The 84114-nt window shown below is 69.5% G+C and carries 59 protein-coding genes, 2 tRNA genes and 1 pseudogene; 29 read left to right on the top strand and 33 right to left on the bottom strand.

Annotation, left to right across the window (positions count from 1 at the left end; genetic code table 11):
- Window positions 1-139 precede the first annotated feature (139 nt).
- Together HZU84_RS11535 and HZU84_RS11530 are read right to left on the bottom strand one after the other, a co-directional pair.
- Window positions 140-646: a hypothetical protein gene (locus HZU84_RS11535; RefSeq protein WP_149504096.1), complete on the bottom strand. Its 507-nt coding sequence runs from the start codon at window positions 644-646 to the stop codon at window positions 140-142.
- A gap of 431 nt (window positions 647-1077) precedes the next feature.
- A complete protein-coding gene (locus tag HZU84_RS11530; RefSeq protein WP_219340924.1) occupies window positions 1078-1671 on the bottom strand; it encodes a hypothetical protein in 594 nt (197 codons plus the stop codon).
- Window positions 1672-1786: 115 nt separating this feature from the next.
- On the opposite strand from HZU84_RS11530, the pseudogene HZU84_RS11525 reads away from it, so the two are divergent.
- Window positions 1787-1975, top strand: a pseudogene (locus tag HZU84_RS11525) (IS110 family transposase); the annotation flags it as partial.
- A 615-nt stretch (window positions 1976-2590) separates the two neighbouring features.
- Here the strand turns inward: HZU84_RS11525 and HZU84_RS11520 are convergent.
- Window positions 2591-3508: a LysR family transcriptional regulator gene (locus tag HZU84_RS11520; RefSeq protein ID WP_149504097.1), complete on the bottom strand. Its 918-nt coding sequence runs from the start codon at window positions 3506-3508 to the stop codon at window positions 2591-2593.
- A gap of 96 nt (window positions 3509-3604) precedes the next feature.
- Between HZU84_RS11520 and HZU84_RS11515 the strand changes: the two genes are divergently transcribed.
- Window positions 3605-3988 carry a nuclear transport factor 2 family protein gene (locus HZU84_RS11515; RefSeq protein ID WP_149504098.1) on the top strand — a complete coding sequence of 128 codons (384 nt, stop codon included), beginning with the start codon at window positions 3605-3607 and terminating at the stop codon, window positions 3986-3988.
- A 220-nt stretch (window positions 3989-4208) separates the two neighbouring features.
- Window positions 4209-5483 carry a Glu/Leu/Phe/Val family dehydrogenase gene (locus HZU84_RS11510; protein ID WP_149504099.1) on the top strand — a complete coding sequence of 425 codons (1275 nt, stop codon included), beginning with the start codon at window positions 4209-4211 and terminating at the stop codon, window positions 5481-5483.
- On the opposite strand, the gene HZU84_RS11505 is transcribed toward HZU84_RS11510, so the two are convergent.
- A complete protein-coding gene (locus HZU84_RS11505) occupies window positions 5474-5938 on the bottom strand; it encodes an RES family NAD+ phosphorylase (RefSeq protein WP_149504100.1) in 465 nt (154 codons plus the stop codon). The genes HZU84_RS11510 and HZU84_RS11505 overlap by 10 nt on opposite strands.
- 13 nt (window positions 5939-5951) lie before the next feature.
- The gene (parS, locus tag HZU84_RS11500; RefSeq protein ID WP_149504101.1) at window positions 5952-6329 is read right to left on the bottom strand and encodes a type II RES/Xre toxin-antitoxin system antitoxin; all 378 of its coding nucleotides are present in this window, start codon (window positions 6327-6329) and stop codon (window positions 5952-5954) included.
- A 196-nt stretch (window positions 6330-6525) separates the two neighbouring features.
- On the opposite strand from parS, the gene HZU84_RS11495 reads away from it, so the two are divergent.
- A complete protein-coding gene (locus HZU84_RS11495) occupies window positions 6526-7038 on the top strand; it encodes a hemerythrin domain-containing protein (RefSeq protein WP_180692919.1) in 513 nt (170 codons plus the stop codon).
- 34 nt (window positions 7039-7072) lie between these two features.
- Here the strand turns inward: HZU84_RS11495 and ylqF are convergent, their stop codons facing one another.
- Window positions 7073-8086, bottom strand: coding sequence for a ribosome biogenesis GTPase YlqF (gene ylqF / locus HZU84_RS11490; RefSeq protein ID WP_149504103.1), 1014 nt, complete (start codon window positions 8084-8086; stop codon window positions 7073-7075).
- Window positions 8087-8182: 96 nt separating this feature from the next.
- Between ylqF and HZU84_RS11485 the strand changes: the two genes are divergently transcribed.
- A complete protein-coding gene (locus tag HZU84_RS11485) occupies window positions 8183-8413 on the top strand; it encodes a hypothetical protein (protein WP_149504104.1) in 231 nt (76 codons plus the stop codon).
- A gap of 25 nt (window positions 8414-8438) precedes the next feature.
- On the opposite strand, the gene sbcB is transcribed toward HZU84_RS11485, so the two are convergent.
- Together sbcB and HZU84_RS11475 are read right to left on the bottom strand one after the other, a co-directional pair.
- On the bottom strand, window positions 8439-9905 hold the full coding sequence (gene sbcB, locus HZU84_RS11480; RefSeq protein ID WP_149504105.1) for an exodeoxyribonuclease I: 1467 nt from the start codon (window positions 9903-9905) through the stop codon (window positions 8439-8441).
- Between the two features lie 47 nt (window positions 9906-9952).
- Entirely contained in the window at window positions 9953-10888 is a 936-nt protein-coding gene (locus tag HZU84_RS11475; protein ID WP_149504106.1) for a DNA ligase, read from the bottom strand.
- A gap of 260 nt (window positions 10889-11148) precedes the next feature.
- On the opposite strand from HZU84_RS11475, the gene HZU84_RS11470 reads away from it, so the two are divergent.
- The 6 genes from HZU84_RS11470 to HZU84_RS11445 all read left to right on the top strand — a co-directional run bounded on the left by HZU84_RS11470 (window position 11149) and on the right by HZU84_RS11445 (window position 17899).
- Complete coding sequence (locus HZU84_RS11470) at window positions 11149-12075, top strand: coiled-coil domain-containing protein (protein WP_149504107.1); 927 nt, start codon at window positions 11149-11151, stop codon at window positions 12073-12075.
- A gap of 68 nt (window positions 12076-12143) precedes the next feature.
- Window positions 12144-13248, top strand: a protein-coding gene (prfB, locus tag HZU84_RS11465) for a peptide chain release factor 2 (RefSeq protein WP_149504108.1) whose coding sequence is annotated in 2 segments (ribosomal slippage) — window positions 12144-12224 and window positions 12226-13248 — 1104 coding nt in all. Because the reading frame shifts where the segments join, the coding sequence is not laid out codon by codon here.
- Window positions 13249-13317: 69 nt separating this feature from the next.
- Window positions 13318-14025 (top strand): HAD family hydrolase, encoded by a 708-nt coding sequence (locus HZU84_RS11460; protein ID WP_149504109.1) that lies wholly within the window; start codon window positions 13318-13320, stop codon window positions 14023-14025.
- Window positions 14018-16672, top strand: coding sequence for an aminopeptidase N (pepN, locus tag HZU84_RS11455; protein ID WP_149504110.1), 2655 nt, complete (start codon window positions 14018-14020; stop codon window positions 16670-16672). Before HZU84_RS11460 ends, pepN begins: the two co-directional genes overlap by 8 nt.
- Window positions 16673-16760: 88 nt before the next feature.
- The gene (locus tag HZU84_RS11450) at window positions 16761-17789 is read left to right on the top strand and encodes a class 1 fructose-bisphosphatase (protein ID WP_149504111.1); all 1029 of its coding nucleotides are present in this window, start codon (window positions 16761-16763) and stop codon (window positions 17787-17789) included.
- A gap of 34 nt (window positions 17790-17823) precedes the next feature.
- A tRNA-Thr gene (locus tag HZU84_RS11445) sits at window positions 17824-17899 on the top strand.
- A gap of 62 nt (window positions 17900-17961) precedes the next feature.
- Here HZU84_RS11445 and HZU84_RS11440 read toward each other — a convergent pair.
- A complete protein-coding gene (locus HZU84_RS11440; RefSeq protein WP_149504112.1) occupies window positions 17962-18831 on the bottom strand; it encodes a HEAT repeat domain-containing protein in 870 nt (289 codons plus the stop codon).
- Window positions 18815-20395: a pre-peptidase C-terminal domain-containing protein gene (locus HZU84_RS20975; protein WP_149504113.1), complete on the bottom strand. Its 1581-nt coding sequence runs from the start codon at window positions 20393-20395 to the stop codon at window positions 18815-18817. Before HZU84_RS20975 ends, HZU84_RS11440 begins: the two co-directional genes overlap by 17 nt.
- A gap of 158 nt (window positions 20396-20553) precedes the next feature.
- Between HZU84_RS20975 and HZU84_RS11430 the strand changes: the two genes are divergently transcribed.
- On the top strand, window positions 20554-22326 hold the full coding sequence (locus tag HZU84_RS11430; RefSeq protein WP_180692918.1) for an MbnP family protein: 1773 nt from the start codon (window positions 20554-20556) through the stop codon (window positions 22324-22326).
- A 99-nt stretch (window positions 22327-22425) separates the two neighbouring features.
- On the top strand, window positions 22426-24954 hold the full coding sequence (locus tag HZU84_RS11425) for a cytochrome c peroxidase (RefSeq protein ID WP_149504115.1): 2529 nt from the start codon (window positions 22426-22428) through the stop codon (window positions 24952-24954).
- 9 nt (window positions 24955-24963) lie between these two features.
- On the opposite strand, the gene recD is transcribed toward HZU84_RS11425, so the two are convergent.
- The 4 genes from recD to HZU84_RS11405 all read right to left on the bottom strand — a co-directional run bounded on the left by recD (window position 24964) and on the right by HZU84_RS11405 (window position 35444).
- Complete coding sequence (gene recD / locus HZU84_RS11420) at window positions 24964-27036, bottom strand: exodeoxyribonuclease V subunit alpha (RefSeq protein ID WP_180692917.1); 2073 nt, start codon at window positions 27034-27036, stop codon at window positions 24964-24966.
- Window positions 27037-27127: 91 nt separating this feature from the next.
- Complete coding sequence (gene recB, locus HZU84_RS11415; protein ID WP_149504117.1) at window positions 27128-30964, bottom strand: exodeoxyribonuclease V subunit beta; 3837 nt, start codon at window positions 30962-30964, stop codon at window positions 27128-27130.
- Window positions 30961-34662, bottom strand: a complete 3702-nt coding sequence (recC, locus tag HZU84_RS11410) for an exodeoxyribonuclease V subunit gamma (protein ID WP_180692916.1) — start codon at window positions 34660-34662, stop codon at window positions 30961-30963. Before recC ends, recB begins: the two co-directional genes overlap by 4 nt.
- A gap of 50 nt (window positions 34663-34712) precedes the next feature.
- Window positions 34713-35444, bottom strand: a complete 732-nt coding sequence (locus HZU84_RS11405; RefSeq protein WP_149504119.1) for a helix-turn-helix transcriptional regulator — start codon at window positions 35442-35444, stop codon at window positions 34713-34715.
- A gap of 307 nt (window positions 35445-35751) precedes the next feature.
- Between HZU84_RS11405 and HZU84_RS11400 the strand changes: the two genes are divergently transcribed.
- Entirely contained in the window at window positions 35752-37800 is a 2049-nt protein-coding gene (locus HZU84_RS11400) for a S8 family peptidase (protein WP_180692915.1), read from the top strand.
- 39 nt (window positions 37801-37839) lie between these two features.
- Here HZU84_RS11400 and HZU84_RS11395 read toward each other — a convergent pair whose 3' ends face one another.
- On the bottom strand, window positions 37840-38583 hold the full coding sequence (locus tag HZU84_RS11395) for a SapC family protein (RefSeq protein WP_180692914.1): 744 nt from the start codon (window positions 38581-38583) through the stop codon (window positions 37840-37842).
- On the bottom strand, window positions 38580-39887 hold the full coding sequence (locus HZU84_RS11390) for a hemolysin family protein (protein ID WP_149504122.1): 1308 nt from the start codon (window positions 39885-39887) through the stop codon (window positions 38580-38582). The genes HZU84_RS11395 and HZU84_RS11390 overlap by 4 nt, the downstream gene beginning before the upstream one ends.
- Before the next feature lie 65 nt (window positions 39888-39952).
- Here HZU84_RS11390 and HZU84_RS11385 point away from each other — a divergent pair, with 65 nt between their 5' ends.
- The 4 genes from HZU84_RS11385 (at window position 39953) to HZU84_RS11370 (ending at window position 42676) form a co-directional block, all read left to right on the top strand.
- Entirely contained in the window at window positions 39953-40774 is an 822-nt protein-coding gene (locus tag HZU84_RS11385; protein ID WP_149504123.1) for a symmetrical bis(5'-nucleosyl)-tetraphosphatase, read from the top strand.
- Between the two features lie 19 nt (window positions 40775-40793).
- Window positions 40794-40883, top strand: a tRNA-Ser gene (locus HZU84_RS11380).
- Between the two features lie 61 nt (window positions 40884-40944).
- Complete coding sequence (locus HZU84_RS11375) at window positions 40945-41334, top strand: phosphonate transporter (RefSeq protein WP_149504124.1); 390 nt, start codon at window positions 40945-40947, stop codon at window positions 41332-41334.
- A 31-nt stretch (window positions 41335-41365) separates the two neighbouring features.
- Window positions 41366-42676: a GGDEF domain-containing protein gene (locus HZU84_RS11370; RefSeq protein WP_149504125.1), complete on the top strand. Its 1311-nt coding sequence runs from the start codon at window positions 41366-41368 to the stop codon at window positions 42674-42676.
- A gap of 11 nt (window positions 42677-42687) precedes the next feature.
- Here HZU84_RS11370 and HZU84_RS11365 read toward each other — a convergent pair whose 3' ends face one another.
- The 7 genes from HZU84_RS11365 to HZU84_RS11335 all read right to left on the bottom strand — a co-directional run bounded on the left by HZU84_RS11365 (window position 42688) and on the right by HZU84_RS11335 (window position 58483).
- Window positions 42688-44067 carry a TolC family protein gene (locus HZU84_RS11365; protein WP_149504126.1) on the bottom strand — a complete coding sequence of 460 codons (1380 nt, stop codon included), beginning with the start codon at window positions 44065-44067 and terminating at the stop codon, window positions 42688-42690.
- Window positions 44067-45338: a beta-barrel domain-containing protein gene (locus HZU84_RS11360; protein ID WP_149504127.1), complete on the bottom strand. Its 1272-nt coding sequence runs from the start codon at window positions 45336-45338 to the stop codon at window positions 44067-44069. Before HZU84_RS11360 ends, HZU84_RS11365 begins: the two co-directional genes overlap by 1 nt.
- 1 nt (window position 45339) lies before the next feature.
- Window positions 45340-47592 carry a type I secretion system permease/ATPase gene (locus tag HZU84_RS11355; protein ID WP_244954289.1) on the bottom strand — a complete coding sequence of 751 codons (2253 nt, stop codon included), beginning with the start codon at window positions 47590-47592 and terminating at the stop codon, window positions 45340-45342.
- Entirely contained in the window at window positions 47589-48077 is a 489-nt protein-coding gene (locus HZU84_RS11350; protein WP_037477993.1) for a class I SAM-dependent methyltransferase, read from the bottom strand. Before HZU84_RS11350 ends, HZU84_RS11355 begins: the two co-directional genes overlap by 4 nt.
- Window positions 48078-48151: 74 nt before the next feature.
- Complete coding sequence (locus HZU84_RS11345) at window positions 48152-48964, bottom strand: DUF5672 family protein (RefSeq protein ID WP_180692913.1); 813 nt, start codon at window positions 48962-48964, stop codon at window positions 48152-48154.
- Window positions 48965-48998: 34 nt separating this feature from the next.
- Complete coding sequence (locus HZU84_RS11340; RefSeq protein ID WP_149504129.1) at window positions 48999-50945, bottom strand: O-linked N-acetylglucosamine transferase, SPINDLY family protein; 1947 nt, start codon at window positions 50943-50945, stop codon at window positions 48999-49001.
- 119 nt (window positions 50946-51064) lie between these two features.
- The gene (locus HZU84_RS11335; RefSeq protein WP_149504130.1) at window positions 51065-58483 is read right to left on the bottom strand and encodes a beta strand repeat-containing protein; all 7419 of its coding nucleotides are present in this window, start codon (window positions 58481-58483) and stop codon (window positions 51065-51067) included.
- 510 nt (window positions 58484-58993) lie between these two features.
- Between HZU84_RS11335 and HZU84_RS11330 the strand changes: the two genes are divergently transcribed.
- Together HZU84_RS11330 and epsE are read left to right on the top strand one after the other, a co-directional pair.
- Window positions 58994-59983, top strand: a complete 990-nt coding sequence (locus HZU84_RS11330; protein WP_149504131.1) for an EpsD family peptidyl-prolyl cis-trans isomerase — start codon at window positions 58994-58996, stop codon at window positions 59981-59983.
- 25 nt (window positions 59984-60008) lie between these two features.
- A complete protein-coding gene (gene epsE / locus HZU84_RS11325) occupies window positions 60009-60848 on the top strand; it encodes a polysaccharide export protein EpsE (protein ID WP_219340922.1) in 840 nt (279 codons plus the stop codon).
- An 81-nt stretch (window positions 60849-60929) separates the two neighbouring features.
- Here epsE and HZU84_RS11320 read toward each other — a convergent pair whose 3' ends face one another.
- The 10 genes from HZU84_RS11320 to epsF form a co-directional block, all read right to left on the bottom strand.
- Window positions 60930-61862 carry a glycosyltransferase family 2 protein gene (locus tag HZU84_RS11320; protein ID WP_149504132.1) on the bottom strand — a complete coding sequence of 311 codons (933 nt, stop codon included), beginning with the start codon at window positions 61860-61862 and terminating at the stop codon, window positions 60930-60932.
- Window positions 61862-63037: a glycosyltransferase family 4 protein gene (locus tag HZU84_RS11315; protein ID WP_473964401.1), complete on the bottom strand. Its 1176-nt coding sequence runs from the start codon at window positions 63035-63037 to the stop codon at window positions 61862-61864. Before HZU84_RS11315 ends, HZU84_RS11320 begins: the two co-directional genes overlap by 1 nt.
- A gap of 142 nt (window positions 63038-63179) precedes the next feature.
- Window positions 63180-64268 (bottom strand): glycosyltransferase family 2 protein, encoded by a 1089-nt coding sequence (locus HZU84_RS11310; RefSeq protein ID WP_149504134.1) that lies wholly within the window; start codon window positions 64266-64268, stop codon window positions 63180-63182.
- Window positions 64261-65835, bottom strand: a complete 1575-nt coding sequence (locus HZU84_RS11305; RefSeq protein ID WP_244954533.1) for an O-antigen ligase family protein — start codon at window positions 65833-65835, stop codon at window positions 64261-64263. The genes HZU84_RS11310 and HZU84_RS11305 overlap by 8 nt, the downstream gene beginning before the upstream one ends.
- A 69-nt stretch (window positions 65836-65904) precedes the next feature.
- Complete coding sequence (locus tag HZU84_RS11300) at window positions 65905-67140, bottom strand: polysaccharide pyruvyl transferase family protein (RefSeq protein ID WP_219340921.1); 1236 nt, start codon at window positions 67138-67140, stop codon at window positions 65905-65907.
- 74 nt (window positions 67141-67214) lie between these two features.
- Entirely contained in the window at window positions 67215-68579 is a 1365-nt protein-coding gene (locus HZU84_RS11295; RefSeq protein WP_149504136.1) for a lipopolysaccharide biosynthesis protein, read from the bottom strand.
- Window positions 68580-68633: 54 nt separating this feature from the next.
- Window positions 68634-69305: an exosortase-associated protein EpsI, B-type gene (gene epsI, locus HZU84_RS11290; protein WP_244954290.1), complete on the bottom strand. Its 672-nt coding sequence runs from the start codon at window positions 69303-69305 to the stop codon at window positions 68634-68636.
- Between the two features lie 58 nt (window positions 69306-69363).
- On the bottom strand, window positions 69364-70293 hold the full coding sequence (gene xrtB / locus HZU84_RS11285; protein ID WP_149504138.1) for an exosortase B: 930 nt from the start codon (window positions 70291-70293) through the stop codon (window positions 69364-69366).
- A gap of 21 nt (window positions 70294-70314) precedes the next feature.
- Entirely contained in the window at window positions 70315-71187 is an 873-nt protein-coding gene (locus HZU84_RS11280) for a polysaccharide biosynthesis tyrosine autokinase (protein WP_037484266.1), read from the bottom strand.
- A 96-nt stretch (window positions 71188-71283) separates the two neighbouring features.
- Entirely contained in the window at window positions 71284-72708 is a 1425-nt protein-coding gene (epsF, locus tag HZU84_RS11275) for a chain length determinant protein EpsF (RefSeq protein WP_149504139.1), read from the bottom strand.
- Window positions 72709-72901: 193 nt separating this feature from the next.
- On the opposite strand from epsF, the gene HZU84_RS11270 reads away from it, so the two are divergent.
- From HZU84_RS11270 to rfbA, 9 genes are all read left to right on the top strand, one after another.
- Window positions 72902-74215, top strand: coding sequence for a nucleotide sugar dehydrogenase (locus tag HZU84_RS11270; protein ID WP_149504140.1), 1314 nt, complete (start codon window positions 72902-72904; stop codon window positions 74213-74215).
- Between the two features lie 149 nt (window positions 74216-74364).
- Window positions 74365-75126 (top strand): WecB/TagA/CpsF family glycosyltransferase, encoded by a 762-nt coding sequence (locus HZU84_RS11265; RefSeq protein ID WP_149504141.1) that lies wholly within the window; start codon window positions 74365-74367, stop codon window positions 75124-75126.
- 15 nt (window positions 75127-75141) lie between these two features.
- The gene (locus HZU84_RS11260) at window positions 75142-75936 is read left to right on the top strand and encodes a WecB/TagA/CpsF family glycosyltransferase (RefSeq protein ID WP_149504142.1); all 795 of its coding nucleotides are present in this window, start codon (window positions 75142-75144) and stop codon (window positions 75934-75936) included.
- Between the two features lie 104 nt (window positions 75937-76040).
- Entirely contained in the window at window positions 76041-77153 is a 1113-nt protein-coding gene (locus tag HZU84_RS11255; protein ID WP_149504143.1) for a DegT/DnrJ/EryC1/StrS family aminotransferase, read from the top strand.
- Complete coding sequence (locus tag HZU84_RS11250; RefSeq protein WP_149504144.1) at window positions 77057-79234, top strand: acyltransferase family protein; 2178 nt, start codon at window positions 77057-77059, stop codon at window positions 79232-79234. Before HZU84_RS11255 ends, HZU84_RS11250 begins: the two co-directional genes overlap by 97 nt.
- A gap of 4 nt (window positions 79235-79238) precedes the next feature.
- Window positions 79239-80330: an acyltransferase family protein gene (locus HZU84_RS11245; RefSeq protein ID WP_149504145.1), complete on the top strand. Its 1092-nt coding sequence runs from the start codon at window positions 79239-79241 to the stop codon at window positions 80328-80330.
- A 207-nt stretch (window positions 80331-80537) separates the two neighbouring features.
- The gene (locus HZU84_RS11240) at window positions 80538-81623 is read left to right on the top strand and encodes an NAD-dependent epimerase/dehydratase family protein (protein ID WP_149504146.1); all 1086 of its coding nucleotides are present in this window, start codon (window positions 80538-80540) and stop codon (window positions 81621-81623) included.
- Window positions 81624-81777: 154 nt separating this feature from the next.
- Window positions 81778-83226 (top strand): undecaprenyl-phosphate glucose phosphotransferase, encoded by a 1449-nt coding sequence (locus tag HZU84_RS11235; protein ID WP_244954291.1) that lies wholly within the window; start codon window positions 81778-81780, stop codon window positions 83224-83226.
- 124 nt (window positions 83227-83350) lie between these two features.
- A partial coding sequence (rfbA, locus tag HZU84_RS11230) for a glucose-1-phosphate thymidylyltransferase RfbA (protein ID WP_180692912.1) occupies window positions 83351-84114 on the top strand: 764 nt, incomplete at its 3' end.

Raw genomic sequence — 84114 nt, 5'->3', positions numbered from 1 at the left:
CCCCGCGCCTTCAGCGCCGCGTTGTAGGCCTTCCAGTTCGTCGTGCGGTACTTCGTCCGCTTCTTCTTGGCTTCGCTCACCGCGTCAGTCTACGAGCGCTCGGACGCTCGCTTTGTGCAACAGAGCCACGTGGATGCACTCATGGCAATGAGTTTATGACAGTAGATTTCCACTCTTCCAAAACAGAAAGCACCGCACTCAACGATGCATATTCTGGTGCCGCCAACTCTGTAAGAACTCCGGAAAGAGGATAGTCTATGCCAACTGGAAAGCCAACTGAATCGAATGCACGCGCAATCGCCTCGCGCCGCTTGTCTGTTCGTTCATGCGACCACTCACTGTTGTGTTTCCAATAGTTTGCCGCGTGATTGATGATCTGGACTTTAGTGAGTCCTCCAGCGTGCACCGGTCCAAGCTTGAACGCCGTAGATTTCTCAATACCCAGTCTGCCGCAAACTGTAGCGATGACTGTTTGGCATGCCACAAGTCCGAGTCCTGTGGCGTGTTCTGCAGCATCGTAATACCCGAACTCGTCTGCGCCTTCAGTAGACACGGCCTTCTTGCAAATTTCGGATAGTTGCTGATCAATCGCTAGGACTAAACCACCAATGATGGCGATCTCCGTGTCGAACCATGGGGTACGCATATGAAAAGCCTAACGAATGAAAGGGCCATCCCCTCGCACCGAGCCCAGCACAGAGGATTCTGCCAACAGGCGCCGCACTTGCCCAGCGCGCACCATGGGGCGACAAAGGCTCAACATGCGGCCGCAAACCGCAAGGAGATGACCATGACGGTGGTGTTTCTGGGGATCAATCTGCTCAACCATCTCCCGCACATTTCTCTCATCAGGGTCAGCGGCACAGACAGTCTCAGCAAAGCCCGGTTGTAGTTTTGCAGTCCGCAACTTGCTTTCCCTGCCAGCCGCTGGTTTTGTATGCGTTGGCCGGGTCATTTGGAAGCTACTCACGCGGGTTTCAGAAAAACCCACCAGAGAGGTTTGTTGATTTTGCGAGGATGCCCTTGTAGTCGAATTAACCGGCCTGCGCGGCTTTTCGCACAGGTCCGATTGACCACCTAATATTCGTGAAATCGTTCATGCCTAAATTTTCCGAGTGCCAATGCCCATTGTTTGGAAATTTCCAACAGGGACGCAGCCAAGTCCCGGAGGCATTCCGGGGTGAAGAAATGATTTCCTTCACCTAGTTCTCGGTTGATGAATTCGAAGACATTGCCGTGGCAAATGTCGTTTCTCAGTCGAACGATTTCAACATCAACCCGCGCTGGTTTCTCTGATTGCAGTTTTTCAAAGAAGTTACTTTCACCCGCGAACGCCAACTTCTCCACCGGCATGCCGTGAGCGTGTGCGTCCAGAATTAGCCTATTGCTAAGAACTCGATAAGGTGAAGGTGCTTGCGGGACGTGAGGGTCAGCAATCTGTTGCAGTGTCACTCGAAGAGTGGCTTCAACGCCATTGAACAGTGAGCTAACGGCGGGAATATACAGATCATGCTCCAGTGCATTGACCGCTTGGATGAAGAACCAATGAAACTCAGCTCCCCGGAGGTTTTCAAGAAAGAAGTGAGCATCCTTTTGATGCTGAGTAAGCCAATCTCCTATCGGTGGTGGCATATCACGGTTGGCCTCATGCATAACGAATGAAAGGGCCATCCCCTCGCACCGAACCCGGCACAGAGGATTCTGCCAATAGGCGCAGCGCTTGCCCAGCGCGCACCATGGGGCGGCAAAAGCTCAACCCGCGGCTGCGGGCCGCAAGGAGATGACCATGACGGAGGTGTTTCTCGGGATCGATCTGGCTAAGAATGTCTTCGTGCTGCACGGCGTGGATGCGACCGGCAAGCCGTGCCTGGTGCGTCCGCAGGTCCGGCGCGATCAGCTCGCCGAGCTGGTGGCCAGGCTGCCGCCCTGCGCCATCGGCATGGAGGCCTGTTCGGGCACGCGCCACGCTGGCCGCTGCGGCCAGGATTACCAAGCAACTCGCACAGACTTTCCATATTTTAATCAGCTAATCGCTGCCATCGCACCAATACACATCACCATCAATATCCTCTTCATCTTCACACATCTCATATTTGTGCAGCATCGTTGGATTTTTATTCGGATTAAGTTGCTTCCCGCGATTCCCTTGGACTTGATCATATTGCCTATTCGTTCCATTTGTTCCTTTGTTTGCATTTGCCTGATTTGCTTTATTATCTTCAGGATTAATGCTATCCAACAGTCCACTTAAATCCACTTAATTTTCCTTGGGCGCACAAAGCGCATTAATTTATCTTCAACCTCAGTATTATGTCAAAATAAATTTAATTATCACTCATAAAATAACTTCCCTGCAAAACATAAACATATTCATTTGCAGCGACTTAATGGTTGTTGCACATTTTTGCAAGCGGCTTCATAGAAGTCCTCTACCCAAAAAGTTCAGCCAAGTCATTGATTTCATTAAGATAACCCTGCCGGGTTAGTAAAGAACTTCTCCGGAACCGATTAAAAGCATACCAGCATACCCATTACCAGATTTTCCGTCTACGGACTTATTTCACACTCCGTCAGCACGGCAGCGCCAACCTCACCCCCCAGCAGCCACCTCCGCCGCCACCCGCCCCGCCTGACTCAGCAGATGCTCGCGGAACACCCGCGCCACCGGGCTGAGCGCGCGGCCCTGGCGGTGCACCACATGCCAGTGCCCGACCAGCGGGAAGCCGGCCACCGGCAGCACCTGCACGCCGTGCTCGCGTGCGCGACCGTGCAGCGTGTGGGCCGAGAGCACCGACAGGCCCAGGCCGCCGGCCACCGCTTCCTTGATCGCCTCGTTGCTGCCCAGCTCCAGGCGCAGCTGCGGCCGGAAACCGGCGGCGCGGAAATGCGCGTCGGCGGCCATGCGGGTGCCGGAGCCGCGCTCGCGCAGGATGAAGCGCTCGCCGGCCAGGTCGTCGAGCGTCAGCGCCTCGGCCTGCGCCAGCGGGTGATCGCCCGGCGCGATCAGCACCAGCGGGTTGGACAGGAAGACCGCGTCGTCCAGCGCCAGATCGGCCGGCGGCATCGACATGATCGCCAGATCGTCGCGCTGCTCGCGCAGGCGCTGCACCACGCCGTCGCGGTTGAGCACCTCCAGCCGGATGTCGATGTCCGGGTACTGCGCGCAGAAGCTGCCCAGCAGGCGCGGCACGAAATACTTCGCAGTGCTCACCACCGCCACCCGCAGCCGGCCACTCGCCAGACCCTTCCACGCCGCGAGCTGCTGCTCCCAGTCGATCCAGTCGTCGAGCATGCGCCGGGCGGTGGCGGCCAGCGCCTCGCCCGCCTCGGTGAGCTGCACCCGCCGGCCGACCAGCGTGTAGAGCGGCAGCCCGGCCGCCTCCTGGATCTCGCGCAGCTGCATCGACGCGGTCGGCTGCGTCACATGCAGCGCGCGCGCCGCGGCGCTGACGCTGCCCTGCTCGGCCAGCGCGAGAAAGAGACGGAGCTGGCGGAAGGTGGTATTCATAGAGTCGAGTCTATGTTGTGCCGCACAAGAATCGACTTTTACTGAGGTCAAGGCGCTTCTAGCATCGCGGCCATGACTTCTTCTACCCAGACCCCGATGAACACCCCCCGCGACGTGCTCGACCGCTGGATGCAGGCCGTCAACCACGGCGATGTCAAGGCGCTGCTCGGCCTCTACGACCCGCAGGCCGTGCTGATCCCGACCTTCTCGAACCGGCTGCTGAACACGCCCGAGAAGCTGCGCGACTATTTCGAGAAGCTCGGCAGCCGCGAGGAACTCAGCATCGCGCTGCACGAGAAGACGCTGCTGGTGCAGGAACTGCCCGGCCAGCTCTTCACGCTGGGCGGCATCTACAACTGGCGCTTCATGGTCGACGGCGAGCTGCTGAACTTCGAGGCGCGCTTCAGCTACGTCGTCGACCTCGCCCGCCCGCAGCCGATCCTGCACCACCACTCGTCGCAGATTCCGCGCATGCTGTGAGTTCGTACCGGGCCGCCTCATGGTTGCCCCGAATGGATGCACCCGCACGGTGCATGTCAGCACCTCGTCAGCCAGGCGAGGAATCCATGCACATCTTGCATGGAATCGACGGAAACCGGATCGCCTCCTTGTCTACAGTGACGCCGATGACGTGCCGCACGAGCCCAACAGGCTCAAAAACGGCTCGATCTTCATCGAACTCGCCACAACGAGGCTTTTCATGCACGACACGCTTTCCTTCATCACGCCCGACCCGCACAGCGCCTGGGGCACCTACCTGTCCCAGGTCGACCGGGTGCTGCCCTACCTCGGCCCGCTGGCACGCTGGGGCGAGACGCTCAAGCGGCCCAAGCGCGCGCTGATCGTCGACGTGCCGATCGAGATGGACGACGGCACGGTGCGCCACTTCGAGGGCTACCGCGTGCAGCACAACCTCAGCCGCGGCCCCGGCAAGGGCGGCGTGCGCTACCACCCGGCGGTGACGCTGGAAGAGGTGATGGCGCTCTCGGCCTGGATGACGGTCAAGAACGCTGCGGTCAACCTGCCCTACGGCGGCGCCAAGGGCGGCATCCGGGTCGATCCGCGCCAGCTCTCGCACAAGGAACTCGAGCGCATGACCCGGCGCTACACCAGCGAGATCGGCCTGGTCATCGGCCCGCAGCAGGACATCCCGGCGCCGGACGTGGGCACGAACCCGCAGGTCATGGCCTGGATGATGGACACCTACTCGATGAACGTCGGCGGCACCGCCACCGGCGTGGTCACCGGCAAGCCGGTGCATCTGGGCGGATCGCTCGGTCGGGTCAAGGCCACCGGCCGCGGCGTGTTCGTCACCGGCCGCGAAGCCGCGCGGCGCATCCATCTGAACCTGGACGGCGCCCGCGTGGCGGTGCAGGGCTTCGGCAATGTCGGCTCGGCCGCGGCCGAGATGTTCGTCGGCGCCGGCGCGAAGATCGTCGCGGTGCAGGACCACACCGGCACGATCGCCAATCCGGCCGGCATGGACATGGGCGCGCTGATGGAGGTGGTACGCCGCGACGGCGGCGCGGGCGCCTTCACGCAAGCCGAGCGCATCGACGACGAGGCCTTCTGGGACACCGACTGCGACATCCTGATCCCGGCCGCGCTGGAAGGCCAGATCACGCTGGCGCGCGCCAACCGCCTGAAGGCGCGTCTGGTGCTGGAGGGTGCCAACGGCCCGACCCATCCGGACGCCGACGATGCGCTGGCCGAGCGCGGCATCCTGGTCGTGCCCGACGTGATCTGCAACGCCGGCGGTGTCACGGTGTCCTACTTCGAGTGGGTGCAGGACTTCTCGTCCTTCTTCTGGACCGAGGACGAGATCAACCTGCGCCTGGACAAGATCATGGTGGATGCGCTGCGCCGCATCTGGGACACCGCCGACCGCCACAAGATCACGCTGCGCACCGCCACCTTCGCGGTGGCCTGCGAGCGCATCCTGATGGCGCGCCAGGAGCGCGGGCTCTACCCCTGAAGCAGCCGCGGGTCGAAGGTGAACGGCGTGTCGTCGACGACACGCACGCGCTCGATGCCGGGATGACGCGGATTGAGCAGCAGATTGCGCTCGATCGGAATCACCGCCGACGGCACGCTCAGCGCCACGCTGCGCCGCGACATCAGCCAGTCGGTGCCGAGCGCGGCCAGCTCGTCGGGCGCCGGCACCTGGATCCAGCGGGCCGGCAGGTCGGCCACCTCGACCCGCTCGATGCCGATGTCGTCCGGCAGCTCGATCGTCAGCAGACGCAGATCGTCGGGCGCGTCGAGCGGATCGACATGCACCAGCACCTCCAGCGCAGCCAGCGCCGCCGAGCTGGCCGCATAGACGATCGGCCGCCCCCGCCGGTGCCAGCGCCCGCTGGCGTGGAGCCCGCCGATCCCTTCCAGCGCCGTCGCGGCAAACGGCTGACGGCACAGGCGCCAGACCTTCAACGCCCGCCCCGGGTCAGCTGAAGATGCCGTGATCGAGGCGCACCAGCACCTCCGCGACCTGGTGCGCGCCGATGTCGGTGTCGAGCAGGTCGAACGGCACCTCGCCGCCGAGCGCCCGGTTGGGCGACTTCAGCCAGCGGCGCGCCTTCTCGGCCGAACCGAGCACCTCGGTGGCCTGCTCGATCGTGCGCGACAGTCGGTAGAGCCGGTCGGACTCCTGCGGTGTGAAGCGGTGCTCGGTCTTGCGGCGGGCCAGCGTGCGCAGCGGAATGCCGAGCACCTGGGTGATCTGCTGCGGCGCCATGTCGAGCTGCGTGGCGACCGACTCGAAGACCGAGTACGGCAGGCCCTGGCGCACGGCGTTGCGGGTGTCGATCAGGAGGTTGGCCATGTGGCCATGGTAGCACTGCCAAACGGCACGAATCCAGCGTGCCGGGATGACGGCGGGCGGCACCGGTTATCCTCGCCCGCTTGCCCGGCATCAAGCGCGCCGGACCGCTCGCCTGCTAGGGTGGACGGTCTGCACGCCTGTGCCGCCCGTGTCCCCTGCTTCGCGTCCCGCCCCTTCCCGCCAGGAAGCCGCCACCATGTCCGAGATCACCACCGCGATCGCCTGGAACGATCAGCTCCTCAACCACCACCCCGAGATGGATGCGACGCACCGCGAGTTCGTCGACCACCTCGCGCAGGTGCAGGCCGCGCTCGCGGGCCCGCAGGACGAGCTGCTGGCGCGCTATGACGCGATGCTCGAGCACACCGTCGAGCACTTCGCGCAGGAAGACCGCTGGATGAAGGACCTGGGCTTCAGCGCCGACAACTGCCACAGCTCGCAGCACGGCCAGGTGCTGGCGGTGATGCGCGAGGTACGCCGCCAGCATGCCGAAGGCCAGAGCGACCTGATCGGCCGGCTGCTGCCCGAGCTGATGACCTGGTTCGAGAACCACGCCCAGGCCGCCGATGCGGGGCTGGCGGGCTCGATGGAAGACGTCGGCTATGACGTCCGAAGCGGCGTGATGACCAACCCGCCGCGCGGCGGCGCCACCGCCGAGGACGGCGAGCCGGTGACCGAGAACAGCGGCTGCGGCAGCTCGAGCTGCTGAGCGCCAGCCGCACCGGCCCGCGCGCCGGGGCGCATCAGGCCTCGCCGCCGCCGCCTTCGCTGTCGCTGTCGCCTTCGCTCTCGCCGGAGGTGTCGCCGTCGGGCTGCGCATCGCGCGAGGAGCGGCCGCGGCGGTTGCGCTTCTTCTCCAGCCGCTCGGCCTGCAGCGCGGCCTCGGCCTGCTCGGCGGCCGCCATCAGCGCCAGGTGCTCCTCGGGCAGCTCCAGCGTGATGCGCCCGAGCAGGCCGGCGCGGAATTCATGCAGCACGATCTCGGCGGCCTTCTGCAGATTGATGCGCCCGCCCGAGAGCACCGCGCCGCGCTTCCTGCCGATGGCGATCAGCATCTCGGCGTCGTTCATCGCCGCGGTGTCGGCCGCCTGCAGCTTGTAGCGCGCCTCGAGCGCGCCGGGATAGTCGCGGCGCAGCCGGCCGATCAGCACCTCGGCGACCACCTCTTCCTCGATCGCGTTGCGGCCGACCGCGCCGGTGGCGGCCAGGTGGAAGCCGCATTGCTCGACCAGGATCTTCGGCCACAGCATGCCGGGCGTGTCGAACAGATAGAAGTCCTTGGCCAGCGCGATGCGCTGCTCGGTCTTGGTGATGCCGGGCTCGTCGCCGGTCTTGGCGGCACGCTTGCCGGTCAGCGTGTTGATCAGCGTCGACTTGCCGACGTTCGGGATGCCGCAGATCAGCACCCGCATCGGCTTGTCCAGGCCGGTTCGGTTGGGCTTGAGTTCGCGGCAGGCGGTGATCAGGCGCTGCGCCGGCGCGGTGACGCTGGCGTCCAGCCCGATCGCGCGGGTGTCGGGCTGGCTGTTGTAGTGCGCCAGCCAGGCCTCGGTGCGCGCCGGATCGGCCAGATCCTGCTTGTTGAGCACCTTCAGCGTCGCCCGGTCCTGGGTCAGGCTGGCGATCAGCGGATTGGCGCTGGAGCCGGGCGCACGCGCATCGAGCAGCTCGATCACCACGTCGATGCCGTCCTTCACGCGCGCGAGGATGGCCTGACGCGTCAGGTGCATGTGACCGGGGAACCACTGGATGGCCATGTCGAGACTCCTTTTTCTGGCGGGCGCGGTGAGCAGGCGCGGGAGTGTGCCACCACCGCGGCGGGCCTGCGCGCGCGCAGCAGCTACGATCGGCGCATGGCAATCAAGACCTATACCCTCGAAGTCCAGCGCTACAAGGCCGCCGCGAGCACGCACGGCCTGGTCAATGTCAAGTTCGACGCCCTGCTGGTTCCCCGCAACACGCCCGAGGGCCAGGAGCCCTCGCACATGCTGAGCATGAGCGAGGCCGACGCGCGCACGCTGATGATGCTGCTGAAGGCGCAGCTCTCCGAGTTCGACAAGAAGAAGGCGCGCAGCCAGCGCTGAAGCCCCGGCCCTGGGGCCGTGCGCCTCAGTCCGCCTCCGGCGCGATCTGCTCGCCGTAGTCGACCAGCGCGCCGAGCAGGTCCATCGCGGCCTCGTCGTCCTCGCGCTCGGCCGCCAGCGCGTCGATGCGCTCCTGGAAGCGCTGCAGCGTCATCGCGCCGGCCTGGCCCTCGATCAGCCGCGCGGCGCAGTGCGCCTGCCAGCGTGCGCGCTCCTCGTCGGTCAGCGTGCCAGGGAAGTTGCGCGCGCGGTAGCGCCAGACCACCTCGTCCAGCCGCTCGTCGTCGAAGGCCGGGGCGCGGCCTGCGCTGGCCGCCCACTGCGCCTCGCTCAGGCCACGCAGCCGCACGAGCCGGCGCCGGTCCTCGTGGTCCAGGAAGCCGCTGTAGAGGCTGGCGTCGGCGTCGGGCAGGCCTTCCGCCTCGGGCCGCGCGAAGACCTCGGCCCAGATGCCGCCAAGCGTGCGCACCTGCGTCGCGGCGATCTCGGCATGGCGCGCGCAGGCGTCCAGGTCCAGCCCCCAGTGCGCAGCGCGCTCAGGCGTCAGCGTCTTCAGGTTGGAGATGACGATCGGGCACTTGTTGATGTGGATGGTCTTGACCGGCAGCCGCGTCACGCTCTCGGGCAGCGCGTCGGCGCGGGTGAACAGGCGCAGGCGCAGCGTCTCGGCGTCCAGCCCCAGCAGCTCGGAGGGATCGTGCGAGAGATCCCAGACGATCAGCTCGTTGCGGTTGGTCGGGTGGGTGGCCAGCGGCCAGACCAGTGCCAGCCCGCCGCGCTCGGCGCCGTACATGCCCGAGATGTGCAGCAGCGGGCGCCCCTGCGACTGCGCACGGGTGATCTCGGCCTGCACCGCCTCCTTCCTGCGCAGGCCCAGGCAGAAGTCGAACAGCCGCGGCTGCGCCTGGCGCAGCGCCCGCGCCAGGCCGATGGTGGCGCGCACGTCCGACAGCGCGTCATGCGCGTCCTCGTGCACGATGCCGTTGGCCACGCTCAGGTCTTCCAGCCGGAAGGACGGCCGCCCGTCCGGATGGCGCGGCCAGTTCATGCCTTCCGGCCGCAGCGCCCAGGCGCAGCGCACCACATCGACCAGATCCCAGCGGCCGCAGCCGTTCTGCCACTCGCGCGCGTAGGGGTCGATCAGGTTGCGCCAGAACAGGTGGCGGGTGAACTCGTCGTCGAAGCGCAGCGTGTTGTAGCCGAGCGCGACGGTGCCGGGCCGGGCCATCTCGGCCTCGATCGCGGCGGCGAAGGCATGCTCGGGCAGGCCTTGCGCCAGCGCCTGCTGCGGCAGGATGCCGGTCAGCAGGCAGCTTTCCGGGTCCGGCAGGTAGTCCGGCGCGGGCTGGCAGAAGTGCATGACCGGCGCCCCGATCTCGCGCAGCTCGGCGTCGGTGCGGATCGCGGCGAACTGCGCGGGACGATCACGGCGGGGATCGCGTCCGAAGGTCTCGTAGTCGTGCCAGAGGAAGGTGAAGTCTGCGTCGGCCATGCCCGGCACCTTAACCGATCCGGCCGCCAGCCCCGCCGGGTGCGCACTCACGGCTCCACGCCGATGCGCAGGAAGCTGGGAAAGCGCGGCAGGCCGTGGCGGGTCTGGCCGCGGCAGCTGTAGACGATGCGGCTGCCCACAGGCGGCGGCGCGGCGCGCTGCGCATCGCTGAAGCCGGTGCCGATCAGGAAGACGGTGCCGTCGGCATTGCGCACCTGCAGCGCGCCCATCAGGCCCGACAGCCGGCCCTCGCCCGGGGTATGGCCGATGACCACCGCCTCGTCCTCCTGCACCGGCTTGAGCTTGAGCAGCCAGTCGGTGCGCCCGGCGACGAAGGGCGCGTCGGCACGGTGCAGCATCAGGCCCTCGCCACCGGCAGCGACCACCTCGTCGAGCCAGGCCCGCAGTGCCTCGCGGCTCTCGATGCGCCGCTGCTCGACGGCCACCAGCTGCGGCCAGTCCTGCTGCGCGACGATCTCGGCCAGGCGCGCGACACGCTGGTCGAAGCGGCCGCCGCCACGCGGCAGCTCGAAGACCAGGTAGACCATCTGCGCCCAGTCGGCCTCGACCGGACGGCGCCGGCGCACCAGCGCCGAGACCGCATCGAAGCGCCCGTGCCCGCGCCCGAGCCAGAGTTCGCCATCGAGCGGCTCCTGCGCCGGCAGCCGCGCCAGGAAGGCCGCCGGCGCCTGGATGATCTGGCCGTGACGGGTGCGCAGCGCGCGGCCATCCCAGACCGCGCGCACGCCGTCGTACTTCTCGCTGACCAGATGGCCGGCCGGGTCGATGTCCGGCGGCGCCATGCGCGCCAGCGTGACGCCGAAGCGCTCGCCGGGCCGCGGCTCCGGATCCGTCAGCGAGGGCGGCACCGCCAGCGCCTTCCAGACCACGCCGAACCAGCCCCCCAGCAGCGCCAGCCCTGAGCGCAGGCCGAGCCGCCGTCCGCGCCGGAGCGCTGCCCTGTCTCCTGTGTCGTCTGCCATCGGAGCCTCCTGCAGATCTGCGGTGAATGTCAGGCGCAATGCCAACTTCATCACGCCACCACCGATTCCAGTCATGCTGGTCGCGGTACCTGATCGACCGGATCCCTCCATGGAGGGACAGGGAAACCAAGGTTGCAAAAATGAAACCATGGTGAATGACCGCGACAGCATGCGGACCGGAAATCAGCGGACACGAGAATGCGCCCGCCATGCCCCGCCTTCTGTCGTCGCCTCCGGCCCGGGCCCTGCTCCCGCAGCCCGTGCCTGTGCTGCCTGTGCTGCTCCTGCTGCTGTCGCTTGTCCTGGGCAGTCTGCCCCGGCCGGTCCGGGCCGAGCCAGCGCCGTCCAGCCCGGTCACGGTGGACCCCACGCCCGCGGCCCTGCCGGCGTCAGGCGATCTGCTGGAGGCACTGCCGCCGCCGGCTGCCGGCCCGCCAGCTCCGCCCCGGCAGGCCGCGCCGGACAACACCACGGACGCAGCCACGATCTGCACCGCGCTGGCACGACGCTGCGAGAGCATCGAGACCGACACGCAGGCACGGGCCCGACAACGCCAGGAGCTGGAGCGGCTGCAGCGCCAGATCGAGCAGACCCGCCGCCTGCTCGACGACGAGCAGCGCCAGCTCGACACGCTGCGCCAGCAGGCCGACCGCGAGCTGCGCGAGCTGCAGGGCGTCCGGCGCCAGCTCGAGGTCAACCGGCGCGAGATCGAGCGCCATCTGCAGCGCCAGGCGCTCGAGTCGGAGCAGCTCGAGCAGGAGCAGCGGCGCAGCGCCGAGGAGCTGCGCCGCCATGCCACGCTCGCCTCGCTGCGCGAGCACCGTCTGCTGGTGGCCGGGCTGATCCGCGCCTCGCTGGAGCTGCTGCGCCCAGGTCCGCAGCCGGCCCCCCGGCCGGATCCCGATCCCGGCCGGCTGTTCATGCATCAGGTGGCCGAATCCGGCTTTGCGCCGGTCGATGTGCAGCAGCTGCTGCGCAGCCAGCTCGCCCGGCCGCCACAGCCCGACAGCGCGCCGGTGCGCGAGCAGCTCGCGGCCCGGCTCGGGCTGATGCAGCGCCATCTGGCGGTGGCCGAACGCATCGCCGCCTCGCTGCGCGATCCGGCGCAGCGCGCCCGGGTGCAGGACAGCCTGAAGGCCGAACAGTCGGCCCATGCGCTGCTGCTGCGCCATGCCGCGCGGCGCTGAGGCCGGCGCCACCCGCCCGCATCTCCCCGCCATGCCAAAATCGCTCTCTGTCACTGGACGAGAAGATCATGGACATCGAACAAATCAACGCCATCGGCGCCACCCTGGCCGACCTCAGCGAGCGCACCACCGCGCTAAGGGGGTATCTTTGACTACGACCAGAAAGCCCTGAAGCTGGCCGAGGTCAACGCCGCGCTGGAGAACCCCGAGGTCTGGAACGACCCGAAGCGCGCGCAGGAACTCGGCAAGGAAAAGCGCTCGCTGGAGACCGTCGTCGAGACCATCGACCACCTGACGACCCAGCTGGCCGACAACACCGAGCTCTACGAGATGACGAAGGAGGAGAACGACGTCGACTCCCTCGCCACCATCGAGGCCGAGACCGCCACGCTGCGCGAGACCATCGAGCGGCTCGAGTTCCGCCGCATGTTCTCGAATCCGGCCGATCCGATGAACTGCTTCGTCGACATCCAGGCCGGCGCCGGCGGCACCGAGGCCTGCGACTGGGCCTCGATGCTGCTGCGCCAGTACCTGAAGTACTGCGAGCGCAAGGGCTTCACCGCCACGGTCGAGGACGTGACCGAGGGCGACACCGCCGGCATCAAGAGCGCGACCATCAAGGTCGAGGGCGACTACGCCTTCGGCCACCTGCGCACCGAGACCGGCGTGCACCGCCTGGTGCGCAAGTCGCCGTTCGACTCCTCGGGCGGGCGCCACACCTCGTTCGCGTCGCTGTTCGTCTATCCGGAGATCGACGACTCGATCGAGATCGAGATCAACCCGTCCGACGTGCGCACCGACACCTTCCGCGCCTCGGGCGCGGGCGGCCAGCACATCAACAAGACCGACTCGGCGGTGCGCCTGACGCACATCCCGACCGGCATCGTCGTGCAGTGCCAGGACGGCCGCAGCCAGCACAGCAACCGCGACGTGGCGTGGAAGCGCCTGCGCTCGCGCCTGTACGACTTCGAGATGAAGAAGCGTCTGGCCGAGCAGCAGAAGCTGGAGGACACCAAGACCGACGTCGGCTGGGGCCACCAGATCCGCTCCTACGTGCTGGACAACAGCCGCATCAAGGACCTGCGCACCAACGTGGAAATCTCCGCGACGCAGAAGGTCCTCGACGGCGATCTCGACGCCTTCATCGAGGCGAGCCTGAAGCAGGGTCTCTGACCCCGCCGCCGGCCGTCGACCGCGCAGCAGTTCGCGCGCGCCCTCACCTCGCTCACCGGACCTGACCCGATGACCCCTGACGTGATTCCCGCCGCACTGCTGTTCGACATGGACGGCACCCTGATCGACAGCATGCCGCTGCACGACCGCTCCTGGGCGGTATGGCATGCCGAGCTCGGCCTGCCCTTCGACGACGCCGGCTTCTTCGCCGCCACCGCCGGACGCACCAACCTCGAGATCCTGCGCGACCTGTTCCCGGCGCGCGACGAGGCGGAGCTGGAGCGCCTGGCCGATCGCAAGGAGGCGATCTACCGCGAGATCGCGGTGCGCGAGCTCGAGCTGATCGCCGGCACCCGCGCGGTGCTGGCGCAGGCGCGCGAACGCGGCCTGAAGCTGGCGATCTGCACCGCCGCGCCGCCGGCCAACATCGCGCTGGCCTGCGAGCGCTTCGGCCTGGGCGAGCTGGTCGACACCATCACCAGCCCGGCCGACGGCCTGCGCGGCAAGCCGCACCCCGACATCTTCCTGGAGGCCGCCCGCCGCCTGGGCGTGGAGCCCGCGCGCTGCCTGGTCTTCGAGGACGCGCCGCTCGGCATCGAGGCGGCGCGGCGCGGCGGCATGGCCGCGGTCGCGCTGACGACCACGCTGCCGGCCGACGCCTTCGCCGGATTCCCGAACGTCGTCGAGACGATCGCGGACTTCTCCGACTATTCCCTGCCCCACAGCCTGCCGCACAACCGGCCAAACAGCCTGGACCCCGAGACAAGCCATGCGTGAAGGTACTGACACCCTGACCCGACGCGAGGACTACGTCGCGCCGAGCCACTGGATCCGCACGGTCGACCTGAGCTTCGACCTGGAGCCGGCCAAGACCCTGGTCATCAGCCGCATGCAGGTCGAGCCCAATGCCGACCGCCCCGGCCAGCCGCTGCGCCTGGACGGCGAGGACATCACGCTCACCCGCGTGCTGGTCAACGGCGAGAGCGTGTCCTTCCACTTCGAGGAAGGCCAGCTGGTGCTCGACAAGCTGCCGGCCGAGCCCTTCCAGCTCGAGATCCGCAACACCTGCGCGCCGGAGAAGAACACCCAGCTCAGCGGCCTCTACACCTCGGGCGGCGGCTTCTTCACCCAGTGCGAGGCCCAGGGCTTTCGCCGCATCACCTATTTTCCCGACCGCCCGGACGTGATGGCGGTGTTCCGCGTCACGCTCAAGGCCGACGCGAAGCGCTTTCCGATGCTGCTGTCCAACGGCAATCTGGTGGAGTCGGGCACGCTCGACAAGGGTCGCCACTTCGCGGTCTGGCACGACCCGCACCCCAAGCCCAGCTACCTGTTCGCGCTGGTGGCGGCCGACCTGGTCTGCCGCGAGCAGAAGATCCGCACCCGCTCCGGCCAGGACCACACGCTGCAGGTCTATGTGCGCGCCGGCGACCTGGACAAGACCGAGCACGCGATGAACTCGCTGATCGCGTCGATCGCCTGGGACGAGGCGCGCTTCGGCCTGAAGCTCGATCTGGAGCGCTTCATGATCGTCGCGGTGAGCGACTTCAACATGGGCGCGATGGAGAACAAGGGCCTGAACATCTTCAACACGAAGTTCGTGCTCGCCAGCCCCGCCACCGCCACCGACGTGGACTTCGGCAACATCGAGAGCGTCGTCGGCCACGAGTACTTCCACAACTGGACCGGCAACCGCATCACCTGCCGCGACTGGTTCCAGCTCAGCCTGAAGGAAGGCCTGACCGTCTACCGCGACCAGGAGTTCAGCCAGGACATGGCCGGCAGCCCCTCGGCACGCGCGGTCAAGCGCATCGAGGACGTGCGCGGCCTGCGCCAGACGCAGTTCCCCGAGGACGCCGGCCCGATGGCCCACCCGGTGCGCCCGGACAGCTACCAGGCGATCGACAACTTCTACACCGCCACCGTCTACGACAAGGGCGCCGAGGTGGTGCGCATGATGGCCACGCTGGTCGGCCGCGAGGGCTTCCGCCGCGGCATGGACCTGTACTTCGCGCGCCATGACGGCCAGGCCGTGACCTGCGACGACTTCGCGCAGGCCATCGCCGACGCCAATCCCGATAGCGCGCTGACCACCCGGCTGGACGCCTTCAAGCGCTGGTACGCGCAGGCCGGCACGCCGCGCCTGAAGGCCGCCGGCCGCTTCGACGCCGAGACGCGCAGCTGGACGCTGACGCTGTCGCAGCACACGCCCGCCACGCCCGGCCAGACCGACAAGTGGCCCTTCGTGATCCCGGTGGCGATGGGCCTGCTGCAGGCCGACGGCACGCCGGTGGCCGGCTCGGAGCGGGTGCTGGTGCTGGACTCGGCACAGCAGTCCTGGACCTTCGACGCGCTGGACGCCGCGCCGGTGGCCTCGCTGCTGCGCGGCTTCTCTGCGCCGGTCATCCTGGAATGGGAGGCCAGCGAAGCCGAGCTGTTCACGCTGCTCGGCCACGACACCGACGCCTTCAACCGCTGGGAGGCCGGCCAGCGCCTGGCGGTGGCCCGCCTGCTCGGCGCGGTGCGCGCCGGCGCGCCGCTGGTGCTCGATGCCGCCTACCTCGACGCGATGCGCGCGGTGCTGCGTGACGCCGCGCTCGACTGCGCCTTCAAGGAGCTGGTGCTGACGCTGCCCAGCGAGGGCTATCTGGCCGAGCGCCTGGCCGAGGCCGGCGAGCCGGTCGATCCGCAGGCGATCCACGCCGCGCGCGAGGCGATGCGCGCGCAGCTCGCCCGCGAGCTGCACGAGGACTGGGCGGCGCTGTGGGACGCGCACGCCAGCACCGGCGGCTACCGGCCCGACCCGGTGTCGTGCGGACGCCGCGCGCTGGCCAATCTGGCGCTGGCCAACCTGGTGCTCGACGCGGTCGCCCGCGGGGACACGGTCTGGCCGGGCCGCGCGCTGCAGCGCTTCAAGGACGCCGGCAACATGACCGACCGCCTCGGCGCGCTGGCCGCGCTGGTGCACGGCCGCTCGCCGCTGGCTGCCGGCGCGCTCGAGCGCTTCCACGCGATGTTCCGCGGCGAGGCGCTGGTGATCGACAAGTGGTTCGCGCTGCAGGCCGCCGCGCCCGAGCACGACGGCGAGGTCTTCGCGCGGATCCGCACGCTGGCGAAGCATCCGGACTACTCGCTGCGCAATCCCAACCGCGCACGCAGCCTGCTGATGACGATGACCGCGCTCAACCCCGGCGCCTTCCACCGCGCCGACGGCAGCGCCTACGCCTTCTGGGCCGAGAAGGTGCGCGAGATCGACGGCTTCAACCCGCAGCTGGCCTCGCGCCTGGCGCGGGCGCTGGACCGCTGGCGCGCGCTGGCCGAGCCCTACCGCACGCTGGCGCGCGCCGCCATCGAGCAGGTGGCCGCCAAGCCAGAACTCTCGCCCGATACCCGCGAAATCGTCACGCGCGCGCTGGCCGACTGAGGCTCGGGCTGGAAGGCGTCAGGTCGGCGCCTTCCGGAAACGGTAGGATCGCGCCCATCCTGAAACCTGCCTGTAACCCTGTCATTCCATGCCCAAACGCATCAGCCTCACTCAGTACCTGGTCGAGCAGCAGCGCGAGCACGGCCACATTCCGGCCCAGCTGCGCCTGCTGATCGAGATCGTCGCGCGCGCCTGCAAGCGCATCGCGATCGCCGTCAACAAGGGCGAACTCGGCGAGGTGCTCGGCTCGGCCGACAGCGAGAACGTCCAGGGCGAAGTCCAGAAGAAGCTCGACATCATCTCCAACGAGGTGCTGATCGAGGCCAACGAATGGGGCGGCCACCTCGCGGCGATGGCCTCCGAGGAAATGGACACCATCCATGTGGTGCCCAACCGCTATCCGCAGGGCGAGTACCTGCTGATGTTCGACCCGCTCGACGGCTCGTCCAACATCGACGTCAATGTCTCGATCGGCACGATCTTCTCGGTGCTGCGCAAGGTGAACAACACCCGCGGCGTCTCCGAGGACGACTTCATGCAGCCGGGCAAGCAGCAGGCTGCGGCCGGCTACTGCGTCTACGGCCCGCAGACCACGCTGGTGCTGACCGTCGGCCAGGGCGTGGCGATGTTCACCCTCGACCGCGAGACCGGCTCGTGGGTGCTGACGCAGAAGGACGTGTCCATTCCCGAGGACACCAAGGAATTCGCGATCAACATGTCGAACATGCGCCACTGGGCCCCGCCGGTGAAGCGCTACATCGACGAGTGCCTGATCGGCAAGGAAGGCCCCAGAGGCAAGGACTTCAACATGCGCTGGGTGGCCTCGATGGTCGCCGACGTGCACCGCATCCTGACCCGCGGCGGCATCTTCATGTACCCGTGGGACAAGCGCGAACCCAACAAGCCGGGCAAGCTGCGCCTGATGTACGAGGCCAATCCGATGGCCTTCCTGATCGAGCAGGCCGGCGGCATGGCCACCAACGGCACGCAGCGCATCATGGACATCCAGCCCACCAAGCTGCACGAGCGCGTCAGCGTGATCCTGGGCTCGCGCAACGAAGTCCGCCGCGTGACCGAATACCATCTGGAAGACGTCGAAAAGACTTCCCAGGCCTGATCTTTCCGGCCTATAATGTGAGTCTTGCACCGATGCCGGTGTAGCTCAGTTGGTAGAGCAGCGCATTCGTAATGCGAAGGTCGTAGGTTCGACTCCTATCTCCGGCACCAGACTCTTGAAGGGGTGATTCCATTTCGGAATCACCCCTTTTCTTTTGGAGCGCCAGATCCACTCAAGGCCGGGCGAGCTGCCCTTCCGCGGCCGCGGCGCTGCGCAGCAGGGCCTGACGGACGCCGGCTTCCAGCCCCTCGAAGCCGCGGGATCCGGCGGCTGCCGCGCGAGTCATCTCGACGCCCTGGCGGCTCGAGACGCGGCCCAGCGCCATCAGCGCATGATCGATGTTGCTGCTGCGCACCTGCTGCAGCAGGTAGTCGGTCGAGTCCATCGTGCCCAGATGGGCCAGCCCATGCAGGGCCGACATCGCCAGCGCCGAGCGCTTCTCGCCGGTGTCGGCCTCGACGATGTGGACCAGCCCGTCGAGCGCCTCCGGCCGCGTGGCCTGCTCGAGCACCTGCAGGATGCGGCCGCGCCATTCAGGCGGCAGCCGGCCATAGTCCTCGCCCAGCGCGGTGATCGTCTCGGCGTCGGCCAGCCGGGCCAGCACGCTGATGGCGCTGCGCTCGACCGCCGGATGCGGGCTGCGCAGCAGCGCCTCGCGCCAGGCCGGCAGGCTGGCCGCATCGGCCGTGTCCTCGAGCCGGCGGGCCAGCGCGATCGCGTCGTCGCCCGGAGGCAGCGCGGCCAGCCGGCCGATCTCGCCGGCGGTGGCTCGGGCCGCAGGCGGCAGCGCCGGCAGCACGATCGCGGCCGATGCCCCGCCGCCGAACGGCGAGCCGGCGGTCGATCCGGCCGGGACGACCAGGCCGCCCTCCGTCGATCCGGCCTTCGCCGTGGCGCCGCCTTGCGGCGAAGCCGAAGCGGTGCGATCGCGGGTCAGCCAGACGGCCGTGCCGGCCACCGCCGCCAGTGCCAGCCCGGCCACGACCAGCCTGGCCGACCCCACGCGGCGCGGCGCACGTGAGGGCTCAGGGGATGGTGACATTCAGGCGTCCCGTGTTGTTACTCTCGTCGAGCTCGTCGATCAGGTTCATCGGATCCATGATGATCTCGAGCACATAGCTGCCCGCCGGCACGCCGGTGATGTCGATCCACTGGCCCGACAGGTTGGAGCTGTAGACATCCGCCCAGCCGGCCTGGATGCCCTGGTTGCTGCAGGTGTAGCGCGCCGAAGGGTTGGCGCCGCTGTCGATGCGGGTGATGTCCATCAGGCAGAAGCCCACCTTCTTGCCGGTGCGCACCACCGCACCGCTGCTGTCGAGCAGCCGGTACTGCGCGAAGCTGCGGAAGTGGTAATGGCCGTGGCAGCCGCCCCACTCGAAGGCGCTGTTCGAGGCCGGATTGCCCAGCACCAGATCGGCAGAGCCGATGTTGCGCGTCTGGGTGTTGAAGCGCAGCAGCCGGTGCGTGCCGGCGGTGATGGTGCCCTCCTCGATCTCGCAGGCATTCGCCGCGAAGGTCTCGGTGGTGATGCGCGGATTGGCGGCGTCCATCGCGATGGTGATGTCAGGCTTGCCGGTGCTGGCGGTGCCGGACTGGGTGGCCCTGAGCGTCACGCCGGAGTAGGCGCGGTAGCCGTGCAGCATCAGGAAATAGTCGCCCGCGCGCGGCGTGGCGATCGTGACCGTCTCGGCATTGCTCGACAGGTAGGGCCGCTGGTCCCAGGTCGAAGTGGTGGCGAGCTGCCCGTACTTCACATGCAGGTCGGCATCGCCGCTGCCGCCCGAGATCGAGAAGCTCACGCTGCTGACGCCCGCCGGCACCGCGACGCGGAAATTGGCCACGCTGCCCTGGGCGCCGGCCAGATTGGCCATCGATGCGCCGATCGCCAGCGTCTGCACCGGATTGATGATGGTGTAGGTGCCGGAGCTCACGCTGCTGACCGACTGGCTGCCGGCAAAGGCCGCCGCACGCACCTGGGTGGTCGCGGTGACCAGGATCGGTGCGGTGTAGACCTCCGAGCCGGTGCTCGGGGTGCTGCCGTCCAGGGTGTAGCGGATCACCGCATCGGGCGTGGCCGAGGCCAGGCTGACGCTGACGCGGCCGGAGTGCGTGCCCGGCGCCGGGCTGAAGGTGGGTGCAGCCACCGTCGCCGCCGAGCCGCCGCCGCCGTCATGGGTGGCCTTGAGCGTCAGACCGCTGTAGGCGCTGTAGCCGCGCAGCATCACATGCCAGGTGCCGGCCGCCGGTGCACTGACCGAGACCGCTTCGTTCGAGCCGCTGCGGTAGGGGCGGTAATCCCAGGTCGACAGCGTCGGCTGGGCGCCGCGCCGCACATACAGGTCGGCGTCGCCGGAACTGCCCGCGATCGAGATCGACAGCGTGCGGGCGCCCGCAGGCACCTCGATCGTGTAGTGGCGCTGGCTGCCGTAGGCGCCGGAAATGCCGCCGACCGCGGTGCCGCTGGCCAGCGCCTGCGGCGCGGAGGCGGTCTGGGCCGCAGCGGGCACGGTGACGGTCAGTCCAGGCAGCGCCAGCGCGGCAGCCAGGAGGATGCGGGCCAGCAGCGGTCCCGGTCGGAGTGCGGTCAGTGCTGTCAGTGGGGTCATGTCAGGGCTTGTGTCGGGCGTGTCTGTGTATCAATTCACAAATTATGTTACATGCATTTACATTGATGCACCCCTCCTTTTCGCCGATGCCTTCGCGCATGCGCTCTGCTCTGACATCCATCCCGCTTCTCTCTGCACGGCGGATCGCCCGCCTTGCCGTGGTCTGCCTGCTGCCGGCCTCGGCTGCGGCGGCTCCAGCCGCGTCACCCGCACCACAGGCACCCACGCCACGGATCACGCTGCAGGTCATCGACCGGACCGGCCGGGCACTGGAGCCCGACCGGCTTGGCGCGGTGCAGGACCGGCGCGGCCGGGCGCTGTCGATCAGCCGGCTCGACCTGATGCTCTCGGGCCTGCAGCTGCAGACCGGCGATGGCCGCTGGGTGGGTCCGGCCGGCTGGCATGGCCATTTCCGCGCCGCCCTGCCCGAGCGGCACGAGCCCCTGCCGGGCCTGGCGCCGGGCCGCTACCGCGCGCTGCGCTTCGCGATCGGCGTCGCGCCCGAGGCCAACCATGCCGACCCGAACCGGCTCGCGCCCGGCGACCCGCTGCATCCGCTGGTCAACGACATGCACTGGGGCTGGACCGGCGGCTATGTCTTCGCCGCGATCGAGGGCCTGTGGCAGTTCGACCGCGCCAGCGCCGGCCGCACCGGCGGCTTCTCCTATCACCTGGCCGGCGACATCAACCGCATCGCCGTGACGCTGCCGGGCCCGCTGCAGCTGGCCGCCGGCGGCACGCTGCGCCTGAAGCTCGATGCCGGCCGACTGCTGGCGGCGGTCGACATCTCGAAGGACGGCGACTCGACCCACTCGCGCGGCGACGATCCGCCCTCGCGGGCGCTGAGGGCGGCGCTGGCACGCGCCTTCCGGGTCGAGGCGCTGGCACCGCAGGCGGCAGCGGACCCGCGCAGCAACGCAACCGCCTCCGGCGCGGCCCCCATCGGCACCACGCCTTACCGCTGGAGCGTGGGCGCCCACCTGCCCCGGGTCACGCTGCCGGCCGACAACCCGCTGACCGTGCAGGGCGTGGCGCTCGGACGCCAGCTCTTCGGTGATCCGCGCCTGTCACGCGACGGGCGCATCAGCTGCGCGACCTGTCATGTGCCCGACCGGACCTTCGTCGATCCGGGCCGGGCGACCAGCCGCGGCATCGACGGCCGCGAAGGCCGGCGCAACACCCCGGCGCTGAGCAATCTGGCCTGGAGCCGCCATTTCGGCTGGGATGGCGGACGCAGCACGCTGCGCGAGCAGGCGCTGCGTCCGATCGAGCTGATGCACGAGATGGGCGACCGGCTGCCGCAGGTGGTCGAGCGGCTCGGGCGGGATGCGGCGCTGCAGGCGCGCTTCCGTCAGGCCTTCGGCGGTCCGGTCAGCGCACCGCGCCTGGGCCTGGCGCTGGAGCAGTACCTGCTGACGCTGGTGGCGCAGGACGCGAAGTTCGACCGGGTGATGCAGGGCCGCGCGCAGTTCAGCCCGGCCGAGAAGCGCGGCTTCGAGCTCTTCCTGACCGAGCACGACCCGCGCCAGGGTCTGCGCGGCGCCGACTGCTTCCACTGCCACGGCGGCAGCCTGTTCACCAGCCAGCAGTTCGCCAGCATCGGCCTGCCGCGTCTGAAGGGCCGCCCGGACGATCCCGGCCGCGCCGGCGTCACCGGGCTGGAGAGCGACCGCGGCCGCTTCCGGGTGCCGAGCCTGCGCAATGTCGAGCTGACCGCACCCTACATGCACGACGGGCGCTTGCGCACGCTCGAGGAAGTCATCGACCACTACGACCACGGCGTCGAGCGCGCCCCGAATCTCGATCCCAACCTGGCCAAGCATCCGCCTGCCGGCATGGGCCTGTCCGCCGAGGACAAGGCCGCACTGGTGGCCTTTCTGAAGACGCTGACCGAAGTGACGGAAACACATCGCATCCGTCCAGGAAACTGAGGATCCGCTTAAAAATCGGTCCAGGCGAATGCTCTCCGACCCCCAGATGTAAACAATTGTTTACTCTTGGTAACTCAAGGTATCAATCGGAGAGATCTCATGCGCACGTCTCGCCTCGCTGCCCTGCCGCGCCCCTTGTCCTCGGAGCCGGACCGATGCCACCCACGGGCGCTGCCGCTGATGGGCGCCTGCGCGCTGCTCACGCTGAGCGCCCTGGCGCTGGGCGGCCAGGCCGTCTTCGCGCAGACCGCCGAGCCGGTCAATGCGCCCACCTCGCTGAAGGGCGTCGCCCGGCCGGAGCCGCCCAATCTGGGCGAGTTCGTGCAGAGCAGGACCGAGGCGATCGCGCTGGGCAAGGCGCTGTTCTGGGACCTGCAGCTCGGCAGCGACGGCAAGACCGCCTGCGCCTCCTGCCACTTCCAGGCCGGCGCCGACAGCCGGAGCAAGAACCAGCTCTCGCCGGGCCTGAACCGCATGGCGTCGCTGACGTCGCCGAATCCGGACACCAGCTTCCAGCTCGGTGGCCTCAACTATCAGTTCACGCTGGCCGACTTTCCGCTGCACAGGCTGGCCGACCCGAACAACCGCAACTCGACGGTGCAGCGCTCGGTCAACGACGTGGCGGCCTCGCAGGGCGTGTTCCTGGAGCAGTTCAACGGCGTGACCGGCATGCTGTTCGGCGTGCCGACGATGCCGCCCTTGAGCAACGGCACGCTGCTGCAGGACGCCTACGCCACCTGGTACGCCTCGACCACCGAGCAGCGTGCGCTGGTGGCCGATCCGCTCTTCCGCATCGCCGGGATCAACACCCGCCGGGTCGAGCCTCGCAACACGCCCACCGTCATCAACGCGGTCTTCAACCTGCGCAATTTCTGGGATGGCCGCGCCGAGTTCGTGTTCAACGGCGTCAACCCCTTCGGTCTGCGCGACCCGAATGCACGCGTGTTCAGGAACGTGCAGAACGGCGCCACCTGGTCGATGCAGCCGACCGCCGTGCGGCTGACCCATGCCAGCCTGGCCTCGCAGGCCTCGGGCCCGCCGGGCAACCATTTCGAGATGAGCGCGCAGGGCCGCAGCTTCGCCGACATCGGCCGCAAGATGCTCTATCTGCGCCCGCTGCAGACCCAGGCGGTGAGCAGCACCGACAGCGTGCTGGGCGCGCGTCGCCACGGCAGCGGCCAGGGCCTGAACGAGGCGAACTACGCCGCGATGGTGAAGAAGGCCTTCCGCCCCGAGTGGTGGAACGGCGACCGGCTGATCCAGGTGAATGCCGACGGCTCGAAGACGCTGGTGACGCTGACCTCGACGCCGGCGGCGAACCAGTACACCCAGATGCAGCACAACTTCAGCCTGTTCTTCGGACTGGCGCTGCAGCTCTACCAGGCCACGCTGGTGTCGGACGACGCGCCCTTCGACCGCTGGGCGGCGGGCACCACCACCGCGATGTCGACCTCGGCGCAGCAGGGCTTCGGCCTGTTCATGGGCAAGGGACGCTGCGTCAACTGCCACGGCGGCGCGGAGTTCACCAACGCCTCGGTGCGCAAGATGCTGGCCACCCCGATGGCACGCATGACGATGGGCAACGGCGCAACCGCCGTCTATGACGAGGGCTTCTACAACATCGGCGTGCGCCCGACGCTCGACGACCTCGGCGCCGGCGGGAAGGACCCGTTCGGCAACCCGCTGGCGCTGTCGGCGCTGGCGCAGCTCGGCCGGATGCAGGCGCTGACCGGCATCGCGCCCAATCTGGCGGTCTCCGCCACCGAGCGGATTGCGGTCAACGGCCAGTTCAAGACGCCGACGCTGCGCAATGTCGAGCTGACCGCGCCCTACTTCCACAACGGCGACTCGGCCACGCTGCGCCAGGTGATCGAGTTCTACAACCGCGGCGGCAACTTCCACGACCAGAACCTGGCCGACCTGGATGCCGACATCACCTCGCTCGGGCTGACCGAGGACGAGAAGACCGCGCTGGTGGAGTTCCTGAAGGCGCTGACCGACGACCGCGTGCGCTTCCACGCCGCGCCCTTCGATCACCCCGAGCTGCGCATTCCGAACGGCCATCCCGGCTCGACCACCAGCGTCACGAACGACGGCAGCGGCCGCGCCACCGACGCAACGGTGACACTGCCGGCGGTCGGCGCAGCGGGCTACGCCAAGGGCTCGACGCCGGCGAACTTCCTGAACACCGGCTTCTCGGGCCAGCCGGTGGTGCAGCTGCGCACCGCCTCGGGCGCCTGCGTCGGTGCCTTCCTCAACCTGGGTCTGGCCGGCACGAAGCTGCAGGCGCAGGCCTGCGGCAGCGCCTCGGCGCAGCGCTTCCGCCTGGTGCCGGAGGCCGAGGGCAGCCAGATCCTGGTGCCGCAGCACGCCACCGGGCTGGTGATGAAGGTGGGCTCGCTGCTGTCGACGCTCGACGGCGTGGACATCACCATCGGCCTGAACGACGGCCAGCGCGACCTGCACTGGCGGCTGGAGGAGGTCGCCGCCGGCCAGGTGATGCTGCGCAACCGCCACAGCAACAAGTGCGTCGAGATGGGCTTCGACCTGCTGCTCGGGCGCAAGGCGCAGCAGCGCACCTGCTCCAGCGTGCGCACCGACCAGCTGTTCCGGGTGACGCCGGTCTGATCCGACCGCTCAGCCGCTCAGCAGCCCCGGCAGCCCGCTGGCGCGCCGGGTGCGCCGCTGCAGCGCACGCGCCCAGACGCTGCTGTCGGGCGCCACCAGCGTGAAGGCGCCCTTGGCGCGGGTGATGCCGGTGTAGACCAGCTCGCAGCTCAGCACCGGGTTCATCTGCGGCGGCAGCACCAGCGCCACATGCGCGAACTCCGAGCCCTGCGACTTGTGCACCGTCATCGCGAAGGCGGTCTCGACCCGAGAGAGCCGGCTGGCCATCACCGAGCGCGGCGGCAGGTCGTCGCCGTCGACGAACCAGACCCGCAGGCTGCGCCCGTCGGCCGAGGGCAGCGCGATGCCGACATCGCCGTTGTGCACGCCCAGCGCCGGGTCGTTGCGGGTGACCATCACCGGCCGGCCGGCATACCACTCGCCGGCGGCCAGGCGCCAGCGTGCGCGCGCCCGCGCCTCGATCAGTGCGTTCAGGCCCGCCACGCCCCAGTCGCCCTCGCGCAGCGCGCACAGCAGCCGGAAGCGGTCGAAGGCGCGCAGCACGCCGACCACCCAGCGCTGGTGGGCCGCCTCGTCCGGCCCGTCCGGCCCGGCACGCAGCGCGTCCAGACAGGCGGCATAGCCTTGCGGTGCGCCGGGGCGGCCGTCGAGCGCCAGTGCCACCACCTGCGCCAGCGCGGCCGATTCGGTCGCGCCCTCGGGCAGCGTCAGCCGCGCGACCGCGTCGTCGCGCTCGCGCAGCACCTGCGCGGCGCGGCCGACATCGTTGTCGTTGACCGCCAGCGCCAGCCGGCCGATCGCGCCGCCGAAGCGCCGGCTCTCGCGCAGCATCACCGTCTGCTGCGCCAGCACCAGCGGCGGCGCGCCCGCCTCCCGGTCGCGCGAGGCCGGAAGGCACATCGCCGGCGGCAGCGCCTGGCCGGTGCAGTCGGCGATCCAGCGGGCGCTGTCGGCGTCGTAGTGGCCATGCACCGCACCGCGGCAGAAGTCGCCCAGCACCGCGCCGGCCTCGACCGAAGCCAGCTGGTCGCGGTCGCCCAGCAGCACCAGCCGCGCCGAGGCTGGCAGCGCCGCCAGCAGCGCGGCCATCATCTCCAGATGCACCATCGAGGCCTCGTCGACCACCAGCAGGTCGACCTCGAGCGGATGGCGCGCGTCATGGCGCAGCACGCGGGTGTCGGGCCGCGCGCCCAGCAGCCGGTGCAGCGTGGTGGCCTCGCGCAGGCGCTCGCCCAGGTCGGCCCAGTCGAGCACGCCCGGCAGCGCCTGGCCGAGCTGCTGCAGCGCCAGATCGATCGACTGCTTCAGCCGCGCCGCGGCCTTGCCGGTCGGCGCGGCCAGCGCGATGCGCAGCGTGCGCGGCGCCGGATGCAGCGCGTAGCCCAGCGCCAGCAGCCGCGCGACGGTGTAGGTCTTGCCGGTGCCGGGGCCGCCGGTGATCAGCGCCAGCCGGCCGCGCAGCGCCACCGCGCAGGCGATGCGCTGCCAGTCGGGCCCGTCCTTCGGATCGCGCGGACTGAACAGCCGGTCGAGCCAGCGGCGCACCTCGGCCGGATCGGGCGTCGGCCAGCCGGCGGCCTCGACGGCATCCGCCGGACGCACCCGCTCGCGCACCGCCTGCGCCACCGCCTGCTCGTCGCGCCAGTGGCGGCGCAGGTAGAGCCGGCCGTCGTCCTCCAGCCGCAGCGGTGCGCCCGGCCGCCGGACCTGCGCGGTCTCGACCGCGCCGCTGTCGCGCAGCGCCGCCATCCAGTCGGCCAGCTCGCCCGGCAGGCGCTGCAGCAGCGCCGCCAGCGCCTGCTGCGCCACGGCCGGACCGTCGAGCCAGCCCTCGTCGTCGGCACGCGCGGCCGCGCCGGGGCGACGCTGCGCCAGCAGTTCGGTCAGTTCGATGCAGGTGTGGCCACGGCCCTCGCGCTGCGCCAGCAATGCGGCGGCCAGCAGCAGCTCAGGACCGGCCTGGGGGCACTCGTCGGCCAGCCAGCTCGCCAGCGCCACGTCGATGCGGCGCAGCCAGGGCTTCTGGAGTCTCTTGTCCTCCTTGCTCGCTTCACCCCAGTCCCTGGTGAGCAGGTCGAGCAACTCGGAACGGTCCGGCCTGTCAGCCACGACCGAGACGCAAGGCTCCGGCGTCTCGTCCGAAGGTTCGAACCGGTCAGGCTGCAGGGGCAGGTCAGATCGAGTCATGAGATCCATTGTCCGGGAGCGGTCCGACCGTGCGATCAAGCGCATCGAGCATCTCGGCGGTCGGGCGCAGCAGCACGCAGCCCCGCTCCGGGCCGTGAATGCCACGCAGGAACAGGCAGATGGCGCCGCCCAGGTGGGCCTGCGGGTCGTAGTCCGCCCCCAGACGGCTGCGCAGCAGCCGGTGCAGCGCCAGCAGGTAGAGCACGGACTGCAGCTCGTAGCGATGGGCCAGCACCGCGCGCTCCAGCGTGGCGCGGTCGTAGTCAGCGTCGCGCTCGCCCAGGCGGTTGGACTTGTAGTCGATCACCCACCAGCGGCCCTCGTGCTCGAAGACCAGGTCGATGAAGCCCATCAGCATGCCGTCAAGCTGGCGCGAGACCAGTGCAGGACGATCGCGGCCAGGAAGCAGAGCCTGGCGGCACAACCGGTCGAAGGCGATGCTGTCGAGTTGCTGGCTCGGCATCCAGAACTCCATCTCCGGCAGCAACGTGACGATCTGCGTCAGCGGCGTCCCGCCCAGCGGCGGCAGCGGCGCGGCCAGCACCGCGTCCATCCAGTCCAGCACCTCCTCGGTGCGCTCGCCGTGGCCGGCCCGCTTGCAGCGCCGCTGGGCCATCCAGCGCACCGCCGGCTCGGTGCGACAGCCGAAGCCCTCCTGCGCCAGCAGCTGCAGCAGCTCGTGCAGGAAGTTGCCCGGCAGCGGACCGCTCGGAAAGCGGTGCCAGGCCGGCTCGGCCCCGGTCTCGGCCGCAGGCTCGACGGCGGGATCGCCCGTCGGCTGCACCGCCCATTCCTCGCGCACCTGCTCCTGACGGCGCGGATCGGCCAACAGCGCCGGCAGGCCGGAGCGGTCCCAGACCTCGGCATCGGCATCGCTCTCGGCGTCCGCCTCGAGCCGCGGCGAAGCCGTCGCCTCCTTCAGGTCGCGCACCAGCGCGGTGAAGCTGCCGACCGCCCAGTCGCGATCGAAGGCGGCGCGGTAGACCGGTGGCTCGGCCAGCGGATGCGCCGGCGCACGGCGCTGCAGGCGCGGGCGCCGCGTCACCGGCCGCAGCGGCGTCACCTCGATCGCGCCGGCCACGAACGGATCGGGCGGCCGGAACGCGCACAGCGCCTGCAGGGCCTGTCCGACCTGATCGACCGTCATCGCGGCGCCGCCGCCGAGCAGATGGCCGAGCGCGCTCTGGTGCAGCAGATGCTCGTTCTGTGCACGCGGCTTGCGCGCCAGGCCGACGCCCAGCCACAGCAGATGGCGCGGCCGGGTCAGCGCGACATAGAACAGCCGCAGATCCTCGCGCAGGCGCTCGCGCTCGGCCTCGTCCAGCGCCTCGCCGTCGGGCGCGAAGTCCAGCCGGCGCCGGCCCTCGGCATCGACCCGCTCGACGAACGGCGCATCGCCCTTCTTCACCGGCCGCGCCGACGCCGCGAAGGGCATCACCACCACCGGATATTCCAGGCCCTTGGACTTGTGCACCGTGACGACCTGCACCAGCTCGGCATCACTCTCCAGCCGCACCACCCGCTCGTCGCTGCCGGCCTGACCGCCACCGCTGCCCAGGCCCGAGATCTGCTCGGCCAGCCAGCGGATCTGCGCCTGCTCGCCCTCGAGCCGGCTGCTGGCCGACTGCAGCAGCTCGCCCAGGTGCAGCAGGTTGGTCAGGCGCCGCTCGCCGTCGGCCACCTCCTGGCCGGCCAGCCAGCGCGCCGGCAGGTCCAGCAGATGCAGCGTCTGGCGCACCAGCGTCAGCACGCCCTGGCGCTGCCAGACGCGGCGCAGCTGCGCCAGCAGCGCCAGCCGCGCGTCCCAGGCCACATCGTCGTGCACCAGCCGCGCCAGCTCGTCGAGCGACAGCCCGACCGTCGCGGTGGCGAAGGCCGCACGCGCCAGCCGGGTGTCCTGCGGCTCGGCCACCGCCTGCAGCCAGCGCAGCAGGTCGCGCGCCTCGGCGGTGTCGAAGACGGGATCCTGGTCGGACAGATAGACCGAGGCCACGCCGGCCCGGCGCAGCGCCCGGCGCACCGCCTCGGCCTCGCGGCGGTTGCGCACCAGCACCGCGATGTCGCCCGGCGCCAGGCGGCGCGCCTCGCCGCCGGGGCGGCGAAAGGCCAGGCTCGCGTCGTCGAGCCAGTCGACGATGCGCTCGGCGGCGCGGCGCGCCAGCGTCTCGCGCAGTTCCTCAGCCGGCAGCGGCGTCGGCAGCCACTCGATCTGCAGCGCCGGCAGCGCGGTGTCGCCACGGCCCAGCGTCTCGTCGCGCCCCTTCGCGCCGACCGGATCGAAAGGCAGCGTGGCCTCGCGGCCGGCACCCGGCTCGGCCGGACCACCGAAGCCGAAGGCCTCGCCGGGCCGGCGCTGCTCGGCCTGCAGGAAGACCGCGTTGACCGCACCGACCAGCGCCTTCGTCGAGCGGTAGTTGGTGCCCAGCGCGTGGTGGCGCCCGGCGGTGGCACGGCGCACCGCCAGGTAGCTGTAGATGTCGGCGCCGCGGAAGCGGTAGATCGACTGCTTCGGGTCGCCGATCATCAGCAGCGCGGTGGCCGGATCGTCGTCGGCGACCCGGTAGAGGCGGTCGAACAGCCGGTACTGCAGCGGCGAGGTGTCCTGGAACTCGTCGATCAGCGCGACCGGGTACTGCGCCAGGATGCCCTCGCGCAGCCGCGGGCCGGCCTCGCCCGCCAGCGCCTGCTCGAGCCGGCGCTGCAGGTCGGCGAAGCCGAACTGCGCCGAGGCGCGCTTGAGCTGGTCGAGCCGCTGCGCGATGCGCCGCGCCGCATGGCGCAGCAGGCGCGGGCCCGGCGGCTCCAGCGCCGCCAGCTCGGCCTGCAGCGCCTCGAACTCGGCGAAGGCGGCCGGGATCTCGCCGCAGTCGTGGTTCTTCTTCAGCGCCTCGCGCAGGCCGTCGGGCGTCAGCCGCCGCACGCCGGTGTCGGGCTGCAGCACCAGCCGCTCGGCCAGCGCATCCTCGGCCCAGGCGACGATCTGGCCGTGCCATTTCTCCAGCGACTTCGGATTGACCTTGACGCCGCTGAACGGCGGCTTCGGTCCGTTCTGCTGACGATGGATCCAGGTGAACATCGCCTCGGCCCGCTCGACCCAGCCGGCCTTGAGCGCCAGCAGCCGCGCGCGGCGCGTCTCGACCCAGTCCGGCAGCCAGTCGGGCAGCGCCTGCGCGCCGTCGGCGGTGTCCAGCAGCTCCTCGTGCATCAGCAGCGGCCGGGCCTGGCGGCCCATCGCCTCGGCATCGGGCCACTGGCGGTGCAGCAGCTCCAGCGCGGCCATCGGCAGCGGATAGACCTCGCGGCGCCAGACATCGAGCACCGCCTGCTGCAGCAGCTCGGCCTCGTCGGCGACCAGCTCCTCGGTGAACAGGCTGCCGCTGTCGAAGGCATGCTCGCGCAGCGTGCGCTGGCACCAGGCGTCGATGGTGTGCACCGCCGCCTCGTCCATGCCCTCGGCGGCCAGCGCCAGCCGATGCGCGGCGCGCGAGCGGGCCGCCTCGTCGGCGCAGTCGGCGGCCAGCGCCTGCACGAAGGCGTCGCCGCTGGCCGCCAGCGCCGCGGGGTCGCGGAACAGCCGCGCCGCATCGATCAGCCGCTCGCGGATGCGCGAGGACAGCTCGCGCGTCGCCGCGCGGGTGAAGGTCATCACCAGGATCTGCGCCGGCAGCAGCGCCCGCGGCTCGCGCGTGCCGTGGTCGCCGTGGCCGAGCACCAGGCGCAGGTAGAGCGCCGCGATGGTCCAGGTCTTGCCGGTGCCGGCGCTGGCCTCGATCAGGCGCGAGCCGCGCAGCGGCAGGGTCAGCGGATCGAGCCGCGTGCTCATGGGGCGTCCTCCGCACCGGCCGCGCCGGCGCCTTCGTCCTCGTCGCCGGCCTCGGCATCGCCCAGCGGCTCGACCGTCACGCCACCGTCGCGCACCCAGGCGTGCAGCGGACCGTAGAGCGCCAGCGTCCAGCCCTCGAAGTCCGGCGCCTCGCGCAGCGTCTCCCAGTCGGGAAAGACCCGCGCCAGCGCCGGCTCCTCGCCCTCGCCGGGCAGCGCGCGGGCGCCCTGCCCGCCCTCGAAGGCGGTGCGGGCGCGCTCGTCGGCGCGCTCCTCGTCCAGGCCCTTCAGCCAGGCCAGCGAGGTGCGCAGCGCCGCCGGCAGCGGCGCCTCGCGCTGCCGGCTCCAGCCCGACAGCAGCGCCTCGACCGCCTCGCGGGCGGCCTGCGCCGACGGCGGCTGCAGCCGCAGCACCGCGTCGCGACCGATCAGCCGGCCCTCGACCACATGGCCGCAGGCGGCGGCCAGCAGCAGGCGCAGCCACGGCCGCAGCAGTTTGTCGGCCTGCGGCGCCAGCGCGCCCTTGTCCGGCCCGGAGGTGATCGGGCGGCACAGCCGGCGCGCCTCGATCGCCAGCCACAGCGGCGGCGCCTCGGCCGGCGCGCCGGGCTCGCGCCGCAGCGCATCGAGCCAGTCGTCGATGCGCAGGTCCTGATGCTGCACCGCCAGCTGCAGCGCCCGCACCGGCTCGGACCACCGGTGGCGCGCGCGCTGCCACTCGCGCCAGACCGGCGCGCTCTGGCGCGCGAAGCGCAGCCGCCACAGCTCGCCCAGCCCGGCCAGCGGCAGCTCGCCCCGGCGCGCCAGCCGCGCGGTGCGCCGCAGCAGCTCGGCCCGGCAGGCCGCCAGCGTCATCGGCGCGCCCGTCTCCCGGCCGCGGTCCTGGTCGAGCAGCTCGCGCAGCAGCAGCGTCTCGTCGAGCGCACCCAGCGCCAGCGGCTCGTCGTCGGCGGCCTGCACCGCCAGCGGCGGAAACTCGACATCGAGGCGCTCGCGGAAATGGTGCTGCACCGGATTGCGCAGGAAGCGCTCCAGCCGCGCCAGCGTCAGCGGCTCGTCGTCGCGGGCCGGTGGCGGCGCCGTGGCGGCGCCCGTCGCCGGCCCGGGCAGCGCCGCGCCGGCCTGCGCATCGGCATGGGCCTGGCGCCACTCACGCGCCCAGGTGCCCGGCGCCTCGCCGTCGCCGGCTCGCCCGGTCTCGGCGATCTCGAAGTAGCGCCGGCTGAAGGGCTGCAGCGGGTGCTCGGTCGTCAGTCGCTTCGACAGGCCCGCGCCCCAGCCGGCGTCCAGGTGATCGCGCAGCTGCGCCACCAGCACCGAGGGCGGCTGCTCGCTGTTGTCGCGCACGCTGCGCCCGGACCAGCTGATCGACAGGCCGCGGCGAGCCGCCAGCAGCGCCTCGAGCATCAGCATGCGGTCATCGTCGCGGCGGGCGCGGTCGCCGGGGCGCTGCGTGCCGGGCAGCGCCAGCAGATCGAAGTCGCTGCGCGGTGCGCGGCGCGGGTAGTCGCCGTCATTCATGCCCAGCAGGCAGACGATCTCGAACGGAATCGCCCGCATCGGCATCAGGGTGCAGAACACGACGCCGCCGCCCAGGAAGCGGCTGTTCAGGCTCGGCTCGTCGACGCCGGCCAGCCAGCCCTCGCGCAGCACCTCCAGCGGCACCGGCGGCGCAAAGCCGGCGCCCTCGCAGTCGTCGAGCCAGCGCCCGAGCGCTTCGGTCAGCGAGGACAGCAGCAGCCGGTCGGTCTCGTCGACCGGCTCGAAGAAGGTCTCGAGCAGCCGCACCGCACGCTGCTGCCAGACCGGGGGCGTGGCCGGTGTGGCTGCCTCGCTCCACCATCGGCGCAGCGCCGCGATCAGCGCTGCCAGCGAGCCGGCGATGCCGGCATCCAGGCCGCCGACCTCGTCGTAGGGATCGATGTGCAGCCAGGGCGAAGGGCTCCCCTCGTCGTCCATGTCCTCGTCGAGGCGGCCGTGGGCGTAGCCCAGCAGCATGCGGCGCAGCCCGAACAGGCCGCTGTTGACCTCGCCGCAGGCGCCCAGGCCGAGGCCGTCGCGCTGCGCCGCATCCAGCCCCCAGCGCACGCCGGCGCCCTCGAGCCAGCGCGCGGCGGTGGCGCGGTCCGCGTCCTGCAGCCCGAAGCGCGCCGCCAGCGCCGGCACGTCGACCAGATCGCGCAGCTCGCCGACGGTGCAGCGCTGGCGCGTGACCTTGAGCAGCCATTCCAGCGCCACCAGCATCGGCTGGCGCCCGCGCAGCTTCAGGTCGGCGATCTCGTAGGGAATGCGGCGCGCGTCGCCGGGCGCGTGCTGGCCGAAGACCGCATGGATCAGCGGCGCCCAGGGCTCGATGTCGGGCACCATCACGACGATGTCGCGCGGCGCCAGCGGCGCGCCGGGGCGGCCGTCCGGGCCCGTCGGCGGCTCGGCCAGCAGGTCCAGCAGCCGGTCGTGCAGGATCTCGATCTCGCGCATCGCGCTGTGCGCGATCGTGAAGCGGATCGATCGGTCGTCCGAGGCCAGCGGCGGCGCGGCGGCCTCGCGCTCGACGATCTCGGGCAGCGGCAGGCCGTCGCGGATCGCGCGCTGCACCCGCACCAGCAGCGGCACGCCGCGCACCGGATCGTCGGCCGCGTCCAGGTCCTCGTCGAACAGGTCGATGCGCGGCAGCTGGAAGCGCGACTGCGCGGCGGCCGCATCGTCGAAGCGGTCGAGCATGCGGATGAAGTCGCGCCCCTGCCGGCCCCAGGCGGCCAGCAGCGGATGTGCATGCGCGTGCATGCGGTCGAGCGGGATCTCGGCCAGGTCCAGCCCGCCGCGCAGCGGCTGGCGCCGTCGCAGCGTGCGCAGCAGCTCGCGGCCGTCGAGGATGTCGGCCCAGTGGAAGCGGCAGGGATTGGGCACCGCCAGCAGCACCTGCGCCCGCTGCGACAGCGCCACCAGCGCCTCCAGCGTCTGCCACGGCAGATGGCTGTGCCCGAACAGCACCACCCGGCGCGGCAGCGGCTGGCGCGGCGCGTCGCCCGCCTCGACCGCCGCGACGAAGCGTCGGTGCACGTCGCTGCGCACCGCACGCCGGCCGCCCTCGTCGAGCAATGCCAGCAGGCCGTGCCACAGCCGCGCCTGCCAGCGCTGCGCCTCGGGCAGCGCCATCTCGCGGCCGTCGCCCAGGCGCAGCACCTCGCGCCCGCGACCCCAGTCGTCGAGCCAGTCGGCGCGGTAGATCTGGTACTGGTCGTAGAGGTCGGCCAGGCGCTCGGCGAGCTGCAGCCGGCGCACTGGATCGTCCCGCGCATCGCCACGCGTGGCACCCGCCTCCAGGAACTGGCGCAGCGGCTCGAAGCCGGGCCGCTCGACCCAGCCGGGCAGCGCCTGCATCAGCCGCCAGGTCATCGGCGCCTTGTCGAAGGGCGAGCGCGCCGGCGCGCCATCGCGGCCAAGCATCGCCCGGTACAGCCGCCACAGGAAGCGCGCCGGCAGCTCCACCCGCGAGGCCGCGCAGACACCGCTGCGCCGCGCCAGCGACATCTTCATCCACTCGGCGATGCCGTTGCTCTGCACCAGCAGCACATCGGGCTCGAGCGGATCGAGCGGCTGGCGGTCCAGCCAGGCGAACACCGCCTGCTGCAGCAGCTCGAGCCGGTTGCCGTGCAGCACCAGCAGGCCGGGCGTCAGCTCGTGACGGTGAACGGACATTCCTTCAGGCATCGACATGGGCCGCAGTATCGCCGCTGCGCCAACTGCGCTCAGGCCGCGCGCCGCACCGGCATCGCGTCGAGTTCGGCCTCGATCACCCGCATCGGCACCTCGCGGGCCCGCAGCTCCAGCCACTGCACCGCGCGCACCGAGGGCACCGGAATGCGGCACAGCGCCTCGCGCTCATGGCACCAGGCGTCCAGCAGCCAGATGCCGCCGTCATGGATCATGCGCAGCGGCGAGACGATGCGCTCGCGCTCGCCGCCGCCATCGTCGAGCGCGATCGTCAGCCGCAGGCGCCGGCGCTCGAGCACCGCGCCGGCCAGACGCTCGAAGCTGCGCCCGCGCACCGGCTTGCGCACCGGCGGCACCACCCGCAGCCGGCGCACCAGCTCGCGCGCCTCGCTCTCGCTGGTGCCGAGCATGCCCTGCAGCCGCTCGAGCACCGGCTGCAGATGCCGGCCCATGCTGCTCGAGCCGCCCAGGCTGTCGAGCAGCTGGTGCATCGTCAGCAGCGCATGGATCTCGCGCTCGCTGAACCACACGCCCGGCGCCGCGGGCTCGGCACCGCGCCGCAGCGGCCGACCGGTGCCGGCAAAGCGATAGCCGTTGCGCTCCCGGTCGTAGACGATGGCCGCATCCATGCGGGTGCGAAGATGGTCGAGATCGCGCTTGAGCGTGGCACGCGAGATGCCCAGCTCGGTCATCAGGTCGGCAAAGCTGACGCAGCCACGGCTGCGGATCAGCAGCTCGATCCGGCAGAAGCGTTCCGTGCGTTCCATGTGGACTTCCCCTGGTTGGTCCTGCTTGTGCGAGTCGCCGGACACACGCGCCGGGCTCACCTCATGAGCCTGATGTTAGTCGCCGTTTATTCCGATTGAGGAATCAATTGACCCCGCATTCAAGGGATGGAAGCACTCGACAGCAACACCCGCGCCAAGTCTTTACGCCGCGTGACAAGGGGGTGCCGGGCCGGGAACAGCGCGAGACAAATGGCTACACACCCGCCAGGCGCTTCATTGCCCGGCAACAAGGCCGACAAGCAGGCAGGCCTAAACTCGTCCGATCCCCGAGATCGCCCCCACGATGATGACGACCCGCCCCACCTCGAACACGCTGGCCACCCTGACCCTGTCGGCGCTGTCGGCGCTGTTCCTGACCGGCCTGGCCCCGCAGGCCCTGGCCGGCACGGAGCGCACGCCGCTGCGGGCCGCCACCCTGCCCGCCGAGAGTGCGCAGAGCGCCGAGACCGCGCGGGTGATCGTGCGCCTGCGCACCAGCAGCCGGCTGGCCTCCACGCTGTCGGCCGGCACCCGCGCCACCGTGGCGGAGCTGCGCCAGGCCCAGGCGCTGGGCAGCCGCCTCGGCCTGACGCTGCAGGACGGCCACAGCATCGCCCCCGACATGCAGGTCATGACCGCCAGCGGCATGAGCAGCGCGACGCTGGCGCGCCGGCTCGCGGCCGACAGCGAGGTGCTGTCGGTCCATGTCGACCAGCGCCGCCGCACTCATGCCGCGGTCAGCGATCCGCTGTACGCCGGCGGCAGCGGCTTCAGCCCGGCCAGCGGCCAGTGGTATCTGCGCAGCGCCTCGAGCACGCTGGTGTCGGCGATCAATGCCGAGACGGCCTGGTCGCTGACCACCGGCAGCGCCGGCGTCATCGTCGCGGTGCTCGACACCGGCGTGCGCTGGAATCATCCGGATCTCGACGGCAAGCTGGTGGGCGGCTACGACTTCATCTCCGAGTCGGTGATCGCCAACGACGGCGACGGCCGCGACAGCAATCCGGCCGATCCGGGCGACTGGATCAGCAGCACCGAGAACAGCAGCGACGCCACCCTCAAGGGCTGCGGCGTTTCCGACAGCAGCTGGCACGGCACCCAGATGGCCGGACTGATCGGCGCGTCCACCAACAATGCCAGCGGCATGGCCGGCCTGGGCCGCCATGTGCGGGTGCTGCCGGTGCGGGTGCTGGGCAAGTGCGGCGGCTATGACTCCGACATCATCGCCGGCATGCGCTGGGCCGCCGGCCTGACGGTGCCGGGCGTGCCCGCCAACCCGAATCCGGCGCGGGTCATCAGCATGAGCCTGGGCTACCCGGACGACAGCGCCAGCGGCTGCACCGCTGCGGACCCGTATTCGGTCGCGGTGGCGGAAGTCCATGCGGCCGGCGCGGTGGTGGTGGCCTCGGCCGGCAATGACGGCCGCAAGGTCAACAAGCCGGCCAACTGCCCCGGCATCATCTCGGTGGCCGGCCTGCGTCATGCGGGCACCAAGAACGGCTTCTCCAGCCTCGGCCCGGAAGTCAGCATCGCCGCGCCGGCCGGCAACTGCGTCAACCTCAGCGGCGAGTGCCTCTATCCGATCCTGAGCACCAGCAACGCCGGCACCACCACCCCGTCCTGCCCCACCCACACCACCGGCGGCAGCGACGCGGCGGTCGGCACCAGCTTTGCAGCCCCGCTGGTGTCGGGCACCGCGGCGCTGATGCTGGCGGCCAACCCGGCGCTGACGCCCGCCCAGGTGCTGTCGCTGCTGAAGTCGAGTGCACGCGGCTTTCCGAGCAGCGGCGCCGGTGTCGGCGTGTCGAGCTGCGTGGCCGGCATCAGCACCGACCAGGACGAGTGCTACTGCACCACCGGCACCTGCGGCGCCGGCATGCTGGATGCGGGCGCTGCGGTGCGCGCCGCCGCCGGCACGCTGCCGATCGCGCGCATCGGCGAGACGAGCACCCGCATCGACCTCGGCAGCGCAACGCTGCTCGACGGCAGCGGCTCGAGCGTGGCGGCCGGGCGCACCCTCGCCGGCTACGGCTGGGCGCTGGGCGACGGCACGCTGGCACGCTTCAACGGCACGACCGGCGGCTCGACCGCCTCGGTCTCGGCGCTGGGCAGCGGCCTGGTGGCGGTCACGCTGACCGTCGGCGACAGCGCAGGCGCCAGCGCCAGCAGCTCGGCCGTGCTGCGCACCGGCCCGGCCCCGAGCGCCACCTGCGGCACCGACAGCAGCGACGGCGCCGGCACGCCGGCCTCGTCCACCACGGAAGACAGCGGCGGCGCGCTGGGCGAGGGCTGGCTGGCCGGACTGGCGCTGATCACCGCGCTGCTGGCGGCGGTGCGCCGCCGCGCCCGGGCCTGAGTCTGAGCCTGAAGACGCAGGCCCAGGCGTTCAGGGACTTCAGGCGCTCAGCCGGGCGGCGAGCGTCTGCACATGGCCCATCGAGACCCGGTGCGCATGAATGACCGCCATCAGGCCGCTGCGGTGCAACTCCAGCACCGCCTCGTCGGGCAGCGTCGCCAGACGCTGCTCGTCGATCATGAAGAAGCCGGTCGCGTTGAGCCGGCGCCCCCCGACAAGCTCGCCGCGGATCTCGCCGCCGCGCAGCAGGTCCAGCGCCACCAGCCGGTCGCACAGCGCGCGGGTGCGCAGCGTGTCGCGCTCGTAGCGCTCCAGGAAGGCCAGCGTCTGCTTCAGGAACTCGGTCGGCTGGCCGTCGTCGGCGATCAGGCGCTCGCCCTCCGCCGTGTTGAAGCCGGGCCAGGCGGCGTCGACGGCCAGCGTCGGCGCGCCGTCGTCGGCGGTGGCGTAGGCAAACGGATAGCGGCGCAGGAAGGCGGGAATGGTCGTGCCGATCCAGCGCCCGTCGGCGTCGATGCAGAGGTTCTCGCCCTCGCTCAGGCCCAGCAGCGCCACCGGTGCGACGCGGGTGCGGCCCTCGCCGTCGCGGCCGGCCGGCACGAAGGCCAGCGGCAGCTCGCGTGCCAGCGACTCGAATTCGGCGAAGGTGACCGGCACCGCATTCAGCGCGGCGGCGATGCGCCAGTCGGTGACCGGCACGACCCGGCGGTCGGCATGCTGCTCGCGGGTCAGCAGCACCGGATGGTGGTAGAGCGTGCCGGATCCGGCGGCGGACGATGTCATGTGGTGGGCTCCTCGGCGGGTTCCTCGATGCGGCTGGCCAGCACCTTGTCGACGCGTTTGCCGTCGAGGTCGACCACCTCGAAGCGCCAGCCTTCCCATTCGACCGCGTCGGCGGTCTGCGGCAGCCGGCCCAGCAGCAGCATCACCATGCCGGCCAGGGTGTTGTAGCGGCCGCGGTCCTCGTCGGGCAGCAGCTTCAGGCCCAGGCGGTCCTTCAGCTCGGGCACCGGGATCAGGCCATCGACCAGCCAGGAGCCGTCGGCGCGCTGCACCGCCCAGGCATCCTCGGCCTGATGCGGCGTGAACTCGCCGGTGATCGCCTCGAGCACATCGCGCAGCGTGATCACGCCCTGCACGACGCCATACTCGTCGACCACAAAGACCATCTGCACCGGCGAGCCGCGGAAATGCTCGAGCAGTTCCATGCCCGAGAGCGTCTCGGGCACGAACACCGCCGGCTGCATCGACTCGAGCAGCACGAACTCGCGGCTGCCGGCGAGCTGCATCAGCAGCTGGTGCGCGGTCACCACGCCCAGCACCTCGTCGAGGCTGCCGCGGCAGACCGGATAGCGCGAGTGGCCATGCTCGGTCAGCACCGACAGGATTTCCTCGCGCGGGGCGGCGACATCCAGCCAGGCGATGTCGCCGCGCGGGATCATCATCGAGCCGATCTGGCGGTCGTCGAGCCGGAAGACATTGCGCACCATCAGATGCTCGTGGGCCTCGATGACGCCGGCGTCCAGTCCTTCTTCCAGGCTGGCGGCGATCTCCTCCTCGGTCACGCCACGGCTGCCGGTGTCGCGCACGCCCAGCAGCTTCAGGATGGCCTGGGTCGTGCCCGACAGCAGCTTGACGAAGGGGCCGGCGGCCACCGACAGCCAGGCCATCGGCTGAGCGACCAGGCGCGCCACCGTTTCCGGATACATCTGGCCGACGCGCTTGGGCACCAGCTCGCCGAAGATGATGGTGACGAAGGTGATGATCACCACCACGAAGGCGGTGCCGATCACCGCGGCGATGTTCTCGGGCACCGGGAAGTTCTCGATGATCCAGGCCGAAAGCAGTCCCGAGAAGGCCGCCTCGCCGACGATGCCGTTGAGCACGCCGATCGAGGTGATGCCGATCTGCACCGTCGAGAGAAACTGGGTCGGACTGTCATGCAGCGCCAGCGCGGCGCGGGCGCCGGCATCGCCGGTCTCGGCCATCACCTGCAGCCGCGCCTTGCGGCTGGCGGCCAGGGACATCTCGGACATGGCGAACACGCCATTGAGCAGGATCAGCGAGAAAAGTAGAGCTAGGTCCATGACAGGCACGGCAAGGCACGCCGCGCCGGAAGTTGAGGCCCGGCGAGCGTAGCAGAATCCGGGCCATGATTTACCTGATCGGCGACCTGCAAGGCTGCTGCGACGCTTTCGAGCGACTGCTGGCCACCCTGGACTTCTCCCCCTCGCGCGACCGTCTCTATCTGCTGGGCGATCTCGTGAACCGGGGCCCGTGCTCGCTGAAGGTGCTCGAGCGCCTGGCCGGCTTCGGCGACGCCGCCACCTGCCTGCTGGGCAACCACGACCTGCACCTGCTGGCGGTGGCGCACGGGGTGCGTGCGCCGCACCGCTCCGACACGCTTGGCGAGATTCTCGCCAGCCCGCGCCGCGAGGCCTGGCTGGACTGGCTGCGCCAGCAGCGCCTGGCGGTGCAGGCGCACGGCTGGCTGATGGTGCATGCCGGCGTCGTGCCGCAGTGGGATGCGGCGCAGACGCTGACCCTGGCCGCCGAGGCCGAGGCGCTGCTGCGCGGCCCCGACCTGCCCGGCTTCCTGCAGGTGATGTACGGCAACACGCCGGCACGCTGGGACGACACGCTGGCCGGCCACGACCGGCTGCGGCTGATCATCAACGTGCTGACGCGCATCCGCTTCTGCGAGATCGACGGCACGATGGACTTCCAGCTCAAGGAAGGCGCCGATGCGGCGCCCGCGCACCTGCGCCCCTGGTTCGACATTCCCGGCCGGCGCACCGCGGGCACGCCGGTCGCGTTCGGCCACTGGTCGACGCTGGGCACGCTCGACCGCCCCGACCTGCTGGCGCTCGACACCGGCTGCGTCTGGGGCGGCCGGCTCACCGCCGCGCGCGTCGACGGCGGGCGGCGTGAACTTGTCGGCATCGACTGCGCACAGGCCCTCGCGCCGTTCTGACTACAATGGCGACCCTGCTGGAGGTGTGGCCGAGCGGTTTAAGGCACCGGTCTTGAAAACCGGCGAAGGGGGAACCCTTCCGTGAGTTCGAATCTCACCGCCTCCGCCAGCAGGCCCCCACCCCGGGCTGCCTCGGGCGCAGCCTCCGCCGTCAGTCAGGAAGCACCGACGTGAACGACGCCTCCCTCCCCGGCTTCGACCAGCCCGACCTGCTCGCCTCGCTCGAGGCGATGGACGACACGACGCTCGACGCGCTCGATTTCGGCGTCATCGGCTTTCGGCCCGACACCGTGGTGTGCCGCTACAACGCCTACGAGTCGCGCGCCGCCGGCCTGAGCCCGTCGCGGGTGCTCGGCCTGCCGCTGTTCTCGGTCGTGGCGCAGTGCATGAACAATTTCCTGGTCGCGCAGCGCTTCGACGATGCCACCGAGGCATGTCAGCCGCTCGACGCCACCGTCGACTTCGTGCTGACGCTGCGGATGAAGCCCACGCCGGTCAAGCTCCGGCTGCTGGCCGCACCGAGTGTCGAGCAGCGCTATGTGCTGATCCTGCGTCCCTGAACCGCCAGCACCGCAGGCCCGGAGTCGCGCGATGACGGAACCCCTGAACCCGGCGTCCGCGGGGACCGGTCCGGACACCGAACACCAGGAACTGCTGCAGCTGCTTTATGCGGCACCGGCAGGCTTGGTCCAGATCGATGACGAGGGACACATCCTGCTGGCCAGCGCCGCAGCAGCACAGATGCTGCTGCCACTGTCGGCTGGCCGCGAGCTGGCCGACCTGTTCGCGCTGCTGGCCCCGGCGATGCCCGACCTGGCCCTGCGCGCACGCAGCGGTCACCCCGGCGAGCTGCTGATCGATGGCGAGCCCCTGGCACTGCGTGTCGGTCCCGAAGGCAGGCAGCGCCCGCTGGTGCTGTCGCTGACGCTGCGCCGGCTCGCGGCGCACCGGCTCGCGGCGGTGCTGTCGGACATCACCGCCCAGGTCGAGCGCGAGCGCCGGCTGCGCCAGAGCGAGGCCTGGCTGAACGCGGCGCTGACCGGCATTCACGACCATGCAGCGGTCGGCCTGGATGCCGAGGGCCGCATCGCGCACTGGTCGGAGTCGGCCGCACGAATGACCGGCTTCGCCCGCGAGACGGTGCTGGGCCGGCCGGCGACGATCTTTCATCCCGGCGGCGCCACCACGCCGGAGCGGCTGCTCGACCGCCTGCACGAGGCGCGCGCCGACGGCTGGAGCATGGACGAGGGCTGGCTGCTGCGCGCCGACGGCCAGCGCTACTGGGGCAGCACGATGATCGTGCCGATCAGCGGGGTCGGCGATGGCGACACGCCTGCAGGCTTCAGCCTGGTGCTGCGCGACATCAGCGACCGGCGCGACGCGCACGAGCAGCGCCGCCGCGCCAGCGAGACCGATCATCTGACCGGGCTGGCCAACCGGCGTGTCTTCTTCGAGGCCGGCCGGCGCGAGATCGAGCGTTTCCGCCGGGCGCCGCGCCCGCTGGCGCTGCTGGTGCTCGATGCCGATCATTTCAAGCGCATCAACGACCAGCACGGCCATGCCGCCGGCGACGAGGTGCTGCGCCAGCTCGCCGGCGTGATGCTGCGCTCGCTGCGCCAGGTGGATGTGCCGGCACGCATCGGCGGGGAGGAGTTCGCGGTGCTGCTGCCCTCGACCGGGCTGGAGGGCGCACGCCTGGTGGCCGAGCGGCTGCGCCGCGCGATGGCCGCCGACACGGTGACTCGGGCGGACGGCACCGTGATCCGCTACACCGTCAGCATCGGCCTGGCGCTGATGCAGGCCGGCATCGCCGGACTGGAAGAGCTGCTCGAGCGCGCCGACCGGGCGCTGTACGCAGCCAAGGCCGCCGGCCGCAACCGGATGGTCGTCGACGGCGAATGAGCCGAGGCGCCTCAGCGCGGCGCCGGCTCGGCCCGGAACGGCGCCAGCCAGGCGCGCAGCCCCGCCCCGGCGGCCTGCATCTGCAGCAGCGCCATCAGATGCTCATGCTCGGCCTGGGCGCGTGCGATCTGCAGCTGGGCATGATCGTTCTCGGCCGAGATCAGGTCGAACAGCGAGCGCCGGCCCAGCCGCGCCCACTGCTCGCGGGTGGCGCGGCGCAGCAGGTCGCTCTGCGCGAGCAGCTGGCCGATCTGCTGCTGGCGCAGCAGCGCCGCCTGCGCGGCGTCGTGCAGCACCTGGAGCTGGCGGCGGCGCTCCTCGAGGCGGGCCTCGCGCTGCATGCGCGCCGCGGTGACCCGCTCGATCGCGGCCTGCACGCCGGCATCAGCCGCGCCGGCGTCGGCCAGCACCAGGCCCAGCGTCAGCCCGGCATTCCAGCCGGTGACCGAGCTGCCCTCGCGCCGGCTGGCCGAGGAGCCGATCTGCCAGGCCAGCTGCGGCGCATTCGCCGCACGGACGGCCTCGACCTGACGGTCGAGCGCCTCGGCCTGGCGCTGCAGCTGGCGCAGCTCGGCCGCCTCGGGCAAGGTCTCGATCAGCCCGGCCAGCGGCGGCAGCGTCTCGAAACCCGCCAGCGGACCGGACGGCAGCTCGGCGGCCGCCTCGGCCGCCGCGTCGCCGGCCAGGCTGCGCAGGCGCAGCTCCGCCTGGCGCAGCTGCGTCTGCACCTCGGTGCGCGACAGCTCGGCCTGGCGCAGGCTCTTGCCGGCCTGGATGCCCTCGCTGCCACGCCCGCGGTCCAGCGCGACGATCTCGCCGACCTGCCGCGCCAGACAGGCCATGCGCGCCACCTGCCGGTCCCAGACCTGCAGCTGGAGCCGCTGGCGACGACGCTCCAGCGCGGCCGCCACCGCCTCGAGCGCGACCTGTTCGCGTGCGGCCTCGGCGCCCAGCGCGCCGGCCTCGGACAGGCCCTGGTAATAGGCGGACTCGGCCTGGCGCCGGCCACCGTCGAGCAGAGGCGCCGACAGGGTCAGTCCCAAGCCATGCTGCAGGCTCGAGCCGGTCTGGCCGCTGCCGCGTGCACCGCTCCAGACGCCCGAGCCGGACAGGCTGAGCTGCGGCCGGCCGCCCGCCTCGACCTGCAGACGGTCCTGACGCCAGGCGCGACTGCCGGCGACCTGACCGGCCACCTCGGGGCTGCGGCGCACCGCCTCGTCGGCCAGCGCGGCCAGCACCGCGCGGGCATCGCGCAGCACGGTCGGCCGGGTGACGGATGCAGCCTCGCTGTCCTCGTCGCAGACGGATGACGGGGAAGACTGGGCCTGCACGCCCGGCACCAGCAGCATCAGGCCGGCCAGCACCACCGACATCAGAACCGGCCGCTTCATCAGCGCTCCCGGAAGGCCTCGCGGCCCTTGAGCATCGGCGAGATCAGGAACTCGAGCACGCTGCGCTCGCCGGTGCGGATCTCGATCGAGGCGGTCATGCCCGGCAGCACCGGCAGCGGCCGGCCGTCGGGGCCCTGCAGCGTCGAGACCCGGGTGGCCACCCGGACCCGGTAGTGGGTCTGCGGCTGACCGTTCGGGCCATTTCCGGCCTCGAGGGTGTCGGGGCTGATGTATTCGACCTCGCCCTGCAGGCCGCCGTAGCGGTAGTAGTCGTAGCTGTCGAGCTTGATGGTGGCCGGCATGCCCACCCGCACGAAGCCGACCTCCGAAGGGGCCAGCCGCGCCTCGATGCGCACCGTCTCGCCGACCGGCACCAGCTCGAGGATCGGGGCGCCCGCGCCGACGACGCCACCGCGCGTGGTGATGCGCAGGTTCTTGACGATGCCACGCACCGGCGCCTTCAGCGTGGTGCGCTGCAGCGCATCCAGCCGCGCCACCTGCTGCTCGCCGATCTGCGCCAGCTCGCCGCGCACCCGCAGCAGATCGGTGGCCGCGTCCTGGCGGAAGCGGTTGATGCGCTCGGCCATCTGCATCTGCAGGTCGTTGCGCTGGCGGTCGAGCCGCAGCACCTCGACCTCGGACATCAGGCCGCGCGCGGCCATCTGGCGCGCGGTGGCAAGCTCGGCATCGAGCAGCGCCAGGCTGGCGCGGCTGACCGCGATCGCCTCGTCGAGGCCGCGCCGCCGCGCCTGGAAGGCCTCGGTCTCGGCCGCGACCAGCCCGGCCTGGGCCCGAACCTCGCCCGGAAAGACCGGGCTGCGCCCGCCCGCCTCGGCCTCCAGCCGCGCGGCGGTGGCCTGCAGTGCGAGCTGGCGGGCCCGGCCCTCGTTCTGCTGCGCGGCGAAGCGGGTCGGATCGAGCCGCGCCAGCTCGGCGCCGGCCTCGACCAGATCGCCCTCGCGCACCAGCAGCTCGGCCAGCAGGCCGCCCTCCAGACTGGCGATGACCTGCTCATGGCCGCCAGGCGCCACCTTGCCGGGCGCCTTGGCGACGATGTCGACCCGCGCCTGCGCCGCCCACACGCCGGTGACGACCACGATGACGCACAGCAGGTAGAGCGCCCACAGCGCACGCGGCATCGGCTCGACCAGCTCGGCCTGGCGGCTGCCGTGCAGGAAGCGCTCGTCGCCGGGCATCAGCACGCCGGCGGCCGGTGGCGTCGCAGATCGCCGGCCGCCGGGCGCGGGGAAGGAAAATCGGGGCAGAGCCATGTCAGCAGACCTCCTCGGCGCGGGGAGCGGTCACGGCGGCCGCCGCAGGCGCGGCCGCTGCGGCAGGCGCCGCGGCCGGGCGGGTGCCGCTCAGGGCCTGCAGCACCGCCTGGCGCGGGCCGTCGGCGATCAGCCGCCCGCCTTCGAGCACCGCGATGCGCTCGACCAGCTCCAGCATCGCCGGCCGGTGCGTGACCACCACCAGCGTGCAGCGCGGCAGCGCCTGGCGCAGCTGGGCGACGAACTGGGCCTCGGTCTGCGCGTCCATCGCGCTGGTGGGCTCGTCCATCAGCAGGATCTGAGGACGCAGCAGCAGTGCCCGCGCCAGCGCGACCAGCTGTCGCTGCCCGCCCGAGAGCATCGCGCCGCCCTCGCCCACCGGCATGTCCAGGCCCATCGGATGCGCGGCCACCACCCGGTCCAGCCCGGTCAGGCGCAGCACTTCGGCCAGCCGGTCGGCGCCAGCCTCGCGGCCCAGCAGCAGGTTCTCCCGCACCGTGCCGCGGAACAGCCGCGGCTCCTGCTCGACCACGCCGATGTGGCGGCGGAAATCGGCCGGATCGAGCTGGCGCAGGTCCAGCCCGTCGATCTCGACCGCGCCGGCGGTCGGCTGGTAGAGACCGGCGAGCAGCCTCAGCACCGTCGACTTGCCACTGCCGATGCGCCCGAGCAGCGCGATGCGCTCGCCCGCCTGGATGCGCAGCGTGACCCCCGAGAGCGCCTGCGGCGCCTGGCCGGGCGGGCCATAGGCGAAGCCGGCATCGCGCAGCGCCAGCCGGCCTTCCAGATGCGGACAGGGCAGGAAGGCGCGGTGCGGATCGCGCTCGACCGGCAGCGCCATCAGGCGGTCGAGCATGCGCAGCGCCGCACGCGCACCCTGGTAGCGCGAGGCCAGCGCCACCACGCTGCCCAGCGGCGCGATCGCCCGGCCGGCGAACATCACCGCCGAGATCAGCGCGCCGCCGGTGAGCTGGCCGGCGCCGATCAGATGCACGCCCCAGACCAGCATCACGATGGTGACCAGCTGCTGCGCCACCATCGACACATTGTTGACCCAGCTCGACAGCGCCCGCGCCCGCAGCGCCGACTGCGAGACCTGCGCATGCGCCTGCTCGTACTGGCGCTGCACATGGCCCTGCGCGCCGGTGGCGCGGATCGTCTCGATGCCGTCCATCGCCTCGACCAGCAGGCCCTGCATGTCGGCCATCTGGTGCTGCTGCGCCAGCATGCTGCGCCGCATCAGGCCCTGCACGCCCACCGTCATCAGCAGGATCAGCGGCACCGCGATCACCAGCACCAGCGCCAGCGGTCCGGCCAGCAGCCAGGTCGCGGCGATGAACAGCGCGATGAAGGGCAGATCGCTGACCACCGACATCGAGGCCGAGGCGGAGAACTCGCGCACCACCTCGAGCTGGGCCATGTGGTGCGCGAAGGAGCCGGCCGAATCGGGCCGGTGCTCCAGCCGCAGCCCGAGCGACTGGCGCATCAGCACGCTGCCCAGCGCCAGATCGGCGCGCCGGCCGGCCTGGTCGATCAGGTGGCTGCGCAGCTGGCGCGCCACCAGATCGAAGCCGGTGGCCAGCAGCGCGCCGATGGCCAGCGACCACAGCGTGAGGGTCGCCTGGTGCGGAATGACCCGGTCGTAGACCACCATCGCGAACAGTCCGCCCGCCAGCATCAGCACATTGCTGAGCAAGGCGGCCAGCATCGCGCCGCGGTAATAGGGCAGATAGCGGCGCAGCGTGCGCCAGAACCAGTGGCCGTCCAGCGACTCGGCCGGCGCGTCGGCCGCCGAGCGCGAGGACAAGCCGCGCACGCCGAGCGACTCGCCCGGGCCGGCCAGCAGCATGTCGCCGTCGTGCAGCGCGCGCAGCGCCGCATCGTCCAGGCGCTGCGGGGCCGGCATCGTGCCGCCGGCATCGAAGACCAGCAGCTCGTGGATCCGGCGGCCATCCGCCTCGACATGGCGCGCCAGCAGCACCGCGGCGCGGCCGTCGCGCAGCGGCAGCAGCACCGGCAGCAGCAGCGCCAGCACCTCGCCGGCATCGCGCCTCACCCGCCCGGCCTGCAGGCCGGCGTGCTCGAGCACCTGGCAGGCGCCGGCGGGCGTGAGCGGACGCGGCACGCCCAGGCCGTCGAGCAGCGAATCGGCGCTGCGCTCGATGCCGTGGTGGCGGCAGAGCCAGTGCACCGCGCCGAGCAGCGCGTCGGCGCTGCCGGCCGCGGCCTGCCCGGACGGTGCGGCGGCGTTCATGCGGTCTTGCGCAGCAGGCTCATCAGGTGCACGCCGCGCCATTCCTGGCTGAGGATCTGGAAGCTGCCGCGAAAGCCGTACATCGAGGCCCACCGCACCTTGTCGTCGAAGTACAGCGGGAAGGTCTCCTCGGTGATGATGTTGACGTGGGTCGGATCCCGGAAGGCCGGCCCGTGCGGGAAGGCCGGCGTGAAGGACATGAACACGCCGCCGGGCTTGAGCACCCGGTGGATCTCGTTCATCACCTCGACGAAGGCGTTGCGGCGCTGCGGCAGGTAGATCAGGCGCGGCACATGCTCGAGGAAGTCGTGCGCGGTCACATAGTCGAAGCTGTCGTCCGGGAACGGGATCGGCTCGATGACCAGATCGGCCTTGACGATGTGCGCCTCGGCGTCGTCGCGCACGTCGATGCCGTAGACCTCCTGGGCGTTGAACGGGTTCTTGGGCTGCAGGCCGCAGCCGAGGTCGAGGGACTTGGTCGTCATCTGGTGTCGTCCTGTTCCGTGAATGAGGAGCGGCAGGGAAGAGCTCGGGGGCAGTCGGGCGCGCGCAGGGCCCCTCAGGCGGGCGTGGCCGGCGCGGCGGATTCGGCCAGCGGGCCGGGTTCGGTGAGCCGGGCCGGCGCGGTGGTGGCCTGCAGCGGCGGCGGCATGCGGAAGAAGCGGGCCCAGAAGTTCGGGCTGTACTTCCACCAGGCGTGGCCGCCCATCGGCGGGCGGCAGTCGATCGCGTGATAGTGCTCGGGCTGCAGCTCCCAGGAGAAGCGGGCGGCCTCGCGCTCGTTGGGCAGCACGAAGTCGGCCGACAGCAGGCCCATGATCGCGAAGTACAGGTCCTCGCTCGAGCCGGTGCGGCGGAACATCTCCAGCGCCTGCGGGAACTCGCGCAGCAGCGCCTGGCACTTGCGGATGCGCCGCAGGCTCAGGCCGCCGTTGCCCACCAGCGCGCGCACCGTCTTGGCATGCGGACCGCAGAACGGGTCAAGGTCGACCTTGACAGTCACGCCCTGGGGCCACGGCGCGCCGATGTAGTCGTAGGGGCGGCCCATCCAGTGGTCGAGATCGTCGCGCAGCAGGATCGCGTCGGTCTGCAGCACCAGCATGAACTCGTGCGCCGCGTAGCGCTCGTAGAAGGCCGGCGACAGCATCAGCAGGTTGTAGCCGGCGATCGACGCGAAATAGGCCGGATCGAAGGCCTCGAACGGGATGCCCGGATAGCGCAGCTGGTAGTAGCCGTAGTCCAGGCCGCGCGGGCCGATGAAGCGCACGTCGCGTCCGGCCAGCAGCGGCAGCGAATGGTCGAGCGAGAACTGCTCCAGCACCGACAGCAAGGGCTGGTAGATCGGGATCAGGACGATCGTCGAGGGGGTCATGGCAGGCCTCGGCAGGGTCGAAAGATGCGCGGCGTCAGGGCACGGCGCACAGGGCATCGCGGGCATCGCCCAGGCGGCTCTGGCGCCACATCGCGATGCAGGCCGCCTCGACGTCGCGGGTGAAGCCCGCCGTGTCGAACAGGGCCGAGTGCGCGCGCTGCGCCTGCAGCTTCGCGCGCAGCGCCGCGCGCCGCGCCGGATCGCGCGCCAGCGCCAGCGCCAGCGCCTCGTAGTCGGCATGGCTGGTGGTGACCAGCTCCGGCAGGCCAGCGGCCTGCAGCAGGCTGCCGGCCACCCGCGACGGGAAGGCCTGGCCGGAGCAGGTCAGCACCGGCAGGCCCGCCAGCAGCGCGTCGGCTGCGGTGGTGTGGGCGTTGTAGGGATGGGTGTCGAGAAAGAGATCGGCGACGCGGTAGCGCGCCAGGTGGTCCTCGACCCGCGGCACGCGCTGCGCGAACACCAGCCGCGCCGGATCGACGCCGGCGGCCTGCGCGGTGGCGCGCAGGTTGGCTTGCGACAGCTCGCTGCGCGACATCAGCCACAGCACGCTGCCGGGCACCGCCGCCAGCAGCCGCATCCAGATCGCGAAGACGCCGGGCAGGATCTTGTAGTCGTGGTTGAAGGAGCAGAACACCACGCCGTCTTCGGGCAGGCCGCATTCGGTGCGGGTGGGCGTGCGCTCGGCGATCTGCAGGCCGGCGGCCGGCGGCAGGTAGGCGTCGGGCAGATAGATCACCCGCTCGTCGTAGAAGCGCTGCTGATCGGGCGGGATCACATGGCGGTCGGCCAGGATGTAGTCCATGTAGCCATTGCCCAGCGTGCCGGGATAGCCCAGGTAGTTGACCTGCACCGGCGCGGGCCGGTAGCTGAAGATGTCGCTGCGCGAGTCGGCGGTGTAGCCGGCCAGGTCGATGGCGATGTCGACCTCCATCGCGCGCAGCTGGCGGGCGATGTCGATCGCGCTCATGCGGCGCGCGTCGATGAAATGGTCGAAGGCCGCGACCATGCGCGCGCGCAGCCGGCTGCCGTCGTCCGGCCCGAGCGAGATGGCGATCGTCTCGAAGCGGCGGCGGTCATGGTGCTCGAAGATGCCCGCCATCAGGTGGCCGACCGGATGCTCGCGCAGGTCGGGCGACACATAGGCCAGGCGGATGCGGTCGTGGCGGTAGCGCTCGCCGTTCCACAGCCGGGTGCTGGCGGGCGGATAGCGGTGGGCGGAGAAGGTGCGTGCGCAGCGCTGATGATCTTCTGCCGAGTCCGACAGGCCCATGAAAGCCAGCGACTTGCACGCGCGCCTGCCGGCGCGCACGCCCTCGATGACCTGCCGGGACAGCGCATCGAAGCCGCTCCAGTCGCAGGCATGCAGCTGCTCGTAGACCAGCATGCCCACGCCGTAGTCATAGGCCGGATTGATCGCCTGCAGCTGGCGCAGCATCGCCACCGCCTCTTCGGTGCGGCGGAACTCGGTCAGCAGCGTGGCGCAGTTGGCCAGCGCGGTCTCGTTGGCCGGCTGCAGCGCCAGCACCCGCTGGAAGCGCTCGAGCGCCGCGGCATGCTGCAGCAGCTCGCGCAGCAGCACGCCGCTGTTGATCAGCGCCTCGGTGTAGTCGGGCTTGAGATCGATCGCGCGCTGATAGCTCGTCAGCGCCTCGTCGCGGCGGCCCACACCCTGCAGCGCGGTCGCATGCGCGAACCACAGCGGCGCAAAGCCCGGCACATCGCGCACGCCGCGCTCGAGCAGCGTCAGCGCCTCGACCGGATCGGCACGGCGCAGCAGGATGACCGCCAGCGAGTACAGCGCGACCGGATCGGCCGGCCAGTGGCCGAGACAGAAGCGGAAGAGCTGCTCGGCCAGCTCGACGCGACCCTGGTTCTGGTGGTCGAGGGCCTGGATCAGCAGCGCACGATCGGCAACCGGCGGCGCAGCCGTCGCGGCGGCCGCTGCGGCCGGGGTCTGGGGGGGCGAGGCGGTGAGGACCATGGTGCGCCCATGGTTGCAGCGATGCCCCGCTTCAACTCGCAGAAAGCGCAAGGCAAGCCCGGCGCATTTCGGCAGTTCGGGACGGGGCCCCTGCCCCGTCCCGCGCTGCGCTCAGGGCCTCAGAGCAGCGGCTGCTGGCGCAGCAGCTCGTCCAGCGCCGGGGTGGCATTCGGCGCGATCACCGCGGCGACCACTGCCGCGCTGGCCTGCGGCGCCGCCGCCGCCACCTCGGACGCACCGGGCAGCGTGGCCGGCGCCTCGACCAGCAGTTCGTCCAGCGCCGGGGCGGGCGCCGCCTCGCCGCGGGCGAACCAGACATCGGCCATCGCATGCACGCTGCCGTCGCTGCGGGTGTAGCCCGAGACCAGACCCAGCAGATTGCCCTGATCGACCGCCGTGCCCGGCTGCGCGTTCAGGTCGAGCGAGACGATGCCCAGATCGACCAGGCCATGCAACTCGGCCGCCGAGGACAGGCCGTCGGAGTCCGCATCCACCCAGACGCGGAGTTCGCCGAAGGCGGCGTCCTTCGCATCGAGCCGGCCGTCGCCGTTGCTGTCGAGCGCCTGCATCGCGACATAGCCGTTGCCGGCGATCTGACCGCCGTCGAGCCGGGTCGCCACGCCGAAGAGCTCGCGCCCGTCGTCGATGCGGCCGTTGCCGTCGAGGTCACGCACCAGCAGGCCGTCGGTGGCGGAGACCCAGCCGGTGGCATGGGCCTGGCCGCTGGCCAGCAGATCGAAGCGCACGCCCGCCGAGGCCGACAGCGTGCGCACGCCGTCGCCATCCAGATCGAGCACGATCGGCGACAGCGCGGCCAGCGCGGCGCGCTGCGCCTCGCTCATCGCGTCGATGTCGGTCTGCTCGAAGGCGGCCGCCTGGGTCATCGACATCGCGGCGATGTCGCGCGTCTCCAATACGGCCACCTGCTCGGTGGTGAGCGCGACGATCTGCGCGGTCGTCAGTGCGGCCGCCTGCAGCGTGCTCATCGCGACGATGTCGGTGGTCTGCAGCGCCTGGATCTGCTCGGTCGTCAGCGCGGCGAACTGGGTGCTCGACAGCGAGGCGATCTGCGCGCTGCTCATCGCCACCAGGTCGCCCGTCTCCAGCGCCGCGATCTGGCGGGTGCTGAAGGCGGCCAGCTGCGTCGTGGTCAGCGCAGCCGCCTGGGTGCCGGTCAGCGCCGCGATGTCATCGGTCCCGAGCGCCGCGATCTGGCGGGTCGACAGCGCCACGATCTGCGCGGTGCCCAGCGCGCCGATCTGGTCGGCGCCGAGCGAGGCCAGATCACCCGTCTCGAGCGCGGCGATCTGCACGGTGGTCAGCGCCCCGAGCTGGGTCGTCGTCAGCGCGCCGAACTGCGCCGAGCTCAGCGCCACGATCTGCGCGGTCGACAGGGCCCGCAGCGACGCCGAACCCAGACCGGCGATGTCCGCCGTCTCGATCGCGGCGATCTGCGCGGTGCTCAGCGCCGCGACCTGTGCGCTGCCCAGCGCGGCGATCTGGCTGCTGTCGAGCGCGGCAATGTCGCGGGTCTCGATCACCGCCAGCTGACTGGTGCGCAACGCAGCCACCTGGACCGTCGTCAATGCCGCCACTTGATGCGTTCCGAGCGCGGCCAGATCTCCGGTCTGAAAGGCCGTGATCTGGGTGGTGGTCAGCGCCTGGATCTGGTCGGTGGTCAGCGCTGCGGCCTGGAAGACCGTCAGGCCGACGATCTGGGCGGTGGTCAGCGCCCGCACCGCGGTCGTCGACAGCGCCACCAGGTCACGGGTTTCCAGCGCCGCGAACTGCAGCGTGTTCAGCGCGGCGATCTGTGCGCCGCTCAGCGCGGCCACCTGGCTGCTGGAGAGCGCGACGATGTCGGTCGTCTCGAGTGCGGCGAACTGGCGGCTGGTCAGCGCGGCGATCTGTTCGGCATTCAGCGCGGCGATCTGCGCGGTGTTCAGCGCGACGATGTCACCCGTCTCCAGCGCCGCGATCTGGCGGGTGCCGAAGGCGGCCAGCTGGGCCGAGCTCAGCGCAGCGACCTGTGCGGTCGACAGCGCCAGCACCTGCAGGGTGGACAGCGCCGCCGCGCCATCCGTGCCCAGCGCGACGATGTCGCGCGCCTCGAGCGCTGCCATCTGCGTGCTGGTCAGCGCAGCGATCTGCGCGGTGTCCAGCGCGGCGACCTGGGCGCTCGAGAGCGCAACGATGTCATCGGTCTGCAGTGCGGCCACCTGGCGGGTGTTGAGCACTGCCATCTGCGCGGTCGTCAGCGCGGACACCTGCAGCGTGTTGAAGGCGACGATGTCAGCCGTCTCCAGCGCGGCGACCTGCGCGGTTGTCAGCGCGGCCACCTGGCTGCTGCCCAGCGCCGCCAGATGCGTGGAGCTGAGCGCGACGATCTGGGCACTGGTCAGCGTGCGCAGCGCGTTCGTGTTGAGTGCGGTCAGATCACGGGTCTCCAGCGCAGCGATCTGGCTGCTCGAGAGTGCGGGCAGCAGGCCGGCATTGCCGAGCGCGGCGATGTCGGTGGTCTCGAGCGCGCGGATCTGGCTGGTGCTCAGCGCCGCGACCTGGGTGCTGGTGAGCTGGCCGATCTGGGCGGTGCCCAGCGCAACGATCTGGCTGGTGGAGAAGGCCCGCACCGCCGCGGTCGACAGCGCGGCGATGTCGCGCGTCTCCAGCGCCGCCACCTGCGCGCCGGTCAGCGCGGCGATCTGGTGGGTACGCAGCACCGCGACCTGCTCGCTGGTCAGCGCGGCGATGTCGCGGGTCTCCAGCGCGGCGATCTGGCGGGTGGTCAGCGCACTGATCTGCACCGTCGAGAGCGCGGCGATCTGGTTGGACGACAGCGCGGCGATGTCGGCGGTGTTCAGCGCCGCCATCTGCGCGGTGCTCAGCGCGTTGAGCTGAGCAGTGGTCAGCGCGCCCGCCTGCAGCGTGGTCAGCGCACCGATCTGCAGCGTGGTGAAGGCCCGCACCGCACCCGTGCCCAGGGCGGCCAGGTCACGCGTCTCCAGCGCCTGCAGCTGCACGGTGTTGAGCGCGGCCAGCTGGAGCGTGCTCATCGCACCGAACTGCACGCTGGTCATCGCGGCGATGTCGGCGGTTTCCAGCGCGACGATCTGGCGGGTGGTCAGCGCCGCGACCTGGGTGCTGGTCAGCGCGGCGATCTGGGTGGTGCCCAGCGCCACCAGATCGACGGTCTCCAGCGCCGCCACCTGCAGGCTGGTCATCGCGGCGACCTGCACGCTGTTGAGCGCGGCCACCTGGGCGGAGGTCAGCGCCACCACCTGCGCGGTGCTCAGCGCCCCGATCACGCGGGAGCTGAGCGCGACCATGTCGCGGGTTTCCAGCGCCTGGATCTGGCTGGTGGTCAGCGCCGCGAGCTGGTGAGAGCCCAGCGCGCCGATCTGATGCGTGCCCAGCGCCGAGATGTCCTCGGCCTGGAGCGCGACGATCTGGCGGGTGGTCAGCGCGGCGACCTGGCTGCTGGTCAGCGCGCCGACCTGCGACGTGGTCAGCGCCACCAGATCCGCGGTTTCCAGCGCAGCGACCTGGACCGTCGACAGCCCGGCCACCTGGGCAGAAGTCAATGCCGCCACCTGCACCGAGCTGAGCGCGACGATCTGCGCGCTCGTCAGCGTGCGCACGAAGCCGGTGCTCAGCGCGGCCAGGTCACGGCTCTCGATCGCGGCCACCTGGCTGGTGGTCAGCGCGGCGATCTGGGTGGTGTTCAGCGCCGCGAGCTGCGCGCTCGACATCGCGGCGATGTCGACGCTCTGCAGCACCGCGACCTGCGTGGTGCTCAGTGCGGCCACCTGACTGGTGGTCAGCGCGGCCACCTGGGTCGAGCTCAGGCCGATCACGTCGGCGCTTTCCAGCGCGGCGATCTGGCGGGTGGTCAGCGCGGCGATCTGCGCGGTGTTCAGCGCCGCGATCTGCGCGCTTCCGAAGGCGACGATCTGGCTGGTCGACAGCGCGCGCAGCTGGGTGCTGCTCAGCGCGCCCAGATCACGCGTCTCCAGCGCCTGGATCTGGGCAGCCGACAGCACGCTCAGCTGGGCAGTGCTCAGCGCGCCGAGCTGGGTGCTCGACAGACCGGCCAGATCGACGGTCTGCAGCGCACCGACCTGCACAGTGGTCAGCGCGACCAGCTGGGCGGTGTTCATCGCGGCGATCTGGGCACTGCTCATCGCCACCAGGTCGGCGGTCTCGATCGCGGCGATCTGGCGGGTGGTCAGCGCCGCGACCTGGGTGCTGGTCAGCGCGGCCGCCTGCGCCGATCCGAGCGCGGCGATCTGGGTGGTCAGCAGCGAACGCAGCGCGTCGGTCGACAGCGCGACCAGGTCGCGGGTCTCGATCGCGGCGATCTGCACCGAATTCAGCGTCACCAGCTGGGCGGTGCCCAGCGCGGCGAACTGGCTGCTCGACAGCGCGACGATGTCGGCGGTCTCCAGCGCACCGATCTGGCGGGTGGTCAGCGCAGCCACCTGCGCGGTGGTCAGCGCGGCGATCTGACCCGTACTCAGTGCGCGGATGTCCGTCGTCTCCAGCGTGCGCAGCTGGCTGCTGCTCAGCGCGGCCATCTGGCCGGTGGTCAGCGCGGCCACCTGCGCGGTGTTCAGCGCCAGGATCTGCGCGGTCGTCAGCGCCTGCAGCGAGGCGGTTTTCAGCGCGGCGATGTCACGCGTCTCCAGCGCACCCACCTGCAGCGAGGTCAGCGCGGCCAGCTGCACCGTGCCCAGCGCATTGAGCTGGGCGCTGCTGAGCGCGGCGATGTCGGCGGTCTCGATCGCAGCGACCTGGCGGCTGTTGAGCGCGGCCACCTGCGCGGTCGTCAGCGCCGCCACCTGCAGGCTCGAGAAGGCGGCCAGATCGGTGGTCTCCAGCGCGGCGACCTGCGTGGTGGTCAGCGCAGCGACCTGCGTGCTGCCCAGTGCGGCAGTCTGCTGGGTGTTCAGCGCCACGATCTGCTGGGTCGACAGGCTGCGCAGCGCGGCGGTACCCAGGGCGACCAGATCACGCGACTCGATCGCCAGCACCTGCGCGGTGCTCAGCGCGGCGAACTGCGTGGTGCTCAGCGCATTGATCTGCGCACTGCCCAGCGCAGCGATGTCGACGGTCTGCAGCGCCGCCAGCTGTCCGGTGGTCAGCGCGGCAATCTGCGCGGTCGTCAGCGCAGCGATCTGGGTCGAGCTGAGCGCGATGATGTCGGCGCTCTCGAGCGCCTGGATCTGGCCGGTGGTCAGCGCGGTGAGCTGGACGGTGTTGAGGGCCGCGACCTGCGCGCTGGAGAAGGCCTGCAGCTGCGCGGTGGACAGCGCGCGCAGCTGTGCGGTCGTCAGCGCGGCGAAGTCGCGCGACTCGATCGCCAGCACCTGCGCATTGCCCAGCGCAGCGACCTGCGCGGTGGTCAGCGCACCGATCTGCAGGCTGGAGAAGGCGGCGATGTCGGCCGTCTCCAGCGCGCTGATCAGCCGCGAGCCCAGCGCGACCACCTGCGCGGTGGAGAAGGCGGAGATCTGCGCGGTGTTCATCGCGACCAGATCGGTCGACTCGAGCGCGGCGACCTGCGTGGTCGACAGCGCCTGGATCTGCAGCGTGCCCAGCGCCAGCGCCTGCGCGGTGGTCAGCGCGGCCACCTGGGCGGTGTTCAGCGCCCGCACGCCGGCGGTGCCCAGCGCCGCCAGGTCACGGGTCTCGATGGCCGCGATCTGGGCCACCGACAGCGCGGCGATCTGCGCGGTCGACAGCGCCTGGATCTGGGTGCTGCCCAGCGCCACCATGTCGGAGGTGTCGAGCGCGCCGAGCTGGCGGGTGCTCAGCGCCGCGATCTGGGTGCTGCGCAGTGCGCCGACCTGGGTGCTGGAGAGCGCCTCGATCTGCACAGTGCTCATCGCACGCAGGTCGGCGGTGTCGATCGCGGCCACCTGGGCCGTGGTCAGCGCAGCGATCTGCTCGGTGGCCAGCGCGGCCACCTGGATGCTGGTCAGCGCGGCCACCTGGCCGGTCGACAGCATACGCACCGCGGAAGTCGACAGCGCGCCGATGTCGCGGCTCTCGATCGCGGCGATCTGCGCGGTCGACATCGCCACGATCTGGGCGGTCGACAGCACCGCCATCTGCGCGCTGCTCAGGGCCACCACATCCGTGGTTTCCAGCGCCAGGATCTGGCCGGTCTTCAGCGCGGCCACCTGATGGGTGCCCAGCGCGGCGATCTGCGCGGTGCTCATCGCCACCAGGTCCGCGGTCTGCAGCGCGCCGATCTGGGTGGTCGTCAGCGCGGCCACCTGGGCCAGCGACAGCGAAGGCATCTGCAGCGTGGTCAGCGCAGCGATCTGCAGCGTGCTCAGCGCGGCGGCATTCTCGGCGCCCAGCGCCTGGACCTGCGCCGGCGACAGCGCGGCAATGCCGGTCGTGCCCAGCGCCAGCACCTGCGTGCTGGTCAGCGCGGCGATCTGGGTGGTGCCCAGCACCGCCAGATCATTCGTGCCCAGCGCGGCGACCTGCGCGGCGGTGAGCGCAGGAATCTGCCAGGGCCGCAGCGCAGCGACCTGCGTGGTCGACAGCGCCTGGATGTCGGCCACCGCCATCGCAGCGATCTGCTCGGAGCTGAGCGCGATGATCTGCGCGGTGTTCAGCGCGGCGAAATCGGTCGACTCGAGCGCGACGATCTGTGCGGTGCTCAGCGCTCCGATCTGCGCCGTGCCGAGGGCCACCACCTGCGCGGTGCTCAGCGCGACGATCTGGCTGCTGGTCAGCGCGCCCAGGCCGGTGGTGCCCAGACCGACCAGATCGCGCGTCTCGATCGCACCGATCTGGCTGGTGCCCAGCGCGGCCACCTGCTCGGTCGTCAGCGCGGCGAACTGCGCGCTCGACAGCGCGACGATGTCGGCGGTCTCCAGCGCACCGATCTGGCGGGTGGTCAGCCCGGCGATCTGGTTCGTGCCGAGCGCGGCCACCTGGGTGCTGGCCAGGGCGGCCACCTGCGCGGTCGACAGCAGCGCGATCTGCTCGGCCGAGAAGGCGCGCAGCGTGGTGGTGCTCAGCGCGACCAGGTCACGCGTCTCGATCGCGCCGATCTGCGCTGCATCGAGCAGCGGTGCCTGCGCGGTGGTGAACGCACCGATCTGCGTGCTGCCGAAGGCGGTGATGTCCGCCGCGGACAACCCGGCGAGCTGCTCGGAGCCGAGCGAGGCGATCTGCGTGGTCGTCAACGCCGAGGTCTGCAGGGTCGACCAGACCGACACATCCTCGGAGGCCAGGCCGCCGATCTGCGCCACGGTGAGCGACACCACCTGGCCGGTGGTCAGCGCCGCGACCTGGGTCGTGCTCAGCGCGGTGATCGCCTCGGCATCGAAGCCACGCAGCGCGCTGGTGGAAATGGCCGCCAGCCCCAGGCTCTCGATCGCGGCGATCTGCTCGGCCGACAGCACCGCCACCTGCGCGGAGCTGATGCCGGCCCAGTCCTCGGTGGTCAGGGCCGCCAGCTCCTCCGGCGGCAGCTCGGCAACTTCTGCGGGGGAGAGCGTGGTGAAGATCGAAGCCATGGGGTCGGGTCCGGTGGTGTACTGATCGGTCGGCGGCCGCAGCGGCAATGAAGCAACGGCCTTCTCTGCGCCCGATATCGACGGCCCCCCCCTGAACTGGAGCCGCATCACCCGAAAAGATGAAATTCCCACTGGACAGCGGCCAGACACCACACCCGAACACGAAACAATGCAATTGCGCAGTTCAGGAAGACCGGCGTTCGGCGGGAATGACCTTGCGACTTCTGCTGTTTCAGGCTGACGTTCGGCCGAACCTTGCGCCTGCACCGGTCAAGAACAGCCCATCTTCTGCGCACTGGCTCACGACCTGAACCCCGCACCGCACAGGCCTTCGTGCAGACTTAACGTGGCTTCCCGGAATGAAAACCGCCCCTGCAATCCGGGGAAGCCGCCCGGACAGGTGCCGGATAAACTGCCGCCGGTTTGTTCCGTTTATCACCTCTTTCATTGCGAGCGCAGCCGGCCATGAACACCGCCGCACACAGCGCTCGCGCCAGGAGTATGCAAGTCATGACATCGGCCCTGTCCACCCGCCCCACCCGTCTGAGCCGCCTTGTCCTCGTCCCGACCGTTCTCGCCTGCGCCGCGCTGCTGGCCGCCTGCGGTGGGGGTGACGGCGACAAGAAGCCGGCCACCCAGGTGGCCGCCAAGGTGAACTCCGGCGAAATCTCGGTGCATCAGGTCAACCAGGTGCTGCAGCGCCAGCCCGGCCTCAAGCCCGAGCAGGTCCAGGCGGTGAGCCGCCGGGTGCTCGACGGCCTGGTCGACCAGGAGCTGGCCATCCAGCAGGCTACCGAGCAGAAGCTCGACCGCGATCCGCGGGTCGTCTCCGCCATCGAGGCGGCCAAGCGCGACATCATCGCCCGCGCCTATGCCGACAAGATCGCCGAGAGCGTCTCCGCACCGACGCCCGAGGAAGTCAAGGCCTACTACGACAGCAAGCCCGAGCTGTTCTCCAAGCGCCGCATCTATGCGCTGCAGGAGTTCAACATCGAGGCCAATGCCGAGCAGAAGGCCGCGCTGCAGTCGAAGATCCCGGGCCTGCGCAATGGCGAGGAACTGGCCTCGGCGCTGAAGAACGCCGGCATCCGCTTCGGTGCCCGCGCGGTGACGCAGGCGCCCGAGAACATCCCGATGGGCGCGCTGGCCGAGCTGGCCAAGATCGGCGAAGGCCAGTGGCTGGTCAAGGCCGGCCCGGCCGGGCTGAGCGCCGTCTTCGTCGCCGGCGCCAAGCCGGCCCCGGTGACCGAAGAAGCCGCCAAGAAGGCCATCGAGCAGTTCCTGCTGACCGACCGCAAGCGCAAGCTGGTCAGCGACAGCATCAAGAAGCTGCGCGAATCTGCCAAGATCGAGTATGTCGGTACCTTCGCCAATGCGGCGCCGGTGCCGGCCGAGGCCGCCAGTGCCGCGGCGGAAGTCACCCCGACGGTGGCTCCGACCGCGCCGGCCTCGGATGCGCTCGATGCCGCCACGCTCCAGAAGGGCCTCGGGCTGAAGTAAACCCTTCGATGCACGCCACATGCCGATGACACACCGACTCCCGACCGACCTCCTGGCGCAGCTGCTGCAGCGGCTGTTCCTGTCCGTGCTGATGCTGCTGGCACCGGTGCTGGCCCATGCCCAGCTCTCCGAGGCCCAGCGCGACTATGTGCTCGGCCCCGGCGACGTGGTGCGGGTGAGCGTCTACCAGAACCAGGACCTGACCCTGGAGACGCGCATCACCGAGAGCGGCGCGATCAGCTACCCGCTGCTCGGCCAGGTCCGTCTGGGCGGCCTGTCGGTGCCTCAGGCCGAGAAGGTCATCGCCGACGGACTGAAGAACGGCAACTTCGTCCGCCAGCCGCAGGTCAGCATCCTGGTGACGCAGGTGCGGGGCAACCAGGCTTCAGTGCTGGGCATGGTCAACCGTCCGGGCCGCTACCCGATCGAGCAGACCGGCATGCGCCTGAGCGAGCTGCTGGCCACCGCCGGCGGCATCGCCCAGGGCGGCAGCGACCAGGTGGTGCTGAGCGGCATGCGCGACCGCAAGCCGCTGCGCGTCGTCATCGACGTGCCGCTGCTGTTCGCGCAGTCCGGCGGCGTCAACGATCCGGTCATCGCCAACGGCGACACGGTGTATGTCGAGCGCATGCCGATGGTCTACATCTACGGCGAAGTGCAGCGCCCCGGCGCGATGCGCCTGGAGCGCGACATGACGGTGCTGCAGGGCCTGGCCTCCGGCGGCGGCCTGACCCAGCGCGGCACCGAGAAGGGCCTGCGCCTGCACCGCCGCGGCGCCGACGGCAAGGTCCAGATCCTGCAGCCAGGCATGAACGACCCGCTGCAGAACGGCGACGTGATCTATCTGCGCGAGAGCCTGTTCTGAGCTGAAGGCTTCGGATCGCCCCGAGCGATCCGGATCGACCAGGCCCTGCTGCCCCTCCCGGGCGCAGGGCCTGATTCATTTTCAGCCCGCACGCCGCAAGGTCCGCTCCAGCAGCACATCCGCCAGGCTGGTGCGCGCCACCGGGCGGCGGCAGACCCTCTTGCACCAGGCCTGCTGCGCCTGAGAGTAGGCGATCACCGGCGCGCGCCCCCAGCGCAGCATGCGCATCAGATGGCGGGGAGCCTCTCCCGCCTCCCCCATCAGCCGCCAGGGCAGGGCCGGAGCCGGCTGGCCCGCAATCACCCGGGCCACCTCGGCGTCATAGTGATCACGACCCGCCGACGAACGCTGCTCGCCCGGGCGCTGACGGAAGGCAGCCAGCGGCACGGCCACCGAAACCAGATCGGCGTGCTCGGCAAAGCGTCGCCACAGGTCGAAGTCGGCCGCGTACTTCAGCGACAGGTCCATGCCGCCGACGCGCTGCCAGAGGCTGCGGCGCCAGAACATGCTCTCCTGCTGCAGGAAACCGGACATCGACTCCCGGTACCAGCCCGCAGCGATCTCGCGCCGGGGATAGGCCGGTGCCGTCACGCCGGAAACACGGGTGCATTGCCCGAGGCGGTTCAGATAGGCCGGGGAGCCGATGATCCAGTCCACCTCGGGAAAGGTCGCAAAGATCTCGCCGACCACCGACAGGGTCCAGGGCAGATAGATGTCATCCGCATTCAGCCAGGCGCAGACCTCGCCGGTGGCCATGTCGAGCCCGCGCTGGATGGCGTGATACTGCCCCCCATCGGGCTCGCTGGACACATGGGACAGACCGGCGCGATGGCGCGCCACGATGTCCATCGTGCCGTCGCGGGATCCACCATCCAGCAGGATGTATTCAAGATCGGGATAGCGCTGCGACAGCACCGAGCTCAGGGTCGCATCGATGTAGTCGGCCGCGTTGTAGCTGACGGTCACCAGGGAAATCCTGGGCAGCCGGCCAGACGGGAAAGGCTTGGGGTCCATCACTGTGTTCTCGAGATCCTGGTCGTGTCTGCGGCGCGCGAGGCGAGGGCCAGCCGGTGCACCTCGTCCTGGATGCGGCCGATGCCCGCCCAGTCGTAGCGCTCCTGGGCCTGCTGCCGGGCGGCCAGGCTGATGCCGTGCTGCAGATCGGCGTCGCCCAGGAGGCGCTCGATCGCCGCGGCGAACGCCTCGGGCGAGTCGGCCAGCAGCGCATGCCGGCCCGTCTCGAGCTCGATGCCTTCGGCACCCACCGTGGTGGACACGACCGGCACGCCCAGCGCCATCGCCTCGAGGATCTTGAGCCGTGTGCCGCCCCCGGAGCGCAAGGGCACGATGGCGACCTCGGCCTGGCGGTAATAGGGCTCGACGGAATCGACCTGTCCGGTCACGAAGACCTCCCGCCCGTCATGACGGGCACGCAGCATCTCCGGCGGCTGGCGCCCGACCAGCCAGACCGTCACACCCTGCCGGCGAGCCCGGATCAGCGGCAGCACCTGGTCGAGAAAGTACAGGGCGCCATCCTGGTTGGCCTCGGAGTCCATCGAGGCGACGAAGACCAGCGCACGCTCGCCATGCGGCCCCGGCCCGACGGGCAGACGGTGCTGCAGCGCCGCGCAGTCCACACCGTTGGGCACCACATCGATCGGGATGTCGGGCACATCGCGGCGCAGGATGTCCGCATCGACATCGGACATCATCATCGCGCGATCGAAGCGGCGCACCGCATCGAGTTCCCATCGCCTGAAACGCATCTGGTTGAGCTGGTGATAGATCCGGCGCAGGCCCCAGGGCGAGTTCTGGATCACCCGCTCGTTGCGGATGTAGTCGATGTTGTGCATCGTGACCACCCGCGCGGTCGTGGATGGCAGCGCCAGATCATCCAGATAGACCGCCAGCGAGGAATGCTCCACCTGGACCACGTCGAAATGCCGCGAGGCCACCAGGCGCCGCAGTTCCTCACGAATGGCCGGGAACAGCACGGTGCACAGCGAGATGGGATGCCGCGACCAGAGAAAGGGCCAGACCCACCGCAGCCGCTCCAGATGACTGGCGGGCGGTGGCACCGACACGCCGACCACCTCGACCCCGAGCTCGCGAAGGGAGTCGATGGCGCGGGCCTCCTGCGCATGCATCACGCGGCAGACCAGCGTGACCCGGTGCGAACGGGCCATCACCTTCAGCAGATGGAAGACTCGCAGTTTTTCGCCATCGTTGGCGGGCACAGGACAGGTCCTGGCAATCAGCAGGATGTTCACGGCAGCGTGACCGAGTCGGGAAAGAAGAAGGAGAAGAAGAAGACCGCGCGACGGTGCAGATTCATGCGCGCGCGGCCTGCGCCGCCGGACCGGCCTCAGGCAGACGAACCGGTCCGAGCGCCTCGCGCATCAGCGTGCGGGCGACCTCAGGGCGGCGCTTGAGCAGAGCCACCACCGCATCACGCAGCACATGCCGGCGAGCGGATGCCAGATGCTCCGGATAGAAGCGCCGGATGAAGCGCAGCCGGTTGCGCGCCAGCAGCCTGGCGGAGAAGACCGAGGGCGTGTTGGTCCCCGCCGAGGCCCCTTCCTTGTGGAAGACCAGACTGCCGGCAGCCAGCGCCAGACCGAAGGCGGGCCGACTGCGCCGGGCACGCTCGGCCCAGTCGATCTCCTCGTAATACAGGAAATAGTCTTCCTGCATCAGCCCGACCTGCGCCAGGAAGGCAGGCGTCAGCAGCATCGAGGCGCCGGTGATGTAGGCCAGCTGCCGCTCGATGTCAGCCTGTCGGGTCTCGGAGATCGGCTCGAAGCGCTCGCCTTCGCCGACATGCATCGTTGCGGTGCGGGCCAGATCGAAGCGGCCGCCCCCCTGGGCCTGCACGATGTCCGGCCGGTGGTAATAGCGCAGGACCGAGCCGATCATGCCGGCCTGCGGGCGCCGACCGGCCTCCTGCACCAGCTGGACCAGCGCATCGGGATGCACGACCGTGTCATTGTTCAGCAGCCACACATGACGCGCGTCACCGCGCTGCAGGATGAAGCGCAGGCCGACATTGCATCCGCCGGCAAAGCCCAGGTTCGCGCCTGTCGGGATCAGGAACAGGTCGGCGTCGTCCGGGCCCTGCACCTCCCATGCACCTCCGGGCGATTCGCCATGGGCAGCGGCACGACGAACCTCGGCCATGACCGGCCTTCGTGCAGACAGTCGGCCTGCACCAGCCTGTTCGGGAGCCGGCCACCACCCGGGCAGATCCACTTCCGCCTCGCCGCGTGCCCAGGCGCGGATCCTGTCGAGCGAGCCGTCCGAGGAGGCGTTGTCGCAGACGATGACACGCGGAGCCGGCCCGTTCAGCCTCATCAGGCTGGCCAGGCATTCGCAGGTATCGCGCCAGCCGTTCCAGTTCAGCAGGACGACATAGTCATGCACGGAGCATCCCCCGGGAAGAGGCCTGATGTGTGCCCGGCGCAGTGCGGTCCTTGCCGGTCGAGACCGCTTCGGCCGCCCAGGACTGGACCGGCCGGGAGAAGACCATCACCAGCCCGGCCAGCAGATAGCCGATCGCCAGATTGGTCGACAGCCACATCGTGCCGCGAATGATGAGCAGCACGGCCAGGGCCCCCGCCGCACCGGCCAGGAAAGCGGCATGCGGACTGGGGCGGGACAGCACCGCCTGCACCGCCCGCAGCAGGGGAATCAGCAAGGACAGCGTGAACAGCAGCACCGCCGGCACACCGGACTCGATCGCGATGCCGAGGTAGTGATTGTCCAGCGTCAGGATGCCTCCATTGCCGACGTGCCCGGCGATCTGACCGGCCGTGCCGAACCCGGTGCCGATGAACGGGTTGTCGATGACGCTGGGAACGCCACGATCGAGCATTTCAGAGCGGGCCAGCGAACTCAGCTTCTCGTTGGTCGAGCGCCCCTGGGTCAGCAGCCAGATCACCGGTGCGGCCAGCACCACCGCCCCGACCAGCGTGCCGATCACGAGAACCTGGCGGCCGAACAGGCCGGCCAGACTCTGCACCTTGCGGGCCCTGTACATCCAGAGCACGAACACCAGCAGCATCGCGGCACCGGCGCACACCAGACCGGAGCGGGAAGCGCTGGCCAGATTGACCGCCAGCGAGGTCATCAGCACCAGCAGCGCGAACAGACGTCCCGTCATTCGCCGAGCCCACAGCAGGGCGGCCAGGCTGAATCCCGAGACCATCGAGGCATATTCGGCCAGCGTGATCGGATGCTCGAAAGTGCCCTGGGCACGAAGCACGCCATCCCGGAGACGACTGAGCGCCTGCATGGCGCCAACATCGCCGCCAGTGGGCGCGTACAGGGCCAGATAGTTGATCCCCTGGACCTTCTCCAGCAGGACAAGAATCGCCATGAGCAGCGTGGCCCAGAAGAATGCACGCTGCAGTGCGGCCGGGCAGTCCGGATGGCGCAGGCAGGCGATCGCGAAGTAATACAGGAAATAGTAGTAGACAAGATCCCAGCTCAACACGATGAACGCGTGGACGGGAAACGACGCGCCATGCAGCGAGACATAGCGCAGCGCGATGTAGGCCAGGATGATGAAGCCGACCAGATGAGTGCCGGAATCGCGATGGAAGAACAGGGCCTGCCGGATGACGGGGCGGTTGACCACCAGATAGACGAAGATGACCAGCGCGGCCAGCATCATCAGCTTGCGGCCATCCAGCGAAGGAGCACTGCCGATCTTCAAGCTCAGGTAGGTCGGCCACAGCGACAGCATGCAGGCCAGCAGCATGGCCCAGCTCCGCATGAACCTGGGACCGAGGTCGCTGCGGTTGGAACGGAAGGCCGCCACCACGACGAACACAGGGATGACGATGAGGGGAGCAAGGCGCACCATCAGATCGGGCACCAGCGCGGTCAGCGCGCCGACGATGAAGATGCCCAGCAGCAGCACGATCCACAGAAGTACCGAGGTCAATGCCGAAATGCTGGCTGCACGTCGCAAGGTCGCGGAGTTCATCAGCACAGGGCGGTCTCCTTCATCGGAAGTTCTTCGGCGTGCGGGTGAAACACAGGCTGCATCGGCCGCTCAGGCTCGCTGGCACTGCCGGAACAGGTCGGCCAGATAGTCGCGGTAGACATCCAGCCGCGCCTGGGCCAGCGCATTGCTGCGCCGGGCATCAGCGGCCAACTGCTCGCGCCGCTCGAAACCGTCGAGAATGGTCTGCAGGGCCTGATCGGTGTCCTGCGCCTTGCCGTCGGCCAGCCAGGGATAGCCGAGCGTCGCGAACAGGCCATTGAACTTGCGGCTGTAGGCCAGCGGCACCACCGCCACCCCGGAGGAGATGGCCGCGATGCAGGCATGCATGCGTGCGCCCGTCATGAAGTCCATGCCCGAGATGAAGGACTTGGCTTCGCTCGGGCTGCCGAACTGCGGTGCGGCGTGCGCACGGGGAAACGCCTGCAGCAGCTCGCGCACCGCGACCCGGTCATCATCACGCGGCAGATGGTCGGGCACCACATGCGAGATCAGCCAGACGCGATGCCGGTCGACCGCGGTGAAGTGCGCGATCAGGCGGCGCACCAGCTGCGGATAGTCCACGCGCAGACCGAACTGGTTCGCTCCCTCGTAGCCGCCGGAATGGAGCAGCCCCGACACATTGATGCCGATGTCGATCATTGCGTCTTCGCTGTCGCGCGCCGGCCGCACAAAAGGCAGACGAAAAGCCACATCGACCACCTCGGTCGCCGCTGCACCCAGGCCCTGCGACTCGAGATACGACATCGACAGCTCGTCACGCGCGAAGACGCGGGCACAGCGGCGCATCGCGCGCCGGGCCAGCCAGCGCACCGGACGGGACTCGAAGGGCCCGATGGTCTGCGGACTCAGCACCAGCGGCACGCCCTGACGCAGCACCATCTGCTTGCTGGCCAGCATGAAGGCAAAGCGCCTCAGGCCGTAGATGTCGGTGAAGCTGTCCCCCTCGCCGATGTCGAGCACCGCATCGCATGCCGCCACCTCGCGCTCGTAGGCCGAGCGGCCACCGGGCATCTGCCGCACCGAGACGGCCGATCCCTGCTCCAGCTTCACGCCCTGCGGACCATAGGACTGACCGCCGGACGTGCCGAACAGCACGAACTCCAGATCGACGCCCGCCAGCTCGGCAGCCTCCCGGCACAGGGCCAGCTGGGACTCGGTCAGGGCACCGACGCCGAGGTTGTCGGAAGACAGCGAATGCCACAGCAAGCCGATGCGAAGCACGCGCCGCGCCGCCTGCATGGGCGCAGCAGCAGTCGAAGGAAATGAACGGGAGGTCATCAGCATTTTTCCGATTCTCTCCGGGGCGAATCGCACCGGATCGGGGTAAGCACAAAGAAACCGGCAGGCTGCGCCCGTCTTCACGCCCCTGCCCATCCCTGCGCCTGCACCAGCAGACCCAGATGCAACAGCATCAGCGCCAGGGCCGTCAGCACGAGTGCCAGACCAGCACGGCTGCGCAGGCGCGCGGTCAGTTGCACCCGCACCGCATAGGCCATCCACAGCACAAAATTGCCCGCCACCAATGCCAGCAGCCAGCCCTGCCCGTGCAGGACAGGAAGCAGCCAGATCGACAGGCCCAGGATCAGCAGCCAGTGCAGTACCGAAGCTTTCGCACGGAAAGCCTGAGCACCCAAAGCGGTCAGTGTCACACCCCAGGCAGCCACGGTGCAGCGCACCTGGAACAGCAGGCCGAACCAAGGAAGCAAGTGCAGCAGATCCAGGTAGGCCTCGCCGAAAAGCAGCTTTACCATCCATTCGTCCACCAGCGAGAAACACGCACCGATCAGACATCCGACCAGCACGAAGGTCCCCTGCATGCGCACCACCTGCTGTCGCAGCTCCGTGTCAGAGGCCGTTTTCATTGCAGCCGCCAACCGCGGCAGAAAGACATTGGCAAGCACCGGCATGACCTGTGACGCGGCCATGAACATGCGCATGCCCGCCTGGTGCAGGCCCACGGCCACCGGACCGAGATGATGGTTGAGCACCAGCGCGTCAATCTGACCGAACAGCGCCGTCATCGCATAGTCGGTTGCATAGCTGAGGCTGGCCCGGGTGCGATGCGCGGCCACCCGCCATCCCAGCCAGCACAGTCCCCCAGGCACCGCGCGCGAGGCCATCCGGGCACCCAGCACCGCCACCAGGGCACGTGACAGCAGATAGGCCAGCGCAACACCGAGGATCGATCCGGTCAGCCAGGCGGCCAGACCGACCGAAAGGCTGTAGATCCACGCACTGCGCACCCCCAGCCGGGCATCCTCGTCATGCCGACCACAGGCGCGCAGCACCGCCATCGCGAACTCGGCCAGACCCTCGGCCAGCATCGCCAGCATCAGCAGCGTGAAGGCCAGTCGCACCGGATCCGACAGCAGCGCCAGCGCCGGCACGGCCACCAGCAGCATCACCACAGAGCCCAGCCAGCGCGCCGACCAGGCCTCGGCCACGCAGCGGGCCGGCGACAGCCCGTCCGATGAGGTGCCGGTGACGGCACGCGCCTGCGGCAGCGCCCGCAGCACCCATGTGGACAGGCCGAAATTGGCCGGCACGCCCAGAATGGCCGCCAGGGACAGCAGAAACATCAGCTGGCCGAAATCGTGGGGCTGCAGCGCACGGGCAGCAATGCTGATTGCCACCAGGGAAGACGCCAGACGAGCGGCAGTGCCCAGACCCGACAGGCCCACGCTGCGCCATACCGGACGCCCCCCCGCGGGGGTGGAGTTCATCGGATCAGCAAGGAAGATCGATCAGGCATCAAGATGCGGCCATGCCCGTGATGGTCATTGCGCCAGCCCGGCCAGCCGGCGGCGCTCGCCCGCACCGACATGCGCAAGCAGATCGCGCGCGAACTGCTCGTGCAGGGCAAACGCACGGGGGCTGTCCCGGTCGATGCTGGAGACGCGGAACAGCAGCCCGTCGGCCACCAGACCATCCATCGCATAGCGGATGTCGAGCATCTTCTTGTCGATGCCGCTGGCGACGGCGAAGTCGCCCAGCGTAGTCCAGTAGGTCACCGGCTCGAAGCGCTGGCGCCCCAGCACCGTCTCGAGACGACGCACGGGAATGCTGCCCGAGGCGGTCTGCAGCTGGCCCTTCTGGTTGCTGCGGACCTCGAAGCCCTGGGCGGGATAGCAGACCTCGGGCTTGTGCACCTGGAAGTCGTCGCCCTGATTCTTGCCGTAGGCGATCGACAGGATGACCCGCTCGCCGCGGTCGTTCTCGTAGATCTTCGAGACGGTCTCGGAATAGACCTTGTTGACGAAGTCCTCCACCTGCGGATTGACGATGCCGCCGGTGACCGGAACCGCACGCCATGTGCCGAACTGCAAGGGAATCAGCGGCTCGATGCGCTGCTGCTGGCGGGTATCGGCCAGCATCCGGGTGGGCTTGGCCGCTGATGCCAGCACGCTGGTGCCGATCATGATCGCGGCCATCACTGCAGCCGTCTTCATCGAGGAGATCATCGGATCCTGCTTCCTGGGTTGAATGGGATGGGCCGCACGGGTCGGCTCAGGCCGTCGCAGAACGAGCGCGCCCGGACCAGATCGCCACGACGGCACGGATGAGCGAATCCGCCAGGATGGTCATCATCAGCGCCGCCATGAACAGCACCATGCCGGCAAAGCCATGCAGGAAGCCCTGCCCCGCCTCGTCGCCGAAGTGGTAGGTGATGAGCGTCAGCACGACGACACGGATGACGTTGGCGGTGAAGCTGATCGGCACGATCAGGATGGCCAGCGTCACGTTGCGCGCCATGGACTCATGCCGGATCAGGTTCAGATAGAGCAGGCCCAGCGCCTCGAGCGTGAACAGGGTCTGCAGCCCGGCACAGGCGTCGGCCACCAGCAGCTGGTAGGGCCCGATCTGCAGGATCACGCCGCTGCGGCTGATCGGATAGCCGGCGGTGTACAGCAGCGACTCGGCCACATACGAGACCGCCAGCTTCATCGGCTGCGTCAGCGCGTCAACCACCGGCGCGGGCAGCGGCACCATGAAGAGCATGAAGAACAGCGGGAACAGCAGCATCCTCAGCGCGGCACCACCGCGCAGGATCAGCATCACCGCGGCGATCATCGGCACCAGGGAGCCGACCTCGAAGAGCAGGATGTCCTGGGAGCGGCCCAGCGCATACAGCAGCAGCGTCAGCACGAACAGCGTCCAGCCGCTTCGCGGCGCCGGCGCGGCCGGGCTGGCCATCAGATCCGGCAGCCGGCGCCACAGCAGCCACACCGAGATGGCCAGCACGATCGGGCCATGGCCCTGGCTGTCCGTCGACCAGAGCCCGTTGAACAGGCCCCAGAAGGTCGGCAGATACATGGCCAGCACGCCGGCCAGCACGATCAGCCACGGACGCGCCGCAGCAGACTGCACCAGTTGCAGGGGCTGCAGGGAGATCGGCGGTGTCGCCGCTGCTGCGCCAGGATCGTGGAGGGTGCGCATGATGGCCAGTCGTTCTCGGGTTCAGTACTGATTGAAGATCACGCCGGCCATGCTAGCGGTCATCGCTCCGGCGCTCTCCACCAGCTCGGCCAGTTTTTCCATTTTCGTGCGATCCTTGCGTGCGATCGTCAGCGCGGCTCCGCACTTGGAGGCCACCACGCAGGCATCGCTGCCGACGCTGGCCGCCGCGGTGTCGACGACCACATGGTCGAACTTGCGCAGCAGCTCGGCCATCAGCAGCCGGAAGGCCGGCCGCTCGAGCAGCTCGAGCGGATTGGGCGGCACGACGCCGACCGGCATCACGTAAAGGCTGGGAATGTCCCCGACCTGGAAGATCACGTTCTCTTCCTGCCGGCCACTCAGGATGCCGCTCAGGCCGCTGGTGTTGGACACGCCGAACAGCTCGTGCAGCCGCGGCGCCCGCAGATTGGCATCGACCACCAGGGTGCGCCCGCCCAGCTGGGCCAGCACCACCCCCAGGTTGGCGACGAAATAGGTCTTGCCGTCGCCACCATCCGGACTGATGACTGCCAGGGCGCGCCGGGGCTCCTTCGGGTTGAAGACCCGCATGATCAGTTGGCTGCGAATCGCGCGGAACGCTTCGGCCTGGAAGCCGAAGGGCTGCGAGGCGGTGATCAGCTCCGGATGGATGTTGCCGCGATCCGAAGGGGTGTAGGGGTAATGGAACTGCTGGCTCAGCGCATAGACCACCTCGTCGCTGGACAGCAGCCCGAGCGCGACCGCGGCCTCGCCGAAGCGCAGGCCATGCTGCCGCTGATAGGCCAGGATCGACTCGATCTGGTCGGGCGACAGGTCATGCGTCTCGCGAATGATGTCGCCGATGCTGCGGTCTTGTCCCGGATGAGCGGATTCATCCGCGATCGGTGCGTGCATGGGAGCGCTCGAGGAAGTGTCGTGAATCTTGGAGAGAGGCTTCATGGTCCAACCATATCCGCGCCGCACTCGGGCGGCCTCTTTGCACACTCAGGCTCAGGCACCCGGCTTGGGCAGTCGGGCCAGCACGCCAACCGGCAGGTCACGGGACACGGACTTGCCGGCCAGACGGCGGCCCCGAGGTGCAGGCAGCACACCCATGACCGGCATGCCGACCAGACTGGAGATGTCCTCGAGCGAGCGGACCCGCCGATCCATGATCTCGCGCATCACCGCCACACCGACCGCCAGCAGCAGGCCCAGGAACACGCTCATCAGCATGTTCAGGATGATGCGCGGCCCGGACGGCTCGACCGGCTCGACCGCAGGCGTCAGCGGCGCGATGTTGGTCTGGGTGTTCTCGCTCTCCATCTCGGTCTGGCTCATGCGCTGCTGCGCCTGGTCGTAGTTGCGCTGCACCGTCTCGACCTCGCGCATCAGCACGGACAGGGCCTGGCGCTCCTCCTTCATCTTCAGCACCTTCAGGCGCTGGGCTTCGAGGGCGGCACGGATCTCGGTCTCGCGGCGCTTGGCGATCTGGCTGTTGGAATCGACGCTGCCGCTGACACGCTGGCTTTCGATGTCGACGCGCCGGCGCATCTCCTCGATGTTGGCACGCATCTCCACGACCTGGGGATGCGCATCCCCCAGCCGGGCGGTCAGCTCGCGCATGCGGGCTTCCTGGCGAGACAGCTCGGAGCGCAGTCCGGCCACCACCGGATTGCCGATGACATCCGCCGCCTGGTCCGAGGCGCTGCGCGCCTGGCGCGAACGGCTCTCCGCCTCGACGGCGATCGCCTGGATCGCCACCAGCTGGGAGGTCAGCTCGTTGAGGCGCTGGGTCTCCTGGTCGAAACGCTCGTCCTGACCGGTGATGCCCTTCTCCTTCTGATAGGCCGACAGCTTGGCCTGGGCCGCCTCGAGCTCCTCGCGCAGCTGCCTGGAGCGGGTCTCGAAGAAGGAGCTGTACTGCTTGGCCGGCTGGGCTCGCAGCGCGACGCTGGTGTCGATGTAGGCCTGCACGAAGGCGTTGGCCAGCGCGGCCGCAAAGCGCGGATCGGCATTGCGGTAGCTCACCTCGATGACATTGCTCTCGCGGGCCGGCTTGACGTTCAGGCTCTTGAGCAGCAGCTCGGCCACCCAGATGTCAAAGTTGCCGCGGCCGCCGGTCGCCTCGTTCCACTGCTCGCGCAAGGCGCTGTTCTCGGAGATGCGCAGCAGCTGCACGACCCGGGCGGCGACACGCACGCTGCCGAGAATGTCCACCTGCGTGGCCATGTACGAAGGCATGGCCATGCCATTCATCACCATGCCCGCCACCGGGTCGGGAGAGCGCACGTCGATCATGACGGTCGCCGTGGCGGTGTAGGTCTTCGGCAACAGCAGCGACACGGCCGCCGTGACACCGATCGTCAGGAACAGCACGACGGCTGCCGCTATCCAGCGGGCCCTGAGTATCGAGAGGAACTGCGAAAACGTCATGTCTTGTGTGGGGATCGCCCGAGAACCGAGAAGTTTCGAGTGCATCTTAGCGGCAAGCCCCGAAGGCCAAATGATGCTTCCGGCAAACGCATCGGCCGCGCGAAATTGCGCCGTTAAGTCTGCACGTTTCGTCACAAACCGGGTACGCGAGCGGACACGGCAGAATCCAGCTCATCGATCGAGCCTGCCATTCATGTCATCGCCCCTGCCCCCCACCCCCGCCGCCTCCTGCACCGTCGCCGTCATCGGCGTCGGCTATGTCGGCCTGCCGCTCGTCGTCGAGTTCGGCCGCCGCCTGCCGACGATCGGCTTCGACATCGCCCACGACAAGATCGCCCGCTGCCAGGCCGGGCAGGATCCCTCGCGCGAGATCCCGGACGCGGACATGGCCGCGGCGGTGCACGCGCGCTACAGCAGCGACCCCGCGGTGCTGCGCGAGGCCGACTTCATCATCGTCGCGGTGCCCACGCCGGTCGACCAGGCGCGCATTCCCGATTTCGGGCCGCTGATCGGCGCCAGCCGCACCATCGGGCCGAACCTGAAGAAAGGCGCCACCGTCATCTTCGAGTCGACCGTCTACCCCGGCGCCACCGAGGAGGTCTGCATTCCCGAGCTGGAGCGCGCCTCGGGCAAGACCTGGAAGCGCGACTTCTTCGTCGGCTACAGCCCCGAGCGCATCAATCCCGGCGACCGCGAGCACCGGCTGACCAATGTCGTCAAGGTGGTGGCCGGCGACAGCGAGGCCACGCTCGAGCAGGTCGCCGCGCTCTACGAGCTGATCGTCGAGCCGGGCGTGCACCGCTGCTCCAGCATCAAGGTCGCCGAGGCCTGCAAGGTGATCGAGAACACCCAGCGCGACCTCAACATCGCGCTGATGAACGAGCTGGCCATCATCTTCGACAAGATCGGCATCGACACCACCGAGGTGCTCGAGGCCGCCGGCACCAAGTGGAACTTCCTGCCCTTCCGCCCCGGCCTGGTCGGCGGGCACTGCATCGGTGTCGATCCCTACTACCTGACGCACAAGGCCGAGATGCTGGGCTACCACCCGCAGGTGATCCTGGCCGGGCGGCGCATCAACGACGGCATGGGCAAGTTCATCGCCGAGCAGACCGTCAAGCAGATGATCGCCGCCGGCAGCTACATCAAGGGCTCGCGGGTCAACATCCTGGGCCTGACCTTCAAGGAGAACTGCCCGGACCTGCGCAACAGCAAGGTGGTGGACATCATCACCGAGCTGCGCAGCTACGGCGTGGAGGTCTTCGTGCACGACCCGATGGCCGACCCGGACGAGGCGATGCACGAATACGGCGTGCGCCTGCTCGACTGGGCCGATCTGCCCCGCGCGGACGCCATCGTCGCGGCGGTCGCGCACCGTGGTTTCCGTGCGCTCGGCCTCGAGGACCTCACCCGCAAGCTGATCAAGGGCGGCTGTGTCATCGATGTCAAATCGGGTCTGGATGAAAAGGCGTTAAGGGATGCCGGATTGCACGTCTGGCGCCTTTGAGCGCTTCGGACGCCCCCCGAGTACCGGGGGGACGTGGGCAATATTGACTGGGACTCTTGCAGATGCCTGCCTACCATGCGGCATCTTCTCGACCCCAAACCATGCTCCACCGGCCCGAATTTTCACTGCCGTCGACCTTCTCGGAACCGATGCCCGCTTCTGAAGGCCGTACCGTGGAGCGTGTGGTCGGCGTGCCCATCGATGTGCTCGACTGGGACGACGCCTGCCGCACCATCGGCCGCTGGGCGTCGCGCCGGGAAAGCCGCTATGTCTGCATCTGCAACGTGCATTCGGTGGTCACCGCCCGCAACGATCCCGAGTTCATGAAGGTGATCGAGGACGCCGACATGGCCACCGCCGACGGCGCGCCGGTCGCCTGGATGCTGCGTCGCCTCGGTCATGCCGACCAGCGCCGCATCAACGGCCCGGACCTGATGCTGCGCTACTTCGCCCAGGCCGAGCAGCGCGGCGAGGCCGTCTTTCTCTACGGCAGCACACCGGCCACGCTCGAGCGGCTGCAGCAGCGCCTGCATGAGCAGTTTCCGGCGCTGCGCATCGCCGGGGTCTGCTCGCCGCCCTTCCGGCCGCTGACACCCGAGGAAGACGAGCAGATCATCCAGCGCATCAACGCCTCGGGCGCGCGCACCGTCTGGGTCAGCCTGGGCTGCCCGAAGCAGGAACGCTGGATGGCCGCGCACCGCCATCGCATCCAGGCGGTCACCATCGGCGTCGGCGCGGCCTTCGACTATCACGCCGGCGTGATCCGCCGCGCGCCGCAGTGGATGCAGGACATCGGCCTCGAATGGCTGCACCGCTTCTGGTCCGAGCCGCGCCGCCTGGGGCCGCGCTACCTGACGACCAACACCGAATTTCTCTACCGCGCCGCCCGGCAGCTGCTCGCGCGCCGCTGAAAGGCCGCCCGAGCCATGCCCGACACGTCCGACACGCACCTTGCCGCCCCGGCGGCACGCCGCACCGCGCCGGTGCTCGGCATTCCGGTCGACCTGATCGACTGGGACACAGCGATCGACCGCATCTGCCACTGGGCCGAGGCGCACGAGCCCCGCTATGTGTCGATCTGCGATGCGCACTCGATCGTGCGCGCCAACCGCGACGCCGCCCACGGGCGCCACATCCGCGCCGCCGACATGGTCACGCCCGACGGCTGGCCGGTCGCCTGGATGCTGCGCCGCACCGCCGACCCCGGCCAGCAGCGCATCAACGGCCCCGACCTGATGGGCCGGCTGCTCGATGCGGCCGAGGACCGCGGCCTGGGCATCTATCTGTATGGCACCACCGACGCCACGCTCGACCGCCTGTGCGCCGCGCTGGCGCGTTCGCACCCGCGGCTGCGCATCGTCGGACGGCACTCGCCGCCCTTCCGGCCGCTGACACCCCAGGAGGATGCCGCCGACATCGCGCACATCAACGCCTCCGGCGCGCATCTGGTGATGACCGGCCTGGGCTGCCCGAAGGAAGACCGCTGGATGTTCGAGCACCGGCCGGCGGTGCGCGCGGTCACGCTGGGCATCGGCGCGGGCATCGACTTTCATGCCGGCACCGTCAGCCGCGCGCCGCAGTGGATGCGCGATCACGGCCTGGAATGGTTCTATCGTCTGGTCCAGGAACCTCGCCGGCTCTGGCGCCGCTATCTGGTGCATAACACCCTGTTCGTGTGGGGCGCACTCGGTCAGTTCGCACGCCACAGGCGCAGCGGCTGAGCCGGTAACGCGCCGTCCGTCGCGCGGCTGTCATACGCTGGCATCTGCCCTGAAAAGAGCCCACCTCACGCCATTTCCTTGTCTTTCCTGGGGGATTCGACAACATGCAGATCCAACGTGTCCAGCAAGTCCAGCCCTGGATCGGTCGCCCGGAGACCGAAGCGATCGAAGCCTGTCTGGAACGCAACTGGCTGACGGAAGGCCCGGCCGCCGCCGCCTTCCGCCAGAACCTCGGTCAGCTCACCGGCTCGCCGCACATCTCCTTCGCGCCCAACGGCACGCTCGGCCTGTTCCTGGCGCTGCTGGCGCTCGACCTGCCGCGCGGCAGCGAGATCATCATTCCCGGCTTCACCTTCATGGCCTCGGCCAGCGCGGCGGTGTTTGCCGGGCTGAAGCCGGTGCTGATCGATGTGGACCCGAACACCTTCTCCGCCCGGCCCGAGGCCTTCGAGCGCGCAATCACCTCGCGCACCTCGGCGCTGATGCCGGTGCACATCTACGGCCAGGCCGCCAACGCGGCCGAGATCGCCCAGCTCGGCCGGCGCCGCGGCCTGGCGGTCATCGAGGATGCCGCCCAGGCCTGCGGCGTGCGCTACCGCGGCCAGCATGCCGGCACCTTCGGCGATGTCGGCGTGATCTCCTTCTTCGCCGACAAGTCGATCACGATGGGCGAAGGCGCGGTGGTCATGGCGCGCGATCCGGCGCTGGCACGGCGCATCAGCCTGATCCGCAACCAGGGCCGCGAGTCCAGCGGCACCTTCGTGCACGAGATGCTGGGCATGAACTTCCGCGTCACCGATCTGCAGTGCGCGCTGGGCAACGCCCAGCTGGCGCGGCTGCCGCAGGTGCGCGCCGACCGGCTGCGCCGCTACAACCTCTACGCCGAGACCCTGGCCGGCCTGCCGCAGATGCGCCTGATGCGGCTCGATCCCAACTCCGACTTCATTCCCTTCCGCTTCCCGCTGCTGTGCCCGCGCATGCCCGAGCTGCGCGAGGCGCTGGAGAACGCGAGCATCCAGACCCGCTCGATGTTCTACCCGCTGCACCGCCAGCCCTGCCTGCAGGGCCTGATCGACGCGGTCGACCTGCCGATCTGCGACACCCTGTTCGGCGAAGGCCTGTGCCTGCCGATCCACCAGGGCGTGAGCGACGAGGACGTGCAGCGCGCCTGCGACATCATCCGGCACACGCTGATGCAGGAAAGCGTGGCCTGCTGAAAGACACGATAGATTCCTCTCCGATGAGTCACCTTTACCGCAGAGCTGTCGTCCATCTGCCCTTCATCGACGGCCTGCGTGCCCTGGCCGTGCTGGCGGTCGTCCTCTATCACGTCGATCCGTCGTGGCTGCCCGGCGGCTTCATGGGGGTCGACATCTTCTTCGTCATCTCGGGCTTCGTGGTGACCCTGTCGATGCGGCATCTGCCTCATGCCGGACTGGGCGCCTTCCTGGCCGAGTTCTATGCCCGGCGTGCACGCCGCATCCTGCCAGCGCTGATCGCCTGCATCGTGACCACCGCCGTGCTCTCGGCGCTCTTCATTCCGAAGGCCTGGCTGAGCGAGGCCAACAGCCTGACAGCCGCAGGAGCCCTCTTCGGTGTCGGCAACATGGTGCTGGCCCACTTCAGCGGCGACTATTTCTCGCCGCAGTCGGAGTTCAATCCCTACACCCACACCTGGTCACTCGGCATCGAGGAGCAGTTCTATCTGCTGGTGCCGCTGCTGCTCTGGCCCTGGGCACGTTCGGGACGAACCGGGCGGGTGGCGGCCATCGTCGGTGCGGCCTGCCTGCTTTCACTGGTTCTGGCCGCGCTGAACCAGGCCGACCGGCCCTCGAGCACGTTCTACATGCTGCCGTTCAGGTTCTGGGAACTGGGGGCCGGCGTGCTGCTGGCTCTGCATCTGGACCCGGCGACCACTCGGCCTGCCAGCACCCGACTGCAGACGGCATCCTGCTTCGCGGCGGCGGCCGCCCTGGCGGCGGCTCTGGCGCTGGGCGACAGCGGCCGCTTTCCCTGGCCCTGGGCCCTGGTCCCGGTTGCGGCCACCACCCTGCTGATCGCGATGCTGATGCGGCAATCGCCCACCAGCGCCCTCCGGCACTTGCTCTCGCATCCGCTACCGGTCTTCGTCGGTCGGATTTCCTACTCGGTCTATCTGTGGCACTGGCCGGTCATCGTGCTGATGCGGTGGACGGTCGGACTGGATACGCCCTCGCAGCAGGCACTGGCCCTGGGAATGTCGCTGCTGCTGGGATATTTGTCCTTCCGCTTCGTCGAGACGCCGCTGCGCCGCGGCCGAGCCGACTCGACACGCCGAAGGACCCTGCTGACAGGCATCGGCGCATCGTCGCTGGCCTGCGTTGCGCTGCTCGCGCTGACGCTGCAGCATGACCGGATCAGCCTGAGCGTCACCGCCCGCAGCCAGGACTGGTCCCCCAGCACCCCGGTGCCGGTCGACATGCCGCACTGCCAGGTCAGCATGTCGACCCAGAGTCTTGGCGAGATCGACCTGCGCAGCCTCACGCCAGAGCACTGCCGCTCCGCATCGACCGAGCCCCTGAAGCACCGACTCTGGGTCATCGGTGACTCGCATGCCGCCGCCTATCAGGGCCTGCTGCACGCCCTGGTGGCCCAGCAGGGTCTGCAGGTGGAGATCCTGCAGAAACCGGGCTGCCCTTTCCTGAACCTGCGACGCCCGCTCGAGGAGGAAAGCGATCGCTGCCGCAGCTTCATCCGCGCCGCTGCGGCCCGGGTCGCCGAACAGGCGCATCCCGGCGATCAGGTGTTCCTGCCCTCACTGCGGCTGGCCCGTCTGGGCGATCAGTGGGGCCCCAAGGCACCACCAGCCACCGAGCCGCCCAGGCCCGAGCGTGAACAGCGCATCATCGACGAGGCTGTCGACGTACTGAGCCTGATGATCCGCAGCGGCGCCATGCCGCTGCTCGAGATGCCCAAGCCGATCTTTCCGGCTCCGGCTTTCCGCTGCTCGGACTGGTTCAACCAGAACAATCCAGCCTGCCGAGGCGGGCTGAGCATCGAGCGCGCCGAGATCGAGGCCATGCGCGCACCCGTGCTGGCCCGGATGCAGGCTCTCCAGCAGCGACTGCCCGGACTGCGGCTCTGGGATCCCCTGCCGACGCTCTGCCCTGACAGCGTCTGCCGTGCGCTGCAGGATGGCCGGCCGCTGTTCTTCGACGGCGACCATGTGAGCGGCTACGGCAATTCACTCCTGATGCAGTCGTTGGCGACTGAGTTCATCTTGGGGACGTCACAAAGATCCGTTTCAAACCATTTTTGAAACCATGAAAAACAGACTATCTGATCTGTCTCAGGGAAAAGAAAACAATCTGAACCTCATCCGCATGATTGCGGCCTCTTCTGTTCTGATAACGCACAGTTTTGCACTGGTCACAGGCACAGGGGCAAGCGAACCCTTACGGCAGAGTCTCGGCCTCACCATGGGGACGATTTCCGTCCATGTATTTTTTATTATCAGTGGATTATTGGTAACAGCCAGTCTCGTCAACAAGGAAAATTTGATTGATTTTTTTTGGGCTCGTTCCCTGAGAATATTTCCAGCACTCTTCTTGATGATTCTATTTGTTGTCTTTTTTCTAGGTCCGTTCTTCACAACAATTGATTTCATTGATTACATGAAATCAAAAGAAACATACATCTATATCGCAAAGTGCTCGACATTGATTTTTGGCGTGAGAGATCACCTCCCCGGTGTTTTCACAGATCTCCCATTCAAAAATTCAGTCAATGGCTCTCTATGGACCATGCCCTACGAAGTCAGGATGTACCTGACACTTGCCGCAACTTGGCTTGTCTTGCAATCTTTTAACAGAAAATACTTCCATGCAGCCATCGTTCTCTTCGCGCTTGCATCGGGAGGAAAAATTGCTTTTGATCATTTTTCGATGACCCGCCCGGAGAAGTACATCGAACTGTTCTTCATGTTCTTCATGGGGGCATCCTTTTATACTCTAAGAAATCACATCAGGGTTCATGGCGCAATTTTCTTGGCACTCATTGCACTGATTGCGGTCAATCTGAAAGACGCGCACAACTTTTATATCGTGTATGTTGTTTCGATCGGATATCTGGTCTTGTATCTATCGTACATTCCCTCCGGATTTATCAGAAAATACAACAGACTCGGCGACTACTCTTATGGCGTATATATCTACGCCTTCCCGATACAGCAATCCATTATTGCAATGAATCCAGAAATATCAATCGCCGACCTGATAAAATATTCACTGGCCATGACCCTGGCGTTATCTGTCATTTCTTGGCATGTGCTGGAAAAGAGATTCCTCGGCATGAAACCATTTCTTGTGGCCAAGACGCACGGCATCCTAAGACGCGGATCAGCCACCGGCCATTGATGCCAGCGCGGTCGCGCTGCACCACGCCCTTCGTGCTGAACGAGCCACAGCCGCTCACACATCATCCGACCGCCACAGTGCATTAGTGCCGAATCCACCCCGCCAGCATCGCCACCCCCTCATTCCGGGGATCATTCGCGGCAAATCTCTCGGGGCACATTTCTTTTTCCTTCGTCCACGCCCGCCCTGCCGGCTCCACCTGCCTCCATGACCTGCCGCAGCCTGTCCATCCTGGTCACCGGGGCCGCCGGCTACATCGGCTCGGCGCTGGTGCGCGAGCTGCTGGCGCAGGGGCGCCGGGTCACGGCGGTCGACAGCATGCTGTTCGGGGACCGCGCGCTGGCCGAGCTGGCGCATCACCCCCGGCTGCAGATCCTGCGCATGGACATTCGCGGCCTGCGGCGCGAGCACCTGACCGGCATGCAGGCGCTGATCGACCTGGCCGGCCTGTCGAGCGATCCGGTCTCCGAGCTGGACCCGAGCTGGAACGGGCTGGCCCATCACCACGCCCAGGTACGGCTGGCGCGGCTGGCACGCAGCTGCGGCGTGTCTCGCCATCTGCTGATCAGCAGCTGCGATGTCTACGGCCAGCGGCCCGGCCAGAGCCTGAACGAGCTGACCCCGCCCCACCCGCTGACCCGCCACGCCCACGGCGTGCTGCACACCGAAGCCGCGGTGCTGCCGCTGGCCGGCGACGGCTTCGCGCCGGTGGTGCTGCGGCTCGGCCAGGTGTTCGGCCGCTCGGCGCGCATGCGCTTCGACCTGACGATCAACGCGATGACGCTGAGCGCGCTGCGCCTGCGCAGCGTCACGCTCGACCAGGGCGGCCAGCGCCGGCGCGCCCATCTGCATGTGCGCGACGCGGTCAGCGCGCTGACCGCGGTGCTGGACGCGCCGGTGAACAACATCTCGCGGCAGATCTTCGACATCAGCCACCTGACGCTGTGCACCGCCGAGATCGCCGAGGCGCTGCGCCAGACGCTGGGCAGCCATCTGCGCATCGTCGTCGACGGCGCCGCGCCGGACCCGCACGACCTGGCCCCGGAAGGCCGCAAGGCGCATGACCTGCTCGGCTTCCGGCCACAGGTCAGCCTGCGCGAGGGGCTGGAGGAAGTGCTGGCCGGCCTGGACCACGGCGCCATCACCGACAGCCCGGAGACCCACGCCGCGCGCTGGGTGCACGAGATCCTGGCGCTGGGGCGCGAGATCCGCGCCACCGTCTCCACCCCGTCCGGCCTGCACCCGGCCGCATCCATACGCTCGGGTACCGGACAAGCTCTCCGTTTGCAATGACTGTTGCTGCCCGACCCAGGTCGTGACAACAGATCGCGCGGATTGATCAGAATTTCCGTGTCTTATCTCTCCGAGACGGACTCGATTTGCGGGACAAGGCATGAATGATGCTCCATCTCATCAGACACTCACGAAGAACTCAGGGGAAACACGCATGAGCGCAGAAGTTCCAGTCCAGCATCCGCCCAGCGCGTTCAAGATCAACCGCGCCGGTGGCGCGCCGATGGACGCACTGCCCTTCTCTCCACCGCCGCCCTCCATTCCGGTGTTCATGGCGGCGGTGCTCGAGCCCATCCTCGCGGTGGCCACCTTCCTGGCGGTGCACTTCGCGCACGGGCATGTGCTGGACCGCGCCTCGATGCTGCTCAGCATCCTGGTGATGCTGCTGGTCTTCCCCGGCACCAACCGCTTCTACGAGAACCGCCTGAACGCCCTGGTCGACCTGTGCGCCGCCTGGGCCACCGTCATGGCCATCCTGGTGCTGTGCGGCTTCGCCACCAAGAGCTTCAAGTTCTTCGACAGCTCGGTGCTGGTGTGGTGGGCGGTGCTGACGCCGGTGGTGCAGTTCGCGGCCGTGCTGTTGGGGGGGGCGGTGATGCGCCGCCACGCGCTCCGACCTGAGGCACGCCGCTCCGCGCTGGTGATCGGCGCCGGCCCGCTGGGCGCCAAGGTGGGGAACATGCTGCTGCACCGCAAGTCCTTCGGCCATGACTTCATCGGCCATCTGGAAGACCGCGACGCCAGCCGCTGCGACCCCAGCACGCGCGAGCACATCGTCGGCCGCATCGACGAGGCGGTCGAGTGCATCCGCCGCCACAACATCAAGGATGTCTACATCACGCTGCCGCTCAGCTCGCAGCCGCGCATCGAGCGCATGATCGCCGCGCTGCACGACAGCGCCGTCTCCATCTACTTCGTGCCCGATGTCTTCGGCGTCAACGTCATCCAGGGGCGCATGCGCAACATGGACGGCCTGCCGGTCGTCAGCCTGCTGGAGAGCCCGTTCGTCGGCATCAACGGCCTGATCAAGCGCCTGTCGGACATCGTGCTGGGCAGCATCATCCTGGTGCTGATCTCGCCGCTGCTGATCGGGGTGGCCATCGGCGTGCGCCTCAGCTCGCCCGGCCCGATCATCTTCAAGCAGAAGCGCGGCGGCCTGGACGGCGAAGACATCACCGTCTACAAGTTCCGCTCGATGCGGGTGATGGAGAACGGCGCCAAGGTCACCCAGGCCACCAAGGGCGACCCGCGGGTGACCCCGTTCGGCGCCTTCATCCGCAAGACCTCGCTGGACGAGCTGCCGCAGTTCATCAACGTGCTGCAGGGCCGCATGAGCATCGTCGGCCCGCGCCCGCACGCCGTGGCCCACAACGAGGAATACCGCGAGCTGGTCAAGGCCTACATGCTGCGCCACAAGGTCAAGCCCGGCATCACCGGCTGGGCCCAGGTCAACGGCCTGCGTGGCGAGACCGACACCATCGAGAAGATGGCTGAGCGCGTGCGCTACGACATCGACTACCTGCGCAACTGGTCGCTGACGATGGACCTGCGCATCATCGCGCGCACCATCAAGCTGACGGTGGCGGACAGCAACGCGTACTGAGGCGCCTGCGCGGCACCGGCCGCGCTGCCCTCCCCCGCTCGCCGCCCCCCAACCGTCATGCCCGCGCAGGCGGGCACCCACGCAAGAGTTTTCCCTTTCCTTCACAGCATCTATACGCACCGTTATGACGACACAACGCAAGGGCATCATCCTGGCCGGCGGCTCCGGCACCCGGCTGCATCCGGCGACGCTGGCCATCAGCAAGCAACTGCTGCCGGTGTACGACAAGCCGATGATCTACTACCCGCTGACCACGCTGATGCTGGCCGGGATCCGCGACATCCTGATCATCTCGACGCCGCAGGACACGCCGCGCTTCGAGGCGCTGCTGGGCGACGGCAGCCGCTGGGGCCTGAACCTGCAGTACTGCGTGCAGCCCAGCCCGGACGGCCTGGCGCAGGCCTTCATCCTGGGCCGGGACTTCGTGGGCGGCGCGCCCAGCGCGCTGGTGCTGGGCGACAACATCTTCCACGGGCACGACCTGCAGCAGCTGCTCAACAGCGCCACCAGCCGCGAGACGGGCGCGAGCGTCTTCGCCTATCACGTGCATGACCCGGAGCGCTACGGCGTGGTGGCGTTCGACGACAAGAAGCGCGCGCTGAGCATCGAGGAAAAGCCCAAGGTCCCGAAGAGCAACTACGCGGTGACCGGCCTGTACTTCTACGACGAACAGGTCTGCGACATCGCCGCGAGCATCGCGCCCAGCCCGCGCGGCGAGCTGGAGATCACGGACGTCAACGCCGAGTACCTGCGCCAGGGCAGCCTGAGCGTGGAGATCATGGGCCGGGGCTACGCGTGGCTGGACACCGGCACGCACGACAGCCTGATGGAGGCGGGGCAGTTCATCGCCACGCTGGAGAAGCGCCAGGGCCTGAAGGTGGCGTGCCC

It is taken from the genome of Sphaerotilus sulfidivorans, assembly GCF_013426975.1.
GTDB classification, from domain to species: domain Bacteria; phylum Pseudomonadota; class Gammaproteobacteria; order Burkholderiales; family Burkholderiaceae_C; genus Sphaerotilus; species Sphaerotilus sulfidivorans.
Note: the sequence above shows the minus strand (reverse complement) of the source record. Positions and strands in the feature narration are given on the sequence as shown.

Coding starts and splice junctions, on each gene's coding strand:
- epsI (WP_244954290.1), bottom strand. CDS start 69,305: ATGAAGACGGCTGCAGTGATGGCCGCGATCATGATCGGCACCAGCGTG.
- HZU84_RS11395 (WP_180692914.1), bottom strand. CDS start 38,583: ATGACATCGTCCGCCGCCGGATCCGGCACGCTCTACCACCATCCGGTG.
- HZU84_RS11255 (WP_149504143.1), top strand. CDS start 76,041: ATGCAGATCCAACGTGTCCAGCAAGTCCAGCCCTGGATCGGTCGCCCG.
- HZU84_RS11425 (WP_149504115.1), top strand. CDS start 22,426: ATGCGCACGTCTCGCCTCGCTGCCCTGCCGCGCCCCTTGTCCTCGGAG.
- HZU84_RS11345 (WP_180692913.1), bottom strand. CDS start 48,964: ATGACCCCCTCGACGATCGTCCTGATCCCGATCTACCAGCCCTTGCTG.
- HZU84_RS11300 (WP_219340921.1), bottom strand. CDS start 67,140: ATGCTGATGACCTCCCGTTCATTTCCTTCGACTGCTGCTGCGCCCATG.
- HZU84_RS11520 (WP_149504097.1), bottom strand. CDS start 3,508: ATGAATACCACCTTCCGCCAGCTCCGTCTCTTTCTCGCGCTGGCCGAG.
- HZU84_RS11245 (WP_149504145.1), top strand. CDS start 79,239: ATGAAAAACAGACTATCTGATCTGTCTCAGGGAAAAGAAAACAATCTG.
- HZU84_RS11340 (WP_149504129.1), bottom strand. CDS start 50,945: ATGGTCCTCACCGCCTCGCCCCCCCAGACCCCGGCCGCAGCGGCCGCC.
- HZU84_RS11390 (WP_149504122.1), bottom strand. CDS start 39,887: ATGGACCTAGCTCTACTTTTCTCGCTGATCCTGCTCAATGGCGTGTTC.
- HZU84_RS11385 (WP_149504123.1), top strand. CDS start 39,953: ATGATTTACCTGATCGGCGACCTGCAAGGCTGCTGCGACGCTTTCGAG.
- epsE (WP_219340922.1), top strand. CDS start 60,009: ATGACACACCGACTCCCGACCGACCTCCTGGCGCAGCTGCTGCAGCGG.
- HZU84_RS11460 (WP_149504109.1), top strand. CDS start 13,318: ATGACCCCTGACGTGATTCCCGCCGCACTGCTGTTCGACATGGACGGC.
- HZU84_RS11265 (WP_149504141.1), top strand. CDS start 74,365: ATGCCCGCTTCTGAAGGCCGTACCGTGGAGCGTGTGGTCGGCGTGCCC.
- HZU84_RS11515 (WP_149504098.1), top strand. CDS start 3,605: ATGAACACCCCCCGCGACGTGCTCGACCGCTGGATGCAGGCCGTCAAC.
- HZU84_RS11240 (WP_149504146.1), top strand. CDS start 80,538: ATGACCTGCCGCAGCCTGTCCATCCTGGTCACCGGGGCCGCCGGCTAC.
- HZU84_RS11350 (WP_037477993.1), bottom strand. CDS start 48,077: ATGACGACCAAGTCCCTCGACCTCGGCTGCGGCCTGCAGCCCAAGAAC.
- HZU84_RS11270 (WP_149504140.1), top strand. CDS start 72,902: ATGTCATCGCCCCTGCCCCCCACCCCCGCCGCCTCCTGCACCGTCGCC.
- HZU84_RS11510 (WP_149504099.1), top strand. CDS start 4,209: ATGCACGACACGCTTTCCTTCATCACGCCCGACCCGCACAGCGCCTGG.
- HZU84_RS11405 (WP_149504119.1), bottom strand. CDS start 35,444: ATGGAACGCACGGAACGCTTCTGCCGGATCGAGCTGCTGATCCGCAGC.
- parS (WP_149504101.1), bottom strand. CDS start 6,329: ATGGCCAACCTCCTGATCGACACCCGCAACGCCGTGCGCCAGGGCCTG.
- HZU84_RS11305 (WP_244954533.1), bottom strand. CDS start 65,835: ATGAACTCCGCGACCTTGCGACGTGCAGCCAGCATTTCGGCATTGACC.
- HZU84_RS11440 (WP_149504112.1), bottom strand. CDS start 18,831: ATGTCACCATCCCCTGAGCCCTCACGTGCGCCGCGCCGCGTGGGGTCG.
- HZU84_RS11260 (WP_149504142.1), top strand. CDS start 75,142: ATGCCCGACACGTCCGACACGCACCTTGCCGCCCCGGCGGCACGCCGC.
- HZU84_RS11355 (WP_244954289.1), bottom strand. CDS start 47,592: ATGAACGCCGCCGCACCGTCCGGGCAGGCCGCGGCCGGCAGCGCCGAC.
- epsF (WP_149504139.1), bottom strand. CDS start 72,708: ATGACGTTTTCGCAGTTCCTCTCGATACTCAGGGCCCGCTGGATAGCG.
- recC (WP_180692916.1), bottom strand. CDS start 34,662: ATGTCCGTTCACCGTCACGAGCTGACGCCCGGCCTGCTGGTGCTGCAC.
- HZU84_RS11535 (WP_149504096.1), bottom strand. CDS start 646: ATGCGTACCCCATGGTTCGACACGGAGATCGCCATCATTGGTGGTTTA.
- HZU84_RS11295 (WP_149504136.1), bottom strand. CDS start 68,579: ATGAACTCCACCCCCGCGGGGGGGCGTCCGGTATGGCGCAGCGTGGGC.
- HZU84_RS11400 (WP_180692915.1), top strand. CDS start 35,752: ATGACGACCCGCCCCACCTCGAACACGCTGGCCACCCTGACCCTGTCG.
- HZU84_RS20975 (WP_149504113.1), bottom strand. CDS start 20,395: ATGACCCCACTGACAGCACTGACCGCACTCCGACCGGGACCGCTGCTG.
- recB (WP_149504117.1), bottom strand. CDS start 30,964: ATGAGCACGCGGCTCGATCCGCTGACCCTGCCGCTGCGCGGCTCGCGC.
- pepN (WP_149504110.1), top strand. CDS start 14,018: ATGCGTGAAGGTACTGACACCCTGACCCGACGCGAGGACTACGTCGCG.
- HZU84_RS11370 (WP_149504125.1), top strand. CDS start 41,366: ATGACGGAACCCCTGAACCCGGCGTCCGCGGGGACCGGTCCGGACACC.
- HZU84_RS11495 (WP_180692919.1), top strand. CDS start 6,526: ATGTCCGAGATCACCACCGCGATCGCCTGGAACGATCAGCTCCTCAAC.
- HZU84_RS11335 (WP_149504130.1), bottom strand. CDS start 58,483: ATGGCTTCGATCTTCACCACGCTCTCCCCCGCAGAAGTTGCCGAGCTG.
- HZU84_RS11475 (WP_149504106.1), bottom strand. CDS start 10,888: ATGGCAGACGACACAGGAGACAGGGCAGCGCTCCGGCGCGGACGGCGG.
- HZU84_RS11360 (WP_149504127.1), bottom strand. CDS start 45,338: ATGGCTCTGCCCCGATTTTCCTTCCCCGCGCCCGGCGGCCGGCGATCT.
- HZU84_RS11235 (WP_244954291.1), top strand. CDS start 81,778: ATGAGCGCAGAAGTTCCAGTCCAGCATCCGCCCAGCGCGTTCAAGATC.
- sbcB (WP_149504105.1), bottom strand. CDS start 9,905: ATGGCCGACGCAGACTTCACCTTCCTCTGGCACGACTACGAGACCTTC.
- ylqF (WP_149504103.1), bottom strand. CDS start 8,086: ATGGCCATCCAGTGGTTCCCCGGTCACATGCACCTGACGCGTCAGGCC.
- HZU84_RS11330 (WP_149504131.1), top strand. CDS start 58,994: ATGACATCGGCCCTGTCCACCCGCCCCACCCGTCTGAGCCGCCTTGTC.
- xrtB (WP_149504138.1), bottom strand. CDS start 70,293: ATGCGCACCCTCCACGATCCTGGCGCAGCAGCGGCGACACCGCCGATC.
- HZU84_RS11365 (WP_149504126.1), bottom strand. CDS start 44,067: ATGAAGCGGCCGGTTCTGATGTCGGTGGTGCTGGCCGGCCTGATGCTG.
- HZU84_RS11450 (WP_149504111.1), top strand. CDS start 16,761: ATGCCCAAACGCATCAGCCTCACTCAGTACCTGGTCGAGCAGCAGCGC.
- HZU84_RS11530 (WP_219340924.1), bottom strand. CDS start 1,671: ATGGCCCTTTCATTCGTTATGCATGAGGCCAACCGTGATATGCCACCA.
- HZU84_RS11485 (WP_149504104.1), top strand. CDS start 8,183: ATGGCAATCAAGACCTATACCCTCGAAGTCCAGCGCTACAAGGCCGCC.
- HZU84_RS11320 (WP_149504132.1), bottom strand. CDS start 61,862: ATGGACCCCAAGCCTTTCCCGTCTGGCCGGCTGCCCAGGATTTCCCTG.
- HZU84_RS11280 (WP_037484266.1), bottom strand. CDS start 71,187: ATGCACGCACCGATCGCGGATGAATCCGCTCATCCGGGACAAGACCGC.